The organism is Aeromonas sp., assembly GCF_051657805.1.
Classification (GTDB): Bacteria; Pseudomonadota; Gammaproteobacteria; order Enterobacterales; family Aeromonadaceae; genus Aeromonas.
This window is the reverse complement of sequence record NZ_JBOFLJ010000016.1, coordinates 1-85,147: the sequence shown is the minus strand read 5'-3', so window position 1 is coordinate 85,147 and position 85,147 is coordinate 1. Positions and strand designations below refer to the sequence as shown.

Genomic DNA, 85,147 nt, shown 5'->3' with positions numbered 1-85,147 from the left:
TCAATGAATTGCTGAATTAACTGCTGCAACTAAAAGTTGCTTTGGTCACTTCATCAGACATTGAAAATCAAAAATTGTTTTTGATGCTCGATGCTGTGAGTGCCCACACAGATTGCTTGATTCAAATTGTTAAAGAGCGTGGCGCTTGTCGCGCTGAGGTGGCGTATAATACCTACCTCACTTCGAAAGTCAAGCGCTTGTTTTCGCTTTTCTTTCGGCGCTGGCTTCACCAGGAAGCGAGCTCATCAGTTTGGCGTGTTCCGCCGTGCTGGTAGGGGCGCATTATAGGGAGCCGCGCCGGGATGACAAGGGCTTTTTGTGAAAAGGATCTCGTTTGCTGAAAAAGCAGGCGAAGGGCGCAAAAGTTCACCTTCCGCCCCCATTCATGCGGATTTTTTGTTCAGCTCTTCACGCTGGGTCTCGATATAGTTGACCCAGCTGGTCGCTCGCTGTGCCCAGTTGCCTTCCTTTTGCAGTTCGAGCGCTAGTTCCAGCGCCTGGGCATACTGCTGCTTGCTGAGATGAGCCTGCACCAACAACGCCTTGGCACGATTGCCCTGCTCACCCTTCGTGGACTTGAGAACCGCCAGCTGAGTCATGGCGGCATCCATCTTGCCCTGCTGCAGCATCAGCTCGGCGGCGCGCATGCCCGCCTTGGGGTGACCATACTGTTTGGCGAGCAGCTGCCAGCTGTCGACGGCCCTTGGCCACTCCCGTGCCCCTTCCCACAGTTGGGCCAGCAATTGCTGGTTTTCGGCGCTCTGCTTCATCTGCCCTTTCGCCATGGCGGTTTCCAGCAGACGGGCACCGCGATAGGGCAACCCCTGCCAGGCATAGAGTCGGATCAGCTGACCGCGCGCGGCCACGTCATCCATCACCTGACGATCGATGGCGGTCTGCAACAAGGCCAGCGCCTGATCCCCCCGCTTGGCGGATAGATTCAGCGAGACAGCCTGCTGCCACCACTTGCTCTCCTTCGGCTCGCGACGAACGAGATCCTGTGCCTGATCGGCAGCCAGGGCGTAACGCTGCTGGGCGGTGAGGGCGGAGAGGCGAATGATGGCCGCCTGCTTGTTCCAACCCTTCTTGAGCAACTGTTCGCTCTGGCTGGCCGCTTCGCCGTATTGCTTGTTGTGGTAATAGAGACCCGCCAGACGCAACCTCAGGCTGTCGTCGGCCTTGAGCGCCAGGGCAGCCTTGTAGCTGGCGATGGCGCCAGACCAGTTGGATTGCTGGGCCTGGATGTCACCACGCAGGCGCAGCAGCTGAAGCTGTTGCTCCTGTGGCCACTCCTTATAGGCCAATGCCTGCTCCACATAACGGCTCGCCTGAGTCGTCTGTTGCAGATTGGCCGCCAGCGATGCTTGCAGCTGGGCCAGCCAGGCGCGCTCACCATCGGACTGTGGCTTGAGCTCGGACGCCCGGTTCTGGGCCTGTTGCCATTGCCCGGACTGGTAGAGCTTCATCACGGGTTCCAGCTGGCGGGAGAAGTTTGGGCTGACTTCCAGGGCCAGACAGGCGTGGCTGACCAGGGCCAGCAGGCAGATCCAGATCCGCAGCATAGTTATGACTCCAACTTGAATTTGAGCGTGATGACCTGCATCAGCTTGTCACTGGCGCCAGGTCTTGGCTGATAGCGCCATTTGCTGACGGCCTGAATGGCGGCGCGCTCGAACTGACGCTTGGGCTTGGCTTCGATCACTTCCACATTTTGCACGCGGCCGTCGCTGTCGACGGCAAAGCGCACCGTCACAAACCCTTCGATGCCCGCTTGCTGGGCACGATAGGGATAAGCCGGCTCGACCCGTTGCAGCGGCGTCAGTATGTCGCCGACCCCAATCCGCGCCCCCTGTGCCTGACCGTGGAAGTTGCCGCTGAGTACGGGCGCCGTGCTGGTCGCCACGCCGGGCGCATGAACCTGCACGGCACTCAGGCTGGAGATCAGATCCAGACTGGGCTGCACCGACGACAGGGGAGCCGCCGCCGGCATGGGCAGCGGGGTGGACGCCAGGGCGGCAGGAGGCTCGGGCAAGGGCTCGGGTTGCTCGGGGACCGGGCGCTCACGGACCTGCACCTCGTTCACCTCGGTCTGCATGTTGATGACGATGGTTCTCTGTTCGGCCGAGGACTTCTCCTTCTTGGGGGGTTCCACCAGGGTGGCCATGAACAGCAGTATCCCCAGGCTGAGGAGCAACCCCAGTCCCAGGCTCATCAGCTTGAATTTCATTTCGGCGCCACCGCCACGGCGATGTTGGCGATCCCGGCGGCCTTGGCCTCATCCATCACCCGTACCACGCGACCATGGGGCACCCGTTCGTCCGCCTGGATCACCAGGCTGGCGTCGGGTTGCTCCGTCAGCATGCGGGACAGGCTGGCCTGCACCCGCTCCACATCCACCTGCTTGCGGTCGAGGAAGATCTGCCCCTGGGCACCGATGGCCAGCATGATGCTGGAAGACTTTTGGGCCTTGGCCTGGCTGGCCTGGGGTCTGTGGACCTCGAGCCCGGCCTCGCGTACGAAGGAGGTGGTCACGATGAAGAAGATCAGCATGATGAACACTATGTCCAGCATGGGGGTCATGTCGATCTGCACTTCATCGCGCTGGCGTTTGGATTGCCGTCTCATTGCATTACCTTCTCTTCTCGCAAACCGTCACGAGTCCTGGCCAGCGCACGCTTGGCCTGGCTCTCGAGCCGGCTGAGTAACAACACGCCGGACAGCGCCACCACCATGCCTGCCATGGTGGGGATGGTGGCACGGGAGATCCCGCCCGCCATGCTCTCCGGGTTAAAGCGGTTGGCGGCGGCCAACGCATCGAATACGCCTATCATGCCGGTCACTGTGCCGAGCAGCCCCATCATGGGGCAGAGCACCACCAGGGTGCGGATGAAGATCAGATGGCGGTTGAGCTCGAGCTCCGCCTCGGCCAGCCAGCGACCACGGATGGCCCTGGCATGCCAGCTGTGGTGTTCGGTGCGGGCCTGCCAGCGACTGAACAGTTGCCGCTGCAAGACACCAAACCCCAGATTGAGGTAGAGCACCCGCTCGATCATCAGGATCCACATCAGCACCAGCAGGGCCAGAATGACCCAGAGCACAGGGCCGCCACGGCCCATGAAGCTCTGCAACTGTTGCCAGATGTCGATGATCATGCCACCCGCTCCAAGTCCCCGTTGCTCTCGGCCCGCTCGGCCAGGATGCCGGCGACCTGTTGCTCCAGGACGTTGGAGAGCTCGGTGAAGCGGGATTGCAGCAGGCTGTGGGCAAGGATCAGCGGAATGGCAGCCACCAGGCCTTGCACTGTGGTCACCAGCGCCATGGAGATGCCGCCCGCCATGATCTTGGGATCGCCGGTGCCGAACTGGGTGATGGCCTGGAAGGTACCTATCATGCCGGTCACTGTGCCGAGCAGACCCAGCATGGGGGCGATGGCCGCGATGACCTTGACCATGCCGATGCCGCGCTCGAGTCGTGGCGTCTCCTGCAGGATGGCCTCATCCAGCCTCAGTTCGAGGGTCTCCATGCTCAGCTCGGGGTGTTGATCCGCCACCGTCAGCACCCGGCCGAGGGCGTTGTCGGCGTGATATTCGCCACTCTTGAGCTGACGACGCACCCGGCTCAGCTCCCGGGACAGAGTCCAGAGCCGCACGCCGGCAATGCCGAGGCCGATGACGGCCAGCAGCACTATGATGGCGCCAACCTGACCCCCCTGCTGGACTTGCTGCCAGAAGGTGGGGGCCTGAGCCAGCATGTCGAGCAGCACGCCGTGGGAGGGATCCAGCGGCAGGGCTTCCCCTTCCTTGCCCTGATAGGCGGCCAGCTCGGATTGCACGGCACCGGGCAGCCCCAGTACAGGGGTAATGCCCTCGGCGCTCACCTGCAGGTAACCGGCACCGCCGAACAGGGCAAAGCTGCCGACCCGGGTCAGGGGCTGCTCACTGGCCGCACCCTGGGCATCGAGCACCTTGCCGCTGAACTGGGTAACACGAGCCGATTCGCGGATCTCTTGCAACAGGGTGGCGGGCAACAGGGCGAGGGCGGCGCGATCCGGCACCTGCTTGTCCTGGGCCATGGCTTGCAGCGCGGCCAAACGATCCGGGTATTGCCCCTGTACCGAGGACTCGGCCAGCAGCTTGGCCGCATCGCTCGCCCCCTGGCGGGTCACCGCGAAGATCTCGTTCATGTCGCCGGAAGCTTGCTCCCATTGGGCATTGAGCTCCACCAGCTGTTTCTCGTTATCCGCAAACTGGCTGGCCAGCTGCTTGCTCAGGCTCTGGGCGGCGGCCAGCTTGGCACGAGCACTGTTCAATTCGCTGGAGACGGAGGCCAGATCCTGCTTGGCAGTCTGCTCACGGGCCTGCTCCTGCGCCTGCCAGTCTTCGGCGTTAGCCAGTGGGGAGCCGAGGGAGAGGGTGATGAGAAGGGGGAACCACTTCATGGCTGATCTCATGATTGGGCCTCCTGACTACGGGCGACGGACAGGGGGACGTGCAACAGTTGCGGGACTTTCTTGTCGGCCGCCATGTCCAGCGCATCGGCGATGGGGGAGAGCCACTGGCTGTCGAGAGATTGCCACTGCCTGGCTTCGGCAGACCAGCGCCAGGCCTGGCTGCGATCCGCCGTCATGGCCAGCAGGGAAACCCGGCCAAGGGCCAGCACATCGACCCGGCGCTCGGCACCATCCAGCATCAGTTGGGCGGGATAAGCGTCCATCCGGCTACCGTATTCAGCTTCTATCTGATAGGCCTGCAGCAGTTGACGGAACTTCTCGGCCTCGCTCACATCGGCACGGGCCAGGGTCACCTTGAGTTGTTCGACTCGCGCCAGACGATCGTCTTTACGCAGGGGAATATCGTCCTGTACCAGTTGCTCCAGATCGGCCTGCATCTGCAGCATCAACGGGATCAATCCCTGACGGGTCTGTTCAACCGCTTCCAGCTGGCTGGTCAGCTTGCCCAGCTCATTTTGCTGATCGGCCACCAGAGACTGCATGTAGCGGTTGTAGGCTTCCAGATCCCGCAGTTGCAGCTGTGCGCTCTGCAGCTCCGCCCTGGCAGACACGGCCGCATCGGCTGCTTTTTCGACTCGTTGTTGGGAAGATTTCCCATCAGCTATGCTGTTTTTCAGTGCAGGCGCAACCAGATCGTCTGCATTGGCGACGAAATGGGCGGCCAGTGGCAACAAGGCCAGACCCCAGAGCTTTTTCATGGTACATAATCTTAACAATGATAACTATTCTCATTGTCTCAAAGAGTCGTCCCAGTGGCAATCAGATGATTTTCTTGGCCTCCAGCCAAAAAAACAGGATACTTTTTAGACAAGCACGGGAGTTACTGGCGTTGGTCGTAACAACACCACATTAAATAACTAAAAAATGTCTTTTCGATCAGGATGATAAATGATCGAAAAAGGAGACTGACATGTTCAACGATGCGATCTGGGAACACATAGATCGATTCACCAAGGCCAAGAAAACGAGCGAGATCCAGCAGCAACTCGAACGCTTCAGCCATCAGATGGGGTTTGATTACTTCCGTTTGCTGATTATTTTTCCCATCAGCATGCAGAAATCCCATGTCGCCCTGTTTAACAACTGCCCCACCAGCTGGTTTGACGCCTATTCGGAGCGGCGCTACCTGACTCAGGATCCTGTGGTCTTCCTCGGACTGAAACAGACCCAGCCCATCTTCTGGAACAAACTCGACTGCGACTCTCCCTGGCTGCCCAGCGCCAGCCGGGAGGTGATGAATCTGGCCGCCGATTTCGGGGTCAGAAACGGGGTCTCCTTCCCGCTGCACACCCCGCAGGGGGAGCACGGCATCCTCTCCTTCATCAGCAAGGAAAAATCCAGCTCGGACCTGATGTTTGAAAACGTTCCCTTGCTGTCGTTCTGCGCCAGCTACATCTTCAACTCCGCACTGGAGCTCATCAAGAACAGGCCGGACCTGATGAAGTACCTGACCGAGCTGTCGGACAGGGAGAAGGAGTGTCTGTTCTGGGCCAGCGAGGGCAAGACCTCCTGGGAGATAGCGACCATCCTCGGCATCAGCGAGCGCACCGTTAACTTCCACCTCAATCAGGTCACCAACAAGACGGATTCCAAGAACCGGAACCAGGCGATCGCCAAGAGCATCTCAAGCGGCATCATAGTGCCCTCCCTGAGCGATGTGACCATCACCAACCTGCGTCTCTCATGAGCCATGGCAATAATGAGAAGAGCCGCATGATGCGGCTCTTTTTATTTCCGGAGCCACAGCTACACGGCCACTATCCTGCACTCCCCCGTTCCCCTTCATCTCTGCTCTCCAGCAGCGCCAGTGCCGCATCGAAGTCGTAGCGTTCGACCTTGATCGCAACCTGCTGAAGTAGCCCTGCCAGAGCGGGTTCGAGGGCAAGGGATCTCAGCGCCGACAGCGCCTCAACCGCCTCGCTGTCACTCTCGGCCAGCAGATGGGCCAGCCTCAGCAACCGTGGGTGCAATGCGCTCTCCGCAATCAATGCGGTGGGCGCAGTCGCTGTCGCCGGCTCCCTTCCCACTTCATCGCTAAGGGATTTGAGCACAGGCGTCAGGGCTAGCACCACAGCGGCCAGCGCCCCCTGCAGCGCATCATTGCCGAGGTGGGCCCGACAGCCTTGCTCCAGCTCGGCCGCCGCCCTCGCAACCTCCAACGCACCTATGTTGCCAGCCGTCCCCTTCAGGCTGTGTGCGAGCCGGGTCGCCGCCTCCGGATCGGGATCGGCAAGAGCTGCGGCAAACTGCCCGGCAAAATCCTGATGGGCCGAGAGGAACTTGCGCAGCAGGCGCCGATAGAGATCGACCCGTCCCCGACAGGTCGCCAGCCCGGCGGCCAGATCCATGCCCTCCATCTCGGTGGGCAGGCCGGGAACCCCAGCCGTCACCGTCGACCCGGCCATGGCGGGTCGCCGGTTTCCCGACTTGATCCATCTGGCCAGAATCGAAAACATGCTGGCGACATCCAGGGGCTTGGCTATCTGATCGTTCATGCCAGCGGCCAGCGCCCGCTCCCTATCACCTGTCATGGTGTTGGCCGTCATGGCGATCACCGGCAGGCTGGCAAGGCGTGGTTGCAGGCGGATCTGACGGGTGGCGGTGTAACCGTCCATCACAGGCATCTGGCAATCCATCAAGACCCCATCGAAATCGGCGTCCCGTGCCAGCAGATCCAGCGCCTCCTGGCCATTGACCGCGAGGCTGAGGGAGATGCCCGCCTCCTGCAGCAACTCATAGGCCAGCTCCCGGTTCAATTCGTTGTCCTCCACCAGCAGCAATCGGGCCCCATTCAGGCTGGCGCTGGCACTGGCAGTCTGTTCGCTGCGCTCGGTCGCCCGGCTGTCCATGAGCGGCACCTTGCCGAGCACGCTGCCGAGCGCCTCCAGCAGGGTGGAAGGGGTCACCGGCTTGGTCAGCACTGCAGACAGGGGCACTCCCCGGGTTTCGGCCTGCTCGTGCACCTCTTCGCGACCGAAGGCGGTCACCATGATCACCGACGGCGTCTGTGCCAGATTGGCAGCACGCATCTGGCGCACCGTCTCCACCCCGTCCATGCCCGGCATGCGCCAGTCCATCAGCACCAGATCATAGGGCAGCGACTTGGCCTCGGCCTCCACCAGCATCGCCAACGCGGTGCGACCGCTGTCGGCCACGTCCACCTCTATGCCAAAGCTGCTGGCCATGCCGTAGAGGATCTCGCGGGCGCTGGCGTTGTCGTCCACCACCAGGGCCCGCACTCCTATCAGCTCATCCCGGGTGAACATCCGCCTCGGCTGCTGCTCGCTCTGGCGCCCCAGCAGGGCACAGAAGTGGAAGCTGGAACCCTCTCCCTCCACGCTTTCCACCCAGATACGCCCCCCCATGAGTTCCACCAGCCGCTTGGAAATGGACAACCCTAGCCCTGTACCACCGTACTTGCGGGTGGTCGAGCTGTCGGCCTGGCTGAACGACTGGAAAATCCGCTCACACTGCTCCTGGCTCATGCCGATCCCGGTATCCCGCACCCAGAAATGCAGTTCCAGCTGAGCGCCCTCATCCCTGAGCACCTCGGCCCCCACCACTATCTCCCCCCGCTCGGTGAACTTGGCCGCATTGTTGCCGAGGTTGATGAGGATCTGCCCGAGCCGCAGCGGGTCACCCACCAGGGCGGTGGGCAGCTCCAGCGCCGTGTCGAACAGCAGCTCCAGCCCCTTCTCCTCGGCCCGCAGGCCAATCATGTTGGCGAAGTTGTCCAGCACGTCCTCCAGGTGGAAGGGGATGATCTCCAGCTCCATCTTGCCCGCCTCAATCTTCGAGAAGTCGAGGATGTCGTTGATGATGCCGAGCAGGTTCTCCGCCGAGCGGTGTACCTTCTCGATGTAGTTGCGCTGGCGGCGATCCAGCTGGGTGTGCAGGGCCAGGTGGCTCATGCCGATGATGGCGTTCATGGGGGTGCGGATCTCGTGGCTCATGTTGGCGAGGAAGGCGCTCTTCGCCTGGGTCGCCTCCTCCGCCACCGCTCGCGCCTCGGTCAGCGCCGTCACATCGATGTTGACCCCGGTGGCCCGCAGTGGCACACCCTCCGGGGTACGGGTGAAACGGCAGAGCGCCTTGAAGGTGCGCACGGCCTCGTCCCCCCGACGCACGATGCGAAAATCGAGTTCTATCCTGTCCGCCCCCTCCTCGATGGCCCGTTCGAAGATCTGGGTGGCAGAGTCCGCATCCTCGGGGTGCAGCAAGGCCTTCCAGTGCGCCTGGCTGCCGCCGAAGCCACCTGGCTCCAACCCGAACATCTTCTCCAGCTGCGGCGTCCAGTAGTTGCGACCGGTCACGAGATCGATGTCGAACATCCCTATGCCCCCCGCCTCCTGTACCAGGGTCAGGCGTTCGCTGGCGGTGCGCAGCCTGGCCCCCATGGCCCTGCGCTCGCTCACGTCCCGCACCGAGGCGCAGACGCAGATGCCGCGATCCACCAGGGTCGGCAGACGGGAGAGCCCAATCTCCACGGAGAACTGGCTGCCGTCCTTGCGCACCCCCTGCAGATCCTCGATGGCGGCCCCCATCTGGCGCGTGCTGCCGTGGGCGATGAAGTCGTTGCGCAGCGCCACATGCTGATCGCGGCCACTCTTTGGCACCAGACATTCGATGGACTGGCCGATCAGCTCGCCGGCGGCGTAGCCGAACAGCTTGTCCAGCTGGGGATTGGTCAGCAGGATGAGGCCGTCGGCACCTATGACCAGCATGCCGTCCGGCGCCGCCTCTATGATGCCGCGATACCAGGCCTCGGTGGCGCGCAGGGCACCCTGCTGGGCCTCGAGCGCCCTTGCCTGATGCTCCAGTTGCAGGGTCTGGGTCCCCATCTCGTCGGCCTGGCGGCGGGTCTCCTTCAGCAGGGCCAGGGCGGCCTCGCTGCGCTCCATGATGGCCATGGCCCCCGCCAGCCTGGGCAGCACCTCCTGCAGTAACAATGTCTCCGTCTCGCCGGGAGGTTGGAAGCCGGCCAGCTCCAGCACCCCGAGCAGGCGCTCCCCGCGCATCACAGGCAGCACCTGCAGCTGGCTGGCGGGCCCGGCGCCGAGCTGGGTGCGCACATGCCAGAAGGACTCCGGCACCGCGGTCAGCTGGCGTGGCTGACGATCGAGGGCACACTGGCCCAGCATCCCTTCCCCCAGTGCCACCTCTTCGGCCAGGGGGTGCTTGGGATCGCTCGCGTAGCCTCCCACCAGATGCAGGCTGGCCGACCCCTGATGCAGGCTGTAGAGCGCCCCCTGGCAGACGCCGAGCTGGGGCGCCATGCGGGCGAAGAAGACCTGCGCCAGCTCTGGCGGCGTCTCGGCCAGTTGCAAGTCCACCTGCAGCAGGGAGACCTGGGCCTTGACCCTGCGCTGCAGCTCCAGCTGACGCGCCTCCAGCTGCAGGGTGGCGATGGCCCGCGCCAGATCGCCGGTCTCATTGTGCATGTCGGCATGGGGAATGGGGTGATCCAGTTGCCCGGCGGCCAGCAGGTCCACCGCCTTGCGCACCCGCTCGAGGGGATTGCGGATCGACTTGCTGACCAGCCAGACCAGGATCAGCGACAGCCCCAGGCCCCCCAGCAGCAACGAATAGGTGAGCAGGCTGCTCTGCTTGGCAAACCCCGTGATCTGGATGACCAGATCCCGCAGTGCGGACTGCTTGACCTCGGCGATGTGCTCCAGCATGGCATCGGCGCGGGCGTCCAGCCGCTCAAACTCATCGCCGTTTAGCAGCGCCTGCGCCTGCTCCTGATGGCCCTGGGCGGCCAGTTGCAGCGCCTTGTCGCTGAGCTGTTGGTGACGCTCGAGCTGAAGATCGAGATCCGACGAATTGACCAAGCTCTCGGTGCGCCACAGGGTGGGCTTGGCCAGGGCCAGCTCCTCATACAGCCTCTTCTGGGCATCCTGCAACTGCTTGAAGGCCTCGAGCCGCACATCCGGATCGTTGGAACCGACGGCCTTGCGCAGGGCCTGCTGGATATGGGGCAGTTGCACCCGCGCCTCCTGCAGGTGGATGGCTCCCACCAGGTCCTTGCTATAGAGGTTGTCCAGATCCCGAGTCAGCTTGTTCTGAGTGCGCAGGCTCTGGATGCCGAGGGCCAAGGCCAGCGCCAGCAGCACGGCGAACCCCAATATCAGCTTGTGCCGCAGCGCGAGCCGCTCAAGCAGAACCAGCACTCTCATAGGGGCTCCTTGTCAGGGGGTGGGATGATGTCTGGCGGCCTGCAGCTCGGCCATGTCCTGCTCGCTGTCGCTGAAGCGATCGGCGATGGCCTTGAACTGCTCGGTGGCGGACAGGAAGGCCGCGCAGACATCCGGATCGAAGTGCCAGCCTCCGCCCTGGCGGATGATGTCCACCGCCTCCTCGTGGGGCATGCCCGCCTTGTAGACCCGGCGGCTGATCAGCGCATCATAGACATCGGCCACCGCCATCAGCCGGGCACTGATGGGGATGGCATCCCCGGCCAGCCCCTCCGGATAACCGCTGCCGTCCCACTTCTCCTGATGGCTATAGGCGATCTCCTTGGCCAGCCGCAGAAAATCCACCGGGAACCCGAGCTGATCCTCGGCCCGCTGGATGGCATCCCGCCCGAGCGTGGTGTGGGTCATCATGATCTCGAACTCCTCCTTGGTGAGGCGGCCGGGTTTGAGCAGGATATGGTCCGGGATACCGACCTTGCCGATGTCGTGCAGGGGGGCCGACTTGAACAGCAGGTGGATGGTGTCGTCGCTGAGGAAGTGGCGAAAACGGGGGTGGTCCCGCAACAGCTCGGCGAGCAGTTTGACGTAGTGCTGGGTGCGGCGGATATGGTTGCCGGTCTCGTTGTCCCGAGTCTCCGCCAGGGAGGCCATGGCCTGTATGGTCACGTCCTGGATCGCCATCACCTCGCGGGTACGGCGCTGCACCTCCCGCTCGAGGAAGTCGTTCTGATCCCGCAGGAAATCGGCGGCCGCCTTGACCTTCAGCTGATTCTCGACCCGCGCCAGCACCCGGGGCGGGCTGATGGGCTTGGTGATGTAGTCGACGGCGCCGAGCGCCAGCCCCTGGAGCTCGCTCTCCACCGCCGCCATGGAGGTGAGGAAGATGATGGGGATGTGACGGGTGCGGGCATCCTGCTGCAGTTGCTCCGCCACCTGCAGTCCGGACAGGCCGGGCATCATGATGTCCAGCAGGATCAGATCCGGCAGGGGATCCCCCGCCAGGATGCGCAGGGCCTTCTCGCCGTTGTTGGCGAGCTTGACCCTGTACTTGTCCCTGAGCAGATCGGCCATCAGCATCAGGTTGTCCGGGGTATCGTCCACCACCAGCACAGTGGTGGGGGAATGGGTTGCTTGGGGATGATTCATGGGATGCGCTCTCCAGCCCTGTATTGAGTGGTCACTCATCTGTGCCACCCGGTCTAGAGGAAGCTTAGCTTCGAAATAATCCGCCTGCTTTCAGTCACTTGAATAACAAAAAACCGGCGCACCACGGGTTGTGGCGCGCCGGTCTTGGGGACCCGCGGATAGTGACGGGATAAAGTGCTTATCCAGCCACGAGATGCGGTCTCTTACTCCACGGTAACGGATTTGGCCAGGTTGCGCGGCTGATCCACGTCCGTGCCCTTGATGAGGGCCACGTGGTAGGAGAGCAGCTGCAGCGGCACCGTGTAGACGATGGGGGCAATCATCTCTTCCACGTGGTTCAGGCTCATCACCCGCATGGTCTCGTCGCTCTTGAAGCCAGCATCCGCATCGGCGAACACGTACAGGATACCGCCACGGGCGCGCACCTCTTCCACGTTTGACTTCAGCTTCTCCAGCAGATCGTTGTTCGGCGCCACCACTATGATGGGCATCTCGGCATCGATCAGCGCCAGCGGGCCGTGTTTCAACTCACCGGCGGCATAGGCCTCGGCATGGATGTAGGAGATCTCCTTGAGCTTGAGCGCCCCTTCCATGGCGATGGGGTACTGGCTGCCGCGGCCGAGGAACAGGCTGTGGTGCTTGTCGGCAAACTCTTCCGCCAGAGTCTCGATCTGCTTGGCCAGGGCCAGGCTCTCCTTGATGCGCAGGGGCAGGGCCTGCAGCGCCTTCACCAGCTCCGTCTCGGCGGCGGCGCTCAGGTGGCCGCGGCAGTGGCCGACGGAGGCCACCAGCATCAGCAGGCCGGCCAGCTGGGTGGTGAACGCCTTGGTGGAGGCGACGCCGATCTCGGCACCGGCACGGGTCATGAAGGCCAGGTCGGATTCACGCACCAGGGAGGAGCCCGGCACGTTGCAGATGGCGAGCGAGCTCATGTAACCGGACTCCTTGGCCAGGCGCAGGGCGGCCAGGGTGTCGGCGGTCTCGCCGCTCTGGGACAGGGTCACCAGCAGGCTGTTGGGGCGTACCACGGACTTGCGGTAGCGGAACTCGGAGGCGATCTCCACGTCGCAGGAGACGCCGGCGATCTCCTCGAACCAGTAGCGCGCCACCATGCCGGAGTTGTAGGAGGTGCCGCAGGCGACGATCTGCACGTGCTCCACCTTGTCGAAGATGGCGCGGGCGCCGTTGCCGAAGGACTCGACGATCACGTGATCGCTGCCAAGCCGCCCTTCCAGGGTGTTGGTGATGGCCTTGGGCTGCTCGTAGATCTCCTTGAGCATGTAGTGGCGGTACTCGCCCTTGTCACCGGCGTCGTGGGAGAGCTCGGACTCCAGCTCCTCGCGCACCACGGCGTTGCCGTCGGTGTCGAACACATGGACGTCGCGGCGGGTCACCTCGGCCACGTCACCCTCTTCCAGGAAGATGAAGCGGCGGGTCACAGGCAGCAGGGCCATCTGGTCGGAGGCGATGAAGTTCTCGCCGATGCCGCGGCCGATCACCAGGGGGGAGCCGGAGCGGGCCACCACCAGACGGCTGTCATCGCGGCTGTCCATCACCACAGTGCCGTAGGCGCCGCGCAGCTGCTTCACCGCGACCTGCATGGCCGCCAGCAGGCTGGGGGCGGATTTCAGCTCATGGTGCACCAGGTGGGCGATCACCTCGGTGTCTGTGTCGGAGCTGAACTCATAGCCCATGCCCTGCAGCCGGCTGCGCAGCTCCTCGTGGTTCTCGATGATGCCGTTGTGCACCACGACTATGTGATCGGAGACGTGGGGGTGGGCGTTGCGCTCGGACGGTTCGCCGTGGGTGGCCCAGCGGGTGTGGGCGATGCCGGTGCCGCCGTGGACGGACTGCTCCTCCAGCGCCTTGGCCAGCTCGGCCACCTTGCCGAGGCGGCGTACCCGCTGCAGCGGCTGGCTGGCGCTGAACACGGCCACACCGGCGGAGTCATAACCGCGGTACTCCAGACGGCGCAGGCCTTCTACCAGGATTTCAGCCACATCACGTTGGGCCACGGCCCCGACGATGCCACACATAGGATTCTCCTTGAGACGTTAATCTTGATGCTTTGGATAGTTGGATATTCGGTTTAGATAGTCATATCAACTGACAACAGGGGCACAGACCAACTGGATCCCCTGGGCTTGAATCTGTTCTCTGGCCTCGGGAGCCAGCCCCTCGTCGGTCACCAGGGTGTGGACGCTGCCCCATGGCAGCTCCAGATTGGGGATGCGGCGGCCGATCTTCTCGGACTCGACCATGACGATGACCTCGCGGGAGACCTCGGCCATCACCCGGGAGAGGCCCACCAGCTCGTTGAAGGTGGTGGTGCCCCGCGCCAGATCGATGCCGTCGGCACCGATGAACAGCTGGTCGAAGTCGTAGGATCTCAGCACCTGCTCCGCCACCTGACCCTGGAAGGACTCGGAGTGGGGATCCCAGGTGCCGCCCGTCATCAGCAATGTGGGTTCGTTCTCCAGCTCCCGCAGGGCGCCCGCCACGTTGAGGGAGTTGGTCATGACGATGAGGCCACGCTTGTTGCCGAGCAGGGGGATCATGGCGCTGGTGGTGCTGCCACTGTCGATGATGACGCGGTTGTGATCGCGGATGCGCTCGGCGGCGGCACGGGCGATGGCCATCTTTCGTTTCGAAACTTGCTCCGGGTTGTCCGTCACCACCATCTCGGAGGGCAGGGGGATGGCGCCCCCGTAGCGGCGCAGCAGCAGACCGCCGGTTTCCAGCACCGCCAGATCCTTGCGAATGGTCACCTCGGAGGTGGCGAAGTGTTTGGCGAGGGCATCGACGCTCACTTCACCCTGCTCTTGAACCAGGGTGACTATGGTGTGGCGACGCTGTTGGGTGTTACGTTTGTTCATTTAAAAGTTTCAATTCGAAAGAATATCGAAATGTTAGCGACTTTTTTGGAAAAATCAAACGGCAAATAGGATCCGATGTGCATCGATGCCAGAATGGGGGGCTGATTTGCGAGAGGACGCCATGCAAAAACGAGTCATCTGGCTGGTGGAAGATGAGGCCAGCATCGCCGACACCCTGATCTACGCCCTGCAAACCGACGGTTTCGAGGTGGAGTGGTTCCCCCTGGGACAGCCCATGCTGGCGCGACTGGAACAGACGCAACCCGATTTCCTGATCCTGGATGTAGGCCTGCCTGACATCAGCGGCTTCGAGCTGTGCAAGCAGGTACGCACCCGTTGCGATCGCCCCCTGATGTTCCTCACCGCCCGCAGCGAGGAGATAGACCGCCTGATCGGGCTGGAGATTGGCGCCGACGATTATGTGGCCAAGCCCTTCTCGCCGCGGGAGGTGTGTGCCCGGGTACGGGTGATCCTGCGCCGCAGCCAGCCGGTTGCTCCCCAGCCCAGCCTGTTGCTGGTGCTGGATGAGGAGCGGGCCCGCATCTGCTTCCACGGCCAGGCCCTGGCCCTCACCCGCTACGAATACCTGCTGCTCAAGACCCTGATGCAGGCGCCGGGGCGGGTCTACTCCCGCCAGCAGCTGATGGATCTGGTGTGGTGCGGGGCGGAAGAGAGCCTGGATCGCACCGTGGATACCCATATCAAGACCCTGCGGGCCAAGCTGCGTGAGCGGGATCCGGCCACCAGCCTGATTCTGACCCATCGCGGCCTGGGCTACAGCCTGGAGCTGGCATGAAGAGGCCTGCGTGGCGATGCGACCCAAAACTGGGCGATAAGCGGGGGCGGACATGAGGATCGGACTGCAACTGCTGTGCGGCCTGGTGCTGATCTTCGCCCTGGCCGCCTGGTTCGTGCTGGAGATATTCGTCGAGGAGATCAAGCCCGGAGTGCGCAGCGCCACCGAGGATACCCTGGTGGACATGGCCCAGCTGCTGGCACCGCTGGCGCTGGACGATCTGCAGGAAGGCAAGATGGCGGATGGCCGGCTCGCCAGCGCCTTCGCCCGCCTCAACCAGACCCCCCTCAACGCCCTGATCGACGGCCACCTCAAGCAACAGGCGGAGTACCGCATCTACGTGGTGGATGCCAAGGGGCTGGTGGTCTATGACTCCAGCGGCCAGGATCTCGGCAAGGATTATTCGCGCTGGAACGACGTCTACCGCACCCTGCGCGGTGAGTACGGCGCCCGCAGCACCCGCAGCGACCCGGACGATCCCGCCAGCTCGGTGATGCACGTGGCCGCCCCCTTGCGCGAGGGGGGCGAGATCCTGGGTTCCCTCACCGTCGCCAAGCCCAACCGCACCCTGCTGCCCATGATAGAGCGCAGCGAACACCAGCTGTTACAGGGGGCGGCCGTGCTGCTGATCATCTCCCTGCTGATCGGTGCCCTGCTGGTGTGGTGGCTCACCCGTGCCATCGGCAAGCTGGTTCACTACGCCGATGCGGTCAGCCAGGGGAAACCCACCAGCCTGCCACGGCTCTACAGCCCCGAGCTGGACCGGCTCGGCCGCTCCCTCGAGACCATGCGTCGCCAGCTGGACGGCAAGTCCTATATCGAGGCCTATGTCCACAGCCTGACCCATGAGCTCAAGAGCCCCCTCGCCGCCATCCGCGGGGCGGGGGAGATACTGACGGAGGCACCGCCCCCCGAGGTGGCGAGGCGCTTTATCGACAACATCAATCTGGAAACGGCCCGCATGCAGCAGCTGATCGAGCGCATGCTGCAGCTAGCCAGGCTGGAGTCCGGGCAGGGGCTGGACCGGCAAGCCAGTGCCCCCGCCACCCTGGGCAAACGGGTGCTCGACGCCCGTCAGGTCGTCGCCGGACGCCGCCAGATCAGGCTGCAAGCTGACCTGGCCGAGGCCCAGAAGCAGAAGTGGGATCCCCTGCTGGTGGAGCAGGCCCTCGGCAACCTGCTGGACAACGCCCTCGACTTCTCCCCAGCGGGCGCCGAGGTGTCGCTGACCGGGCAGCTGGAGGAGGGGGGTTACTGCTTCCGGGTGAGGGACCATGGGCCCGGCATACCGGACTACGCCCTGTCACGGATCTTCGAGCGCTTCTACTCCTTGCCGAGGCCGGACAAGGGCAAGAGCAGCGGCCTCGGCCTCAGCTTCGCCCGCGAGGTGGCGCGCCAGCACGGCGGCAGGTTGACTCTGGGCAACCTGCCGGAGGGCGGGGTGCTGGCCGAGTTGTGGCTACCGCTCGCCTGAGCCGGTGAAAGGCTCACACTTGCTCCCGCCGACTTCACATTGAACACACAGAGGGAGGCTAAGCTGCCTCCCTCGGAGCCGCCATGAGGGCGCTCTTGTTCATCAAGGAGATTTCATGTCCCGCCTGTTGTTGTCCGGCCTGTTTGCTACCGGCCTCTTCTTCGCCCTGCCCGCCAGCGCCACCTCGGGTTGCATGCTGTTTGCCGATGGCAGCGGCAAGGTCATCAGCAAAGAGGGGGACTGCGCCAGCCAGCTTCCCCCTGCCTCCACCTTCAAGATCCCGCTGGCGCTGATGGGCTATGACAGCGGCTTCCTGGTGGATGAGCAGTTGCCGGCCCTGCCGTTCAAGCCCGACGACGCCGACTTCTTGCCGGAATGGCGGCAGACCACCACCCCGAGCAGCTGGATGAAGTACTCCGTCATCTGGTACTCCCAACGCCTCACCGAGTGGCTGGGCATGGCAAGGCTGCAGCGCTATGTGGATGCCTTCGACTACGGCAACCGGGATCTCTCCGGCAACCCTGGCAAGCACGACGGACTGACCCAGGCCTGGCTCAGCTCCAGCCTCGCCATCAGCCCGGAAGAGCAGGCCCGCTTCCTCGGCAAGCTGGTGAGCGGCAAGCTGCCGGTCTCGGCCCAGACCCTGGCGCACACCGGCACCATCACGCGCCAGCCGGACATCGATGGCTGGCAGATCCACGGCAAGACCGGCATGGGCTATCCCAAGTTGCTGGATGGCAGCCTCAATCGGGATCAGCAGATCGGCTGGTTCGTCGGCTGGGCCAGCAAGCAGGACAAGAAGCTCATCTTCGTCCACACAGTGATCCAGAAGCCGGGCAAGCAGTTTGCCTCCCTCAGGGCCAGGGACGAGGTATTTGCCGCCCTGCCGGCCGAGTTGAAGAAGCGGTAATTCCCAAAGAACCGGTGCTGGGCGCCGGTTTTTTTATCCCCCTTCACCCTGACTTCACAGGGCCTCATTCCCCCTTCACCCGGGTCGGCCACCATGCCCCTCATCAACAAGGAGAGGCGTCATGGTCAAACATATACTCACCCACAAGGTCGTCATGCTGCTGTTGCTCAGCCTGCTGCTGATGATACCGGTGCACTCCATCATGGAGCTGAACCGGGAGCGGCAGGCCTATCGCAGCCAGGCCATCCACAGCATCATGGCCAGCAGCAGCGGTCCGCAGCGGCTCATCGGCCCCGTGCTGGTGCAACCTTATACCCGGACCGTCACCATCGAGCAGGATGGCAAGCGTTTCGTACGCACCGAGCAGGTCTATCGTTATCTGCTGCCGGAACAGCTGGAGGTGCGGGCCAGCATGGAGGTGACACCGCGCAAGCTCGGCATCTATCAGGCCCAGGTGTACCAGACCCGGCTCTCCCTCACCGGCACGCTGCCAACCGAGCTCGATGGCAAAGCGCTGATCGGTGGCGGCCAGGGGACGACCGAGGGTGCCGGGCCCAACCTGACCCCGGGCAACCCCTACCTCAGCCTGGTGCTGTCCGATGCCCGCGGCATCAACAGCGTCCCCGAACTGCAACTGGGGGAGACACGCATCCCCTTTGCCCCCGGCGCCCTGCTGGGGGACGGAATGGCCGGCATTCATGCACCGCTCGCCGTCTTGCCCGTCGAGAACGGCCGCTTCCACATCGAGCTGGATCTGCAGGGAATGAACGCGCTGGAGGTGGTCCCCCTTGGTCAGGACAGCATGTTCAGCCTGAGCGGCAACTGGCCTCACCCCAACTTCATCGGCGACTTCCTGCCGGGCAAGCGTACCCTGGGCGAGCAGGGGTTCGAGGCCAGCTGGCAGACCAGCTGGTTCGCCACCGACATGGAGAGCCGCTTCAATCGCCTGATGGGGGGAACCGGGGGCAAGCTGCCGAGTTTCAACGTCAGCCTGGTGCAACCCGTGGATCACTATCAGCTGAACGAGCGGGCCGCCAAGTATGCCCTGCTGTTTATCGGTCTCACCTTCCTCAGCTTCTTCCTGTTCGAGCTGCTCAAGAGGCTGAGGGTACACCCGATCCAGTACGCCCTGGTGGGCATGGGACTGGTCGTCTTCTATCTGGTGCTGCTGGCGCTGACCGAGCACATCGGCTTCGGCTGGGCCTATCTGGTCGCCAGCCTCGCCAGCGTCGCCCTCAACGGCTTCTACCTCAGTCATGTGCTGGGCGGAACCAGGCAGGGGCTGGGTTTCGCGGCCTTGCTGGGGCTGGTGTACGCCATCCTGTTCGGTCTGCTGCAGGCAGAGGAGATCGCTCTGCTGCTGGGGGCCCTGCTGCTGTTTGCCGTGCTGGCCCTGATCATGCTGCTGACCCGAAAGCTGGACTGGTACCAGTTGACGGAGCGAGCCCCGCAACCCTGACAAATAAAAACGGCGCCCGAGGGCGCCGCTTCTATTTCATTGATCGGGTATCACTTCTTCTTCACCGGGCGGGCCCAGTTCTTGATGTGACGCTGGGGCACCCGGGTGATGACCAGCTCGTTCTCGGCCACATCCTTGGTGATGGTGGAGCCCGCCCCCAGAGTCGCCCCCTTGCCGATGCGCACCGGCGCCACCAGCTGGGTGTCGGAGCCGACGAAGACGTCATCCTCGATGATGGTCTGGAACTTGTTTACCCCGTCATAATTGCAGGTGATGGTGCCGGCACCTATGTTCACCTTGGCACCGACCTCGGCATCCCCCAGATAGGTCAGATGACCACACTTGGAACCGACCCCGAGCCGCGCCTTCTTCATCTCGACGAAGTTGCCGACGTGGGCATCCTGCTCCAGCACGGCGCCGGGGCGCAGGCGGGTGAAGGGGCCGACGGAGCACTGATCGGCAATCTTGGCCCCTTCGATGACGGAGTAGGGCTTCACCTCGGAGTGATCGCCGATCTCGCAATCCTTGAGCACGCTGCCGGCACCGATGCGTACATGGTTGCCGAGTTTCACCTTGCCCTCGATGATGACGTTGACGTCGATCACCACCTCTTCCCCGATCTCGAGCTCACCGCGCAGGTCGAAGCGTGCGGGGTCGATCAGGGTGGCACCGGCGATCATCAACTTCTCGGCCTGCATCTGCTGGTAGCTGCGCTCGAGCTGGGCCAGCTGCACCCTGTTGTTGGCCCCTTCCACCTCCATGGCGCTGTCCGGATGGACGGCGGCGACGGGGCAGCCATCGCCGTGAGCCATGGCGATCACGTCGGTGAGGTAGAACTCCCCCTGGGCGTTCTTGTTGTCCAGGCGGGACAGCCAGCCGCGCAGCTGGGCGCCCTTGGCCACCAGCACGCCAGTGTTCACCTCGCGGATGGCGAGCTGCTCGGGGTTGGCATCCTTCTGCTCGACGATGCCCACCACCTGGCCGTTTTCCCGCACTATGCGGCCATAGCCGGTGGGGTTGTCCAGCACCACGGTCAGCAGGGCCATGCCGTCGGCGGCCTTGGCGGCCAGCAGCCGTTGCAGGGTCTCTGGCTGGATCAGCGGGGTATCGCCATACAGCACCAGCACGTCGTCTTCATCCTGCCAGAACGGGATGGCCTGGGCGACGGCGTGGCCGGTCCCCAGCTGCTGCGCCTGCAGCACCCAGTTCAGGTCCGGCGCGGCGATCCGCTCCTTGAGCAGCTCGGCACCGTGGCCGTAGACCAGGTGCAATTGCTCGGCACCGATCTGGCGCGCGGTCTCGATGACATGGGAGACCATGGGCTTGTTGGCGACGGGATGCAGCACCTTGGGGAGGACAGAACGCATACGAGTACCTTTACCCGCAGCCAGGATCACGACGTTGAGAGACATAGCCAGCCTTTGATACATGAGGAAATGCTGGGCGGAGTCTATCCAACGGGTAAAAAAAAAGCGACCCGAAGGTCGCTTTTTGCATTACCGCCCTTAGCGGTAATTCTTTTTGACGATATCAATGACCCGCAATTGGGCCATCGCTTTCGCCAGCTCGGCAGATGCCTGAGCGTAGTCGATATCACCATGGGAGCTGTTGATCCGCTCTTCGGCACGACGCTTGGCTTCCTGGGCTTTCGCCTCATCCAGGTCGTCGGCACGAATGGCGGTATCGGCCAGCACGGTCACGGCTTCGGGTTGTACTTCCAGCATGCCGCCGGAGATGTACAGCACCTCTTCGCTACCATTTTGCTTGATCAAGCGGACCAGGCCCGGCTTGATGGCAGTCAGCAGCGGAGCATGACCGTGGCGGAGACCCAGCTCACCTTCGGAGCCTGATACCTGAGCAGATTGCACCCGACCGGAAAACAGTTTCCCTTCGGCGCTCACCACATCCAGGTGAAAGGAGATCATCTCAGCCATGGGCCCTCCTATCGAGGCTTACAGTTTCTTGGATTTCTCGACGACTTCGTCGATGCTACCAACCATGTAGAACGCCTGCTCGGGCAGATCGTCGTACTCGCCTTTCAGGATGCCCTGGAAACCACGGATGGTCTCTTTCAGCGGCACGTATTTGCCGGAAGAACCGGTAAATACTTCGGCCACGAAGAACGGCTGGGACAGGAAACGCTCGATCTTACGGGCACGGGCTACGGTCAGTTTGTCTTCTTCTGACAGTTCATCCATACCCAGGATGGCGATGATGTCCTTCAGCTCCTTGTAGCGCTGCAGTACGGTCTGGACACCACGAGCGGTCTCGTAGTGCTCCTTGCCTACCACCAGCGGATCCAGCTGACGGGAGGTGGAGTCCAGCGGGTCAACGGCCGGGTAGATACCCAGAGCCGCGATCTGACGGGACAGTACAACGGTCGCATCCAGGTGGGCGAAGGTGGTCGCCGGAGACGGGTCGGTCAAGTCATCCGCAGGGACGTAAACGGCCTGTACGGAGGTGATGGAACCGGTCCGGGTGGAGGTGATACGTTCCTGCAGAACACCCATCTCCTCGGCCAGGGTCGGCTGGTAGCCTACTGCGGAGGGCATACGGCCCAGCAGTGCGGATACTTCGGTACCGGCCAGGGTGTAACGGTAGATGTTGTCCACGAAGAACAGCACGTCACGACCCTCGTCACGGAACTTCTCGGCCATGGTCAGGCCGGTCAGCGCCACGCGCAGACGGTTTCCGGGCGGCTCGTTCATCTGACCGTAAACCAGAGATACTTTGTCCAGTACGTTGGACTCCATCATCTCGTGGTAGAAGTCGTTACCCTCACGGGTACGCTCGCCCACACCGGCGAACACGGAGTAACCGCTGTGCTCGATCGCGATGTTACGGATCAGTTCCATCATGTTGACGGTCTTGCCTACACCGGCACCACCGAACAGGCCGACCTTACCACCCTTGGCGAACGGACATACCAGGTCGATAACCTTGATGCCGGTCTCCAGCAGCTCGGTGCTGTTGGACTGATCTTCGTAGCTGGGAGCTTCGCGGTGGATGGACCAACGCTCTTCTTCGCCGATCGGACCCTTCTCATCGATGGGGTCGCCCAGTACGTTCATGATACGACCCAGGGTCGAGGTACCGACCGGTACCTGGATGGCCTTGCCGCTGTTAACTACTTCCAACCCACGACGCAGACCGTCGGAGGAACCCATGGTGATGCAACGAACGACGCCGCCGCCGATCTGTTGCTGAACTTCCAGTACCAGACCCTGGCCTTGGCCTTCGCTGATGACTTTCAGTGCATCGTACACCTGGGGCACGGCGTCTTGCGGGAACTCGATGTCCACTACAGCGCCGATGATTTGGACGATGAAACCGTTACTCATGTCAAATCCTCTAAACCTTTGATAACCCTTGCCTTACACCGCAGCAGCACCGGACACGATCTCTGTCAATTCCTGGGTAATACTGGCCTGACGGGCCTTGTTGTACACCAGTTGCAGATCGTTAATCAGGTTACCGGCGTTGTCAGTCGCGGCTTGCATGGCAACCATTCGGGCTGCCTGTTCACTGGCCAAGTTTTCTACCACACCCTGGTACACCTGGGACTCGACGTAGCGAATCAGCAGGGCATCCAGCAGTTGCTTGGGATCCGGCTCATAGAGGTAATCCCAGTGGTTCTTCTTGTTCAGTTTGCTGTCTTCAGTTACGGGCAAAGGCAGCAGTTGATCGACTTTTGGTTGCTGAACCATGGTGTTGACGAACTTGTTGTACACCAGGTACAGCCTGTCAATCTCACCGTTGTCGTAAGCCTTCAGCATGACCTTGACTGAACCAATCAGGTCATTGACGCTCGGGTTGTCACCCAGTCCGGAGACATGGGCTTTCACCTTGGCGCCGTGCCGCTCAAAGAAGTTGGAGGCCTTGTTACCGATCAGTGCCAGGTCGACCTGGGCACCTTTCGCGCTCCATTGCTTCATATCGTTGAGGGCAGCCTTGAACAGGTTGATGTTCAAACCGCCACACAGGCCACGGTCGGTGGAGACGACGATGTAACCCACTCGCTTGACCTCACGTTCGATGAGGTAGGGGTGCTTGTATTCCAAGTTCCCCTGAGCGATATGGCCGATCACCTTGCGCATGGTTTCAGCGTACGGACGGCTGGCAGACATGCGTTCCTGCGCACGGCGCATCTTGCTGGCTGCCACCATTTCCATAGCGCTGGTGATCTTCTGAGTGTTCTTCACACTCCCGATCTTGTTACGTATCTCTTTTGCGCCGGCCATCTCTTCTCTCCATCAGGTGGCAGCTTGCGCTGCCACACACGCTTACCAGGTCTGGGTTGCCTTGAAGCTATCCAGCAACGCAGTCAGCTTGCCAACGATCGCGTCGTTGTAGTCGGCCTTGGCATTGATTTCAGCCATCAGCTCGGCATGCTGGGTATTGGCGTAAGAGAGCAGAGCGGCTTCGAAGTCGACGATTTTGCTCAGTTCGACATCGGCGAGATAACCCTTCTCGGCGGCGAACAGCACCAGAGACTGGTGAGCCACGCTCATCGGAGAGTACTGCTTCTGCTTCATCAGCTCGGTCACTTTCTGACCGTGATCCAGCTGCTTGCGAGTCGCATCGTCCAGGTCGGAAGAGAACTGGGCGAAAGCCGCCAGCTCACGATACTGGGCCAGTGCGGTACGGATACCACCGGACAGTTTCTTCACGATCTTGGTCTGAGCGGCACCGCCCACACGGGATACGGAGATACCCGGGTCAACCGCCGGACGAATACCGGAGTTGAACAGCTGGGAGGTCAGGAAGATCTGGCCGTCGGTGATGGAGATCACGTTGGTCGGAACGAACGCGGACACGTCACCGGCCTGGGTTTCGATGATCGGCAGGGCGGTCAGAGAACCGGTCTGGCCTTTCACTTCGCCCTTGGTGAACTTCTCTACGTACTCGGCGTTGACGCGAGCGGCACGCTCCAGCAGACGGGAGTGCAGATAGAAGACGTCGCCCGGGTAAGCTTCACGTCCTGGCGGACGGCGCAGCAGCAGGGAGATCTGGCGATAGGCAACGGCCTGCTTGGACAGGTCATCATAGATGATCAGTGCGTCTTCGCCACGGTCACGGAAGTACTCACCCATGGAGCAGCCGGCGTAAGGAGCCAGGTACTGCAGGGCAGCCGCTTCGGAGGCAGAGGCAACCACCACGACGGTGTTGGCCAGGGCGCCGTGCTCTTCCAGCTTGCGGACCACGTTGGCGATGGTGGAGGCCTTCTGGCCGATCGCAACGTAGACACACTTAATGCCGGAGTCTTTCTGGTTGATGATGGTGTCGATCGCGATGGCGGTCTTACCAACCTGACGGTCACCGATGATCAGCTCACGCTGGCCACGACCGATGGGGATCATGGCATCGATGGCTTTCAGACCGGTCTGGACTGGCTGGTCAACAGACTTACGCTCGATAACGCCCGGAGCGATGACTTCGATCGGCGAGTAGCCGTCGTTCTCGACCGGACCCTTACCGTCGATCGGCTGACCCAGGGTGTTGACCACCCGGCCCAACAGACCACGACCGACCGGCACTTCCAGAATTCGGCCAGTCCCTTTGACTTTCATCCCTTCCGCCAGGTTGGCATAGGGACCCATTACTACGGCACCAACGGAGTCACGCTCCAGGTTCAATGCCAGAGCGTAGCGGTTGCCCGGCAGCTCGATCATCTCACCCTGCATGGCATCGGCCAGGCCGTGGATACGAATGATACCGTCACTCACGGAGACGATGGTACCTTCGTTACGCGCTTCGCTCTTGACATCAAACTGCGCAATGCGCTGCTTGATCAGCTCGGCGATTTCAGTGGAATTCAGTTGCATGCTCTAATACCCCAATCAAGATTGCAGCGCATCGGCCATGCGATCCAGCTTACCGCGGACAGTGCCGTCGATAACCAGATCACCGGCCTTGATGAGCACCCCGGCCATCAAGGACGCATCGGTGCTGCAATTCAGCTTCACTTTGCGCGCGAGACGTTGTTCCAGAGAAGCCTGAATATTGGCTTTCTGCTGGTCGGTCAGTTCGATCGCCGAAATCACGTCAGCCTGAACTTCTTTGTCCAGTTCAGCCTTGAGCGCTACAAATTCAGCAACGACCGCCGGCAGCACACCCAAGCGACCATTCTCGGCCATCACCCGGATCAGGTTCTGACCATGCTCGTCGAGCTGCTCACCACAGACGCTCACAAACAATTTTGCGAGCTCCTCGGCAGCCACAGAGCCGTTTACCAGGTTGTGGATGGTCTCGTTCTTCACCACTTCCGCAGCGAAGCCGAGCATCCCCAGCCACTGGTCAACCGCCTTGTGCTCAACGGCAAACTCGAAAGCAGCCTTGGCGTAGGGGCGAGCGATTGTAGTCAGTTCAGACATAGCCCCGTTCCCGTTACAGTTCTGCTACCAGTTTGTCGACGATGTCGCTGTTGGCAGCCTGGTCGATTTGGCGTGCCAGGATCTTCTCTGCACCCGCGATGGCAAGAGCAGCAACCTGCTTGCGCAGTTCTTCTTTGGCACGATGACGTTCAGCTTCGATCTCTGCACGGCCCTGAGCCAGGATTTTCTCCCGCTCAGCTTGCGCTCCGACGGCGGCCTCATCGATGATCTGGGCCTTGCGTTTGTTGGCCTGATCGATGATTTCGGCAGCCTGAAGCTTGGCTTCTTTCAGCTGATCGGTGGCGTTGGCCTTGGCCAAATCCAGATCTTTCTTGGCACGTTCTGCAGAAGAGAGGCCGTCAGCGATTTCTTTCTGACGGGCTTCGATGGCAGCGATCAGCGGCGGCCACACGTACTTCATGCAAAATACTACGAAGATGAAAAAAGCAACTGCTTGGCCGAGGAGGGTGGCGTTGATATTCACAGCCGATGTCCTCTTAAGTTAGTTAATGGGTTCTGCGTGAGTCGTGACGACTTAGGCAACCGCAAACATCACATACAGACCCAGACCAACGGCGATCATCGGGATCGCATCCACCAGACCCATCACGATGAAGAACTGGGTACGCAGAACAGGGATCAGGTCGGGTTGACGAGCCGCACCTTCCAGGAACTTGCCACCCAGGATACCGATACCGATGGAGGCGCCGATAGCCGCCAGACCCATCATCATTGCAGCAGCGATGTACAGCAGGTCCATGTTCAAGTTTTCCATGAGGATCTCCATTTATTTAGATGTAATTGATTGTATAAAAAGGATTATTTGAGTTGCATCATCAATGGTCTTCTTGTGCCATCGACAGATAGACGATGGTCAGAACCATGAAGATAAACGCCTGCAAAGTGATGATCAGGATGTGGAAAATTGCCCAAGGCACGGACAGGATCCACTGTGACCACCAGGGTAACAAACCCGCAATCAGGATAAAGATCAGTTCGCCAGCATACATGTTGCCGAACAGTCGCAGACCCAATGAAACAGGCTTGGAAATCAACGTGACGGTTTCAAGGATGAAGTTAACCGGGATGGCAGCAGGGTGGTTGAAAGGCTGAAGCGTCAGCTCCTTCACGAACCCGCTGATACCCTTGACCTTGATGCTGTAGTACAGGATCAAGAAGAACACGCCCAAAGCCATGGACATGGTGATGTTAACGTCAGCAGAGGGAACCACACGCAGATAGGGAACACCCATCAACTGTGCAGCGTGAGGGATAAAGTCAACGGGGATCAGATCCATCAGGTTCATCAGGAAGATCCACACAAACACCGTCAGGGCCAGAGGTGCGATGACCTTGTTGCGACCATGAAAGATGTCTTTGACGTTACCATTCACAAACTCGACCAGCATCTCCACAAAGCACTGCAGCTTACCGGGCACACCGCTGGTAGCCTTGACGGCCACGCTGCGGAACAACCAGATAAACAGGGCGCCTAGCACGACGGAAAATATCATGGAATCGATATTCACCGTCCAGAACCCGGACCCGACTTGCAGATGGGTCAGGTGGTGGGAGATATATCCCTGAGGAGTCAGGACTTCTCCGGTTGCAGACATGAGTTTTCCTAATAGTGGTTGTTAAGCGTGAATGAAACTATCCACTGTACAACGAGGGCGAGGATATAAGTGACGAAGAACGAGACTGTGTTGACCTCGATCCCGGAGCCAAACACCAGGGCGAAAAGTCCTGCTGTAGTAACGAGCTTAATCCCTGCCCCACCATAAAAGTCCCCCAAAACCAGACCCACACTCTCCTTCGTCACCTTGCGGCGCAGAACCCAGAGCGTGAACAGGGCCTGAGGAACCCAGTACATCCCCCCTCCGTAGAGAGAGGATTGTCCGGCGAACGGACCCTCCAGATAAAACCAGACGGTACCGATAGCCAGGATCAGGATGAGCTGACAAACGAGCATAGCCATGGCTAGCGTCAAACCTTCCAAGGCTCTTTTCTGTTTCACCAACCTACCCCTGAACATTACAGAACTGTAAAAAATCGGGATCCGAAGACCCCGCGTTTACAGCTCGAAAAGCCGGTCAAATTATACCCGTGAAGTCAGCTATTGCAACACGGCAAAAATCCTTAATTTTTGCGGCTTTCCGTGCAGAATTAAGGTTATGTTCATAACGAAAGGAATGGATGTTTTATTACTACAAAAAGCGTAAAAATCACGATTCTGACAGGCCGAAATAGCACAGTATACGGTCCAAATCCGCTAAGTTATCGTAACTAATTACTAACTTACCGCTATCCTGCTTGCCCGGCTGAAGTTGCACCTGATTGCCAATTTTTTCCGAAATCTGGCGTTCGATGTAACCAAACTGGGGATCGCGGACGGGCTCAACCTTGGTTTTTGCCGGTTCCAGGGTCTTTTGCACCAGTTTTTCGGTATCTCGCACGGTCAGCCCCTTCTGGGCGACCAGTTTGGCCAGCTCGGACTGGGCCGGACCGCTCAGCGCCAGCAGGGCGCGGGCATGGCCCATGTCGAGATCGCCGTGCTCCACGAAGCGCTTCACGTCCTCGTTGAGCTGGTTGAGCCGCAGCAGGTTGGTCACCGTGGTGCGAGACTTGCCCACCGCCTCCGCCACCTGCTGGTGGGTCAGTTCGAACTCGGTCAGCAGCCGCTGCAGGGCCACCGCTTCTTCGATGGCGTTGAGATCCTCACGCTGGATGTTCTCAATCAGCGCGATGGCCACCGCCGCCTCGTCCGGCACGTCCTTGACCAGGCAGGGGACCACCTCGAGCCGGGCGAGCTGGGAGGCACGCCAGCGCCGCTCACCGGCGATGATCTCGAAGCGATGCTCACCGATGGAGCGTACCACTATGGGCTGAATCACACCTTGCGCCCGAATGGAGTTGGCCAGATCTTCCAGCGCATCCTGCGACATATCCTTGCGCGGCTGATACTTGCCGGACTGCAGCCACTCCACCGGCAGCTTGCGCAGCTCACCCTGGTTGGTGGGCGCCATGGCCTGCTCGGTACGCTGATCGCTCATCACCTGTTTCTGGCGAGCGGCCGTGCTGGTGCTGAGCAGGGCGTCCAGTCCCTTGCCCAGTCCACGTTTCTTCGGAGTCATAGGCTCTCTCGGTCTGCGGTGATCGGCTGGCACTCCTGCTCCTGACGGCGCAGGATCTCGCCTGCCAGCGCCAGATAGGCCTTGGCCCCCACCGATGATTTGTCGTAATGCATGGCCGGGGCACCGAAGCTCGGCGCCTCCGCCAGTCGCACGTTGCGAGGAATGATGGTGCGATAGACCCGGTCACCAAAATGCTGTTTCAGCTGATCGGACACATCATTGGCCAGACGGTTGCGGTGATCGAACATGGTGCGCAGCACCCCTTCGATCTTCAGCTCGGGATTCACCACGGCGGCCAGCTTGCTGATGGTATCCACCAGGGCGGTGAGCCCCTCCAGCGCGTAGTACTCGCACTGCATGGGCACCAGCACGGAATCGGCGGCGGCCATGGCGTTGACCGTCAGCATGTTGAGGGAAGGGGGGCAGTCGATGAAGACGTAGTCGTATTTGTCCCGCACCGAGGCCAACGCATTGCGCAGGCGGATCTCGCGGGCAAAGAATTCCATCAGACGGATTTCGGCGGCGGTGACGTCGGCATTGGCGGCGATGAGGTGATAGCCCCCCGAAGTCTCGGGGATGATGACCTCGCCGATGGGGGCATCGTCGATCAGCAGTTCATAGGCGGTGCGTTCGACTTCGTACTTGTCGATCCCGCTGCCCATGGTGGCATTGCCCTGCGGATCCAGATCGATCACCAGCACCTTGCGCCGGGTGGCAGCCATGGAGGCGGCCAGATTCACACAGGTGGTGGTTTTCCCCACTCCACCCTTCTGGTTGGCTATGGCAATGACTTTTCCCACACTATCCCCTAAATGAATACGGCGGCCCTATTCGGGCTGAATGGCTTTAAACTCCAGCAGATGGCGCTCGCCGTCCAGCTCAGGCACCACCAGCTTGTGGGTGGCGACCAGCTGGATGCTGGCAGGCAACTGGGCCAGTTCCTGCTCGGGGTATTGCCCCTTGAGCGCCAGGAAACTGCCTTCTGCCGAGGGCAGATGATGACACCAGCCCAGCATGTCTTCCAGCGAGGCAAAGGCTCGGCTCAGCACGCCATCAAACCCCGTCTCGGGCTGATACTCCTCAACCCGGGATTTAACCGGCGTCACGTTGGTCAGCCCCAGCTCCAGGATCACCTGGCGGATGAAGTTGATCCGCTTGCCCAGGCTGTCGAGCAGCACGAACTGCTTGTCCGGATTGATGATGGCGAGCGGCAAACCCGGCAGGCCGGGGCCAGTGCCCACATCGATGAAACGCTCACCCTTGAGGTGAGGGCTTACCACCAGGCTGTCGAGAATATGCTTGACCAGCATGGCGTCCGGCTCACGCACCGAGGTGAGATTGTAAGCCTTGTTCCACTTGTGCAGCAACTCGACCAGGCGAACCAACTGACTCTTTTGGGTATCAGTGATAACAATACCGGCCTGCATGAGCAGGCCGTTCAGTCTTTCCAGCATGTTTTCCAACGGGAAATTCCTCAGGCGGTTTTACGCAGCAAACCGTGCTTCTTCAGGTGAACCAGCAGGATGGAGATGGCGGCCGGGGTGATGCCGGAGATGCGGGAGGCCTGACCTATGGTCTCTGGCTTGGCATCGTTCAGCTTGGCGATCACCTCGTTGGAGAGGCCGTTCACGTCGCGGTAGTTCATGTCCAGCGGCAACAGGGTGTTCTCGTTGCGCAGCTGCTTCTCCACCTCGTCGTGCTGACGTTCGATGTAGCCGGCGTACTTGATCTGGATCTCCACCTGATCGGCGGCGGCCGGATCTGCCAGCGCAGGGCCGACTCCGTCGATGGCCATCAGGGCATCGTAGGTCACCTCTGGGCGGCGCAGCAGCTCTTCCAGGCTCTGCTCGCGGGTAAGGGGGGTGTTGACCAGGGCATTGACAGCTTCCAGGGACGGATGTTGCGGGTGGATCCAGGTCGAGCGCATGCGTTGGCGCTCCTGCTCCACCTGTTCCATCTTGGCGTTGAACTTGCTCCAGCGCTCGTCGTCCACCAGCCCCAGTTCCCGGCCTATACCGGTCAGGCGCAGGTCGGCGTTGTCTTCACGCAGCAGCAGCCGGTATTCGGCGCGGCTGGTGAACATGCGGTAGGGTTCGCGGGTTCCCAGGGTGGAGAGGTCGTCCATCATAACGCCCATGTAGGCCTGATCCCGGCGCGGATGCCAGGCTTCCTTGCCCTGGGCGCGCAGACCGGCGTTGAGACCGGCCATCAAGCCCTGAGCGGCGGCTTCTTCATAACCCGTGGTGCCGTTGATCTGGCCGGCGAAGAAGAGGTTCTCGATGCACTTGCTCTCCATGTTCGCCTTGAGATCCCGCGGATCGAAGAAGTCGTATTCGATGGCGTAACCCGGACGGGTGATGTGAGCATTCTCGAAGCCGCGGATCGAACGGACGATCTGCACCTGCACGTCGAACGGCAGGCTGGTGGAGATCCCGTTCGGATAGAGTTCGTGGGTCGTCAGCCCTTCCGGCTCGACGAAGATCTGGTGTGCCGTCTTGTCGGCAAAACGGGTGATCTTGTCTTCGATGGACGGGCAGTAGCGCGGGCCTATCCCCTCGATCACCCCGGCGTACATGGGGCTGCGATCCAGATTGTTGCGGATCACCTCGTGGGTCTGCTCATTGGTATGAGTGACGTAGCAGGGGACCTGGCGTGGATGCTGGCTGGCATCGCCTATGAAGGAGAAGACCGGGCGAGGATCATCACCGTGCTGTTGCTGCATCACGGAGAAATCGACGGTACGGGCATCGATGCGCGGCGGCGTGCCTGTCTTGAGGCGATCGATGCGCAGCGGCATCTCCCGCAGGCGCTGGGCCAGGGCGATCGAGGGAGGATCACCGGCGCGGCCGCCCTTGTAGTTCTCCATGCCGATGTGGATCAGGCCGTTCAGGAAGGTGCCGACGGTGAGTACCACAGTCTTGGCGCTGATGCGGATCCCGCTCTGGGTCACCACACCGGCGACGCGATCCCCGTCCATGACGAGATCGTCACAGGCTTGCTGGAAGATCTTCAGGTTCGGGTAGTTCTCCAGCGTCTGGCGTACTACTGCCTTGTAAAGCAGACGATCCGCCTGTGCACGGGTGGCGCGCACGGCCGGGCCTTTGGAGGAGTTGAGGGTGCGGAACTGGATCCCGCCAAGATCGATGGCACGCGCCATGATCCCGCCGAGGGCGTCAACTTCCTTGACCAAGTGTCCCTTACCGATCCCGCCGATGGCCGGGTTGCAAGACATGTGTCCCAGCGTATCGATGTTGTGAGTCAGCAACAGCGTATTAAGGCCCATACGGGCGGCCGCGGTGGCTGCTTCGGTTCCTGCGTGACCGCCACCGACGACGATCACATCAAATTGTTCATGGTATTGCATTGGGATCACCTTGATCTGCACGCCTGAAGATCTTTGTTTGCCTGGTCTGGAGGGCGGATCATTCTATCCGTTTCGTATCCTGAGGGGAACGTCTAGTTCGGGATCAGTATGGATCAAGGATCCACTAAATAGATCTTAAGGATCTTTAGATCGATCTTTTGTTGGATCTTTTATTAGGATCCGCCGTTTCTGTTGATAAGCACTTTTTGATCATAAAGATCATCCGGTTAAGGCGGATCCCAGCTTGTGGAAAAGCTTGGATCCCAGGGCCTTGAACGGGGGGATAACTGGGGGTTTTATTCACAAAGAGAAACCACATCGGATCTAATACATGAATAACTATAGGTTTTACAGCGCTTAACCCTATGGTTATGCACAGGCGATCCGGTTTTATTTCTTGTTCAGGTAGAAAGCCCGGTTCAGGCTGGGCTGTTAATAACCTGGTGGATAGGGATCTGGGGATAAGCGGGGAGATCAGGTGTGACTAAGCGGATCTCCCCCTCGTTTTTACGCGATCAACGCCATCCAGTCCTGGATCCAGGCTTCGGCGGCATCTTCCGGGATCTCGTGCTGGGTCACATCGATGTCGAGACGATCGCCGATCCGGCTGGCGCCGCACTCGGCCAGCAGCCGATCCAGGGTCCTGCCACCCTGGCAGAAGGTGTCATAGCTGCTGTCGCCCAGCGCGATGACGCCATATTTCAGCCCATTGAGATCCGGCTTCTGGTCGGCAAGATCCTTGGCGAAAGGTTGCAGGTTGTCGGGGACATCGCCGGCACCGTGGGTGGAGGTGATCACCAACAGGATCGCATCCGGCTCTGCCAGCACCTCGGCCAGGCTGGCCGGGTTGTGGATCCTGGGTTGATGTCCCGCCTGTTCCAGCAGGCTGGCAACATGATCGGCGACATATTCGGCTGCCCCCAGCATGGAGCCGACGACGAGATTGAGTTTGGCCATGGAATGGATCCTGAAAAATACGGAAAACGCGGAACCGGGATTCTACCGCCAAAGGATGTGGATAAATATGGATAAAGCTTGGGGATAAGGATCCTTTCGGCTTTTGGCGATGAAAAACACTCCTGCCACCGATGCTTTCTGCTGCCCGGATGCCTCTCACCGCCAGTCATGCATGAATGAATCCCAATGCTCAAAAAAACGTCTAATCGATACGTTTGGTAACAATGCAGATGCAAATGATTAGCAATTAATGAATCGATTCGATCACGGCTCTTGTAGTAGCATTGCGGTGATTTATTCGCCTAAGGAGTCGGGCAAACCGGCAGTATTGGGCACCCATAATAAGAAACCAAAAATAACTCTTTTTATTTGAGACACTTAATATGATTGCGCAAAAAAATATCCCCCACGCAGTGATGCGAAAGAGAGTGGTACAGCACCTGCTGCCGCTCTCCTGTTTGTTGGCTGGTCTGCCGGTGCTGGCTGCCGAACAAGCTGAAAAAGAGTTGCCCAAGGCGAGCGAGACCATGGTGGTGACCGCCAACGCCATGAAGGTCGAAGTGCCCATGGCCGAGACCCCGCGCGCCGTCTCCGTGGTCAATCGCGAGGAGATGGATCAGCACGCCGTGCAGCAGCTCGACGAGTCTGTGCGCTATCGCTCCGGCGTGCTCACCGGCCTCTATGGCTCGGACAACAACACCAACTGGTTCAAGGTGCGTGGCTTCGACGCGGCTCAATACCTGGATGGCAACCGTCTGTTCAGCACCGGCTACTACGTGTGGACCCCAGAGACCTTCGGTCTGGAGAGTGTGGAAGTGCTCAAGGGGCCAGCCTCCATCCTCTACGGTGAAGCCCCTCCCGGCGGCGTGATCAACTCCGTCAGCAAGCGCCCGACCGCCACCCCCCAGGGTCTGGTAGACGTGCAGCTCGGCAACCGGGATCTGCGCCAGGTCGGCATCGATTTCTCCGACGATCTGACGGACAACAGCCGCTATCGCATGGTTGCGCTCTATAAGGAGCGTGATGGGGTGCTGGACGGTACCTACAACGAGCGCGCCTATCTGGCGCCGAGCGTGACCCTGGACATCTCGGATCGCACCAGCCTCACCCTGCTGGCCAGCTTCCTGCACGACGAAGGGGTGCCGACCAACGGCTTCTTCCCGGTCTACGGCACCCTCAATACCGAAGGGGGCCAGATCGATCCCAGCACCAACCTGAGTCAGCCGGATTACGATCGCAACCGCAACACCCAGATCTCCGCCGGTTATGAGCTGGCCCACCAGTTCAACAACACCTGGGAGTTCAAGCAGAACGTCCGCTTCAACTACAACGATCTGCTGCTGCGCCAGACCTATATCTTCCCGACTTACGAAGGCACCACCGCCTACCGTGGTCTGGTCTACCGTGACGGCGATACCAAGAGCATCACCATGGACAACCAGATGGTGGGTTACTGGAACACGGATCGCACCGAGCAGACCCTGCTGATGGGGATCGATCTGCAGCGTCACGTGAATGAAGGGGTCGAGGCCGACAATTACGGCATGGGTTCTATCGACACCATGCATCCGGATTACAGTGGCTTCCCTGGCTTCGATGAGTCCACCGCGACCTATCAGAAGAATACCAAGGGCCAGAGCGGCCTCTATGCCCAGCATCAGATCCGCTGGGACGACCGCTGGCTGCTGACCGCCGGTGGCCGCTTCGACTATGTGGAGACCCACAACATCAGCGAAGCCGCCAGCAAGAACGAGAAGCAGTACGATGACAACCTCTCGCTCTCCGGCAGCTTGATGTACCTGTTTGACAACGGTATTTCCCCCTACTTCGCCTATGCGGAGTCGTTCGAGGTGCTGCCTGGCATAGACCCGAACACCAAGAACTCCTACAAGCCGCTGGAAGGCAAGCTGTATGAGACCGGCATCAAGTACACGCCCGGCTTCCTCGATGGCTACATCAACCTGGCCCTGTTCGATCTGGAGCAGACCAACTCCCTGGTCTCCACCGGTTCCGGCCAGCAGACCCAGGCGGGCAAAGTCACCTCCCAGGGCGTGGAACTGGAAGGAAGCGTGCAGGCCACCGAGGCGCTGCGCCTGACCGCTGCCTATACCTATACCGATGCCAAGACCAACGACACAGGTGATGGTGACCGTCGTGCCAGCCTGATCCCCCGTCACCAGGCCTCCTTCTGGGGCAACTACAAGGTGCAACAGGGTCCGGTCTCCGGCCTGGAAGTGGGCACCGGCGTGCGTTACATCGGCTCCAGCGTCGGCATAGGTGCCGTCGATGCCAGCTACAACCCCATCTATGGCTCCGCAGAAGTGCCGGCCCAGACGGTGTGGGATGCGATGATCGGGTATGACTTCGCCAAGAACTGGCGGGCCCAACTCAACGTCAACAACCTGCTGGACGACACCTATGTCGCAAGCTGTGACTACTACTGCTACTACGGTGAGGAGCGCAGCATAGTCGGCTCCATCAACTACCGCTGGTAAGATACAAGGCGGGCGGGGGCATGAGCTCCCGCCCTCTTTCTTTTTGTACGCAGGCTCGTCATGGAACTCTTGTCGCTGGTTTACCGCCAATATCGTTGGCCCTTCATCGCTATCACCTTGTTAAGCCTGCTCAGTGCTGTGAGCGGCATAGGTGTTATCGCCTTTATCAATCAATCGCTTATCGAGTCAGTTGGGGATCCGCTGCCGATCCTTGGCCAGCTTCTCGGCCTCATTCTGCTGCTGCTGGTGATCACGCTCGGCTCCCAATTGGCCCTGACCACCCTCGGTCACCACTTCGTCTACCGCTTGCGCGGCCGGCTGCTCAAGCAGTTGCTGGACACCGACGTCGCCCGTATTCGCCAGATAGGGCAGGGGCCGCTGCTGGCCTCTCTGTCCAGCGACATCGGCCAGATCACCATCGCCTTCGTGCGCCTGCCAGAGCTGGTGCAGGGGCTGGTGCTCACCATAGGCTCCGCCCTCTACCTCGGTTGGTTGTCGCCATCCCTGCTCGTCGTGACCGCCCTCTGGGTCACCTTCACCATGGTGGTGGGCTGGCTGCTGGTGAACCGTGTCTATCGCCACCTGTCGCGCATGCGTCTGGCGGAAGACAAGCTCTACCAGAACTATCAGTCCATCATCGCTGGCAGCAAGGAGCTGGCGCTCAATCGGGAGCGCGCCCACTTCGTCTACCACCGGCTCTATGAGCGCAATGCGAAGGACTATCGTCAGGAGATCATCCGCGCCGACACCTACCACCTGAGCGCGGTGAACTGGTCGAACATCATGATGCTGGGGGCCATCGGCCTGGTGTTCTTCCTGGCCAACGGCCTGGGATGGGCCAATACCAATGTGGCCGCCACCTTCGCCCTGACCCTGCTATTCCTGCGCACCCCCCTCTTGCAGGGGATCGGCGCCCTGCCGACCCTGATCTCCGCCCAGGTGGCGTTCGACAAGATAGCGACCCTGACGTTGGCTGAACCGGATCCCGAGTTCCCCTTGCCACCCGCACCGCGAGCCTGGCAGCGGATCCAGCTGGAGGAGGTGAGCTTTCACTATCAGGGGGAGGGCGGCTTCGCGGTCGGACCCGTCAATCTCACCATCGAGAAGGGGGAGCAGATCTTCATCATCGGCGGCAATGGATCCGGCAAGTCGACCCTGGCCATGTTGCTGACCGGGCTGTACCAGCCTGTGTCCGGGCGGATCCTGCTGGACGGCGAACCCGTGGCGGATCGCAACGCCTACCTGGCGCTCTTCTCCGCCATCTTTACCGATTACCACCTGTTCCAGCACCTGCTGGGGCCCGAGCCCAGGCAGGCGCTGATCAATGAGTGGCTGGAGCGGCTGCAGATGGGCAGCAAGCTGGTGATCGAGCAGGACTTCATCACCAACATCGAGCTCTCCCAGGGGCAGCGCAAACGGGTCGCCCTGTTGCTGGCCCTGGCGGAGCAGCGGGAGGTGATGCTGTTCGACGAATGGGCCGCGGATCAGGATCCCCAGTTCCGCCGCATCTTCTATCAGGTGCTGCTGCCGCGCCTGAAGGAGATGGGCAAGACGGTGATCGCCATCAGCCACGACGATCTCTACTTCCCCCTGGCCGACCGCCTGCTGGAGATGCGTCAGGGCCAGCTAACCGAGCTGACCGGCGAGCGCCGGGAGCAGGTGAGCCGGGATGCCGTCGCCCATCTGGACAGCGACGTGCCGGTCTGATGCTGGCACCGACAGACTGGCATCAGGCCAGCACAGGAACAGATTATGTTTGAGATGAAATCCGCCAGCTTCGCGGTCAATGACCGCCAGCTACTGCAACCGACCGATCTGCGCTTCGAGCAGGGTCAGGTCTATGGCCTCATCGGTCACAACGGTTCGGGCAAATCCACCCTGCTCAAGTTGCTGGCCCGCCAGCAGCCCCTGAGCGGCGGCGAGATCCTGTTCGACGACAAGTCGCTGAGCGACTGGAGCAATCGGGACTTCGCCCGCCAGGTCGCCTATCTGCCCCAACATCTGCCGAGCGCCGAGAGCCTGCTCGGCCGCGAGCTGGTGGAGATGGGGCGTTATCCCTGGCGCGGCCTGCTGGGACGGATGCGGGAGGAGGACCATCGTCAGGTGGAGCAGGCCATCGCCCTCACCCATACCGAGGCGTTCGCGGATCGGCTGGTGGATACCCTGTCCGGCGGGGAGCGGGGCCGGGTCTGGCTGGCCATGCTGCTGGCCCAGGAGAGCCGCTTCATCCTGCTGGACGAGCCGCTGGCCGCCCTGGACGTGGCCCATCAGGTGGAGGTGCTTACGCTTGTCAGGCAGTTGAGCCGTCAGCTCAACCTGGGGGTCATCATCGTCATCCACGACATCAACATGGCCTCCCGCTTCTGCGATCAGCTGGTGGCCCTGCACGGCGGTCGGCTGCTGGTCCATGGGGACGCCTCGCAGATCATGACCAGCGAGACCCTGCAGGCCATCTATGGCATTCCCATGGCCGTGATACGCCACCCGGCCCACGATCACAACATCGCCATCATCTGAGCGGGGGCCCGATGCATCTATTGAAGAAAACGGGCTGGCTCTGCTGTCTGCTGGCCCCATTGATGTTGCAGGCCGAGCCGGTTGCCCCGGTGGAGCCTGCGTCTCGCATCCCCTCAGTCGAGTCTGGGCACGGGGGTGATACCGTACCTGGCGTTCAATCCATCCCTCGGATCGCTACCGTCGACTGGACGGTGGCGGAGACCCTGCTGGCCCTCGGCGTCACGCCGCTGGCCATGGGGGATGTGGGCTCCTATCGTGCCTGGGTCGGGGAGCCCGAGCTTCCCGCCGGGGTGGTGGACATCGGCCTGCGCATGCAGCCCAATCGCGAGTTGCTGGCGGAGCTCAAACCCGATCTCATCCTCATCTCCCCGCTGATGGCCTCGCTGGAACCGACCCTGTCCCAGATAGCGCCGGTGCAATCCATCACCCTCTATGAGCCCGATGCGGATCTGTGGCAACGGCTGCACGAGGCGACCCTGACCATAGCCGACCTGGTGGGTAAGCGTCCGGAGGCCGAACGGCAGCTCGCCACCCTGGAGCGGGATCTCGAGTGGATGAAGGGACAACTTCCCAGATATCTGCCTCCCCTGTTGATGGTGCAATTTATCGATGAGCGCCACGTGCGGGTGTTTGGCCGCCACAGCCTGTTCGACGCCGTGCTGCAGCGGCTGGGGCTGCGCAACACCTGGCAGGGGGAGACCAATGCCTGGGGCTTCTCCGTGGTGAGCCTGGAGCAGTTTATTTCCCTGCCGACCGCTAGGCTGGTGGTCATCGACCCCATTCCGGTAGGGGTGAGTGAGCGCTTGCAGGAGCCGGGCCTCTGGCAGCACCTGCCTCTGGTGAAGCAGGGCGAGGTCGTGCACCTGCCCGCCGTCTGGAGCTTCGGTGGCCTGCTTGCCGCCCGCCGTTTCGCCGACCTGCTGAGCGGGGCCCTGCGAGCAGAGTCCCCATCCGGCTTGGCTACTCTGGGAGCCGTTCAATGAATCAGATCCTTCCCGCCTCCCTGCTGCGCCCCGGCCTGGCTCTGCTGCTGCTGACCCTGACCCTGGCCGGCTGGGATCTGGCGCACCAGCTGCCGGATTCCCTCTGGTGGCAATCCCTCTTCTCGCCGCAGCTGGACGATGCCCGCCAGGCACTGGTCCACTTCAGCTGGTTGCCACGCCTCGCCGTCTGCCTGCTGGCCGGCGCTTCCCTGGGTCTAGCGGGCACCCTGCTGCAACAGGTGCTGCGCAACCCGCTCGCCTCGCCCACCACCCTCGGGGTCTCCTCGGGTGCCCAGCTGGCGCTGATGGTGGTGACCCTGTTCGCCCCGAGCTGGCTGCTGGTCGGGCGCGAGTGGATCGCCATGGCGGGTGGCAGTCTCGCCATGGGGCTGGTGTTCGCCCTAGCCTGGCGCCGACAGCTCAACCCCGTGGTCATAGTGTTCGCGGGCCTAGTGATCAACCTCTATCTGGCGGCCGTCAGCCTGGGGCTCTTGCTGTTCTTCCAGGAAGAGCTCAAGGGGCTGCTGGTATGGGGCAGCGGCTCTCTGGCCCAGACCAGCTGGAGCGGCGTCGGTTACCTGTTGCCGCGGCTGCTGGTGTCCGCCGTACTGGCGGCGCTGCTGGCCCGCCCCCTGGCTGTGTTGGAGCTGGATGACGCCAGTGCCCGCAGCCTGGGGGTTTCCCTCAAACACCTGCGCCTCGCCGGGCTCGCCCTCGCCGTCTTCCTCACCGCCTGCGTGGTGAGCGTGGTGGGGATCATCGGCTTCGTCGGGCTGGCGGCCCCCGTCCTGGTGCGCATGCTGGGGGTGAGACGACTCGGCCTGCGGCTGCTGTGGGCCCCCGTGCTGGGGGCCTTGTTGCTGGCGGCCACCGACCTGTTGCTACAATCCCTGACCCGCTTCTGGCCTGTGCTGATCCCGACCGGGGCCATGACGGCCCTGCTGGGGGCGCCGCTGCTGCTCTGGCTGATCCCGCGCCTCACCTTCAAGTCGGTGACGCCGAGGGGCGCCAGCGGGCTGACGGTGGCACGGCACCCGGCTCCCGGGCGCTTCCTCGCCTTGCTGGGGATGGGGCTGCTGCTCGCCATGCTGGCCTCCCTGCTGTTCGGTCAGGGGATGCATGGCTGGAGCTGGCCGAGCTGGCTCAGGTGGGAGGCTCAGCTGGAGTGGCGCCTGCCGCGCACCCTGGCGGCGGGGGCGGCCGGCGTGCTGCTGGCCCTGGCGGGAACCCTGTTGCAGCGGGTCAGCAACAATCCCATGGCGAGCCCCGAACTGCTCGGGGTGAGCGGTGGTACCTTCATGGGGGTGATCGCCACCGCCTTGCTGCTGCCGACCCTGCCGCTGGCCATGATCCCTCTTGGGGGCGTGCTGGGGGCCTTCGGCAGCCTGTTGCTGCTGGTCGTGATCAACCGCAAGAACGGTTTCCAGCCGGAGCGACTCCTGCTGACCGGCATCGCCATCGCGGCCCTGTTCGAGCCGCTGCAGGCCATAGCCCTGGCCAACGGCAACCTGAGGGTGCAGCAACTGCTCTCCTGGATGTCCGGCTCCACCTATTACGTCACCCAGCCTGTGGCCCTGGCGCTGGCCGTGCTGGCGGTGGTGATGCTGGGGATCTGCCTGCTGGTGAGCCGCTGGCTGGATCTGATGCCCATGGGTCCTGCGGTGGCGACGGCACTGGGTGTGCGCCTCAGCCGTGCCCAGCTGGTGATCCTGCTGCTGGTGGCCGTGCTCACCGCCAGTGCGACCATGGTCATCGGGCCGCTCTCCTTCGCCGGCCTGCTGGCGCCGCACATGGCCAGGCTGATGGGGCTGGTGCGGGCGCGCTGGCACCTGCTGGGTGCCGCGGGTTGCGGCGCCCTCTTGATGGTGTCGGCTGACTGGGTTGGCCAGCAGATCCTCTTCCCGCAGGAGGTGCCGGTCGGTCTGGTTTCCACCCTGTTAGGGGGCGCTTACTTCATGTGGTGCCTGCGCCGGCTCTAGCTTTTAGATCGAAAAATGCACAATAAAAAGCCCGGGAAGATCTCCCGGGCTTTTTTGTGGCCGCGCTGCGGCTTACTTGCCGATGCAGAAGCTGGAGAAGATGCGGCCCAGCAGATCGTCCGAGCTGAACTCACCGGTGATCTCGGACAGGGACTCCTGCGCCAGGCGCAGCTCCTCGGCCACCAGCTCACCGGCCACGAACACCTCCAGCTGCTCTTTCGCCACTAGCAGCCGTTCGGCGGCGCGCTCCAGCGCATCCAGATGGCGGCGACGGGCCATAAAGCCTCCCTCGGTATTGCCTTGAAAGCCCATGCAGGCCTTCAGATGCTCACGCAGGGCAGGCAGACCCAGCTCCGTCTTGGCGGAGATGCGGTAGACGGCGTGGCCTTGCTCCTGGCTCGGCGCCAGATCCTCACCGGTCAGATCCGCCTTGTTGCGCACGACCGTGAGGCCGATGTTTTTTGGCAGGCGATCGACAAACTCCGGCCAGATCTCGTGGGGATCCACGGCATCGGTGGTAGTGCCGTCCACCATGAAGAGCACCCGGTCGGCCTGCTCGATCTCGGCCCAGGCCCGCTCTATGCCGATCTGCTCCACCTTGTCCTGGGTGTCCCGCAGGCCGGCGGTGTCGATGATGTGCAGCGGCATTCCGTCCAGGTGGATGTGCTCGCGCAGCACGTCGCGGGTGGTGCCGGCGATCTCGGTGACGATGGCGGACTCGCGCCCGGCCAGGGCGTTGAGCAGGCTGGACTTGCCGGCGTTGGGACGACCGGCGATCACCACTTTCATCCCCTCCCGCAGCAGGGCGCCCTGCTTGGCTTCCCCGCGTACGTCCTCCAGCGACGCCATGATGGCGTACAGATCGCCGGCCACCTTGCCGTCGGAGAGGAAGTCTATCTCCTCATCCGGGAAGTCGATGGCGGCCTCCACATAGATGCGCAGCCGGGTGAGGCTCTCCACCAGCTGCTGCACCTTGCCGGAGAACTGGCCCTGCAGGGAGTGCATGGCGCTGCGGGCGGCCTGCTCGCTTGAGGCCTCGATGAGATCGGCGATTGCCTCGGCCTGGGCCAGATCCAGCTTGTCGTTGAGGAAGGCGCGTTCGCTGAACTCGCCAGGGCGGGCGGGGCGCAGGCCCTCGATCTGCAGGATGCGGCGGATCAGCATGTCCAGGATGACGGGGCCACCGTGACCCTGCAGCTCCAGCACGTCTTCGCCGGTGAAGCTGTTGGGGGCCTTGAACAGCAGGGCTATACCCTGATCCAGCGGCTGGCCCTGTTCGTCATTGAACGGCAGGTATTCGGCGTAACGAACCCTCGGCACTCTGCCGAGCACTATCTCGGCGACGCGCTCGGCGGCGGGGCCGGAGACCCGGACTATGCCGACGCCACCCCGGCCGGGGGCGGTGGCCTGGGCCACGATCGTATCTGTTGTCATCTTGCTTGGCTCGTCAGTTCGGTGATTGCGGACATTGTAATAAAAAAGGCGGCCCGAAGGCCGCCTCTTTTGTCATCGGGGAAGATTAGCTGCGAGAGTGCAGGCCTTTCTTCTCCAGCTGACGGTAGATGATGGTCTGCTGGATGATGGAGATGACGTTGCTCACCAGCCAGTACAGGGTCAGGCCGGCCGGGAACCAGAGGAACATGAAGGTGAAGATGATCGGCATGAACTGCATCACCTTCTGCTGCATCGGGTCCGTGATGGTGGTCGGGCTCATCTTCTGCAGGTACCACATGGAAGCACCCATGAGGATCGGCAGCACGAAGAAGGGGTCCTTCACCGACAGGTCGGTGATCCACAGGGCGAACGGTGCGTGGCGCAGCTCGACAGATTCCATCAGAGCCCAGTAGAGGGCGATGAAGATGGGCATCTGCACCAGGATCGGCAGACAGCCTCCGAGCGGGTTGACCTTCTCCTTCTTGTACAGCTCCATCATGCCCTGGGACATCTTCTGGCGATCGTCACCGAAGCGTTCCTTGAGCGCCGCCAGCTTGGGCTGCAGCATGCGCATCTTGGCCATGGAGGTGTACTGGGCCTTGGTCAGCGGGAACATGATGCCGCGCACCAGCAGGGTCAGCATGATGATGGCCACACCCCAGTTCTGGACGAAACCGTGGAACACGGTCAGCAGCCAGTGCAGCGGTTGGGCGATGAACCAGAGCCAGCCGTAGTCGACGGTCAGATCCAGGTGGTTTGCCACCTTGGCCATCTGGTCTTGCAGCTTGGGACCGATCCACAGCTGGCTGGTCACTTCGGCCTGTTGGCCAGCGGCGACGTCAACCAGGGGCGCCTTGTAGCCGATGATGGCCTGGTCTTTACCCGGGATCACACGGCTGTAGAAGCTGTTGCTGTCGTTGGCGTTCGGTGCCCAGGCGGAGACGAAGTAGTGTTGCAGCATGGCGACCCAACCACCCTTGGTGGTCTTGTTCAGGTCGGCGTCCTGCATCTCGCTGAAGGTGTACTTCTTGTAGCGGGTATCTTCGCTGGAGAAGGCGCCACCACGGTAGGCGCTGGCCACCATGGCATGACCTTCCTGATCCTTTGGCGTGGTCATGGTCTGCTTCAGCTGACCATAGAACTGCACCTGAACCGGTTCGGCAGACTTGTTGTCGATCTTGTAGTCGACACCGACGGCGTAGTCACCGCGTTTGAGCACGAACTCCTTGGTGAAGACCACGCCCTTGCTGTCGGTCCAGGTCATGGGGACCACGACCTGATCCTGACCCTCGGCCAGCTGGTAGCTGGTCTGGGCGGCTTCGTAGGTGGGACGACCCTCTGGCTGGCTATCCGGACCGTTACGGCCCACCAGGCCGCTCTGGGCAACGTAGAGATGCGCCGGCTGACTGGTCAGCAGGGTGAACGGCTGATCCTTGCCCTCTTCCAGCTTGTGGGCCAGCAGTTCGGCAGAGACGATATCACCGCCCTGGGTGTCCAAGGTCAGCTTGAGCACGTCGGAGGTGACGGTGATCAGCTTGCGTGCGGCGGTGGCGTTGGCTTGCTCGGAAACCTGAGGAATATCACCGGTCTGACCGGCTTCAGGTACGAAATGTTCGGTTTGGGCCACGGTCGTCGGGGCCGGCTTCGGAGCCTTGTCGGACTCCCACTGTTGCCAGAGCAAGAAGCTCACGAACAGCAAACCGATCAGGAGTAAATTGCGTTGTGATTCCATAGTCTTCAGTTTCTTCGCTTTGGTTGCGGAACCGGGTCATAACCACCCTCGGATAAGGGATGGCATTTTAATAGACGTTTGCTAGCTAACCAAACGCCTTTTATGAAACCGTGAAGTCGGATTGCTTCTATCGCAAATTGGGAACAAGTCGGAGTGAAACGGCAGCGCGGCCCGAGCAGGGGACTAATGATTAGCTGATACAGGCGTATCAGTTTGATGGCTACCCATTGCAACGGCGTGACAGAGTGCGCCATAGCTTTTCCAGTAACTTGAACAGCTCCTCGTTATCCATCTCTTTGACGCCACCCTTGGCGATCACGACGATGTCGATAGCGGGCAGGTTGGTTTGATTGAGGCGGAAGCTCTCCCGTACCACTCGTTTGACACGGTTACGCCAGACGGCACGCTTGAGCGCTTTTTTGGGCACAGCGAGGCCAAGACGGGGGTGTTCGAGGGAATTGGGGCAAGCAAGAAGCGTAATTTGCGGAGAAGCGGCCCGGACAGGCTCGGCGAAAACGCGTTTGAAGTGTTCGGGAGTTAACAGACGTAACTCCCGAGAGAAGGTGTGCTGGGTAGGCATTAGACTACCAGGCGGGCACGACCCTTGGCACGACGAGCGGCCAGAACTTTGCGACCGTTGGCAGTAGCCATGCGAGCGCGGAAACCGTGAGAGCGCTTGCGCTTCAGGTTGGACGGTTGAAAAGTACGTTTCATGATTCGATTCCGTATTTCTGTACAGTTTTGATTGTCACACTTAGCCGACGCGCCAGCTATAGCGTGTGACGACTAGCAAAAGAGGCCGAATTCTAAACAGAGTTCAGCTTCTCGTCAATCCGCCGTATCCCCTCATCTTGCCCTGACTCCCGAAAGAGGCAGTGAAAGCCGACAGGATCCGAAGGATCAAGGGCCCCGAATTATACTGGCAACCCGGGGTTAAACAAGGATCCGCCAAGAAAAAAGGCGGCAGAGCCGCCAAAGAGAGAGCTAGTTAAGCACTTTCCGCAAGAACTCCCGGGTGCGGGGATCCTTGGGATCGACCAATATCTGACTCGGCGGGCCCTGTTCCACGATCCGGCCCCCCTCCATGAAGATCACCCGATCGGCGACATCCCGGGCGAACTCTATCTCGTGGGTCACCACCACCATGGTCTGGTGCTGGCGAGCGAGCTGTTTCATCAGACCCAGTACCTCGTCGACCCATTCGGGATCCAGTGCCGAAGTGGGCTCATCGAACAGGATCACCTTGGAGTGGGCCGCCATGGCACGGCCGATGCCGACCCGCTGCTGCTGACCGCCGGAGAGGGACGCCGGGTAGGCATCCTGCTTGTCGGCGAGGCCAATGTCCTTGAGGATGCCGAGGGCGGTGGCGCGGGCCTCTGCCTTGGGCTGCTTCCAGACGGTGATGAGGCCCTCGGCGATGTTGTCCAGGGCCGTCTTGTTGGCGAACAGGGCATAGTTCTGGAACACGAAGGAGGCGCGCTTGCGCAGCTCGATGGCCTGCTGCTCGCTGGCATGGGCCAGATCCAGTTGCAGGTCGTCGATGGCGAGCTGGCCCGCATCCGGCGTCTCCAGCAGGTTGAGGCAGCGCAGCAGGGTCGACTTGCCGGTCCCGGAGGGGCCTATGATGACGACAATCTCCCCCTTCTTGACCTCCAGATCGATGCCGTTGAGCACCTGATTACCGTGGAAGGCCTTGGATAGACCGTTTAATTTGATCAAGGGCCCTCCTTAATAGGCTCGGTTGAGGCGCACTTCCAGCAGATGCTGCAAGCGGGTGAAGAAGATGACCACCACCCAGTAGATCAGGGCCACTGCCATGAAGCTCTCGAAGAACTTGAAGGAGGAGGCTGCTTCCATCTGGGCCTTGCCCATGATCTCCGCGACGCCCAGGGTGAAGGCCAGGGAGGTGCTCTTGATCATGTCGATGAAGTAGTTCATCAGGGACGGCGTCGCTATGCGGGCTGCCTGGGGCAGTATGATCCGCTGCATCGCCTGCAGCCGGCTCATGCCGATGCTGAGGGCTGCTTCCATCTGGCTCTTGTGGATGCCGAGGATGGCAGCCCGGATCGACTCGGCCATGTAGGCGGCGAAGTGCAGGGTCAGGCCTATGATGGCGGCGGTAAAGGCATCCATTCCCACGAAGATGGGGAAGAGTTGCGGCAGGCCGTAATAGAGCAGGAACAGCTGGACGAGCAGGGGTGTCCCCCGGAAGAAGGAGATATACAGCATCGCCAGCCAGTGAAGTGCGGGAACGCGAAACACCCGCACTATCGCCAGGATCAGCGACAGTACGAGTGCCAATACGAATCCCCACAGGGCCATTTCCATCGTGGTGCCCAGGTATTTGAGCAGGATGGGAAACAGCCCTAGCGTGTACTCGAGGTCGAATTCCATCATTTATTTGTTAGTGATGTCCGCTGCGAACCATTTTTCGGAGATCTTGGTCAGGGAGCCGTCTTTACGCATGGCGGTCAGGGCGTCGTCGACCTTCTTCAGCAGGGCCTGCTTCTCCGGGGTCTTCAGGAAGGGCAGGGCGTTTTCGATGGTTTCGAACGGTGCGCCAGCCTGTTGCAGCGGCAGCTTGGATTCCTTGATCAGCTGGGCGGTGGAGACGCGGTCCATCACGAAGGCATCGATACGGCCCAGGGCGACATCCTGCTCGAAGGCGGAGTCATAGGTGCGGATGTCGATCTTTTTCTCTGGATCGTTCTTGCGCAGCAGCTCTTCGAAGTTGGAGCCGAGGTTGACGGCGACCTTCTTGCCAGCCAGATCCTTGAAGCCGTTGATGGTGCTGTTGCCCTTGCGAACCACGATCTGGGCACCGTCATACACATAAGGCTGGGAGAAGTCGTACTTGGCCTTGCGCTCGTCGGTGATGGTGATCTGGTTGGAGATGGTGTCGACGCGGCCGGTTTCCAGCATGCCGAACAGGCCGGAGAAGCTGGCGGTGACGAACTCCACCTTGTAACCGGTGCGCTCACCGATCTGGTTCCACATGTCCACCTCGAAGCCCTGCAGCTTGTCCTGCTTGACGAAGGTGAACGGGAAATACTTGCCGGACATGCCGACCTTGATGGTTTCCTGGGCGATGGCCTGGCCGGACAGACTGGCCAGCAGAATGGCGGCGCCGGAAATCAGCTTGATAGTGGTTTTCATGGGGATTCCTCTCTCTGTAGTTCTGTATTTTTAGTTGTAATCACGGGTCGGCGCTGATGTTATTGGAATAAAATATAAAGAATAAATGATATTTGGTTATATAAAATAACCAGGGCAATACCGAATCATTCTGTCCACATCGCCGGTCAAGGGCTGTGGGTAACTTTGGGGATGAATTAAGATCCTGGGTCGCTGGATCCTTGAAAGTCAAGGATCTTATTTGCTGGATCCGCGCGGCGGCAACTGGAGATCCAGCCGCTAAAAACGTAGAATAGCCGGTCTTTACTTAATCAATTGACGGGAGTCTAGAGTGACTGCTTCGCTATGGCAGCAGTGCCTTAACCGGCTGCAAGATGAGTTGCCCTCGGCAGAATTCAGCATGTGGATCCGGCCGCTTCAAGCGGAGTTGAGTGACAATACTCTGACCCTGTATGCACCGAATCGCTTCGTCCTGGACTGGGTACGGGACAAGTACCTGCTCCGGGTCAACGGCATCATCAACGAGCTGTGCGGTGCGGATGCTCCCACCCTGCGTTTTGACATCGGTAATCGTCCCCATCCCGTTGCGGTCGCCAGAGTGCCGGCGCGCGGTGCCGAGCCTGTGAATAACTCTCACAAGAGCTGGGAAAGCAAGACGGAAACCAAGCCGGAGCCGAATCACAAGAGCAACACCAACGTGAACTATACCTTCGAGAATTTCGTCGAGGGTAAGTCCAACCAGTTGGCGCGTGCGGCGGCCCGTCAGGTGGCCGACAATCCGGGCGGCGCCTACAACCCGCTGTTCCTTTACGGTGGCACCGGTCTGGGCAAGACCCACCTGCTGCACGCCGTCGGCAACGCCATCAAGGATCGCAAGAAAGACGCCAAAGTCATCTACATGCACTCCGAGCGTTTCGTTCAGGACATGGTGAAGGCGCTGCAGAATAACGCCATTGAAGAGTTCAAGCGTTATTACCGTAGCGTCGATGCCCTGCTCATCGATGACATCCAGTTTTTCGCGAACAAGGAGCGCTCCCAGGAGGAGTTCTTCCACACCTTCAACGCCCTGCTCGAGGGCAACCAGCAGATAATCCTGACCTCGGATCGCTATCCGAAGGAGATCAACGGGGTGGAGGATCGCCTCAAGTCCCGCTTCGGCTGGGGCCTGACCGTGGCGATCGAACCGCCCGAGCTGGAAACCCGTGTCGCGATCCTGATGCGCAAGGCGGACGAGAACCAGATCCACTTGCCGGACGAAGTGGCCTTCTTCATCGCCAAGCGACTGAGATCCAACGTCCGTGAGCTGGAAGGGGCCCTCAACCGGGTGATCGCCAACGCGAACTTCACCGGCCGCGCCATCAACATCGACTTCGTGCGCGAGGCGCTGCGGGACCTGCTGGCGTTGCAGGAGAAGCTGGTCACCATCGACAACATCCAGAAGACGGTGGCGGAGTACTACAAGATCAAGCTGGCGGATCTGCTGTCCAAGCGCCGCTCGCGCTCCGTTGCCCGCCCGCGCCAGTTGGCGATGGCCCTGGCTAAGGAGCTGACGAACCACAGCTTGCCGGAAATCGGGGATGCCTTCGGTGGCCGTGACCACACCACAGTTCTTCATGCCTGCCGCAAGATAGAGCAGCTGAAGGAGGAGAGTCACGACATCAAGGAAGACTATTCCAACCTGATCCGCACCCTTTCTTCCTGATCACGGAACAGAGTGGACAGATGCAGCTCGAATATTCCAACCTGATCCGAACCTTTTCCTCCCAATAACAACGGAGAACACAGATGCAGCTCGAAATTAGCCGTGAGGCCCTGTTACGTCCTCTGCAACTGGTGTCCGGTGCCCTGGGTGGCCGGCCGACCCTGCCCATCCTCGGCAACGTGCTGCTCGACGTCAGCAACGGTCTGCTGTCGCTGACCGGGACCGACCTCGAGGTGGAGATGATCGGTCAGGTCTATCTCAACAGCGACAGTCAGGATGGCCGCACCACAGTGCCGGCCCGCAAGCTGCTGGATATCTGCCGCGGCCTGCCGGAAGGGGCGGATATTCGCCTCAACACCGAGGGTGAGCGGCTGATCATCCGTTCCGGCCGCTCCCGCTTCAACCTGTCGACCCTGCCGGCCACCGAATACCCGAACATCGAGGACTGGGAATCCGTGCTCGAGTTCGACATCAGCCAGCTGGAGCTTAAAAAACTCATCGACGCGACTCAGTTCTCCATGGCCAGCCAGGACGTGCGCTACTACCTGAACGGAATGCTGTTCGAGAGCGAGGGCCATGGCCTGCGCACCGTCGCTACCGACGGTCACCGTCTGGCCACCTGCCGCCGCGAGGTGGTGCAGGAATCGCTGCCCGATCATCAGGTTATCCTGCCCCGCAAGGGGGTGCTGGAGCTGGTACGGCTGCTGGAGGCGGAAGACAAGCCGGTACGGCTGCAGATCGGCCGCAACAACCTGCGTGCCGCCCTGGATGGCTTCATCTTCACCTCCAAGCTGGTGGATGGCCGCTTCCCGGACTGGCGCCGCGTCATTCCGCGGGGCAGCGACAAGGCCCTGATCGCCGGTCGCGAAGACCTGCGTCAGGCCTTCGCCCGCGCAGCCATCCTCTCCAACGAAAAATTCCGTGGGGTGCGTCTCAATCTGCAGGAAAACCTGCTGCGCATCACCGCCAACAACCCGGAACAGGAAGAAGCGGAAGAGCTGCTTGACGTACAATACGGGGCTGGCGAGATGGAGATCGGCTTCAACGTCTCCTATGTGCTGGACGTGTTGAATACGTTAAAATGTGACCAGATCCGGATCAGCCTGAGCGATTCCATCAGCAGCGCCATTATTGAGGATTTTGACAGCCAAGATGCCCAGTACGTGGTGATGCCGATGCGGATCTAGTCGTGTCCCTGGTCAAACTCCAGCTCAGCGACTTTCGCAATATCCAGCAGGCCAGTCTCGCGCTGTCCCCCGGCCTCAACATCCTGGTCGGGTGCAATGGCAGCGGCAAGACCAGCGTGCTGGAAGCCATTCACTACCTCGGTCTCGGTCGCTCTTTTCGAACTCACCTGACCGGGCGGGTCATCCGCCAGGGCGAACGAGCCTTTACCCTGTTTGCCCAGTGCGAGCTGGAGGGGCGCCAGGTGCCCATCGGGCTCGCCAAGGACAAGGGCGGGGAGACCCAGCTCAAGATTGCCGGAGCACAGGCCCAGCGGTTGGCCGATCTGGCCGAGCTGCTGCCGGTGCAGTTGATCCATCCCGATGGTTTCAACCTGCTGACCGGGGGGCCCCAGGCCCGCCGGGCCTGGCTCGATTGGGGCGTCTTTCACCAGGAGCCGACCTTCTTCTCCCTGTGGGGACGGGTACGGCGCCTGCTGAAACAGCGCAATGCCCTGCTGCGTCAAAGCAGTCAGTATCGCCAATTGGCGTTCTGGGATCAGGAGTTGGTGCGCCTGGGAGGCGAGTTGGCCGAGTTCCGCGCCAGTTATTGTCAGGCCATTACGCCCCTGATCAAGGAAATGACGGCGGATTTCTTGCCGGAATTCGACATCAGTCTCGGTTTCTATCGGGGCTGGGAGAGAGAAACTCCCCTCGGCGACTTGCTGGAGGCGGGGTTCGAGCGGGATCGCTCGCTGGGTTACACAGGGGTTGGCCCGCAGAAGGCCGATGTGCGACTCAAGGCGAACGGTGTGCCCGCTCAGGATATTTTGTCCCGGGGTCAGCTGAAGTTGCTGGTCTGCGCCATGCGACTGGCCCAAGGGCTCTATTTGAATCAACATAGCAGCCGTGGCTGTATTTTTTTAATTGATGATTTTGCCTCTGAACTGGATGTCGACAAGCGCCGCCTGTTGGCCGCAAGGCTGAAACAGTGTGCGTCCCAGGTGTTTATCACCGCCATCGACACCGGTCAGCTCGCAGACATGATGGATGCGAGTGACTGCAAGCTGTTCCACGTGGAACAAGGCAAGATCTCCGAAACGTTAGAGAAGGCAGAGAGTAAGCTATGAGTGAAAATACTTACGACTCCTCGAATATCAAGGTGCTGAAGGGCCTGGATGCGGTCCGCAAGCGCCCGGGGATGTATATCGGCGATACGGATGATGGCTCGGGTCTGCACCACATGGTGTTCGAGGTCGTCGATAACTCCATCGATGAGGCTCTGGCTGGCTACTGCTCCGAGATCCAGGTCAAGATCCACTCGGACGGTTCCGTCTCGGTGCGCGACAACGGTCGTGGCATCCCGGTGGACATCCACCCGGAAGAGGGCCGCTCCGCCGCCGAAGTCATCATGACGGTGCTGCACGCGGGCGGCAAGTTCGATGACAACTCCTACAAGGTGTCCGGCGGTCTGCACGGCGTGGGCGTCTCCGTTGTTAACGCCCTGTCCGACAAGCTGCTGCTGACCATTCGTCGTAACGGCCACGTCTATGAGCAGACCTATCACCTGGGCGAGCCCCAGGCACCGCTCAAGCAGATCGGCGACAGTGCCTCCGGCACGGGTACAGAGGTGCGCTTCTGGCCGAGCCCGACCATCTTCAGCGACACCCTGTTCCACTACGAGATCCTGGCCAAGCGTCTGCGCGAGCTCTCCTTCCTCAACTCCGGTGTCTCCATCCGCCTGCACGATGAGCGCGACGGCCGTGAGGTCCATTTCTGCTACGAGGGTGGCATCAAGGCCTTCGTCGAATACCTGAACCAGAACAAGACCCCGATCCACCCCAAGGTGTTCCACTTCACCACCGAGCAGGACGGCATCGGTGTCGAAGTGGCCATGCAGTGGAACGACGCCTATCAGGAAGGGGTTTACTGCTTCACCAACAACATCCCGCAGCGGGATGGCGGCACCCATCTGGTGGGCTTCCGTACCGCGCTGACCCGTACCCTCAACACCTACATGGACAAAGAGGATTACAGCAAGAAGGCCAAGTCCGCCGCCAGTGGCGACGACGTCCGTGAAGGTCTGATTGCCGTTATCTCCGTCAAGGTGCCGGATCCCAAGTTCTCCTCCCAGACCAAGGACAAGCTGGTCTCGTCCGAGGTGAAGACCGCCGTCGAACAGGCGATGGGGGAGAAGCTGGCTGACTTCCTGCTGGAAAACCCGGGCGACGCCAAGATAGTGGTCAACAAGATCATCGACGCGGCCCGTGCCCGTGAGGCGGCTCGCAAGGCGCGCGAACTGACCCGTCGCAAGGGTGCACTCGACATCGCCGGCCTGCCCGGCAAGCTGGCGGACTGCCAGGAGAAAGACCCGGCCCTGTCCGAACTCTACATAGTGGAAGGGGACTCTGCGGGCGGCTCCGCCAAGCAGGGTCGCAACCGCAAGAACCAGGCCATTCTGCCGCTCAAGGGCAAGATCCTGAACGTGGAGAAGGCCCGCTTCGACAAGATGATCTCCTCGCAAGAGGTGGGTACCCTGATCACCGCCCTGGGCTGTGGCATAGGTCGTGACGAGTACAACCCGGACAAGCTGCGCTATCACAACATCATCATCATGACGGATGCGGACGTCGATGGTGCGCACATCCGGACCCTGCTGCTGACCTTCTTCTATCGCCAGATGCCGGAAATCATCGAGCGTGGCTATGTCTTCATCGCCCAGCCGCCCTTATACAAGGTCAAGAAGGGCAAGCAGGAGCAGTATCTGAAAGATGAAGATGCGCTGCTGCAATACCAGACCGCCATGGCACTGGACGGTGCGACCCTGCACGTCAACGAGTCCGCCCCGGCCATCGGTGGCGAGGCCCTGGAGCGTCTGGTCAACCAGCATCGAGCCGTGTCTCACCTGATCACCCGCATGTCCCGCCGTGCACCGGACGCTGTGCTGACCCAGCTGATCTATCAACCCGAGCTGACCGAGGCCCTGCTGACCAGCGAGAGCGATCTGCTGGCCTGGTGCCAGGCCATGGAAGCCGTGCTCAACGAGAGCAATCAGGGCGTGCAGTACCAGATGCAGGTTCGCCGTGACGAGGAGCGCAGCCTGTTCGTGCCCCACGCCGTGGTGCGCCAGCACGGGGTCGATCGCGAATATCCCCTGAGCTACGACTTCCTGCAGTCCGGCGAATACCGTCAGCTGGTTTCCCTCGGCAAGGAGATCGCCAACCTGATCGAGGATGGTGGTTTCATCAAGCGTGGGGAGAAGGTGAAGCCGGTCGCGAACTTCGTGGAAGCGGTCGAGTGGCTGATGAGCGAAGGCAAGCGCGGCATCTACATCCAGCGCTATAAAGGGCTGGGTGAGATGAACCCGGAGCAGCTGTGGGAAACCACCATGGATCCGGAAGCGCGCCGCATGCTGCGTGTCACCATCGATGATGCGGTCGGTGCCGACCAGCTGTTCTCTACCCTGATGGGGGATGCGGTCGAGCCGCGCCGTGACTTTATCGAGACCAACGCCCTGCGGGTTGCAAACCTCGATGTCTAAGACGCCTCAGCCAAAGATGAAAAAGCCGGTCCCTGTGACCGGCTTTTTGTTTTAAGTGTTGGACGACGATGTCACGTTCCACGTGAAACACTCGCTCCGATACCGCCAGTGTCAGACCAGCTCGGGGGCCGGGCAGTAGAGGCGCAGGCGATGGCCGTCGGGATCCAGTGCCACGCAGGTGTAACCGAACTCCATCCGGGTCGGGGGCTGGGCTATGGTCAGACCGTCCGCCTGCCACTTGGCAAAGCTGGCATCGACGCTGGCGTCGTCGGCCAGGGGGAAGGCCAATTCCATGGCGCCGGCCTCCTGAGAGACTCTGGGTTCGACCTGATCTCTGGCCCAGAGTGCGAATTTGGCACCCGAGTCGAATACGAACATGGCGAAGCTGGGGCACTCTTCCACCGGCGGGCGATCGAACAGCTCGCGGTAGAAGAGGGCGCTGCGAAGCGGGTTGGTGACATAGAGGATGCTGAATTGGGGGATATGCATGTGACACTCCTTTCACTGATGGATGACGCCTCGGCGTCGACCCCGTCAGCATGGCCCCCCGGGGTGTCAGTTTCTGTCAGCAATGAATCCCGGCTGCGGGATCTGTTGGCTCGCCCGCCACTCCTTGAGCAATAGGGCCGGGCTTCTGGGATAGCAGCTATCCTCAAGCCGCAGCCGGTCGATGCGATCGACCCTGAAGTGGCGAAAGTCCTGGCGCAGTTCGCACCAGGCCATCAGCACCCGCACCTTGTCGAAGTAGCCGAGGGCGAAGGGCCAGACGGTGCGCTCGGAGATCGCCTCCTTGAGATCGCGGTAGCTCAGCACCACCTTGCGCTGTTGACGGATGGCACTGCGCAACCGGGTCTCGCCGGTGCTTTGACTGGTGCGATAGGAGCCGATCAGCAGGGCATTGGCCTGTAGCTGCTGGCGATACTCGGCGGGCAATACGGCCTCTATCTTGGCCAGCGCGCTGCGGGCCCCCGCACTGAGGGCGCTGTCTGCATGTTCGGCCACCCAGCGGGATCCCAGCACCAGGGCGTCCAGCTCCTCCTCGCTGAACATCAGGGGCGGCAGCATGAAACCGGGTCTCAGCACGTAGCCGATGCCGGCTTCCCCCTCGATCTGTGCCCCCTGTTCCTGCAGGGTGGCGATATCCCGATAGAGGGTGCGCAGGCTGATGCCGAGCTGCTCGGCGAGGGCCGTGCCCGTGATGGCGTAGCGGTGGCCGCGCAGCAACTGAAGCAGGGCAAGCAGGCGTTCGGAACGGGACATCAATTAGCTCCTCGAGCGGGGATTGCATGGGTTCGATGCGCCATGGCCTATGCCTTGTGGCCACGGAAAGTATGGCGCCATTCCCGCGGCGATACCCCGAAGCGGGCACGAAAGTGCTGGCGCAATGTGGTGGCTGACTTGAGGCCCACCAGTTCGGCGATGCGTTCCACCGTGTGGGCGCTGGACTCCAGCAGTTCCTGACTGCGTCTGAGTCGTTCGGCCAGCAGCCAGTCGCCGAGGGAGAGACCCGTCGCCAGCTGGAAGCGGCGGGTGAAGGTACGTCGGCTCATCAGGCAGTGCTCCGCCAGACTGTCCAGGGTGTGGGGCTCTGCCAGATGGATGCGAAGGTGATCGAACAGCTGATTGATCCTGGCGTCCCGGGTGGAGGCGGGCACCGGCTGCTCGATAAACTGGGCCTGACCGCCATCCCGGTGAGGAGGTACCACCAACCGCCTGGCCAGCTTGTTGGCGATCTGGCTGCCGTGGTGCTGGCGCACCAGGTAGAGGCAGCAGTCCAGCCCGGCGGCCGTGCCCGCCGAGGTGATCAACCCCTCGTCATCCACGTAGAGGGCGTTGGTATCGAGGCGCACATGGGGGAAGCGCTGGATGAAGTCCTGCTCGTACTCCCAGTGGGTGGAGGCCCTGCGCCCATCCAGCAAGCCGGCGTAGGCCAGCACATAGGTGCCGAGGCAGAGCCCGACCACTTGGGCCCCTCGCTGGCGAGCGGCGACCAGTGCATCGAGCAGGAGCTGGGCCGGTCGTTCCGCCGGATCCCGCCAGAAGGGGATGATGATGATATCCGCCTCCTGCAGGCCTTCCAGACCATAGCCGGCGTCGAGGCGAAAGCCCTGGGACGAGGCTGGCTGCCGTGTGTCATCACCGGCGCAGAGTCTGAGCTCGAACAGCGATTGGCCCGGCATCGTCTTGTCGCCAAAGATGAGGCAGGGCACGGCGCAGTGAAAGGGGCTGAAGTGATCGAAGGTGATGACGGCGACTATGGGCATGATGGCAGGCTCCTTTGCGCATGAATTGACGATGATAAGCCCTGCCGAGAGAAAGCCGAAGACCCGTGTTGCGCCTCCGGCCGATCCACTCAGAATGCCATGGTTTCCCCATCCTCCGGCACCAGCACGCGCTCCAGCATGCCCCGTTCCCCGAGATAGTCGCGCAGCTCGCAGCGTGACAACAGGGCGTGGTTGACAGCCTCCAGATGGCTGGTGATCAGGGTGGCCCCGGGGGCCGCCTGATGCACCGCCAACACATCCTCCTTGTTCATGATGATGGCACCCAGCCCGGTGACCTGGGCATCGCCGCAGTTCAATACGACAACCTCGGGGCTGTGCCGGGCCAGGCTTTGGGCCACCTGTTCGTTCCAGACTGTATCGCCGGCGAGATAGAGGGTCTTCTCGAGGGGGTGGGAGAAGACCACCCCGGACACCTCGCCGAGCCGTTCACCGAGCACGGCCATGATGCGATCACTGCCATGTTGGCCCGCCGTCTGCTGCAGGCGGATGCCGGCGAACTCGCCATGTTCCCCCAGCAGCCTCACATCCTCGAAGCCGCTTGCCCGCATGGTGTCGGCGTCCTGCTGGTGTTGCACGAACAGGGGGAGGTGTTTGGGCACCAATTGCGCCGCCACTGGGTCCCAGTGATCCAGATGGTCGTGGGTCACTATCACGGCATCCACGTCGAGCAGGGTCGCCATGGGCAGCGGCAGCTCGACCAAAGGGTTGCGCAGATGGCTGTTGGCCATGCCCTCGAAGCCGGGATAAGTCCCCTTGGGGGCCAGCATGGGATCTATGAGGAAGCGAGTACCGGCATAGTGGATGAGCAGGGTGGCGTTGCGAACCTGAGTAATCTTCATGGCGTGATCCTGTGAGTTGGGGGATGCACAGCCAGTATGGCGTGGAGAGGACGGGAGCATGAGTGGCCCGCGGGCCCATTATCGATCCTATCGGGCCATTTTTTGTTGGCCGGCCAGGGTGTCGAAAAAACTTTCATTTCTCCCTTGAAAGGAAAAAACCGGACCTTATATAGGTAACAAGGCCGGAACGCTCGACAGAGGTTTCGACCAGGAGCCCGTCCAACAGGAGGGCAAATGATCCGTTATCGCTCACAAGAGGATAATATTATGCGTTCTATCGACTTTTCTCCGCTCTATCGTTCTGCCATCGGTTTCGATCGCCTGGCCAATCTCATCGAGTCTGCAGCCAGCAACGGCAATGCCGGATATCCCCCCTACAACATCGAGCAGCTGGGCGACAGCGACTACCGCATCAGCATGGCGGTGGCGGGCTTCACTCAGGAGGAGCTGGAGTTGAGCTTCCAGGAAAACCTGCTGACGGTGAAGGGCAACAAGCAGGCAGATGGGGAGCGTCATTATCTCTATCAGGGGATCGCCGAGCGAGGCTTCGAGCGTCGCTTCCAGCTGGCGGATTATGTGCGGGTGAAAGGGGCCGATCTCAAGAACGGTCTGCTGCACATCGATCTGGTGCGCGAAGTGCCCGAGGCGATGAAGCCGCGCAAGATAGAGATCAACGGCTAAGCCCGTCTCTGACTCTGCTTATCGGGTGCCGATATGGGCCCACAGTCTTTAAACCTGTTGCTTATTAGAAGGATAGGATTATGCGTAACCTCGATTTTTCTCATCTCTATTCCAATGCCGTCGGCTTCGAGCGGATGGCCCGTGAGCTGGAAGGCCTGTTCGAACAGAAGACAGCGGCCTATCCCCCTTACAACATCGAAAAGCGGGAGCAAGATGGCTACCGCATCACCCTGGCGGTGGCGGGCTTCGGGCGTGAAGAGCTGGAGCTGGAGACCGAAAATGGCACCCTCAAGATCAAGGGTCGCAAGGTAGCCGCTCCCGCCGAGCGTCAGTTCCTCCATCAGGGGATCGCCGAGCGTGACTTCGAACTCGCCTTCAAGCTGAGCCAGCATGTCGAGGTGCGGGATGCCCGCCTGGAGCATGGCCTGCTGGTCATCGATCTGGCCCGCGAGCTGCCGGAGGCACTCAAGCCGCGCGCCATCCCCATCGGTCAGGGTGAACAGCTGGCGCTACCGAGCTGATCCGCTCCCTAGACCCGAGTATGAAAAAGGCCTGCAATCGCAGGCCTTTTTGCTGTCTGACGTCGGGCTCAGCGGTAGAGGCCGTTGATCTCCTCCGCCAGGATGGCGATGCCGCGACGCACCAGCTCCTCGCTCTGGGAGTAGTTGAGGCGGATGCACTCCTGGCTGTGACGCCACTCGGGGTCGTCGATACCGGGGAAGAAGTAGTGGCCCGGCACTATCAGCAGGTTCTTGGCCTTCAGTCGCTCATAGAGTTCCTGACTGTGGATCGGCAGATCCTCGAACCAGAGCCAGAGGAAGAGGGCACCCTCCGGCTTGTGGATATGGAAGCGGGGATCCGGGATCGCCTCGCGCAGCAGCTGTACCGCCAGCTCGGCCTTCTGTCGGTAGAAGGGCTTCACCACCTGTTCGCTCAGGGCGATGATCTCGCCGCTCTCGATCATGGGAATGGTGAGGGCCGGCCCCAGGCTGCCCGGTGCGAGGTTGATGATGCCGCTCAGGTTGGTGATGGCCCGGATGATCTTCTCATCGGCGATGACGATGCCGCAGCGGGTACCCGGCAATCCCAGCTTGGAGAGGCTCATGCAGAGGATGGTGTTGGCGTTCCAGAACGGCCTGGCCTCGGTGAAGATGATGCCCGGGAAAGGCACCCCGTAGGCGTTGTCGATGAGCAGCGGGATCCCCTTGTCGCGGGCGATCTGATCCAGATGCTCGATCTCCTCGTCGGTCAGCACGTTGCCGGTGGGGTTGGTCGGCCGGGAGACGCATATCACTCCGATGTCGTCACCCACCTCCAGGCTCTCGAAGTCCACGTGGTATTTGAACTGACCATCGGCCAGCTTCTCTATGGTGGGCTTGTAGGCCACGAAGTGATCGTCGGAGAGCGCCGAGTCGGCATAGCCGATGTACTCCGGGGCCAGGGGGAACAGCACCTTCTTCTTGCGGCCGTCGGCGAACTCGCCCGCCAGCAGGTTGAACAGATAGAAGAAGGCGTTCTGGCTGCCGTTGGTGAGAGCTATGTTGCGGGCCGAGATCTCCCAGCCGAGCTCCTTGCTGAGCAGGGTCGCCAGCGCCTGGGTGAATCTGTCCTTGCCTTGGGGGCCATCGTAGTTGGCCATGGCTTTGACCAGATCACCGCTGTCGAGCAGTGTCCTGGCTTCGGCTTGAAAGCGTTCCAGCATGGCGGGAATGGGGGCAGGGTTGCCGCCTCCCAGCATGATGGCGTCCGGATTGAGCAGCCCCTGATTGAGGTCATCCATGAGTTGAGTGATGCCGGCGTGGCGAGTGAACTTCTCGCCGAACAAGGAAAATTCCATTCGGTGGCGGATCCAGATTGGTTACGGGGATGTAGCACCATAGCTCAGTTTAAAAGTGGGTGTCGATCTAAATAACCGGACGTTCCACGTGGAACGGAGTGCAAGAATTAAACATGGCAATAATCACCACATGTTGGTTTAAAAATGACCATGCCAATGTACCTAACCTCTCTACTTGGTGCCAAAAAACTGATAAAAACAATAAAATCATATTGTTATAAATCTGGCACGACTATTGGAATAACTATCTGGTCATCTCAACCATACCGGAGAACGCCAGATGAAAACCCTGATCGCCACCCTGATGCTGAGCACCCTGAGCCTGACTGCCATGGCCAACGAAAACCCCAGACCCGAGCTGGACAGCGCCAAGCTGGGGCAGGAGGTGTTGGCCCAGCAACAACAGGCTTCCCATGCCGTCACGCTGGATGCCATTCATAACCTCAAGCCGCTGGCGTTGGAGACTCTGGTGGTGGAGGTGAGCTCGGCCCATGGTACTCACCCCGAGAGCTGAGGTAGCGCAGGGGCGTGAGCCCGGTGTGCTGCTTGAAGAAGCCGATGAAGGCGCTGTCGCTGGAGAACTCCAGGGCGGTCGCCACCCGGCTGATGGGCTCGGCCTCGGCCAGCAGCTCCATGGCGCGCAACAAACGCCATTGCTGGCGCCAGGCCTGATAATGCATACCCGTATCCCGCATGAAGATGCGGCCTATGGTCTTGTCACTGGCACCCACCCGCTCGGCCAGCCGGTTGAGTCGATCGGGCAGGGTGTCGCCTCCCTTGAGTGCCTGCAACCAGGCGGCTAGACGCGGATCGGCCGGTAGGGGCAGTTGCCACGACTCTCTCGGCGCCAACGCCAACTCCTCCATGAAGAGTGCCACCGTCCGGCATTGCTCGGCTTCCGCCTTGTCCCATGGCCAGAATGCCATCCGCTCTATGATCGCCTGCAACAGGGGGTTGATGGCGATGACCTGCAAGCCGTCAGGCAGCGCGGGATCCGGGGTGAAATAGAGGGAGCGGTAGGCGACCACACCGCGCATCCGCACCCTGTGGGAAACCCCAGCCGGTATCCAGGCCGCCCTGCCGGGAGGGAGCAGGCAGAGGCGGTTGTCCAGCTCTATGCTCATGCAGCCCGCCTGGGCGAACAGCAACTGATGGCGCCCATGTTGATGCTGGCCGGAGTCGTGCCAGCCGAGATCGGAGGCGATGCCGAGCACGGCGCCGCTGAGCCGGTCGGGATCGAAGGGGTCATCGGACTGAATGAAGGCCATATGTCCTATTTCCGCTATTTATAGTCCTGCTTATTGTAATCAGACAGCCCACACCTCTCTAGACTGACGGCCTCTAGTGAAGGAGGTTTGTCATGAACAACAAGTTGCCACCGCTCTGGCTGGTGGTCGGGCTGATGATGTTTCCCCAGATAGTCGAGACCATCTACAGCCCGGCGTTGACCGGGATTGCCACTCGGTTCGGGGTGAGCGACGGACAGGCATCCCAGACCCTGTCGGTCTATTTTCTGGCGTTTGCGGTGGGGGTGGTCTGCTGGGGTCGGCTATGCGATCTCATCGGGCGGCGGCCGGCCATGCTGGCCGGTCTGCTGACCTATGGGCTCGGCACTCTGCTGGCACTGTTAGCCAGCCGATTCGAGGTCCTGCTGCTGGCGCGCATCGTCTCGGCCTTCGGGGCCGCCGTCGGTTCCGTGGTCACCCAGACCATGCTGCGCGACAGTTACTCGGGGCGCGATCTGGCGCGGGTCTTCTCGGTGATGGGAGTGGCGCTCTCCCTCAGCCCCGTGCTGGGGTTGATGAGCGGGGGCTGGCTGGTCGAGGTGTGGGGCTATCTCGGCGTCTTCGCAGGATTGATGGCGCTGGCCCTGGTGCTCGGGCTGCTCGCGGGCGGCTGGCTGCCGGAGACCCGCCCGGCCGACATGCCCAGGGTCGCCCTCTGGCCCCTGGCATGCCGGATGCTGCGAGATGTCACGCTGTGGCGCAGTGCCCTGCTGGTCGCCCTGTTCAACACCATGCTGTTTGGCTACTACAGCCTGGCTCCCTTCCTGTTCGCCAGCCTGGGGCTGAGCGCCGGGGAGTTTGGCTACTCAGGCCTGGGGTTGGCGCTGGCCACCCTGATCGGCAGCCTGTTGAACAAGGGGCTGCTGGGGAGGGGCTGGGCACCGTCATCCCTCGTCCGGCTGGCCTGCACCCTGGCGTTCATATGCGGGGCTGGGGTATGGCTGGGTCAGGGCAGCCTCTGGTTCCTGTTGCCCATGATGGGGGTAGTGGTGGCCTTTGGGGTGGCGATCCCGAATGTGTTGAGCCAGGCCTTGCTGGCGTATCGTGAAGTGGCAGGCAGCGCCGGCGCCCTGTTCGGGCTGGCCTACTACCTGCTGCTCAGCCTGGGGCTGGCGGTGGCGGCGAGCCTGCAGGATCTGGGGATCCTGCTCGTCGGCTGCGGGGGCTTGGCCCTGTGGTGTGGTGGTCGTCGTTCCACGTGAAACATCAGCTGCCGATGAAACGGTAGCCGATGCCGGATTCGGTCTCGATCAGGCTGGGTTGCTGGGGGTTGTCACCCAGCTTCTTGCGCAGGCTGGCGATGACGATGCGCAGGTAGTGGGTGTCTTCCTTGTGGCTGGGGCCCCAGATGTCGTTGAGCAGCTGGGTCTGCAGCACCAGCTTGCCGGGATGGCACACCAGAGCTTGCAGTAGGGCGAACTCCTTGCGGGAGAGGGAGACATCTTCCCCGTGCAGACTCACCTTGTGATTGCTGGTGTCCAGGCTGAGGCCGCACTGGGGGAAGTGGCGGTGTTCGCCGCTGCTGGCCCCGGCCCGCTGCCGGAGCAGCATGCGGATCCGCGCCATCATCTCCTGGATGCCAAACGGCTTGCTCATGTAGTCGTTGGCCCCCGCGTCCAGCAGCCGTACCTTCTCCTGTTCCGAGTCCCTGGCCGACAACACCAGCACAGGATGCTGGTGGTGTTCGCGGATGCTCTGCAGTATCTGGATGCCATCCCCGTCCGGCAGACCGAGGTCCAGGATCACCAGATCCGGATTGAGGTGACGGTACTGCATCAACCCCTCGGTGACGCCCACGGCCTCGCTGACCTGGTGCCCCTCGGCGACCAGGCTGATACGCAGGAAGCGGCGGATCGCCGCCTCGTCGTCGATGACCAGAATATGTGCCATCTAGCCTCCTGCGCCGAAAAGGGGGGCATCCATCATAGGTGCCTGGTTGTGCGTCATGTCCCCATTACCTCGGGTGCGTTGAGAGAGAGCGGCAGGGAGATGCGCATGCAGGTGCCATTGCCGTTGGGTCCGGCAAACGCCCAGATTCGGCCGCCGTGAGCCTCTATCATAGCGCGGGAAATGGCGAGGCCAAGCCCGGTGCCACGGCTGCCGCAATCCCCGACCGGCTGGGTGTAGAAGAGGTTGAAGATCTTGTCCCGGTCCGATTCAGCGATGCCCACCCCGATGTCGATGATGTCGATGATGAGATCCGGGTTGGCCACCATCACCTTGAACTCTATGGGGGTGCCGGCCGGCGAGTAGCGGGAGGCGTTGTCGAGTATGTTGACCAGCACCTGCTCGATCAGGGCGCCGTGCACATAGAGCGCGGGGATCTGCTGATCGAAGTGCACCAGCAGCTTGTGCTGGCGCCAGGAAGAGTCCAGCCGCCTGCGGGCGCTCTCCAGCAGATCGGCGAGGTCGACCCAGTCCCGTTTCAGCTGGAAGTCCGGCGAGCCGATACGGGTCATGTCCAGCAGGTTCTGCACATAGCTGTGCAGACGGCGCGCCTCATCCTGTACCGAATGCAGGAGTTCGCTGCGATCCTCCTGGCTTATCCGGTCACCGTACTCCAGCAGGGTGCTGCCGGCCCCCATGATGGTGGCCAACGGCGTCTTCAGGTCGTGGGAGACGGAGGAGAGCAGGGCGGCGCGCAGCCTGTCCGTCTCGGCCTGCAACTGGCTGTCGGCGAGCCGTTCGCTGAGATCTATCCGGGCGAGGGCGGCGCGGATGTCGGTGAGCAGGGCCTGCAGCTGATGCTCGGCGGAGGAGGCCAGGGGATTGGTCAGCCGGATCCCCAGCACCAGATCGTCGGTGAGGGGGTGGTACTGGGCCTCGGCCGCATTGAGGGTGGCGGTGTGGGCGCCGGCATACTGCTTCTGGGCCAGGCACCAGTCGATGGCCGCCTTGTCGGTCTGGCCGGGGCCGGGTGGGGCATCTCCCGCCCGGTATTGATAATCCTTGTCGAGGGCGAACACGGGTTGGCCCAGGGCCAGGGAGATGGCCTGGGTGCCTTGCCGCAACACCTCCACCGGGCTGCTGGCGGTGGCCAGCCCCTGACTCAGGGAGAGCAGGGCATTGCCGAGCTGCTGGGTCTCCCGCAGACCCACCAGCTGCTGGCGCTGGCGGGAGGCGAGCCGACCCGCCGTCACACCGACGATGAGCAGCACGAACAGGGTGAGCAGATCGCTGTGACTGGCCACGCTGAGGGAGAAGTGGGGGGCGACGAACAGCAGATTGTGAGCCACGAAGCCGAGCACGGCCGCCAGTATGGCGGGCACCAGGCTGGTGGAGAGCGCCGTGGCCAGCACCCCCAGCACGAACAGCAGGGGCAGGGAGGCGGGAGGCAGCCAGTGGGAGAGACCCCAGGCCAGGGCCGAGGTGAGGCTCATGATGCAAACCGCCATCAGGCTCTGACGCACCTCCTTGCGACCCGAGGGATGCAGACCCAGTCCCTGCTTGCGCTTCTCCGTGTCCACCAGGGTGATCTCGAACCCGCGAGCATTCTTGAGCAGGTGCTGTACCAGGGAGCGGCGCCAGGGGGACTGGTGAGGCTTGCCGAGCAACAGCTGGGAGACCTGCTGCTGCTCGGCGGTTTCCAGCAGGGCATCGGCCACCGCCGGGCTGGAGAGGGTCAGCACCTTGGCTCCGAGCTGAGACGCCAGTGCCAGTGCCTGCTCCAGTTCGGCCGAGCGCTGCCCCTTGCTGTCGATGTGCACCACCAGCCAGGGCAGCTGGCGGCGCTGGGCGAAGCGGTGGCCATAGCGCACCAGGGAGGCGCTGTGCTGGTCCCCGAGGCAGACCATCAGCTTGCCCCGCAGCGGGAGCGTGCTCTTGCCCGCCGCCTGCCACTGCAGTTGCAGATCCCCCTCCACGTGGCTGGCCGCGGTCTGCATCGCCAGCTCGCGCAGCGCGGTCAGGTTGTTGAGGGAGAAGAAGGATTGCAGGGCCGCCTTGGCCTGATGGGGCACATAGACCTTGCCCTCCTTGAGTCGCCCCAGCAACTCCTTGGGGGGGAGGTCGATGAGCACCAGGCTGTCCGCCTCCAGCAGCACCTGATCCGGCAGCGTCTCCTTGACCCTGACCCCGGTCAGTTGCCAGACGAGATCGTTGAGGCTCTCCAGATGCTGCACGTTGAGGGTGGTGTAGACGTCGATACCGGCACCGAGCAACTCCTCCACATCCTGCCAGCGCTTCTCGTGGCGGCTGCCGGGGGCATTGGTGTGGGCCAGCTCATCCACGACTGCGATGGCCGGTTTGCGTTCGAGCAGGCCGTCCAGATCCATCTCCTCCAGCCGCTGCTGACGGTGGTAAAAGAGCTGGCGTGGCTGGATGGGCAGCTTGTCCAGCAGGGCCAGGGTCTCCTGGCGACCGTGGGTCTCCACCACCCCGATGAGGATGTCGGTGCCTTCCTTGGCCTGCTCCCGCACGGCCTGCAACATGGCGTAGGTCTTGCCGACGCCGGGGGCTGCGCCGAGGAAGACCTTCAGCTTGCCCTTGTGTTCTTCTTCCAGGCTGGCCAGTAAAGCGTCGGCCCTCACCTCATCACGCATCCCTTAGTCCCCATCGCGAGTCCCTATCGAGCAACAGCCGGCTCGGCTCAATCATCTGTATCACTGCCTGTATGTCGCCGAGTCAGCCCGGACTGTCGCCGTGTTTCTCTGCCTCAGCCAAATGGCAGACCCGGCACGAGATGCCGGGTCATCATCAGACGTCCTTGTCGAGCTGCAGGTTCAGCTCGAGGATGTTGACCACTTGTGGACCAAGGATACCAGCTTGTGTGGCGGACTTGACCCGTTCCGTCAGCACGGCGGGATCCAGCCCCCGTTCCTTGGCCACCCTGTCCACCTGGGACAGCACGGCATCCAGCGGCAGGTGGGGATCCAGCCCCGAACCGGAGCGGGTCAGCAGGGTCGGTGACGGGTTGCCTGGCTGGGCCTTGGCCGCCTCATTGGCAAACTCGGCCCGCAGGGGGGAGCTCATGCCTTGGTTGCTGGCGCCGCTGCCTATGGTCGCGAAGTCGCTGGCGGAGGGGCGGGAGTGGAAGTAATCCGCCCGTTCGAATTTCTGTGCCAACAGGGCGCTGCCGATCAGCTGTTGCTTGTCATTGGTCAGCTGGCTGCCGTTGGCCTGCCAGGGGAACAGCACCTGGGCCAACCCGGTCACGGCCAGGGGGTAGGCAACCCCCAGCAGCAGGGTCAGGGTCAGCAGGGTTCTGATTGCAATCATGATATGTCCTTAATTCCTGAACGGAATTTATGGGATGCGGGCCTGGCCCGCACCCCGTAACGGTTACACCTGGCCGAGGCCGGTGACGACCAGATCGATGAACTTGATACCTGTGATGGGAGAGCCAGCAGGGACTGGCCTCCACCTCATCAACTTTGTAGTCGTACTTCTCTCCATCACACCAAGCCCAGGCCGGTGACAACCAAATCGATGAGCTTGATGCCGACGAAGGGGATCAGAAGGCCACCGACCCCATAGATAAGCAGGTTGCGGCGCAGCAGGCTGGCGGCCGACTCCTGCAGGCTGACCCCGCGCAGGGCCAGGGGCACCAGCGCCACTATGATCAGGGCGTTGAAGATGATGGCCGACAGGATGGCGCTCTGTGGGCTGCCCAGCTGCATCAGGTTCAGCACCCCGAGTTGCGGGTAGGCGGCGATGAACAGGGCCGGCAGTATGGCGAAGTACTTGGCCACATCGTTGGCGATGGAGAAGGTGGTCAGGGCTCCCCGGGTCACCAGCAGCTGTTTGCCTACCAGCACCACGTCCAGCAGCTTGGTGGGGTTGGAGTCGAGATCCACCAGGTTGCCCGCCTCCTTGGCGGCCTGGGTCCCCTCGTTCATGGCCAGCCCCACGTCGGCCTGGGCCAGGGCGGGGGCGTCGTTGGCGCCGTCACCACACATGGCCACCAGGCGGCCGTCGGCCTGCTCCTGGCGGATGTAGGCCAGCTTCTTCTCCGGAGTCGCCTCGGCGATGAAATCATCCACCCCGGCCTCGGCGGCGATGGCGGCGGCCGTCAGCGGGTTGTCACCGGTGATCATCACGGTGCGTATCCCCATGTGGCGCAGGGTCTGGAAGCGAGCCTTGATGCCGGGTTTGATGATGTCCTTGAGGTACACCACCCCGAGCAGCTGCTCGTGAGTACAGACCAGCAGCGGCGTCCCCCCCTGGCGGGCGATGTGATCGACGGATTTGAGGATGAGCTCGGGCACCGCCTTGCGTTCGAGGGAGAGGTAGTTCAGCACGGCGTCCACCGCGCCCTTGCGGTATTGGTGGCCGTTGCGATCCAGGCCGCTCAGCCGGGTCTCGGCGCTGAAGGGGATCACCCTGTCGCTGTCCAGCTGGCTAGGTTTGGCCATGCTCTTGCCGGCCAGGGTCAGGATGGACTTGCCTTCCGGGGTGTTGTCACCCAGGGAGGCCAGCATGGCAGCCTGGGCCAGCAGGGAGGGATCCACCCCGGGGGCCGGGATCAGCTCGTCCGCCATGCGGTTGCCGAAGGTGATGGTGCCGGTCTTGTCCAGCAGCAGGGTGCGCACGTCACCGGCGGCTTCCACGGCACGGCCGGATTTCGCGATCACGTTGAGCTTCACCAGCCTGTCCATGCCGGCGATGCCGATGGCGGAGAGCAGGCCGCCTATGGTGGTCGGGATCAATGTGATGAAGAGTGCGATCAGGTAGAGGCGCGGGACCTGGGTGCCGTTGTAGTCGAGGAACCAGGGCAAGGTGGCGACCACCAGCAGGAAGATCAGGGTCAGACCCACCAGCAGGGCGTCCAGTGCCATCTCGTTCGGCGTCTTCTGGCGCTTGGCCCCTTCCACCAGGGCGATCATGCGATCCAGCGTGCTCTCCCCCGGGTTGTTGCTGACCCGGATCCAGATCTCGTCGGAGACGACTGTGGTGTTGCCGGTCACGCCGCTGCGATCCGTGCCTGACTCGCGGATCACGGGGGCGGATTCCCCCGTGATGGCGGCCTCGTTGACCGAGGCGATGCCGGCGATGACCTCACCGTCCGCCGGGATCATCTCGCCGCTGCGTACCAGCACCAGATCTCCCTTGAGCAGGCTGGTGGCGGGCACCCACTCTCCCTTGTCATCCCTTGGGTGGGTGACCTTGCGGGCCTTGAGCTGGCTCAGGCCGGCCTTCAGGCTGTCTGCCCTGGCCTTGCCGCGGCCTTCGGCCAGGGTCTCGGCGAAGTTCGCAAACCAGAGGGTGAGCCAGAGCCAGGCGGTCAGCTGCCAGGCCAGACTGGGGGCTACCCCGGACAGGGGTTGGCCCATCAGGGACTCGACGGTCGCCATCACGGCGGCCAGCCAGAGGGTGAACAGTATGGGGCTGCTAAACAGCGCCTTGGGATTGAAGCGATAAAGGGCTTCAATCATGGCCTGGGCAACCTGTGAACGACGTGACTTGGCCTTGATCTTGTCGGTGCCAGTGGCCACTGAAATGGATTTGCTCATTAGAAAGCTCCCTGCATCAGGGTGAGGTGTTCTGCGACCGGTCCCAGCGCCAGTACGGGCAGGAAGGAGAGGCCACCTATCAGCAATACGGTGATGATCAGCAGGGTCACAAACAGCGGGCCGCTGATCGGGAAGTCCCCTGAGCCCGTCTCCTGGCGCTGTGCGCGGGAGAGTTGGCCGGCGATGGCCAGCACGGGGATGATGTAGCCGAAGCGACCGAGCAGCATGGCCAGGCCGATGGCGATGCACTGCCAGCTGTCGCCGGCGGCGAAGCCACCGAAGGCGGAGCCGTTGTTGCCGGAGGCGGAGGCATAGGCGTAGATCAGGCGAGACAGACCGTGGGGGCCGTCGTGACCTATGATGGTGCTGGCGGTTGGCGTCAGCAGCGTGATGCCGCCGATCACCAACACCCCGACCGGCATCACCAGCATGCTGGCAACTACCCACTTCATCTCTGTGATGCCGAGGCGCTTGCCGAGATAGGTCGGGGTACGCCCCACCATCAGGCCGCACAGGAACACGGTCAGCAGCACGAACAGCATCATGCCGTAGATACCGGCGCCCACGCCGCCAAACACCACCTCACCCAGCAGCATGTTGATCATGCCGACCATGCCGCCGAGGGGGGTGAAGCTGTCGTGCATGGCGTTGACCGAGCCGTTGGAGGCAGAGGTAGTCGCCACTTCCCAGATGCTGGACAGCACGGGGCCGAAGCGGCTCTCCTTGCCTTCCCAGTTACCCGCCTGGGTGCTGAGGTGAGCGAGGGCCGGGTCCGGTTGCAACTCCTGGTACAGGGAGAGGCCGAGGCCGAGCACGAACAGCAGGGTCATGGCGGTGAGGATGGCGCGGCCGTGGCCACTGTGCTTCACGTACCGACCCAGGGTGCAGACCAGGGCGGCAGGCAGGGTCAGCAGGGTGACCATCTCCAGCCAGTTGGTGAAGGCGGTGGGGTTCTCGAACGGATGGGCCGAGTTGACACCGAAGAAGCCGCCGCCGTTGGAGCCGAGCTGCTTGATGGCGATCTGGGAGGCGGCCGGGCCGAGCGGCATCAGCTGCTCCTGACCCTCCAGGCTGTGGAACGGCAGGTAGGCCGACAGGCTCTGGGGAACCCCCTGCCACACCAGCAGCAGCGCCATGACGAATGCCATGGGCAACAGCACATAGAGGCAGAAGCGCACCAGATCCTGCCAGAAGTTGCCCAGATGGGTCGTCTGTTGGCGGGTGATGCCACGGAACAGGGCGACGGCCACGGCGGCACCGGTGCCGGCGGAGACGAAGTTCTGGGTGGTGAGCCCGACCATCTGGCTGAAATAGGAGAGGCTGGCCTCACCGGAATAGGCTTGCCAGTTGGTGTTGGTCATGAAGCTGACCGCGGTGTTGAAGGCGAGCTCCCAGCTCAGCCCCGGCAGGTGCTGCGGGTTGAGGGGCAGCAGGTCCTGTGCCATCAGGATCAGGAACAGCAGGCCGAAGCCAGCGCCATTGAAGGCGAGCAGGCTGATGGCGTATGACTTCCAGTCCTGCTCCCGGCCATCGGACCCACAGCAGGCCATGGTCGCTCGCTCGACGGGGGATAACCAGCGGGTCTGCCCCTCGAACACCCTGTACATGTAACCGCCGAGCAGGGGTGCCGGCAGCAGGACCAGCAGCACGAAGGCGGTTGGATAGATGATCTCTTGCCACATGATGGGGTCCCTCACTCATGACTGCGCGTGAGAGCACGCAGCAGATAGCCCAGCAGGGCGAGGACCAGCAGCAGATATAGCCAATTCATATAAATTCCCTTGGTGTAATTGATACCACAAGGGTACGTAGAGAGGGCGTAAAGGCGCCATAAAGCGGGGAATGGGGGGCGTAAAGTTGGCGTAAAAACGGGGCCGATAGGGCCTGGGTGAAGAAAACCCGGCCAGGGCCGGGTTGAACGCTAGTTGGCTGCATCTTCGCTCACGGCGTCGCAGACGCCGGGAAGTGGGCGGCTTTAACGCATGGTGACGAACTCTTCCGCGCTGATGGGGTGAAACGGGACAACACAGTAGTCAGGAGGCTGGCCCGTTTGCGCCCTGGTTAGCGCATGGTCACAAATTCTTCTGCGCTGGTGGGGTGAATGGCGACGCAGTTGTCGAAGTCCGCCTTGGTGGCCCCCATCTTCATGGCGACGCCGAAGCCTTGCAGTATCTCGTCCATGGCGAAGCCGATGCCGTGCAGGCCGACCACCTTCTCCTCCGGCCCAGCGCACACCAGCTTCATGCGGGTGGGCTGACGATGCTGGGTCAGGGCCGAGTACATGGCGGTGAACTGGCTGCGGTAGACCTTCACCTGATCCTCGCCATACTGGGCGATGGCCTCCGGCTCGGTTAGACCTATGGTGCCGATGGGGGGGTGGCTGAACACCACGGTCGGCACCAGATCGTAGTTGAGGTGCTCGTTGGGCTTGTTGTTGAACAGCCGCTCGGAGAGGCGACGACCGGCGGCGACGGCGACCGGGGTGAGCTGGATGCGGCCCGTGTTGTCACCCACCGCATAGATGTTGCCGACATTGGTGTTCTGGAACTTGTCGGTGGGGATATAGCCCCGCTCATCCAGTTCGATGCCGGCTGCGGCCAGGTTCAGCTTGTCGGTGGCGGGGGCCCGGCCTATGGCCCAGATCAGGCAATCGACGATGAGGTGGCGGCCATCTTCCAGCTGCAGGGTCAGGCTGTCGTCGGCATTCTTGATCACCGCCTTGGGAATGGCGTGGGTGTGCAGCTTGGGGCCTTCGGTGGCCATGATCTCCACCAGGGTTTCCTGGATCATGGGATCGAAGCTGCGCAACGGGCCCTGCTTGCGCACCACCAGGTGAGTCTCGGAGCCGAGGGCCTGCATCACGCCGGCGATCTCGACCGCGATATAGCCGGCCCCCACCACGGCGACCCGCTTGGGTTGTGTCTCGAGGGCGAAGAAGCCGTCGGAGTCGATGCCGAACTCGGCACCCGGGATGGTCGGTACCTCCGGGTGACCGCCGGTGGCGATCAGGATGTGGTCCGCCGTATAGCGCTCACCATCGACCTCGACCGTGTTGGCGTCGACGAAACGGGCGAAGCCCCGGATGACGGTGATCTGATTCTTGCCGAGCACCTTCTCATAGGATTGGTGGATGCGGCCGATGTAGGCCTGACGGGATTCTACCAGCTTGGCCCAGCTGAAGTGATTGAGGGTGGTGTCGAAGCCATAGTCGGCACCATAGCGCAGGGCATCGGCGATCTGACCGGCATACCACATGGCTTTCTTGGGGACGCAACCGACGTTGACGCAGGTGCCGCCCAGGGCCTTGGCCTCAATGAGGGCGACTCTCTTGCCGTGCATGGCCGCCCGGTTGGCCGAGGCGATGCCGCCACTGCCGCCGCCGATGGCGATGTAGTCAAAATGCTGTGCCATGGTGTGGTTCTCCGCTGGTTAAAAAAGCTATCACAGCATGATGGGGACAAAGGGGCTGGCTCACAAGAGCCAGCCGTCACTTCTGTGCGATGGGCAGGCTGATGTGGAACTGGGCACCCTGGCCCGGCTCGCTGGCGCAATTGATGCGCCCGCGCAGCAGTTGCACCACCAGGTTGTAGATGATGTGGGTACCTAGCCCGCTGCCCCCGTGGCCCCGCTTGGAGGTGACGAAGGGATCGAAGATGCGTGGCAGTATCTCGGGGGGGATGCCGCGACCGTTGTCGCTGTAATCGATGACGAGCTCGTCGCCGCGCCGTTCCACCTTGATGCTGATCTTCTTGGGTCTGTCCCAGCCATCGAAGCCGTGGTTGATGGAGTTGAGGATAAGGTTGGAATAGATCTGGGTGAAGCTGCCCGGGAAGGAGTGGAGGCTCAGCTTGGGATCGCACTGGATGTCGACCTCGCACTGGGCCTTCTTCAGCTTGTGACCGAGCGAGACCACCACCTGGTGCAGGTTGTCCGCCAGGCTGAAGGTGTAGCGCGCCTCGGAGGATTGGTCGACGGCCACCTGCTTGAAGCTGGCGATCAGCTCGGAGGCGCGTCTCAGGTTGCCCTGCAGCAACTGCATCGATTCGTCGAGGTTCTGGGTGAACTCGGTCAGGTAGGAGCGGGAGAGCTGCTTGGCATCGATGTGCTGCTTGAAGTCGACCACCCGCTCCTGCAGGTAGGAGGAGGCGGTGACGCTGATGCCGATGGGGGTGTTGATCTCGTGGGCGACCCCGGCCACCAGCGAGCCGAGGGAGGCCATCTTCTCCGACTCCACCAGGGTCTGCTGGGCCTGTTTCAGGTCGTCGTAGGCCTTGCCGAGCTGGTCATTGGCATCGCTCAGGCTGCGGGTGCGGTCGGCCACCTTGCCTTCCAGCTGTTCGTTGAACAGGGTGATCTCCCGCTCCACCTTCTTGAGGCGGGTGATGTCGTAGCCGAATCCAATCAGATACTTGAGGTTGGGTCCCTCGTAGAAGGGGGCGAAGGTCCATTGCAGGGTCAGCTCCTCCCCCTGCTGGTCATGCATGACTATCTCGCGATCCGAGAGGGAGCCCTGCTCGGCCAGCAGCTCGGCCAGCTCGGTTTTTTGCTCTGGGGTGACGAACAGATCCAGCCAGTTGTGCTGCAGCAGCTCCTGATGGTGATAGCCGGTGAGCATGATGGCGGCCGGGTTGATGCTGGCGATGTTGAGATCCGGCTCCATGCAGCAGATGACCATGTTGGCCGAGTTGATCAGGGTGGCGGAGAAGTCCCGCTCCTGCTGCAGCTGATCGGCGGCCTGATGGCGGGCCGTGAACTCGTCATTCAAGCGGGTGCGCATCTGGTTGAGGGTGGCCGCCAGCAGATCGAACTCATCCGGATGCTTGCGAGGCTGGGTCCTGCCCTCCAGGGTCAGCTCCAGGGTCAGCCGGTCCAGGCTCAGGCGCTGGGCGTAGCTGACGATGCGGTTGATATGACGGATCACCAGATAGTAGATGATGACCAGGATGCAGAAGGAGACGAGCAGCGTCTTGATGGTCTGGCTGACCAGGATGAGCACGGACTTCTCGATGAGGCGCTGATAAATCTGATCTAGGGAGGCGGCCACGAAGAGTTTGCCCACCACTTCCCCCTGATAGGTGAGGTTGAACTCCCGGGAGATGTCGTACTGCTCTCGCTCCACCCCCTGGGTGAGCAGCGGCACTTCGGAGTTGCCCAGCATCTCCTTGACCATCACGAACTGCATGTTGGGCAGGTTCATGATGCCCTCTATCTGCACCTTGACCTGTTCCTCGTCCAGGTTCCACAGGCTGGCGGAGATGGGTTGCAGGAAAGAGGCCTCGATCTGATCGATGCTCGCTTCGATGACGGTCACATCCTTGTTGTAGTCCCAGGCGAGCTGCAACACGGTAATGATGAGCGCCAGCACAGTGCTGCAGATCAGAATGTAGGAGAGCAGACGGTAAGAGAGTCCGTTAAGGCCGACGGCCTTGGAGAAGAGTCCTGACATGGCGTCCTTGCGGTCTGGATTGAGTGCGGTTTAGTGTAACTGCTTCATGTAGCGATGTCGTGTGTCATGGAATGGATATAAGAAAGGCCCCGAAAGGGGCCTTTTTGGTATTAATGCGGGATCAGTGGTTTCCCTTCGCCTTGGCCGGGATGGACTCATCAAATTCCGGCAGCGGTTTGTGCTCTGAGGCCAGGAAGGTGTAGATCACCGGCAGCACGAACAGGGTGAACAGGGTACCTATGGCCAGCCCCGCGACGATGACGATGCCGATGCTGAAGCGCTGGGCCGCGCCGGCGCCGGAGGCGTAGAGCAGCGGGATGAGGCCCGCTATCATGGCCGCCGTGGTCATCAGTATGGGGCGCAGTCGCACCTTGGCCGCCTGCATCACCGCCTGCATCCGGTTCAGACCGTGCAACAACTGCTCTTCCTTGGCCACCTCACAGATCAGAATACCGTGCTTGGTAATCAGACCGACCAAGGTGATGAGGCCCACCTGGGAGTAGATGTTCATGGTCGCCAATCCCCAGGCCAGCGCGATCAAGGCGCCGCTGATGGCCAGTGGCACCGAGACCATGATGACCAGGGGGTCACGAATGGATTCGAACTGGATGGCCAGCACCAGGAAGATGATGGCCAGTGCCAGCGCGAAGGTGGCATAGAGGGCATTGCCTTCGGTCACGAACTGGCGAGCCTCACCCATGAAGTCGTAGCGGTAGCCTTGCGGCAGCTTCTCTTCGGCGGTGGCCTTGAACCAGTTGATGGCATCACCCATGGCCACGCCCGGTGCCGGTACGGCGCCTATGGTGGCGGAGTTCAGCTGGTTGAAGTGGGGCAGGGCGCGGGGCTCACCCATGATCTCGATGCTGATCAGGCTGCCGAGGGGGATGGACTTGCCGTCGGCGGCGCGCACGTAGTAACCCTTCATGGATTCGGGGTTCATACGGAATTTACGCTCCACCTGGGGGATCACCTCGTAGGAACGGCCATCCAGATCGATACGGTTGACGTAGCCATCCGCCATCATGGTACCCATGGTGGTGCCTATGTCCTGCATGGTGATGCCGTAGGCACCGGCCTTGTCCTTGTCGATGTTGATCTTCATGGTGGCCGAGTCGTAGTTCAGATCGAGATCCGAATAGACGAACTGACCGTTGGCCTGGGTGGCCGCCAGCATCTCACCCGCGATCAGGAACAGGCTCTCGAAGCTGTTCGGGGTGGTGATGACGAACTGGATGGGCAGACCGCTGGACGCACCCGGCAGTTCGGGGAACTGGAAGGTGGTGATGGCCATGCCGGGGATGTCGGTCACCAGACCGGCGACCCTGTCCAGCACCTCTTTCTGGCTCGCCTCACGCTCGCTCCAGGGCACCATGGACGCGATACCGAACGCCTGGTTGGAGTTGAACACCCCGGAGAAGACCTGGGCATAGGCGATTTCCGGTTGCTCATCCAGGATCTTGTTCACATCGATCATGGTGTTTTCGATGTAATCCAGGTTGGCATTGGAGGGCGCCGTCGCCAGGACCGCCATGACCCCTTTGTCTTCCGACGGAGCCAGTTCACTCGGGATGAACTTGAACAGCAGCGGCAGGCTGGCGAACACGATGACGGCGAACAGCACCACCACGATGCGTTTTTGCATCACGGCATGCAGCATGCGGTCGTAGCGTTCCGTCATCCTGTCCAGCAGGTGGTGCACCGTGCTCTCGAACTTGTTCGGCTTGGCGTTGGCCTTGAGCATCTTGGAGCACATCATGGGGGACAGGGTCAGGGCTATGATGCCCGAGACGAACACAGCCCCCGCCAGGGTCAGCGCGAACTCCTTGAACAGGGAGCCCGTGATGCCCCCCATCAGGGCGATGGGCGCATACACGGCGGCCAGGGTGACCGTCATGGCGATAACCGGAATGGCGATCTCCCGGGTGCCTATGATGGCGGCCCTGAAGGGTTCTTCTCCCTCCTTGATGTGTCGGTCGACGTTCTCCAGCACCACGATGGCGTCATCCACCACCAGGCCGATCGCCAGCACCATGGCCAGCAAGGTCATGAGATTGATGGAGAAGCCGAACACATCCATCATCATGACCACGCCGATCAGGCTCAGGGGTATGGTGATGATGGGGATGATGACGGCCCGGAAGGACCCCAGGAACAGGGTGATCACCACCAGTACGATGGCGGCCGCCTCCAGTATGGTCTTGATAACCTCGTGGATGGACTCGTTGATGGCGATGGTGGAGTCATACAGCACGTTGGTCTGCATGGTGCTCGGCATGTTGCGCTTGAGGTCCGGCAGCAGCTCCAGCACATCGTGGGCTATGGTGATGGGGTTCGCTGTCGGCGCCGCGTTGATAGCGACGACCACGGCCTCTTTGCCGTTGGCACTGGCGCGATAGATGTCGTGGCTCTTCTCCAGGGTCACCTTGGCGATATCGGAGAGGCGGATCACCTTGCCGTCACGGGTGGCCACCACCAGGCGCTTGAGCTCATCCGTGCTCTCGACCTGGGTCTTGGCATTGCCGTTGAACAGGGTGAAGTAACCGGTCGCCTGACCCGTGGCGGACTGATAGTTGTTGCTGTTGAGCACCGTCATCACGTCGCTGGCGGTCAGATCGAAGGCCGCCATCTTGGCCGGATCCAGCCATACCCGCAGGGCAAATTCGACCCCGCCGTAGATGTCGATCTTGGAGACCCCGCCCACGGTAAACAGCTGGGGCTTGATGACCCGTTCCAGGTAGTCGGTGATCTGGCTGGAGCTCAGCTCGGGGCTGGTGAAGCCCATGTAGAGCACCGCCGTGGTGGAGCCGGTGGAGGAGGTGACCGAGGGGTCTTCCGCCTCTTTGGGCAACTGGGAGCGCACCGAGTTCACCTTGGCCAGGATGTCGGACAGCGCGGCGTTGGGGTCGGTGTTGAGCTTCATATAGGCGGTGATGGTGGAGCTGCCCAGCTGACTGGAGGAGGTCATGAAGTCGATGTTGTCGGCTTGCGCGACCGCCTGCTCAAGGGGCTGAGTGATGAAGCCCTGGATCAGATCCGAGCTGGCCCCGTAGTAGCTGGTACTGACCGTGATCACCGTGTTGGTGACCTCGGGGTACTCCCGCACCTGCATCTTGAAAATGGCCTGGAAGCCCAGCAAGGCGATCAGGAAGCTGATCGAGATTGCCAGCACCGGCCGTTTTATGAATATGTCGGTAAATCGCATCGTAGATCTCCGCGCTTACAGCATCGGGGTTTGTGCCGGAACGGCCAGGGCATCGTTCTTGACCACGCGCACCTTGGTATCGTTACTCAGGCGAACCTGACCCGACAACACGATTTCATCGCCAGCCTTGATGCCGGACAGCACATGGACATCGTTGCCGCGGCGCTCACCGGCCTTGACCACGACCTGCTTGGCCCGCTTGGCTCCCTCCACGTCATGAATGATGTAGACGTTCTCCCCATACAGGGTGAAGGAGATGGCGGACTGCGGGATCACGATCTGATCCTTGACCGTCGGCAAAATGATGCTGGCGCGCGCAAACATGCCGGAGCGAAGCTGGCCGTCGTTGTTCGGGATGGCTGCCTGCACCTGGATCAGACCGCTCTGGTAGTTGACCGCGGGTTCGATGGCGGTGATCTGGCCCTCAAACTGATCGTTAGGGTAGGCGTCTACCCCAATCTTGATGGTCTGACCGAGGGAGATCTTGGAGATGTCGGTCTGGGGCACGGTGAAGCGCAGGCGCATCACGCTGGTGTCTTCCAGTCGCACTATCTCGGTGCCCGGCTCCAGATACTGGCCGAGGAAGACGTTGCGCAGACCCACGGCACCGCCGAAGGGGGCGCGTACTTCACGGCGGGCTATGGTGCCCTTCAGGCTCTCGATGTCGGCCTCGAGGGAGCGGTAGCTGGCCTCGGCGTCATCCAGCTGATCCCGGGAGATGGAGTTCTTCTGGTACAGGTTCTGGTAGCGCTCGAACTTGGCGCGCGCCGCCGGCAGCCTGGCCTGGGAAGACTTCAGATTGGCCTTTTCCACGCTGGAGTCCAGGCTCAGCAGCAGTTGATCCGGCTTGACCTGGGCACCCGACTCGAAGCTGATGTTGTCTATGGTGCCTGCCAGCTCGCTGGAGAGGGTCACCCCCTGGTTCGGCTCGATGAAACCGATCGCCTCTATGGTGGGTACCCAGTCCTGTGCCTTGGTCACCATGGCGGTCACCGGGAACTCGGGCTCGGGGCGGTTGGCCATAAACTCCGCAATCTTCTTCTGTTTGAACAAATTGAAACCGATGACACTGCCAAACAGAACGAGTGCAATCAGCAACATGATGGCCATCCACTTTTTCATGAACAGGCTCCTGTGGTGGAAAAATTAGGGTTTAAAATGGCATTCCAGCTGGCTCTTATCGCGGTTTCCAGCTGTTCCTGCGTCAATTCAAAAGGGTGGGCCCGACGCAACTGCGCCAGGTTGGCCACGCAATCCAGGCTCAGTGTCTGCAACACCAGGACGGGTAAATCGATAAACAATCCCTGTTGGCGACCCTGTTCAAAAAAGTTTTCAAGCGGCGCCCACGCCGCCATTATGACCGGATCCTGCTCCAATTCAGCCCCCAGTGGGGAACTTTCGTACTGCAATTTACATTTCAGTGCGTTGGGGCTGTTGATGAAGATGGACTCTATGTTGAGCCACAGGCGCCGATACTGCCGAAATGACACCTCCTCTATCTGCACGCCCTCCATGACCAGAGGATGACACTTGAGGATAGTGTGCTTGTACAACTGGCGGATCAGGTCATCCTTGTCGCTGAAGTAGCGGTAGATGGTCCCCGCGGCGACATTGGCTTTCTTGGCGACCACGGCGATGGAGAGGCCGAAGAAGCCTTGCTCGCCGAGGACCTCGCGCGCTGCCTCGAAAATGCGCTCTTTCTTATCCATGTATCTTCCGACTGCAACGGCTGAATGAACGTTCATTCATTCTAGGTTGAGAAGTGGGCAAGTCAAGGGGAGGGAAGGGGTTTCCCGTGGGATCCGCCGCCGAAAGTGGGTCGACTGAGGACGATTTCCAACTGGCATGGGCAGAAAAGCTATAAAACCGCACAAAGCGATGGAAAAACAGACGGTTGATTCGTCGAGATGAAAAAACAGTGGACAAGGCAGACTCCATCATCAATAATGCGCCCCGTTCGACAGCGTAGCGCCCGTAGCTCAGCTGGATAGAGCGCTGCCCTCCGGAGGCAGAGGTCACAGGTTCGAATCCTGTCGGGCGCACCATCAAAAGTGCGCCAGTTAAACGGGCGTTGTTGTGGAACAAAACAGCTGTGGTGGCTGTAGCTCAGTTGGTAGAGTCCCGGATTGTGATTCCGGTTGTCGTGGGTTCGAGCCCCATCAGCCACCCCATTTTACAGCTTGTCAGGTATGCGAAGGTGGCGGAATTGGTAGACGCGCTAGCTTCAGGTGTTAGTGCCCCCCGGGTGTGAGGGTTCGAGTCCCTCTCTTCGCACCATACTTGCTGTATGACGAGGATGACCATAAGGTCATCTTTGTATTTTGGAAATACCCCCTCGGTGATTAGCGCAGCCCGGTAGCGCATCTGGTTTGGGACCAGAGGGTCAAAGGTTCGAATCCTTTATCACCGACCACATTCTAAAACCTCGCTCAGGCGGGGTTTTTGCTTTTCTGCGATCCGCACGGCCGTTTCTGTCACGTCTTTTTACACTTCTCTTGGCGCCGGAATGGCGGGAGTTCGTTATGCTGGGTGCCAGTCTCACGAGACAGTGAGCACCATGGAACAGCTTCAGGCACCTATCTTATGCGGCACAATTCTCTACAGCCCGGCCTGTTGGCCCTGCTCACCCTGATGCTGGGGGGCTGTGCTGCCCTGCAGCCCAAACCGGATGCACTCTTGTTGGGGGCGGCTCCCAAGGCTGCGCGTACGACGACGGCGGCCCTGATCACCAGCGGTGGCTTCTGCGTCACTCTGACTGAGCAGAATACCCTGCTGACACAGGAGTGTGATCAAGAGGCCCATCAGGCGTTCGACTGGGATGCCGGGGCGCTGCAGCTGGCTCAGCGTTGTCTGGTTGCCAAGGGGGGAGACGGGCTCACCCTGGCGGATTGCCGGGACGATAGCCATCAATGGCAGTGGCAGGCGGATCGCCTGTTCAACCGGCAGCTCTCCCTCTGCCTGGATGTGGCCGGTCGTCGTCATCACCCCGGCACCCCATTGCGTCTGGCGGAGTGCTACGGTGGTGCCAACCAGAGCTTTGAGTGGAAGCAGGACGGCGGCATGCTGGACAGTCTGGGGTTGCCCAGGCTGCCCTGGTGAGCCGGACCTCAGGAGAGTAATCCTCAGCGCGAATACAAAAAGGGTGGCCATGAGCCACCCTTTTACGTTTCTGGCGAGGCGCCTTCCTCAGGCGACGCTGGAGGCGAACAGTCGCTCCAGATAGACGGCGACGCCGTCGTCGTCGGAACTCAGGGTCTGATCGTGCTGCGGCAGGGCCAGCTTGAGGCGATCGTGGGCGTTGCCCATCACCACGCCACGGCCCACCATGCTCAGCATCTCGAAGTCGTTCATGCCATCGCCAAAGGCAACCGCCTGGGACATCTCCAGCCCGTGCTGTTCCAGCACGGCGCGTACGGCGTTGCCCTTGTGTACCCCGGCGTGCATCACCTCGAGGCAGTCCGGCAGGGAGAAGGTGACGTTGAGCCGATCACCATAATGCTGGTTGAGGTGTGCCTCGATCTGCAGCAGCTTCTCGTGCTCGCCGATGTAGAACACCTTGTTGACCTTGTCCATCGGGTGGGTGGCCAGATCGGCCAGACGATAGGTGAAGCCGGAGTCGTGATGGAACTGCAGCAACCAGGGTAGCTCCTCTTCCACCAGCCACTCGTCGCCGTAGTAGACGTTGAGATGGATGGAGGGATCGCGCTCCAGCGCGATCAGCTCGGCCGCCACCGTATCCGGCAGGGCCTGGTTGTAGATCAGCTGATCCTGCTTGTCGTGTACCACGGCGCCGTTGGAGGTGATGAGGTAGATATCCAGCCCCAGGGCATCGCGGATGCTGCGCACGTCCACGTGGTGACGACCGGTAGCGACCACGAACTTGATCCCCTGATCCACCAGGCGGTGCAGGGTGTCACGGGTGCGGGGGGAGATCTGGTGCTGCTTGTTGAGCAGGGTACCATCGAGATCGGATACGACTACCTTGAACATCTTTACCTCGGCATGAATGGAACGCCGGGGCAGTGTACCCCAGCGTCCTGCGTCACCCCATTTATTTAGGGATACAAAAAATAGCCAGTGCCGGCAGGGCTAGAAGCGGGCGAAGAAGTCCAGGGTGGCGGTCAGTACCGGCATGCGCTGGGCATCCGCCTCCATAAACAGCTCGTGCCAGGCCCCCTCGATGCGCAGTGGCTTGCCCCCCTCACAGCGGGCCCTGGCGCAGAATGCATCCTGGGCGGCATTGTCGACGATGCTGTCGTCCCCCGCCTGGATCAGCAGCAGGGGGGTCTTGATGCGATCCGCCTGGGCGACGACCTCATCCCCGGCCCGAATGCCTTCCCGGATCCAGTGGGCGGTGACGCCGCCGAGCTTGATTTGCGGCTGCTGCTCGTAGAGTTCCCGGAAGGCCTGGTAGCGCGGCTCGCTGTGGCTGAGATCGTTGCCCGCAAACTCATGGGAGACATAGCCCCCCTGACCCGGCCCGTAGGGCGGCTCACCCCACCAGCCGCCGACCGTGTCCATGGTGGCCGCCAGCCCCTTGGCGAGCCACTTGGGCAGGCCGCCGAGGTTGATGCCCATCATGGGGGAGGAGAGTACGGCTGCCTTGATGTCATCCGGCCAGCGTTCCAGGTAGCGGGCCGAGATGGCACCCCCCATGGAGTGAGCCAGCAGGAACAGCTTGGCGGGCTTGTCCTGAGCTATGACCTCGTCGTGGAACTGCTTCAGATCCACCACATAGTCGTCGAAGTCTGCCACATAGCCCTTCTCGGGATCCGCCAGCAGGCGGCCGGAGAGGCCCTGACCACGGTGATCGATGAGGTAGAGGCTGTAGCCCTGGCGCCACAGGTCCCAGGCCAGCTCCTGATACTTGAGGTAGCTCTCGACCCGGCCGTTGACGATGAGGATGGCTCTGTCCACCCTGGCCTGGCGCAGGACGGCGTAGCGGATGCTGACCCCGTCCTTGCCCTTGAACTCCCCCGGGACAGCGTGCTCACGCCAGAAATCGGGCAGAGTCTGCTGGTGGAGGGCGGGCACCTCGGCCTCTGTGGTCAGCTGATAGGGGTTGTTCACGGCGAGGGCTCCGGCAGAAAACAGGGTCAGGGCCAGCAGGGGCAGGCAGTTAAATTTCATCGGATGGATACTCCATGTCCATTTGGTCTTCCTGTTGGGCAGCCCAGCCCTTGCGGGTCAGCTGCATCTGCTGCCACCAGGCCTCGTCCGCCAGGATCTCGCCGGCCGGCCCGAGCTGGGGATAGGACATCTCCTTCTCCTTGCAGAGCTGGGCATAGATGGGATAGCCCCCCTCGAACAAGATGCTGTTTTGCTCCTCGAGGCTTAAAGGGCAGCCGCGCCGGTAGCAACCGGCCAGCTCCCGCTGGCGCTGGGCCTCGTACAGGATGGCGGCGGCGGCCACCGAGACGTTGAGGGACTGCACCATGCCCACCATGGGGATGACGATATGGTGATCGGCCAGGGCCAGCGCCTCTTCGCCGATGCCGTGCTTCTCCTGGCCCACCAATATGGCGGTGGGCCTGGTGTAGTCGATGGCGCGAAAGTCCACCGAGCTCTCCGACAAATGGGTCGCCAGGATCTGCATGCCGGCGGCCTTCAGCTCGCCGACGGCGGAGCCTATGTCCGGGTGCAGCTTCACATCCACCCAGTTCTGGCTGCCGCGGGCCGTGCCCTTGCGCTTGTGGATCCAGGTCTTGGGCCAGACCGCATGCACGCGGTGGATGCCGATGGCGTCGGCGGTGCGCACTATGGCGGCCAGGTTGTGGGGCTTGTGGACCTCTTCCATGCAGACGGTCAGGTCGAGCTGACGCATGGCCAGCATGTCGGAGATGCGTTTAAAGCGTTCAGGTGTCATGTCAGTTTCTATCGAGTGAGGCTGGTGAACGTCTTCCCATGCATACAGACGGTCAAATCGAGCTGACGCCGGGCCAGCATGCTACCGATGGGAATCATGGGTCGTCTCTCTAAAAGCAGCAGGCGGCTCGCGCCGCCTGTGTTCAGTTCTTCTGTCGGCTCACCCTGAGCACGTTGGGCATCACCCGGATCTTGCGCATGATGTTGGCGAGGTGGATCCGGCTCTGGGTGGTGATGAGCAGGGTGACCAGATAGACGCGGCCATCCTTCTCTTCGGTGCTGATGGCGTGGATGTTGGCACCTGTGGCCGCGATCACGTTGGCCAGCTCCGCCAGTGCACCCTGATGGTTGATGATCTCGATGCTGATACCGGTACGGAACTCCTGTTCCTGCTCCTTGTCCACTTCCCACTGCACCGGCAGGTATTTGTCCGGTTCGCGGCTGTAGCCCTTGATGTTGCGGCAGGACTCCTGGTGAATGACCAGCCCCTTGCCCGGGCTGATGTGGGCGATGATGGCGTCCCCCGGGATGGGGCGGCAGCAGTTCGCGAAGGTGACCAGCATGCCGTCGGCACCCTTGATCGGCATCTTCTTGCTGCTGGATTTCGGCTGCTCTTCCGGCGGCAGCTCATCCCCCAGCATGCGGCGCGCCACCATGACGCTCATGGCGTTGCCGAGGCCCACATCGGCCAGCAAGCCCTGCAGGTTCTCGTGCTTGGTGTCAGCCAGCACCTGCTTGATACGCGGCTCCGGGATGTCTTCGATGTTCTTGGCACCCAGGGCGTGGTTCAGCAGGCGACGGCCCAGCACCACGGACTCCTCGGTGCGCAGGTTCTTGAGGAACTGGCGGATCTTGGAGCGGGCCTTGGTGGTCACCACGAAGTTGAGCCAGGCCGCGTTAGGACGGGCGCCGGGGGCCGTGATGATCTCCACCGTCTGGCCCGAGTGCAGCGGGCTGCTGAGCGGATAGGGGTGGCGGTCGACCCTTGAGCCCACGCAGGCGTGGCCGATGTCGGTGTGCACCGTGTAGGCGAAGTCCACCGGGGTGGCGCCGGCGGGCAGCTCCATGATGCGGCCCTCCGGGGTGAAGACGTAGATCTCGTCCGGGAAGAGGTCGGTCTTGACCCCTTCGATGAATTCGAACGAGCTGCCGGCGCTCTGCTGCAGCTCCAGCAGGCTCTGCATCCAGCGCTGGGCGCGGATCTGGGCCGTGGTGCCCGAGCTGTCGCCATCCTGCTTGTAGGCCCAGTGGGCGGCAACCCCCTTGTCGGCCATCTGATCCATGAATTCGGTACGGATCTGCACCTCCACCGGCACCCCGTGGGGACCGACCAATGAGGTGTGCAGGGACTGGTAACCGTTGGTCTTGGGGATGGCGATATAGTCTTTGAAGCGGCCGGGGCGCGGCTTGTAGAGGCTGTGCATCTGCCCAAGCACCCGGTAACAGGTATCTATGTCTTTCACTCGCACTCTGAAAGCATAGATGTCCATCACTTCATGGAATTGCAGTTCTTTCTTCTCCATCTTGTTGTAGATGGAGAACAGGTTCTTCTCGCGACCGCTCACCTGACAGTCGATGCCGGCCTCCCGCAGCCGTCCCTCTATCTCGCTGTGGATGGAATCGATGATCTCCCGGCGATTGCCGCGGGCGCGGCGCACCGATTCCCGCAGCACCCGGGAGCGCATGGGATAGAGCGCCTCGAAGCCGAGCTCTTCCAGCTCGTTCTTCATGGTGTGGATGCCGAGGCGGTTCGCGATGGGGGCGAAGATCTCCAGGGTCTCGCGGGCGATGCGGCGACGCTTGTCCGGGCGCAGTGAGCCCAGGGTGCGCATGTTGTGGGTGCGGTCGGCGAGCTTGATCAGGATGACCCGGATGTCCTGGGTCATGGCCATCATCATCTTGCGGAAGTTCTCGGCCTGGGCCTCTTTGCGATCGCGGAATTTCAGCTTGTCGAGCTTGGAGACGCCGGACACCAGCTCGGCCACGGCATTGCCGAACTGCTCGGCCAGGTCGTCCTTGGTGACGGGAGTGTCTTCGATGACGTCGTGCAGCACGGCGGCCATCAGGGTCTCATGGTCCAGACGCATGTCACCCAGAATACGGGCGACGGCAACCGGGTGGGTGATATAGGGCTCGCCGCTGGAACGCATCTGTCCCTGGTGAGCGTCACGGGCCACCACATAGGCTTGCCTGAGCTTCTCGACCTGCTCGGATGGCAGGTAGGAACTGGCTATTTCTTTAAGGTTTTCAAATAAATACAAGACAGTCCCCGCAGCGGTGATACGGCAATCCGTGAAATTGAGGGTATGCCCCTGAGTTTGCGAGGTTTTCGAGCGGTTGTAAATGGGGGAGAGCGGTCGGCACCCGGGCGGGTGCC

72 protein-coding genes and 4 tRNA genes are annotated in these 85,147 nt (G+C 61.7%); 23 read left to right on the top strand and 53 right to left on the bottom strand.

Annotated elements, in window-relative coordinates:
* Positions 1 to 383: 383 nt before the first annotated feature.
* The 6 genes from ACRCYW_RS05580 to ACRCYW_RS05555 are packed head-to-tail and all read right to left on the bottom strand — an operon-like array spanning position 384 to position 5,208.
* Complete coding sequence (locus ACRCYW_RS05580) at positions 384 to 1,562, bottom strand: hypothetical protein (RefSeq protein WP_438549159.1); 1,179 nt, start codon at positions 1,560 to 1,562, stop codon at positions 384 to 386.
* A gap of 2 nt (positions 1,563 to 1,564) precedes the next feature.
* Positions 1,565 to 2,227: an energy transducer TonB gene (locus ACRCYW_RS05575; protein WP_438549158.1), complete on the bottom strand. Its 663-nt coding sequence runs from the start codon at positions 2,225 to 2,227 to the stop codon at positions 1,565 to 1,567.
* Positions 2,224 to 2,625 carry an ExbD/TolR family protein gene (locus ACRCYW_RS05570; RefSeq protein WP_349920408.1) on the bottom strand — a complete coding sequence of 134 codons (402 nt, stop codon included), beginning with the start codon at positions 2,623 to 2,625 and terminating at the stop codon, positions 2,224 to 2,226. Before ACRCYW_RS05570 ends, ACRCYW_RS05575 begins: the two co-directional genes overlap by 4 nt.
* A complete protein-coding gene (locus tag ACRCYW_RS05565) occupies positions 2,622 to 3,152 on the bottom strand; it encodes a MotA/TolQ/ExbB proton channel family protein (RefSeq protein WP_438549157.1) in 531 nt (176 codons plus the stop codon). The genes ACRCYW_RS05570 and ACRCYW_RS05565 overlap by 4 nt, the downstream gene beginning before the upstream one ends.
* On the bottom strand, positions 3,149 to 4,450 hold the full coding sequence (locus ACRCYW_RS05560; RefSeq protein WP_438549156.1) for a MotA/TolQ/ExbB proton channel family protein: 1,302 nt from the start codon (positions 4,448 to 4,450) through the stop codon (positions 3,149 to 3,151). Before ACRCYW_RS05560 ends, ACRCYW_RS05565 begins: the two co-directional genes overlap by 4 nt.
* On the bottom strand, positions 4,447 to 5,208 hold the full coding sequence (locus ACRCYW_RS05555; RefSeq protein WP_438549155.1) for a DUF3450 domain-containing protein: 762 nt from the start codon (positions 5,206 to 5,208) through the stop codon (positions 4,447 to 4,449). The genes ACRCYW_RS05560 and ACRCYW_RS05555 overlap by 4 nt, the downstream gene beginning before the upstream one ends.
* 212 nt (positions 5,209 to 5,420) lie before the next feature.
* Here ACRCYW_RS05555 and ACRCYW_RS05550 point away from each other — a divergent pair, with 212 nt between their 5' ends.
* Complete coding sequence (locus ACRCYW_RS05550) at positions 5,421 to 6,197, top strand: helix-turn-helix transcriptional regulator (RefSeq protein WP_349920412.1); 777 nt, start codon at positions 5,421 to 5,423, stop codon at positions 6,195 to 6,197.
* 70 nt (positions 6,198 to 6,267) lie between these two features.
* Here the strand turns inward: ACRCYW_RS05550 and ACRCYW_RS05545 are convergent, their stop codons facing one another.
* The 4 genes from ACRCYW_RS05545 to ACRCYW_RS05530 form a co-directional block, all read right to left on the bottom strand.
* Positions 6,268 to 10,689, bottom strand: a complete 4,422-nt coding sequence (locus tag ACRCYW_RS05545; protein ID WP_438549154.1) for a response regulator — start codon at positions 10,687 to 10,689, stop codon at positions 6,268 to 6,270.
* A gap of 12 nt (positions 10,690 to 10,701) precedes the next feature.
* The gene (locus ACRCYW_RS05540; RefSeq protein WP_438549153.1) at positions 10,702 to 11,853 is read right to left on the bottom strand and encodes a response regulator; all 1,152 of its coding nucleotides are present in this window, start codon (positions 11,851 to 11,853) and stop codon (positions 10,702 to 10,704) included.
* Positions 11,854 to 12,056: 203 nt separating this feature from the next.
* Positions 12,057 to 13,889, bottom strand: a complete 1,833-nt coding sequence (gene glmS, locus ACRCYW_RS05535; protein WP_438549152.1) for a glutamine--fructose-6-phosphate transaminase (isomerizing) — start codon at positions 13,887 to 13,889, stop codon at positions 12,057 to 12,059.
* 66 nt (positions 13,890 to 13,955) lie between these two features.
* Positions 13,956 to 14,729 (bottom strand): DeoR/GlpR family DNA-binding transcription regulator, encoded by a 774-nt coding sequence (locus tag ACRCYW_RS05530; RefSeq protein ID WP_438549151.1) that lies wholly within the window; start codon positions 14,727 to 14,729, stop codon positions 13,956 to 13,958.
* Between the two features lie 121 nt (positions 14,730 to 14,850).
* On the opposite strand from ACRCYW_RS05530, the gene blrA reads away from it, so the two are divergent.
* The 4 genes from blrA (at position 14,851) to creD (ending at position 19,368) form a co-directional block, all read left to right on the top strand.
* A complete protein-coding gene (gene blrA / locus ACRCYW_RS05525) occupies positions 14,851 to 15,525 on the top strand; it encodes a beta-lactam response regulator transcription factor BlrA (protein WP_438549150.1) in 675 nt (224 codons plus the stop codon).
* A gap of 52 nt (positions 15,526 to 15,577) precedes the next feature.
* The gene (gene blrB / locus ACRCYW_RS05520; RefSeq protein ID WP_438549149.1) at positions 15,578 to 16,999 is read left to right on the top strand and encodes a beta-lactam sensor histidine kinase BlrB; all 1,422 of its coding nucleotides are present in this window, start codon (positions 15,578 to 15,580) and stop codon (positions 16,997 to 16,999) included.
* 115 nt (positions 17,000 to 17,114) lie between these two features.
* Positions 17,115 to 17,909, top strand: a complete 795-nt coding sequence (blaOXA, locus tag ACRCYW_RS05515; RefSeq protein ID WP_438549148.1) for a class D beta-lactamase — start codon at positions 17,115 to 17,117, stop codon at positions 17,907 to 17,909.
* Positions 17,910 to 18,030: 121 nt separating this feature from the next.
* A complete protein-coding gene (gene creD / locus ACRCYW_RS05510; RefSeq protein WP_438549147.1) occupies positions 18,031 to 19,368 on the top strand; it encodes a cell envelope integrity protein CreD in 1,338 nt (445 codons plus the stop codon).
* A 50-nt stretch (positions 19,369 to 19,418) separates the two neighbouring features.
* Here the strand turns inward: creD and glmU are convergent, their stop codons facing one another.
* The 15 genes from glmU to mioC all read right to left on the bottom strand — a co-directional run bounded on the left by glmU (position 19,419) and on the right by mioC (position 33,197).
* Positions 19,419 to 20,780: a bifunctional UDP-N-acetylglucosamine diphosphorylase/glucosamine-1-phosphate N-acetyltransferase GlmU gene (glmU, locus tag ACRCYW_RS05505; protein WP_438549146.1), complete on the bottom strand. Its 1,362-nt coding sequence runs from the start codon at positions 20,778 to 20,780 to the stop codon at positions 19,419 to 19,421.
* Between the two features lie 93 nt (positions 20,781 to 20,873).
* A complete protein-coding gene (locus tag ACRCYW_RS05500) occupies positions 20,874 to 21,302 on the bottom strand; it encodes a F0F1 ATP synthase subunit epsilon (protein WP_010672259.1) in 429 nt (142 codons plus the stop codon).
* A gap of 18 nt (positions 21,303 to 21,320) precedes the next feature.
* Complete coding sequence (gene atpD / locus ACRCYW_RS05495) at positions 21,321 to 22,709, bottom strand: F0F1 ATP synthase subunit beta (RefSeq protein ID WP_349920423.1); 1,389 nt, start codon at positions 22,707 to 22,709, stop codon at positions 21,321 to 21,323.
* A gap of 33 nt (positions 22,710 to 22,742) precedes the next feature.
* Positions 22,743 to 23,609: a F0F1 ATP synthase subunit gamma gene (gene atpG / locus ACRCYW_RS05490; RefSeq protein ID WP_438549145.1), complete on the bottom strand. Its 867-nt coding sequence runs from the start codon at positions 23,607 to 23,609 to the stop codon at positions 22,743 to 22,745.
* A 42-nt stretch (positions 23,610 to 23,651) separates the two neighbouring features.
* Complete coding sequence (gene atpA, locus ACRCYW_RS05485; protein WP_438549144.1) at positions 23,652 to 25,193, bottom strand: F0F1 ATP synthase subunit alpha; 1,542 nt, start codon at positions 25,191 to 25,193, stop codon at positions 23,652 to 23,654.
* A gap of 15 nt (positions 25,194 to 25,208) precedes the next feature.
* Positions 25,209 to 25,742 carry a F0F1 ATP synthase subunit delta gene (gene atpH, locus ACRCYW_RS05480; RefSeq protein WP_349920426.1) on the bottom strand — a complete coding sequence of 178 codons (534 nt, stop codon included), beginning with the start codon at positions 25,740 to 25,742 and terminating at the stop codon, positions 25,209 to 25,211.
* A 13-nt stretch (positions 25,743 to 25,755) separates the two neighbouring features.
* Positions 25,756 to 26,226 (bottom strand): F0F1 ATP synthase subunit B, encoded by a 471-nt coding sequence (gene atpF, locus ACRCYW_RS05475; protein WP_139437153.1) that lies wholly within the window; start codon positions 26,224 to 26,226, stop codon positions 25,756 to 25,758.
* A 51-nt stretch (positions 26,227 to 26,277) separates the two neighbouring features.
* Complete coding sequence (gene atpE / locus ACRCYW_RS05470; protein ID WP_010672265.1) at positions 26,278 to 26,517, bottom strand: F0F1 ATP synthase subunit C; 240 nt, start codon at positions 26,515 to 26,517, stop codon at positions 26,278 to 26,280.
* A 61-nt stretch (positions 26,518 to 26,578) separates the two neighbouring features.
* Positions 26,579 to 27,358 carry a F0F1 ATP synthase subunit A gene (gene atpB / locus ACRCYW_RS05465; RefSeq protein WP_349920427.1) on the bottom strand — a complete coding sequence of 260 codons (780 nt, stop codon included), beginning with the start codon at positions 27,356 to 27,358 and terminating at the stop codon, positions 26,579 to 26,581.
* Between the two features lie 8 nt (positions 27,359 to 27,366).
* Positions 27,367 to 27,777: an ATP synthase subunit I gene (locus ACRCYW_RS05460; protein WP_438549143.1), complete on the bottom strand. Its 411-nt coding sequence runs from the start codon at positions 27,775 to 27,777 to the stop codon at positions 27,367 to 27,369.
* A gap of 190 nt (positions 27,778 to 27,967) precedes the next feature.
* Positions 27,968 to 28,876: a ParB/RepB/Spo0J family partition protein gene (locus ACRCYW_RS05455; protein ID WP_438549142.1), complete on the bottom strand. Its 909-nt coding sequence runs from the start codon at positions 28,874 to 28,876 to the stop codon at positions 27,968 to 27,970.
* Complete coding sequence (locus ACRCYW_RS05450) at positions 28,873 to 29,676, bottom strand: ParA family protein (RefSeq protein WP_438549141.1); 804 nt, start codon at positions 29,674 to 29,676, stop codon at positions 28,873 to 28,875. Before ACRCYW_RS05450 ends, ACRCYW_RS05455 begins: the two co-directional genes overlap by 4 nt.
* Positions 29,677 to 29,703: 27 nt before the next feature.
* Positions 29,704 to 30,330 carry a 16S rRNA (guanine(527)-N(7))-methyltransferase RsmG gene (gene rsmG, locus ACRCYW_RS05445; RefSeq protein ID WP_438549140.1) on the bottom strand — a complete coding sequence of 209 codons (627 nt, stop codon included), beginning with the start codon at positions 30,328 to 30,330 and terminating at the stop codon, positions 29,704 to 29,706.
* Positions 30,331 to 30,350: 20 nt separating this feature from the next.
* Positions 30,351 to 32,240, bottom strand: a complete 1,890-nt coding sequence (gene mnmG, locus ACRCYW_RS05440; RefSeq protein ID WP_438549139.1) for a tRNA uridine-5-carboxymethylaminomethyl(34) synthesis enzyme MnmG — start codon at positions 32,238 to 32,240, stop codon at positions 30,351 to 30,353.
* A gap of 507 nt (positions 32,241 to 32,747) precedes the next feature.
* The gene (gene mioC, locus ACRCYW_RS05435; protein WP_438549138.1) at positions 32,748 to 33,197 is read right to left on the bottom strand and encodes an FMN-binding protein MioC; all 450 of its coding nucleotides are present in this window, start codon (positions 33,195 to 33,197) and stop codon (positions 32,748 to 32,750) included.
* A 383-nt stretch (positions 33,198 to 33,580) separates the two neighbouring features.
* Between mioC and ACRCYW_RS05430 the strand changes: the two genes are divergently transcribed.
* The 5 genes from ACRCYW_RS05430 to fhuB are packed head-to-tail and all read left to right on the top strand — an operon-like array spanning position 33,581 to position 41,171.
* Positions 33,581 to 35,692, top strand: coding sequence for a TonB-dependent siderophore receptor (locus ACRCYW_RS05430; RefSeq protein WP_438549137.1), 2,112 nt, complete (start codon positions 33,581 to 33,583; stop codon positions 35,690 to 35,692).
* A gap of 60 nt (positions 35,693 to 35,752) precedes the next feature.
* Positions 35,753 to 37,399 (top strand): multidrug ABC transporter permease/ATP-binding protein, encoded by a 1,647-nt coding sequence (locus ACRCYW_RS05425; RefSeq protein ID WP_438549136.1) that lies wholly within the window; start codon positions 35,753 to 35,755, stop codon positions 37,397 to 37,399.
* Between the two features lie 45 nt (positions 37,400 to 37,444).
* Positions 37,445 to 38,209, top strand: coding sequence for an ATP-binding cassette domain-containing protein (locus tag ACRCYW_RS05420; RefSeq protein WP_438549135.1), 765 nt, complete (start codon positions 37,445 to 37,447; stop codon positions 38,207 to 38,209).
* 11 nt (positions 38,210 to 38,220) lie between these two features.
* Positions 38,221 to 39,192: an ABC transporter substrate-binding protein gene (locus tag ACRCYW_RS05415; protein ID WP_438549134.1), complete on the top strand. Its 972-nt coding sequence runs from the start codon at positions 38,221 to 38,223 to the stop codon at positions 39,190 to 39,192.
* Positions 39,189 to 41,171, top strand: coding sequence for a Fe(3+)-hydroxamate ABC transporter permease FhuB (gene fhuB / locus ACRCYW_RS05410; RefSeq protein ID WP_438549133.1), 1,983 nt, complete (start codon positions 39,189 to 39,191; stop codon positions 41,169 to 41,171). Before ACRCYW_RS05415 ends, fhuB begins: the two co-directional genes overlap by 4 nt.
* A 72-nt stretch (positions 41,172 to 41,243) precedes the next feature.
* Here the strand turns inward: fhuB and mnmE are convergent, their stop codons facing one another.
* The 8 genes from mnmE to ACRCYW_RS05370 all read right to left on the bottom strand — a co-directional run bounded on the left by mnmE (position 41,244) and on the right by ACRCYW_RS05370 (position 47,493).
* Positions 41,244 to 42,605, bottom strand: a complete 1,362-nt coding sequence (mnmE, locus tag ACRCYW_RS05405; RefSeq protein ID WP_438549132.1) for a tRNA uridine-5-carboxymethylaminomethyl(34) synthesis GTPase MnmE — start codon at positions 42,603 to 42,605, stop codon at positions 41,244 to 41,246.
* Positions 42,606 to 42,690: 85 nt separating this feature from the next.
* Positions 42,691 to 44,337: a membrane protein insertase YidC gene (gene yidC, locus ACRCYW_RS05400; RefSeq protein WP_438549131.1), complete on the bottom strand. Its 1,647-nt coding sequence runs from the start codon at positions 44,335 to 44,337 to the stop codon at positions 42,691 to 42,693.
* Between the two features lie 5 nt (positions 44,338 to 44,342).
* Positions 44,343 to 44,591, bottom strand: a complete 249-nt coding sequence (yidD, locus tag ACRCYW_RS05395; protein ID WP_010672280.1) for a membrane protein insertion efficiency factor YidD — start codon at positions 44,589 to 44,591, stop codon at positions 44,343 to 44,345.
* Positions 44,558 to 44,917 (bottom strand): ribonuclease P protein component, encoded by a 360-nt coding sequence (rnpA, locus tag ACRCYW_RS05390; RefSeq protein WP_438549130.1) that lies wholly within the window; start codon positions 44,915 to 44,917, stop codon positions 44,558 to 44,560. Before rnpA ends, yidD begins: the two co-directional genes overlap by 34 nt.
* Entirely contained in the window at positions 44,917 to 45,051 is a 135-nt protein-coding gene (gene rpmH, locus ACRCYW_RS05385; RefSeq protein WP_005307156.1) for a 50S ribosomal protein L34, read from the bottom strand. The genes rnpA and rpmH overlap by 1 nt, the downstream gene beginning before the upstream one ends.
* 270 nt (positions 45,052 to 45,321) lie before the next feature.
* A complete protein-coding gene (locus ACRCYW_RS05380) occupies positions 45,322 to 46,056 on the bottom strand; it encodes an amino acid ABC transporter ATP-binding protein (protein WP_438549129.1) in 735 nt (244 codons plus the stop codon).
* 9 nt (positions 46,057 to 46,065) lie between these two features.
* A complete protein-coding gene (locus ACRCYW_RS05375) occupies positions 46,066 to 46,734 on the bottom strand; it encodes an amino acid ABC transporter permease (protein ID WP_010672283.1) in 669 nt (222 codons plus the stop codon).
* Entirely contained in the window at positions 46,735 to 47,493 is a 759-nt protein-coding gene (locus ACRCYW_RS05370; protein WP_438549128.1) for an amino acid ABC transporter substrate-binding protein, read from the bottom strand.
* A gap of 310 nt (positions 47,494 to 47,803) precedes the next feature.
* Here ACRCYW_RS05370 and dnaA point away from each other — a divergent pair, with 310 nt between their 5' ends.
* From dnaA to gyrB, 4 genes are all read left to right on the top strand, one after another.
* The gene (gene dnaA / locus ACRCYW_RS05365; protein WP_438549127.1) at positions 47,804 to 49,174 is read left to right on the top strand and encodes a chromosomal replication initiator protein DnaA; all 1,371 of its coding nucleotides are present in this window, start codon (positions 47,804 to 47,806) and stop codon (positions 49,172 to 49,174) included.
* A gap of 83 nt (positions 49,175 to 49,257) precedes the next feature.
* Positions 49,258 to 50,361, top strand: coding sequence for a DNA polymerase III subunit beta (gene dnaN / locus ACRCYW_RS05360; RefSeq protein ID WP_438549126.1), 1,104 nt, complete (start codon positions 49,258 to 49,260; stop codon positions 50,359 to 50,361).
* A gap of 2 nt (positions 50,362 to 50,363) precedes the next feature.
* A complete protein-coding gene (gene recF / locus ACRCYW_RS05355) occupies positions 50,364 to 51,467 on the top strand; it encodes a DNA replication/repair protein RecF (protein ID WP_438549125.1) in 1,104 nt (367 codons plus the stop codon).
* Positions 51,464 to 53,878, top strand: a complete 2,415-nt coding sequence (gene gyrB, locus ACRCYW_RS05350) for a DNA topoisomerase (ATP-hydrolyzing) subunit B (protein ID WP_438549124.1) — start codon at positions 51,464 to 51,466, stop codon at positions 53,876 to 53,878. The genes recF and gyrB overlap by 4 nt, the downstream gene beginning before the upstream one ends.
* 111 nt (positions 53,879 to 53,989) lie before the next feature.
* Here the strand turns inward: gyrB and ACRCYW_RS05345 are convergent, their stop codons facing one another.
* The 4 genes from ACRCYW_RS05345 to ACRCYW_RS05330 form a co-directional block, all read right to left on the bottom strand.
* Complete coding sequence (locus tag ACRCYW_RS05345) at positions 53,990 to 54,367, bottom strand: VOC family protein (protein WP_438549123.1); 378 nt, start codon at positions 54,365 to 54,367, stop codon at positions 53,990 to 53,992.
* A 66-nt stretch (positions 54,368 to 54,433) separates the two neighbouring features.
* The gene (locus ACRCYW_RS05340) at positions 54,434 to 55,138 is read right to left on the bottom strand and encodes a helix-turn-helix transcriptional regulator (protein WP_438549122.1); all 705 of its coding nucleotides are present in this window, start codon (positions 55,136 to 55,138) and stop codon (positions 54,434 to 54,436) included.
* A 47-nt stretch (positions 55,139 to 55,185) separates the two neighbouring features.
* Entirely contained in the window at positions 55,186 to 56,142 is a 957-nt protein-coding gene (locus ACRCYW_RS05335) for a GlxA family transcriptional regulator (protein WP_438549121.1), read from the bottom strand.
* Positions 56,143 to 56,231: 89 nt separating this feature from the next.
* Positions 56,232 to 57,002 carry an MBL fold metallo-hydrolase gene (locus ACRCYW_RS05330; protein WP_438549120.1) on the bottom strand — a complete coding sequence of 257 codons (771 nt, stop codon included), beginning with the start codon at positions 57,000 to 57,002 and terminating at the stop codon, positions 56,232 to 56,234.
* Positions 57,003 to 57,269: 267 nt separating this feature from the next.
* Here ACRCYW_RS05330 and ACRCYW_RS05325 point away from each other — a divergent pair, with 267 nt between their 5' ends.
* Positions 57,270 to 57,683 (top strand): Hsp20 family protein, encoded by a 414-nt coding sequence (locus ACRCYW_RS05325; RefSeq protein ID WP_438549119.1) that lies wholly within the window; start codon positions 57,270 to 57,272, stop codon positions 57,681 to 57,683.
* 80 nt (positions 57,684 to 57,763) lie between these two features.
* Positions 57,764 to 58,204, top strand: a complete 441-nt coding sequence (locus tag ACRCYW_RS05320) for an Hsp20 family protein (RefSeq protein ID WP_438549118.1) — start codon at positions 57,764 to 57,766, stop codon at positions 58,202 to 58,204.
* Positions 58,205 to 58,272: 68 nt separating this feature from the next.
* Here the strand turns inward: ACRCYW_RS05320 and ACRCYW_RS05315 are convergent, their stop codons facing one another.
* Complete coding sequence (locus tag ACRCYW_RS05315; protein WP_438549117.1) at positions 58,273 to 59,520, bottom strand: valine--pyruvate transaminase; 1,248 nt, start codon at positions 59,518 to 59,520, stop codon at positions 58,273 to 58,275.
* A 280-nt stretch (positions 59,521 to 59,800) separates the two neighbouring features.
* Between ACRCYW_RS05315 and ACRCYW_RS05310 the strand changes: the two genes are divergently transcribed.
* The gene (locus ACRCYW_RS05310) at positions 59,801 to 60,034 is read left to right on the top strand and encodes a hypothetical protein (RefSeq protein WP_438549116.1); all 234 of its coding nucleotides are present in this window, start codon (positions 59,801 to 59,803) and stop codon (positions 60,032 to 60,034) included.
* Here the strand turns inward: ACRCYW_RS05310 and ACRCYW_RS05305 are convergent.
* Entirely contained in the window at positions 59,964 to 60,788 is an 825-nt protein-coding gene (locus tag ACRCYW_RS05305) for an AraC family transcriptional regulator (RefSeq protein WP_438549115.1), read from the bottom strand. The genes ACRCYW_RS05310 and ACRCYW_RS05305 overlap by 71 nt on opposite strands.
* A gap of 92 nt (positions 60,789 to 60,880) precedes the next feature.
* Between ACRCYW_RS05305 and ACRCYW_RS05300 the strand changes: the two genes are divergently transcribed.
* Positions 60,881 to 62,008: a multidrug effflux MFS transporter gene (locus ACRCYW_RS05300; protein ID WP_438549114.1), complete on the top strand. Its 1,128-nt coding sequence runs from the start codon at positions 60,881 to 60,883 to the stop codon at positions 62,006 to 62,008.
* A 4-nt stretch (positions 62,009 to 62,012) separates the two neighbouring features.
* Here ACRCYW_RS05300 and ACRCYW_RS05295 read toward each other — a convergent pair whose 3' ends face one another.
* The 10 genes from ACRCYW_RS05295 to ACRCYW_RS05250 form a co-directional block, all read right to left on the bottom strand.
* A complete protein-coding gene (locus ACRCYW_RS05295; protein WP_438549113.1) occupies positions 62,013 to 62,696 on the bottom strand; it encodes a response regulator in 684 nt (227 codons plus the stop codon).
* Between the two features lie 53 nt (positions 62,697 to 62,749).
* The gene (locus tag ACRCYW_RS05290; protein ID WP_438549112.1) at positions 62,750 to 65,347 is read right to left on the bottom strand and encodes a DUF4118 domain-containing protein; all 2,598 of its coding nucleotides are present in this window, start codon (positions 65,345 to 65,347) and stop codon (positions 62,750 to 62,752) included.
* A 154-nt stretch (positions 65,348 to 65,501) separates the two neighbouring features.
* Positions 65,502 to 66,023, bottom strand: coding sequence for a potassium-transporting ATPase subunit C (locus ACRCYW_RS05285; RefSeq protein WP_438549111.1), 522 nt, complete (start codon positions 66,021 to 66,023; stop codon positions 65,502 to 65,504).
* Positions 66,024 to 66,199: 176 nt separating this feature from the next.
* The gene (gene kdpB, locus ACRCYW_RS05280) at positions 66,200 to 68,257 is read right to left on the bottom strand and encodes a potassium-transporting ATPase subunit KdpB (protein ID WP_438549110.1); all 2,058 of its coding nucleotides are present in this window, start codon (positions 68,255 to 68,257) and stop codon (positions 66,200 to 66,202) included.
* A complete protein-coding gene (kdpA, locus tag ACRCYW_RS05275; protein WP_438549109.1) occupies positions 68,257 to 69,939 on the bottom strand; it encodes a potassium-transporting ATPase subunit KdpA in 1,683 nt (560 codons plus the stop codon). The genes kdpB and kdpA overlap by 1 nt, the downstream gene beginning before the upstream one ends.
* A 379-nt stretch (positions 69,940 to 70,318) precedes the next feature.
* Positions 70,319 to 71,668 (bottom strand): glutathione-disulfide reductase, encoded by a 1,350-nt coding sequence (gorA, locus tag ACRCYW_RS05270; protein ID WP_438549108.1) that lies wholly within the window; start codon positions 71,666 to 71,668, stop codon positions 70,319 to 70,321.
* A 76-nt stretch (positions 71,669 to 71,744) separates the two neighbouring features.
* Positions 71,745 to 73,703 carry an ATP-binding protein gene (locus ACRCYW_RS05265; protein WP_438549107.1) on the bottom strand — a complete coding sequence of 653 codons (1,959 nt, stop codon included), beginning with the start codon at positions 73,701 to 73,703 and terminating at the stop codon, positions 71,745 to 71,747.
* Between the two features lie 121 nt (positions 73,704 to 73,824).
* A complete protein-coding gene (locus ACRCYW_RS05260) occupies positions 73,825 to 76,905 on the bottom strand; it encodes a multidrug efflux RND transporter permease subunit (RefSeq protein ID WP_438549106.1) in 3,081 nt (1,026 codons plus the stop codon).
* Between the two features lie 15 nt (positions 76,906 to 76,920).
* The gene (locus ACRCYW_RS05255; RefSeq protein WP_438549105.1) at positions 76,921 to 78,027 is read right to left on the bottom strand and encodes an efflux RND transporter periplasmic adaptor subunit; all 1,107 of its coding nucleotides are present in this window, start codon (positions 78,025 to 78,027) and stop codon (positions 76,921 to 76,923) included.
* A complete protein-coding gene (locus ACRCYW_RS05250) occupies positions 78,024 to 78,614 on the bottom strand; it encodes a TetR/AcrR family transcriptional regulator (protein WP_438549104.1) in 591 nt (196 codons plus the stop codon). The genes ACRCYW_RS05255 and ACRCYW_RS05250 overlap by 4 nt, the downstream gene beginning before the upstream one ends.
* Positions 78,615 to 78,873: 259 nt before the next feature.
* Between ACRCYW_RS05250 and ACRCYW_RS05245 the strand changes: the two genes are divergently transcribed.
* The 5 genes from ACRCYW_RS05245 (at position 78,874) to ACRCYW_RS05225 (ending at position 80,004) form a co-directional block, all read left to right on the top strand.
* Positions 78,874 to 78,950 (top strand) — tRNA-Arg (locus ACRCYW_RS05245).
* 50 nt (positions 78,951 to 79,000) lie between these two features.
* Positions 79,001 to 79,076, top strand: a tRNA-His gene (locus ACRCYW_RS05240).
* Positions 79,077 to 79,096: 20 nt separating this feature from the next.
* A tRNA-Leu gene (locus ACRCYW_RS05235) sits at positions 79,097 to 79,182 on the top strand.
* 59 nt (positions 79,183 to 79,241) lie between these two features.
* Positions 79,242 to 79,318: transfer RNA gene (locus tag ACRCYW_RS05230), tRNA-Pro, on the top strand.
* A gap of 170 nt (positions 79,319 to 79,488) precedes the next feature.
* Positions 79,489 to 80,004 (top strand): ricin-type beta-trefoil lectin domain protein, encoded by a 516-nt coding sequence (locus tag ACRCYW_RS05225; RefSeq protein ID WP_438549103.1) that lies wholly within the window; start codon positions 79,489 to 79,491, stop codon positions 80,002 to 80,004.
* Between the two features lie 87 nt (positions 80,005 to 80,091).
* Here the strand turns inward: ACRCYW_RS05225 and ACRCYW_RS05220 are convergent, their stop codons facing one another.
* The 4 genes from ACRCYW_RS05220 to spoT all read right to left on the bottom strand — a co-directional run bounded on the left by ACRCYW_RS05220 (position 80,092) and on the right by spoT (position 85,031).
* Entirely contained in the window at positions 80,092 to 80,895 is an 804-nt protein-coding gene (locus tag ACRCYW_RS05220) for a Cof-type HAD-IIB family hydrolase (protein WP_438549102.1), read from the bottom strand.
* A gap of 99 nt (positions 80,896 to 80,994) precedes the next feature.
* The gene (locus tag ACRCYW_RS05215; protein WP_438549101.1) at positions 80,995 to 82,035 is read right to left on the bottom strand and encodes an alpha/beta fold hydrolase; all 1,041 of its coding nucleotides are present in this window, start codon (positions 82,033 to 82,035) and stop codon (positions 80,995 to 80,997) included.
* Complete coding sequence (gene trmH / locus ACRCYW_RS05210) at positions 82,025 to 82,771, bottom strand: tRNA (guanosine(18)-2'-O)-methyltransferase TrmH (protein WP_438549100.1); 747 nt, start codon at positions 82,769 to 82,771, stop codon at positions 82,025 to 82,027. The genes ACRCYW_RS05215 and trmH overlap by 11 nt, the downstream gene beginning before the upstream one ends.
* 142 nt (positions 82,772 to 82,913) lie before the next feature.
* The gene (gene spoT, locus ACRCYW_RS05205; protein ID WP_438549099.1) at positions 82,914 to 85,031 is read right to left on the bottom strand and encodes a bifunctional GTP diphosphokinase/guanosine-3',5'-bis pyrophosphate 3'-pyrophosphohydrolase; all 2,118 of its coding nucleotides are present in this window, start codon (positions 85,029 to 85,031) and stop codon (positions 82,914 to 82,916) included.
* Between the last annotated feature and the right edge of the window lie 116 nt (positions 85,032 to 85,147).

Excerpts from the sequence above, each read along its gene's own strand:
- ACRCYW_RS05580 (WP_438549159.1), bottom strand. The coding sequence starts at position 1,562 with ATGCTGCGGATCTGGATCTGCCTGCTGGCCCTGGTCAGCCACGCCTGT.
- ACRCYW_RS05575 (WP_438549158.1), bottom strand. The coding sequence starts at position 2,227 with ATGAAATTCAAGCTGATGAGCCTGGGACTGGGGTTGCTCCTCAGCCTG.
- ACRCYW_RS05570 (WP_349920408.1), bottom strand. The coding sequence starts at position 2,625 with ATGAGACGGCAATCCAAACGCCAGCGCGATGAAGTGCAGATCGACATG.
- ACRCYW_RS05565 (WP_438549157.1), bottom strand. The coding sequence starts at position 3,152 with ATGATCATCGACATCTGGCAACAGTTGCAGAGCTTCATGGGCCGTGGC.
- ACRCYW_RS05560 (WP_438549156.1), bottom strand. The coding sequence starts at position 4,450 with ATGAGATCAGCCATGAAGTGGTTCCCCCTTCTCATCACCCTCTCCCTC.
- ACRCYW_RS05555 (WP_438549155.1), bottom strand. The coding sequence starts at position 5,208 with ATGAAAAAGCTCTGGGGTCTGGCCTTGTTGCCACTGGCCGCCCATTTC.
- ACRCYW_RS05550 (WP_349920412.1), top strand. The coding sequence starts at position 5,421 with ATGTTCAACGATGCGATCTGGGAACACATAGATCGATTCACCAAGGCC.
- ACRCYW_RS05545 (WP_438549154.1), bottom strand. The coding sequence starts at position 10,689 with ATGAGAGTGCTGGTTCTGCTTGAGCGGCTCGCGCTGCGGCACAAGCTG.
- ACRCYW_RS05540 (WP_438549153.1), bottom strand. The coding sequence starts at position 11,853 with ATGAATCATCCCCAAGCAACCCATTCCCCCACCACTGTGCTGGTGGTG.
- glmS (WP_438549152.1), bottom strand. The coding sequence starts at position 13,889 with ATGTGTGGCATCGTCGGGGCCGTGGCCCAACGTGATGTGGCTGAAATC.
- ACRCYW_RS05530 (WP_438549151.1), bottom strand. The coding sequence starts at position 14,729 with ATGAACAAACGTAACACCCAACAGCGTCGCCACACCATAGTCACCCTG.
- blrA (WP_438549150.1), top strand. The coding sequence starts at position 14,851 with ATGCAAAAACGAGTCATCTGGCTGGTGGAAGATGAGGCCAGCATCGCC.
- blrB (WP_438549149.1), top strand. The coding sequence starts at position 15,578 with ATGAGGATCGGACTGCAACTGCTGTGCGGCCTGGTGCTGATCTTCGCC.
- blaOXA (WP_438549148.1), top strand. The coding sequence starts at position 17,115 with ATGTCCCGCCTGTTGTTGTCCGGCCTGTTTGCTACCGGCCTCTTCTTC.
- creD (WP_438549147.1), top strand. The coding sequence starts at position 18,031 with ATGGTCAAACATATACTCACCCACAAGGTCGTCATGCTGCTGTTGCTC.
- glmU (WP_438549146.1), bottom strand. The coding sequence starts at position 20,780 with ATGTCTCTCAACGTCGTGATCCTGGCTGCGGGTAAAGGTACTCGTATG.
- ACRCYW_RS05500 (WP_010672259.1), bottom strand. The coding sequence starts at position 21,302 with ATGGCTGAGATGATCTCCTTTCACCTGGATGTGGTGAGCGCCGAAGGG.
- atpD (WP_349920423.1), bottom strand. The coding sequence starts at position 22,709 with ATGAGTAACGGTTTCATCGTCCAAATCATCGGCGCTGTAGTGGACATC.
- atpG (WP_438549145.1), bottom strand. The coding sequence starts at position 23,609 with ATGGCCGGCGCAAAAGAGATACGTAACAAGATCGGGAGTGTGAAGAAC.
- atpA (WP_438549144.1), bottom strand. The coding sequence starts at position 25,193 with ATGCAACTGAATTCCACTGAAATCGCCGAGCTGATCAAGCAGCGCATT.
- atpH (WP_349920426.1), bottom strand. The coding sequence starts at position 25,742 with ATGTCTGAACTGACTACAATCGCTCGCCCCTACGCCAAGGCTGCTTTC.
- atpE (WP_010672265.1), bottom strand. The coding sequence starts at position 26,517 with ATGGAAAACTTGAACATGGACCTGCTGTACATCGCTGCTGCAATGATG.
- atpB (WP_349920427.1), bottom strand. The coding sequence starts at position 27,358 with ATGTCTGCAACCGGAGAAGTCCTGACTCCTCAGGGATATATCTCCCAC.
- ACRCYW_RS05460 (WP_438549143.1), bottom strand. The coding sequence starts at position 27,777 with ATGTTCAGGGGTAGGTTGGTGAAACAGAAAAGAGCCTTGGAAGGTTTG.
- ACRCYW_RS05455 (WP_438549142.1), bottom strand. The coding sequence starts at position 28,876 with ATGACTCCGAAGAAACGTGGACTGGGCAAGGGACTGGACGCCCTGCTC.
- rsmG (WP_438549140.1), bottom strand. The coding sequence starts at position 30,330 with ATGCTGGAAAGACTGAACGGCCTGCTCATGCAGGCCGGTATTGTTATC.
- mnmG (WP_438549139.1), bottom strand. The coding sequence starts at position 32,240 with ATGCAATACCATGAACAATTTGATGTGATCGTCGTCGGTGGCGGTCAC.
- mioC (WP_438549138.1), bottom strand. The coding sequence starts at position 33,197 with ATGGCCAAACTCAATCTCGTCGTCGGCTCCATGCTGGGGGCAGCCGAA.
- ACRCYW_RS05430 (WP_438549137.1), top strand. The coding sequence starts at position 33,581 with ATGATTGCGCAAAAAAATATCCCCCACGCAGTGATGCGAAAGAGAGTG.
- ACRCYW_RS05425 (WP_438549136.1), top strand. The coding sequence starts at position 35,753 with ATGGAACTCTTGTCGCTGGTTTACCGCCAATATCGTTGGCCCTTCATC.
- ACRCYW_RS05420 (WP_438549135.1), top strand. The coding sequence starts at position 37,445 with ATGTTTGAGATGAAATCCGCCAGCTTCGCGGTCAATGACCGCCAGCTA.
- ACRCYW_RS05415 (WP_438549134.1), top strand. The coding sequence starts at position 38,221 with ATGCATCTATTGAAGAAAACGGGCTGGCTCTGCTGTCTGCTGGCCCCA.
- fhuB (WP_438549133.1), top strand. The coding sequence starts at position 39,189 with ATGAATCAGATCCTTCCCGCCTCCCTGCTGCGCCCCGGCCTGGCTCTG.
- mnmE (WP_438549132.1), bottom strand. The coding sequence starts at position 42,605 with ATGACAACAGATACGATCGTGGCCCAGGCCACCGCCCCCGGCCGGGGT.
- yidC (WP_438549131.1), bottom strand. The coding sequence starts at position 44,337 with ATGGAATCACAACGCAATTTACTCCTGATCGGTTTGCTGTTCGTGAGC.
- yidD (WP_010672280.1), bottom strand. The coding sequence starts at position 44,591 with ATGGCGCACTCTGTCACGCCGTTGCAATGGGTAGCCATCAAACTGATA.
- rnpA (WP_438549130.1), bottom strand. The coding sequence starts at position 44,917 with ATGCCTACCCAGCACACCTTCTCTCGGGAGTTACGTCTGTTAACTCCC.
- rpmH (WP_005307156.1), bottom strand. The coding sequence starts at position 45,051 with ATGAAACGTACTTTTCAACCGTCCAACCTGAAGCGCAAGCGCTCTCAC.
- ACRCYW_RS05375 (WP_010672283.1), bottom strand. The coding sequence starts at position 46,734 with ATGATGGAATTCGACCTCGAGTACACGCTAGGGCTGTTTCCCATCCTG.
- ACRCYW_RS05370 (WP_438549128.1), bottom strand. The coding sequence starts at position 47,493 with ATGAAAACCACTATCAAGCTGATTTCCGGCGCCGCCATTCTGCTGGCC.
- dnaN (WP_438549126.1), top strand. The coding sequence starts at position 49,258 with ATGCAGCTCGAAATTAGCCGTGAGGCCCTGTTACGTCCTCTGCAACTG.
- gyrB (WP_438549124.1), top strand. The coding sequence starts at position 51,464 with ATGAGTGAAAATACTTACGACTCCTCGAATATCAAGGTGCTGAAGGGC.
- ACRCYW_RS05345 (WP_438549123.1), bottom strand. The coding sequence starts at position 54,367 with ATGCATATCCCCCAATTCAGCATCCTCTATGTCACCAACCCGCTTCGC.
- ACRCYW_RS05340 (WP_438549122.1), bottom strand. The coding sequence starts at position 55,138 with ATGTCCCGTTCCGAACGCCTGCTTGCCCTGCTTCAGTTGCTGCGCGGC.
- ACRCYW_RS05335 (WP_438549121.1), bottom strand. The coding sequence starts at position 56,142 with ATGCCCATAGTCGCCGTCATCACCTTCGATCACTTCAGCCCCTTTCAC.
- ACRCYW_RS05330 (WP_438549120.1), bottom strand. The coding sequence starts at position 57,002 with ATGAAGATTACTCAGGTTCGCAACGCCACCCTGCTCATCCACTATGCC.
- ACRCYW_RS05325 (WP_438549119.1), top strand. The coding sequence starts at position 57,270 with ATGCGTTCTATCGACTTTTCTCCGCTCTATCGTTCTGCCATCGGTTTC.
- ACRCYW_RS05320 (WP_438549118.1), top strand. The coding sequence starts at position 57,764 with ATGCGTAACCTCGATTTTTCTCATCTCTATTCCAATGCCGTCGGCTTC.
- ACRCYW_RS05315 (WP_438549117.1), bottom strand. The coding sequence starts at position 59,520 with ATGGAATTTTCCTTGTTCGGCGAGAAGTTCACTCGCCACGCCGGCATC.
- ACRCYW_RS05310 (WP_438549116.1), top strand. The coding sequence starts at position 59,801 with ATGAAAACCCTGATCGCCACCCTGATGCTGAGCACCCTGAGCCTGACT.
- ACRCYW_RS05305 (WP_438549115.1), bottom strand. The coding sequence starts at position 60,788 with ATGGCCTTCATTCAGTCCGATGACCCCTTCGATCCCGACCGGCTCAGC.
- ACRCYW_RS05300 (WP_438549114.1), top strand. The coding sequence starts at position 60,881 with ATGAACAACAAGTTGCCACCGCTCTGGCTGGTGGTCGGGCTGATGATG.
- ACRCYW_RS05295 (WP_438549113.1), bottom strand. The coding sequence starts at position 62,696 with ATGGCACATATTCTGGTCATCGACGACGAGGCGGCGATCCGCCGCTTC.
- ACRCYW_RS05290 (WP_438549112.1), bottom strand. The coding sequence starts at position 65,347 with ATGCGTGATGAGGTGAGGGCCGACGCTTTACTGGCCAGCCTGGAAGAA.
- ACRCYW_RS05285 (WP_438549111.1), bottom strand. The coding sequence starts at position 66,023 with ATGATTGCAATCAGAACCCTGCTGACCCTGACCCTGCTGCTGGGGGTT.
- kdpB (WP_438549110.1), bottom strand. The coding sequence starts at position 68,257 with ATGAGCAAATCCATTTCAGTGGCCACTGGCACCGACAAGATCAAGGCC.
- kdpA (WP_438549109.1), bottom strand. The coding sequence starts at position 69,939 with ATGTGGCAAGAGATCATCTATCCAACCGCCTTCGTGCTGCTGGTCCTG.
- gorA (WP_438549108.1), bottom strand. The coding sequence starts at position 71,668 with ATGGCACAGCATTTTGACTACATCGCCATCGGCGGCGGCAGTGGCGGC.
- ACRCYW_RS05265 (WP_438549107.1), bottom strand. The coding sequence starts at position 73,703 with ATGTCAGGACTCTTCTCCAAGGCCGTCGGCCTTAACGGACTCTCTTAC.
- ACRCYW_RS05260 (WP_438549106.1), bottom strand. The coding sequence starts at position 76,905 with ATGCGATTTACCGACATATTCATAAAACGGCCGGTGCTGGCAATCTCG.
- ACRCYW_RS05255 (WP_438549105.1), bottom strand. The coding sequence starts at position 78,027 with ATGAAAAAGTGGATGGCCATCATGTTGCTGATTGCACTCGTTCTGTTT.
- ACRCYW_RS05250 (WP_438549104.1), bottom strand. The coding sequence starts at position 78,614 with ATGGATAAGAAAGAGCGCATTTTCGAGGCAGCGCGCGAGGTCCTCGGC.
- ACRCYW_RS05225 (WP_438549103.1), top strand. The coding sequence starts at position 79,489 with ATGCGGCACAATTCTCTACAGCCCGGCCTGTTGGCCCTGCTCACCCTG.
- ACRCYW_RS05220 (WP_438549102.1), bottom strand. The coding sequence starts at position 80,895 with ATGTTCAAGGTAGTCGTATCCGATCTCGATGGTACCCTGCTCAACAAG.
- ACRCYW_RS05215 (WP_438549101.1), bottom strand. The coding sequence starts at position 82,035 with ATGAAATTTAACTGCCTGCCCCTGCTGGCCCTGACCCTGTTTTCTGCC.
- trmH (WP_438549100.1), bottom strand. The coding sequence starts at position 82,771 with ATGACACCTGAACGCTTTAAACGCATCTCCGACATGCTGGCCATGCGT.